The organism is Rhizobium sp. NLR16a (genome assembly GCF_017948245.1).
GTDB lineage: Bacteria > Pseudomonadota > Alphaproteobacteria > Rhizobiales > Rhizobiaceae > Rhizobium.
Genome location: NZ_CP072865.1, coordinates 2,710,638 through 2,819,864 on the forward strand (window position 1 = coordinate 2,710,638; position 109,227 = coordinate 2,819,864).

Here is a 109,227-nt window from a genome sequence, read left to right on the forward strand (position 1 = left end):
CGATCAGGGCTTTCCGCTTCGACCGTCGGTTCTCCGGTCAGATCGTCTATCGCCTTCAGCGCATGCATGACCGACATTCCCCCGCCGCAATTGGCAAAGCTTCGGACAACATGGTTAACAAGTTGCAAACGAAGCTGGGGTCTTAGACTTAGGGTGTACATGGCGCGAACGCCTTAGATCGCACCGATTTCCTTCAACTTCTTCAGCACCGCCTCGTTCGGCTCGCCGTTTTCGGGGAGGTTGTAGTGCTTCTGGAAGTGGCGGATGGCGGCGCGAGTCTGCTCGCCGGCCACACCGTCGACGCCAACGTTGGCATAGGCCATATTGGAAAGGCCCTTCTGGATCTTCAGCACCAGGTCGACGGTGGCAAGCTCGCTCGATGGAAGCTGCTTTGCGGCTGACGGAGCCGTCTTGACGGTCTTTTCGGCGCTGCGGATCGCAGCAGCGACCGGGTCCTCCGCCGCCGCCTTCGAGGTGACATCCTCACGCGGTTTTTCCACGGGCACGGTCGAGGGGCCGGCAGCGTCGGTCTTCAGCGCGGCCAGCACCTCCGGCGTCGCTTCCCCGGTCTGGGCCATGCCGACGGTCTCCTGGAAGAACAGGATGGCGGCACTGGTGCGGGGGCCGATGATGCCGTCAGCGATGCCGTTATAGAGGCCGCGGCGCACTAGCTGCTGCTGGATGTCCATGACCAGCTCGCTCGGCTGCTGAGCGGGTGCGGCCGGCACCGGCGTCCCGCTGGTGGTGGCGGCATCCTCCGGCCGTTCGATCCGGAAGGTGGTGACGTCAGCCGGTTGTTCGTCGGCCGGACGGCGCGCGCCGAGCACGTTTGGGGACTGCGGGTCACGGGTGCGGAAAATCGGGTGCGGATGCAGGCCAGGCTGATACCAGAGGGCATTGGCCGCAACGAAGGAGAAGATGACGAAGAAGGCGATCATGCCGCCGGCGACCGACGGATTGCGGCCAATGACGCCGCCGAGCGCGGACGCCCCCTGCAGCCCGAGACCACCCAGCGCGGATGCGCCCTGCAGGCCGAGGCCGCCGAGAGCGGCCGCACCGGACACGACAAGGCCCGGCTGCTGCCGTCGCTTCTTTCCCTTAGGCGATTTTCGCTTGCGCGCGGCCATCGAAAAGCCCCTCTTCCAGTTCTGCTCCGGTACCGACCGCGTCCTTCAGCCGCGGCGGAAATTCGACGGTCGCGCCATGACCGGCGTGTTCGGCGCGCCGGGCGCCCGAGCCATCCACCGCAATCTCGACGGTGATGATCGTACCTTCGCCCGGCTGGCTGGCAATGGCAAAATTCCCGCCATGCAGCGCCACCAGCCCCTTGACCAGCGAGAGGCCGAGACCGCTGCCCTCGAAGCGGCGGGTGTAATCGTTCTGGATCTGGACAAAAGGCTGGCCGAGCATCGCCAGCTTATCGGCGGCAATGCCGATGCCGGTATCGCTGACCGTCAGCTTCAGGATGCCGTCACGCGCCGCCGCATCGACCGAGACGACGCCGCCGGCTTCGGTGAATTTCACGGCGTTGCCGACGAGATTGATGAGGATCTGCTGGATGGCGCGCTGATCGGCGACGATCTCGCCAAGCCCACGCTGAATCCGGCTCGTCAGCGTGACGCCCTTGGTCTTGGCCTGCAATGCCAGCATCGATTCGCAGGATCTGACGGAGCTTGAAATATCGAAGGCATCCAGAATCAGTTCGTAGCGGCCGGCTTCAATCTTGCTCATGTCGAGCATGGTATTGACGACCGAGAGCAGATGCGCGCCGGACTCGCGGACGAGACCGACATATTCGCGCTGGCGGTCATTTTCGAACTTGCCGAAATATTCGCCGATCAGAATATCGGAGAAGCCGAGAATGGCGTTCAGCGGCGTGCGCAGCTCGTGGCTGACCGCGGCGAGGAAGCGCGACTTGGCGTCGTTTGCCGATTCGGCGTCGGCCGCACGGTTCTGGGCTTCGGCCCGCAGCTGCTGCTCGACGGAGACATCGCGCAATTGGGCGATGACGGCGGCAAGCTCGCCATCGGCATCACGGCGAGCCGTCATGTCCATTCTCAGATAGGCGAACTGGCGCTGATCGCGCGAGATCGAAGGCCGGTCGAGGCGCAGATCGACGCTTGCGGCATCTTCGCCGCGCCTGAGCTCATCGAGCGCCTGCAGGAACAGGATGCGGTCGGAGACATGCACCTGCTCCAGGAAGCCCCTGCCCTTCGGATCGCGCATCCAGGCAAGGAAATCGCGCCGGTCGCGGCCGCCTATGGTGGCGACGCTGCCGTGTGGATCCAGGAAAAAGACGAGGCCGGGGGTGACGTCGAGGAAGAAGTCCTCGGCCGACTGTGTGGCAATGCCGGCCGACGAGCCCTGGCGGGCAAGTGCAATGCTGCCGACGGCGGAAAAGAGAAAGGCGGCGCAGACCATGGCGACGCCGGCCGGCAGTGCGACGGCGGGGCTGGTGACCGCCGAAAGCCCGACCGGCGCGGCGACGAGAGCGGCCGAGGAGAGCAGCACGAGGCGCCGCAGAATCGCAAGCTCGCGCTGGCGCACGGCTTCGCCGCCACCCGTCCGGGAAAGCCAGCTTGTCGCCGCCCGGTCTACGAGGGCCGTCGCCCAGCCGCCAATGTCACTCAATACTCGCACGCAATACCCGCCCAAAGAGGCTGTCTGTCGATCCGGACAATAGGCCCCCGCGACTTAAGGAAAGGATAAGGCAAAGGCGCTGTTCACAGCCAGAAAGAGCAGAAATTCCCGTTTTGAAGCATCTGAGAGCTCCTTCGCTTCTTGTGGTTAATGGCCGGTAAGCGGCGGATTTCCTTCATATTTCAGCACTGCGTTAACTCCTGTGGCAAGGCGATCCGGCAAAAGCCCTGCAATTGCAGGCAGGTGCTGCCCTGATGCTTAACAACAATCGCTCGCATTTGACTTAAATGCCGCTCAAATGCGCTTCGCTAAAATTTGAGTTAAATTTGCCGCAAATGCGCGCGAGTTTTGAAAAGCGGCATTCGCAACTTGCCGATAGGGTGAGAGCACACCGGACAACCGGCCTGATTCGGCGATAAGAACCGGACGGGAAAACAGGATGGGCAACGACAATGTGGTTTCTGATCAAAGGATCCTTCTGGTTTGGCCTAGTGCTCGTGCTTCTTTCCGTCTTCAGCACGGAGGGATCCGACAAGCTTGCCGGCGGCCCACAATTGCAGCTCTCAGACGCGTTTACGGCGGCGAGCGGCGCCTATGACTATCTCACCGGCATGTGCTCGGAAAAGCCGGATGTCTGCGCCAAAGGCGCCGAGACCCTGACGGCGCTCGGCTACCGGGCCCGTGAGGGCGCCCGTGTCGCTTACGAACTTCTCGACAGCCAATTCACCGACGAACCGACGACGCCCGCAAGGCTTGCCGAGCCGGCAAACCAGACATCGCCCGCCATGCCCTCGCTTGCCTCCCCTTCCGTCCAGGAGAAGGTGCGCGAGGCAAAGGCTGCGCTCAACCAGCCGATGCCTTACCGGCCGCCGGTCGACGATGAAGCCGAGACCGTGGTAACCGGCGCGATCCCGCTGCCGACGCCGAAGCCGGCGATCTGACGAAATTGCGCGGGCAACCGGCCCGCCGCACATAAGCAACGTTCGGACGCGGGACTGCGTCACACTGGAATTCTAAACGCGGTGCGATCTTTGAGATTCGCCTGCCGCGCTTTAGGCCCTTGGTTTTCCGCATGTCGTTCACGCAAAACCGCTGCACACTTTTGCGCGACATGCTTTAGAGCTTGCATCGGTGGTCCGCATGACGCGGAAATGCCCCATGCCTGACGTGCCTGCCCTGTTTAATTCAGCAGATTGCTGCGCCGTGAGGATGCCCATCCCTCACGGCGTTTCTTTTGAGAGCATGTCGCACAAGAATGTGCGGTGGATTTCGATAACCGACATGCGTAAAAACAAAAGCTGAAGCGCCGCATCAAAAAGACGGCGCGCTTTAGCGGTTCAAATCTGTCGGTCTATCACCTATATGCAGTCCTAGAGCATGTCCGGACGCAAAATTGCCGTGTCGTTTTGCCAGCATGCAAAAAGGTGAAAGGCTTTTTATGGCATCCCTCGACCAGATCATCGATGACTTCGCCTTCCTGGACGATTGGGAAGACCGCTACCGCTATGTCATCGAACTCGGCAAGGCGCTGCCCGAGCTCGCCGAGGAAAAACGCACCTCGGAGAACAAGGTGATGGGCTGCGCCAGCCAGGTGTGGCTGGTGACGCATACGTCGGGCGATCCGGAAAACCCAATCATGAGTTTCGAGGGCGATTCCGACGCGCATATCGTGCGCGGCCTCGTCGCCATCGTGCTTGCCACCTATTCCGGTAAGCGGGCTTCCGAAATCGCTGCGCTTGATGCCTTCGAGATCTTCTCGAAGATCGGTCTGGTGGAGAACCTGTCGTCGCAGCGCTCGAACGGGCTGCGCTCGATGGTGAAGCGAATCCGGGAAGAGGCGATAGTCCGCGCCGCGGCGTGAACGTCATTGATTCGGTCGGCGAGCGCGGCGGATTGGGCATTTGCGGAAACGGCCAACCGACTATATTAACACTTTCTTATAGTATAGGAATACATTCTACGTCGCGCTCCAAAGCGTAAGATAGGTTCCCTGATAATATCCCGTCTGCCCCGTGCATGACTTGCGATAGCGGCGGAATAGTCGGGGAGATTATTATCCTCATCCGGAACAGGATGAACTCTGGGGTCGTCCGAACTAAAGTCTGAATCTTGCTTTCATTTAACGGGCCGGACCAGGATAGCGCCCGGAAACGGCTTCCGGTTTTCGGTTTCAGGTTTGCGGTACAGACAGAAAAGCCGGGCACAAGACCCGGCTTTTGTCATTGACAGCGGAAAAGCTCAGCCGCGGCCGCGCTTGCGGCGCTGACCCAAGCCCATCTCCTTCGCCAGGCGCGAACGCGCTTCGGCATAAGCGGGCGCTACCATCGGGTAGTCGGTCGGCAGGTCCCATTTCTCACGGTATTCTTCCGGCGAGAGACTGTGATGCGTCATGAGGTGACGCTTGAGGGACTTGAAGTTGCCGCCGCATTCCAGGCACGTAATCTGCTCGTCCTGTACGGACTTGCGGACAGAGACTGCTGGCTTCTGCTTTTCGACGACAGCCGCAGCGGGCTGCGGTACGGATGTGTTGCTAAGTGCCGAATGCACGTCGGAAATCAGATTTGCCAGGTCGCTGACCGGGACAACATGGTTGCTGACATAAGCCGCGACGATGTCGGCCGTCAGTTCCACAAGCAGCTCCGGCCCATTGCCGGTCGCCATATCCGTCATATTTTTTCTCCTGTTAGCATGCTCAAACGATCTTTGACTGTCACGCCAAAGACCCGCCTCGTAGAAGCGAACAGCAAAAGCACAGGAAGCAATCTTCTGTTTCGAAAAACGTGAAATCCACCCCTAGATTCCGAAGTCCGAGACCTGTTCTTATACTGCCTGACCGAAAACCACTACCGTCTTGCTCCAGGCGATGGCCCCAGTTAGACATTGAAAAATCAAAACTGAGGGACTTGGAAGCAGTAGGATTGTAATTCACAATCAGAATTCTACTTGCATTTTCAAATACCATCGTTTGGCCGAAAGGCCAATTATTATTTGTGGTTTTTCTTGAGAAAAAATGGCTGATGAAGAATTATAGGACTTTAGGCCAAGCTTTACTCACAGCTTCCTGTGCATAAGTTCGGCGTAAAACAGGTTAAGACGCCAATTGCCGGGCTCAGAGAGTTGCCGTGATCAGGCCAGCGAGCGGGAGAGACGCGTCAGCAGCCGGACGACCGAGCCGTGCAGGACGAAGAGCAGAAGCGTCAGCGGCCAGAGCAGGCAGGCGACAAGTCCGGCGAGACGATGAAACGTCAAACCGGCGTGATTGGCCCAGCCCTCCAGCAGCGTGACCGCCATGGCGGTCACGGCCACGAGGCCGTAGAGCAGGACGATTGCGGCTTCAAACACCAATGGCTCCTCAATGCACGTAACATTAACCCTAACAGAAAACCCTTAATAGATGTAAAAGCGGACGTCTTTCCTGATAGCTGCATGCCGCGATTCCCGCGGCCCGGCGCCGGAGGCTTGATGAAACAAAGACGGCGCACCACATTTCTGGCGAAACGGAACCGCCCTTCGGCGAAAGGAGCACGTCATGTCCGAAACTGCAACCACCGCCAAGATCCATAAATCAGACGCCGAATGGAAAGAGCAGCTCACGCCCGAGCAATACCGCATCACCCGCCAGCACGGCACCGAACGCGCCTTCACGGGCCCTTACTGGGATTCCTTCGAGACGGGGCTTTACCGCTGCGTCGGCTGCAACGCCCCGCTTTTCCGCTCCGACACGAAATTCGACGCCGGCTGCGGCTGGCCGAGCTATTTCGAAGCGGTCTCTCCCGATGCGGTGACCGAGCATCGCGACACCAGCTACGGCATGGTGCGCACCGAAATCCGCTGCGGCACCTGCGACGCCCATCTCGGCCATGTCTTCCCCGGCGGCCCGCCGCCAACCGGTCTGCGTTACTGCATCAATGGCCATGCCATGGTGTTCGAGCCCGAATAGCGCTGAACCAATGATCGTCGATCCGCCGCCCTTGCACGGAGAGCCGCGCACCCATCGATGGCGATCACCGCGTCGCGGTCGTCAACCAGTCTGATCGGCCGCCAAGCCTCTCCTCCAGGGGCGGCGGGCGGAGTGGTAAGGCGAACGGGCCCGGACGCCCGAGCCCGTTCGCATTCAGTCATGCGGTCGACAACGGATGGTTATGACTGAACCAGATGCTGCCCGCTGCGAGGGCAGCGACGACCAGGCCGACAATCACATGCGCCCACATGGCCGCTGCCACGGCTGAAAAGCCGAGGAGCCAAGGAGCGATCACAGCCCATAGCCCGAGGACCAGGTTGCACCATTCCTCGGCCTCATAGAAAGCATAGAGAGCGGCAACGGCGATCAGGGTGATGGCCGCGCCAACGATCCATGCATTCCAGGCGGCATAGGTCTCAGCGGAGAAACCGAACAGCCAGGGCGAGATGAAGAGGCCAAGACCGGCAACGATATTGACGATATCGAAAGCCGTCCGGTTGTTGGAAGACAGAGACTTCAGCATCGATCATTTCTCCTTCTTAGTTGGTTGCATCATCAATGGCCGCCTCCTGCGGGCAGAAGACGGTTGCGGCGACGGCGCTTGAATCGCCGTCGCCGCAAAACTCGGTCACGGTGTAGTGGGAAGCCAGAAATGAGATGCGGGCGACGCTGTTCTCTTGGAACTGCGGAACTGTGAAAGGAAGACGGCTGCGCCGATCGTCGTTCGAGGCGCGGAAGCGGGAGATCGGTGCTGTGTTTTCGCGGTGTGTACGTCCGATAATCTTCATCGTTTATCCTTCCCAACTGGTGAAGGATGAGCGGCGGCCGGCCAGGTGTCGGCCGCCGCGCTCGTCAGCTTCTGATGGCGATGCGCTTGACCTGTGACTGCGCCTTTTCGGTCTTGGGCAAAGTGACGGTGAGGATGCCGTTCTTGAAGGTGGCGTCGACCTGGTCCTCCTTGACCTCGGTGCCGAGCGGGATGCGTCGCTCGAAGCGGCCATAGTAGCGCTCCGAGAACTGCTTCTCCTTGTCTTCCGTTTCCGAACGCTTCTCACCCTTCAGGGTCAGTACGCCGTCATTGAGTAAGACCTCGATGTCCTTTTCCTCAAGGCCGGGTATTTCGGCCGTCACCTTGATGTCCTTGTCGGTGTCTGAGATCTCCACGCTCGGCCAGCCGGCACCAAAGCCGCTGGCGCCGCGAAGTGACGGCAAGCTGGAACCGAAACCGCGGAAAACGTCGTCGAACAGCCGGTTGACCTCGCGGTGGAGCGACAGGAAAGGATCGCGGTCGTCGTCGCGAAGGAGACTCGGCATCTGATTGCCGTTGTTGCGGCCCCAGGGAATCAAATCACGAACACTCATGGCTCTACTCCTTTCTGATGGTTCATGGGCGCCAGACGGCGTCTGGCGCCACGCTCAGGCCGCCTGTGTCTCGCCCTCGATCTGCTTCGTCTCGGCCTTCGGCATTACGTGACCAGTTCCGATCTCGATTTGGCGCGGCTTCATCTCTTCAGGAATTTCGTGCTTGAGATCGATGGTCAGCAGACCGTTGGCAAGACCGGCGTCGACAACCTTCACATGATCGGCCAGTTCGAACCGGCGCTGGAACGAGCGTCCGGCAATTCCGCGATGCAGGTATTGAACATCTTCGCTCTCTGCCCTCTGCCCCGATACCATGAGCATGTTCTGCTCTTGCGTGATTGCCAGCTCGTCCTGCGAAAAGCCCGCCACTGCCATGGCAATGCGGTAGTCGTTCTCACCAGCCTTGACGATATCGTAAGGCGGCCAGTTGTCGATTGTCTCGGCGCGGCCTGCAGCCTCAAGCGCGTTCAACATTCGCTCGAAGCCGATGCTCGACCGGAACAGGGGAGAGAAATCGAGGTTTGTCCTCATAGCCATATCCTCCTTGCAAGCAACATGGACACAAGGAGACGCCAAGAGCGACCGGCGTCTCCTGGACTTTCTGCCGATCCCTATTGGGCGATCGACAATACTGATATAATTCAGTGTCTTACAGTTTCAAGGGGATCGAATTTCTTAACGAGAAAAATTGATCTTTTCGAAGACGCCCCCATATGTTTTGGAGCTTGAGCGAGGAGCAATGGTTATGACAATGACTTCACACGACGTCGTCGCCGTCCTTGGACCTGCAGACAAAACGCTTGTGGCCGAGATCATCGCGACAGGTGCAACCCAAACCGAGCTTGTCGAGGCGTTTGCATGGGCCAACAATGACGAGGCCCTGGTGGGTGAAGGGCGGCATCTACCGACCGGCAGGGTTGCTGCGCTTGTTGACCTGCTGAGGTCGGACGAAGAGGAACCGGATTAGAAAAGGCGGTCGACCCGTCTTTCCTGCACGGTCCTTCATCAGGCCGTGGTGAGCACGCTGACATTGCCCTGTCGATTGATGACATCGACCACGACCTGGTGTCTCGACCGGCGGATGGCCACGTCAGCCGAGCAATTGCCGATCAGCAGGCGCTGTAAGATCACCTCATCGAGGAAAGAAGGAAGCCGCGGCACGCTGAAGCTGATCTGCAAACTATTCGGATCGAAGTCGAGACCGAGGCAGGATTCCAGCAGCGACAAAGGGGCTGCTGCTGCCCATGCTTGCGGCGAGCAGGCAACCGGATAAGAGGTCGGTCCGCGTGCGCGCTGACGCGGCAGGCCGCAGAGCAGTTCGGGAAGCCGCCGCAGGTCGATATAGGTCGCAGCGGCAAACAGCCCCTCGAAGATTCGCGCGGCTTCGGCGCGATAGCCATAGCGGGCAAGACCACTGGCGATCATGGCATTGTCATGTGGCCAGATCGAGCCATTGTGGTAGCTCATAGGATTGTAACGTGCTTCGGTCGAGGGAATCGTCCGGATGCCCCAGCCACAGAAGGACGACGCATTCATAAGGGTGCGGGTCACCTGTGCGACCCGTTCGGGATAAGCAATACCGGTGAACAGAGCGTGGCCGGCATTGGAGGATCGGACCCGGCAAGGCCGTTTATCCCCGTCGAGAGCCAACACATAGGTGCCGAGTTCCTCATCGAAGAAGCTCATGTCGAAGGCGCGGCGCAGTCCCTCCGCGCGCGCGAGAAAGCTCGCCGCGCGTTCCGGCTTGCCCCTCCACCGGAAGATTTCGGCAGCACTTTGCCAAGCGCCGTAGACATAGGCCTGGACTTCGGCGATCGCGATCGGGCCTCGGGCCAATGTGCCATCGGCATGGAAGACCGAGTCGTTGCTATCCTTCCACGCCTGATTGATCAGTCCTTCTTCCGTCAGCCGCCCGTATTCGACGAAGCCGTCTCCATCGCGATCCCCATGTTCGTCGATCCAGGTCAGTGCCGCTTCGACATGCGGCAGGATACGGTCGATGGTCGCAAGATCACCGGTTCGTTTGAGATAGTCGCCGGCCAGCATCACGAAGAGCGGCGTCGAGTCGATGCTGCCGTAGTAACGCCGGAATGGAACCTCGCCGAGTTCGGCCATTTCGCCGCAACGCACTTCGTGCAGGATCTTGCCCGGCTCGGCGTCTGAAGCAGGATCGACGTCCGTCGCCTGATTGGCTGCAAGATGACCGAGAACCCCGCGGGCGATCTCCGGATCGAGCCAAAGCGTCTGAAGCGCCGTGATCAGGGCGTCGCGGCCGAAAACAGTGCTGAACCAGGGAATACCAGCATAGGGATAGGGGCCTTCCGGCTTGTCGGTGATCAGCATGTAAAGATCGGAGGCGCTGCGTCGCGCGACTTCGTTGAAGATCTCGTTGGAGGTTGTGACCGACGCCGCGCGCGAGGAGGAGGCACGCAACGCGCGGCGGGCATCCCGCAAGGTAAGGAAGAAGGAAAGACGGCTCAGTCGATCGGCGGACGTATGGTCGCAGGCGATCTGGATGAAGAGCGATTTGGTCTCGTGCGGCTCCAGATGGAGGTCATAAGTGACGAGATCGCTACGAACCTCGGCCGGTTCCGGCATGAAGGAAAGGCGCGTCGACCGCTTGCGACCGTCCAGGCCGATATAGGAAAGCAGGATCCAATCCTGTTCTACGACGGCGGGAAGATGGCGCCCTCGCCTTGCCCTTGCGGTGCCGCGGACTTCAAAAAGATCGGCGAAATCGGCCCCGAACGAGATCTGAATGCGAACTTGTTGCCGCCGCTCGTCATAATTCCTCACAGCCAGCCGTTCATAACAACTGGCATTCCAGAGAAAGCGCGATCTGCGCAGATGAATCACGTCATGGCCCAGAACCAGCCTTCCTTTCTCATCGAACTGATCAGGATTGGTGAGATCGCAGGTCAGCGTCGCATTGTCGTCCCGCAGCGTCGACGACAGCAGCATCGGCCGCTGTTCGTTGATCGTCAGGTAAAGATGCGAGAGATGACGAGTGTCCCGGTGAAAAAGGCCTTCCGGGCTGCCGGGACCGGAAAGAGCATCGCCATTATGGTCGAAGACGGCGAAAGTATCGCCGTGCTTCAATGTACGCGGCCGGCGCTCCTGCAGCGATGCGGCGGCCGGAATGAAGAACTGAGCGACGGGCGCCACCACGCCTGACGATGCTGTGGCGGGGTTGCTGTCCGCAGATACGTTCGACATGGTCTCCTCCTCCTTGCCTCAGGCGACAGCCTGCAGGTCGAGCGCTTGACCATTCGACCGGCGGAGGGGCGCGGCTTTGATGCGAACGCCCGGCAGGTTGCGATAGATGTCGAGATAGTCGCACGCCATTCGCTGTGCGGTGAAGCGCTTTTCAAACGCGGCCCGCACCTTGCGCCGATCGAGGCGCAGCGCCCATTCGACATTTTCGGCCGCCTCGGTGACGCTGTCGACCAGGATGCCGGAGATGCCATTGTCAATGACCTCGGGAACCGAGCCACAGCCGAAAGCGATGACCGGCGTGCCGCAGGCCATGGCCTCGATCATCACCAGCCCGAAGGGCTCCGGCCAGTCGATCGGGAAGAGCAGAGCGCCTGCATTTCCGAGGAAGTCAGCTTTCTCACGTTCGTCGATCTCGCCGATAAATTCTACATGCGGATGGCTCTTAACGATCGGCTCGATGACGGTTTCCCAATAGACCTTGTCGGCATTATCGATCTTGGCGGCGATCTTCAGAGGCATGCCGACTTTTGCCGCGATCTGAATGGCTCGGTCGGGGCGCTTTTCCGGAGAGATCCGACCAAGGAAGGCCAGGTAGTTACCCCTAGGGTTCTCCGTGAATGGAAGAAGATCGGCCGGGAGACCATGATAGACCGTCCCGCGCCAGTCGACTGGTGGCATCGGGTGACGCTGATCATTGGAGATCGACACCAATGGAATATCGGGGAAAGCGGCGTAGAACGGCTTGAGATCCGGCAAGTCGAGCCGCCCGTGCAGCGTGGTCACGGTGCGATCGGCGAAATCGCGGATCAGCGGGAAATGCAGCAGGTCGATGTGGAAATGCAGCACGTCGAACTCATGCGCCCGCCTCCGGATCTCCTCGAGCATCACGACCTGATGCGGTAGATGGTCCCTGACCGCAGGGTTGAGCCGCAAGGCGACGTCCGCACACGACACGAGTGTCGCCCGTGTGACGGAATCGCCGCTGGCAAAGAGCGTGACCTCATGTCCCTTTGCCACGAGTTCTTCAGTAAGGTAGGAAACGATCCGCTCCGTCCCGCCGTACAGCTTTGGGGGAACGCTCTCGGCGAGCGGTGCAATCTGAGCGATCTTCATCGGCAAAACTCCTCAGTTGAGCAAAGAGCCGTCGGCAAAAATCATGCCTGCGTCTTCGAGAGGCACACGGCAGGCCAGACGGAGAGTCAGGTTTCGAACAGCGGTCGGCGCCGTCCTCCTTTCCAATAGCTGCACAAGCAAAGGCCGGGAAATCGGGGGGTGGGTGGTTTTCGACGACGGGTCCTGTGGGAACTCAGGGAAGCGGACGTATCCTGCCTCGCGGATGGGCGATCGCCATTATCCAAAGCCTTCAGCGCTTCAAGGATCTCGTTATAGGATACAGCTCTTTCGGCCCCAGGGTAAAGGCGGAGGGCTGGTACGGATTCGACTGCGAAGATATCGGATGCCCATGAAGCGAGAATTGCCCGCTTCTCGTCGTTGTCGATCTCGGCGGCGGCAAGCACGTCACGCGGGTGACCGAAATGCTTCGCCGGATGAAGCAGATGCGCCGCACTGATAGCTGCCACGGCATTCTGCTGTATGGAATTGCTGATGTTTTCCTTTCTCATAGCTTGGCTCCATTGATGTCGACCGATGGAACTTGTTTCATTCGGTAGTGCGTAGCACGGCCCGCCCCGAGGGCAGAGCGGGCCGAGCGATCGCTTAGAAGTCCATGCCGGCGCCGGCGGGCATGGCCGGAGCAGCTTCCTTCTTCGGCTTTTCGGCGATCATCGCTTCCGTCGTCACCAGCAGGCCGGCAACCGAAGCTGCATCCTGAAGTGCGGTGCGAACGACCTTGGCCGGATCGATGACGCCCTGCGCGTAGAGATCGCCATATTCACCGGTCTGGGCGTTCCAGCCATAGGAAAATTCGCTCTTTTCACGCAGCTTGCCGACGATGATGGAGCCTTCGGCGCCGGCGTTTTCGGCGATCTGGCGAACCGGGGCCTCGATCGCCCGGCGCACGATTTCAACGCCGACCCGCTGGTCGTCATTGGCAGTCTTCAAATTGTCGAGCGCCTTGACCGCGCGCAGCAGCGCCACACCTCCACCGGGCAGGATGCCTTCCTCGACCGCCGCGCGTGTTGCATGCAGCGCGTCGTCGACGCGATCCTTCTTCTCCTTCACTTCGACTTCCGTCGAGCCGCCGACGCGGATGACGGCAACACCGCCGGCGAGCTTGGCAAGACGTTCCTGCAGCTTCTCGCGATCATAGTCGGAGGTGGTTTCTTCGATCTGCGCGCGGATCTGAGCGGTGCGACCGTCGAGTTCCGCTTTCGAACCAGCACCGTCGATGATGGTGGTATTTTCCTTTTCGATGGCCACCTTCTTTGCCCGGCCGAGCATATTGAGCGTCACATTCTCAAGCTTGATGCCGAGATCTTCGGAGATGACGGTGCCGCCGGTCAGGATGGCGATGTCTTCAAGCATGGCCTTGCGGCGGTCGCCGAAGCCAGGCGCCTTGACGGCAGCGATCTTCAGGCCGCCGCGCAGCTTGTTGACGACCAAGGTCGCAAGGGCTTCTCCTTCGACGTCTTCAGCAATGATGAGGAGCGGCTTGCCGGACTGAACCACGGCTTCGAGAACCGGCAGCATCGACTGCAGGTTCGACAGCTTCTTCTCATGAATGAGGATATAGGGATCCTCCAGTTCGACCCGCATCTTGTCCTGATTGGTGACGAAATAGGGGCTCAGATAACCGCGGTCGAATTGCATGCCTTCGACGACCTCGAGTTCGGTTTCGGCAGTCTTGGCCTCTTCAACGGTGATGACGCCTTCGTTGCCAACCTTCTCCATTGCTTCGGCAAGGTAGCGGCCGATCTCGGAATCACCATTGGCGGAGATCGTGCCGACCTGGGCAATTTCGGCATTGTTGGAGATCTTGCGGGCGTTAGTTTTCAGTTCCGCGACGACAGCGTCGACGGCGAGATCGATGCCGCGTTTCAGGTCCATCGGGTTCATGCCGGAGGCGACCGCCTTGGCGCCCTCCTTGACAATCGCCTGGGCGAGCACCGTCGCAGTCGTGGTGCCGTCGCCGGCGAGGTCGTTGGTCTTCGATGCGACTTCGCGCAGCATCTGCGCGCCCATGTTTTCGAACTTGTCTTCGAGCTCGATTTCCTTGGCAACCGAAACGCCGTCCTTGGTGATGCGCGGCGCGCCGAAGGACTTGTCGATCACGACGTTACGGCCTTTCGGGCCCAGCGTCACCTTCACGGCATTGGCCAGCACATCGACCCCACGCAGCATGCGTTCACGGGCATCGCTATGAAATTTCACTTCTTTCGCAGCCATTCTTTCACTCCTTCAATAGGCAGCTTTTTGACTCATGCGCGGACATGCCTCAGGCGGCGATCTTTTCGGCCGCCTGGGCTTCAATAATGCCCATGACATCGCTTTCCTTCATGATCAGCAGGTCCTCGCCGTTGATCTTGATCTCAGTGCCGGACCACTTGCCGAACAGAACGCGATCGCCGACCTTGACGTCGAGCGCCTGGATCTGGCCGGCCTCGTTGCGTGCACCGGGACCGACGGCGATGACCTCGCCTTCCTGCGGCTTTTCCTTGGCAGTGTCGGGAATGATGATGCCGCCCTTGGTCTTTTCCTCGGAATCGACGCGGCGGACGAGAATGCGATCATGAAGCGGTCGGAACGACATGTTTTCCTCCAATGGACAAACAATAGTGATGTTATTCCCCTGGCCGGACCGGATGACCAGTCCGGGCGGGTGCAAAACCTCGATCGAGCGTTCTGCGCGCAATGATCTGGTTTTGCGGTTTTTCCATTTCAAGAGGGCGCCATAAAAAAATTAGCACTCGTGCGAAGTGGCTGCTAACATCCTGTAAAGGAACAATAAACACGGTGGACGCGTTTCAGAAATCCGTTGATGGCTGCAAAATTTTGCGCCACCTTTCGAGCGTCACGAAACGGAGATGAAGTATGCGATTTTCCTCAGATCTGGAACGTCAGCTGAACGGCTATGGGCTGACCACTGCACATATCCTCTATCGCATTCCTGATTTTGAATCCGTGTTGCAGACCTATGTCTGGCAGGATTACGATCTTGCCCCGGACTTTCCGGAGATGCATAAGTTTCTCGAGTTCTGGCAGTCCTCCCTCGACGGGCCGTTGCATTCTGTTCGCTACACCCACCAGCGGCTGATCGGGCCGAACGAGTGGCGCCGCGTCATGGGCGAGTTCAAACTCCACTAAGTCGAACCGAACCATCCCAGAGAGACGTGCGTGTTGCCATAGGCGTATAGTGTCGCCTGGTAATCACTCGTGCTCAGCCGGACAAGGCCATGTCGGCGGCGCCGAGAGGCCGGCGGGCAGTTTGGTCGAGGCGTCACCGCAGGCGAGGTCGATCTGTGCCTGTTCGAGCCCGGCGGCAGCCGAGAGGTCGAGGCCTTCGATGCGAGTCAAGAACATGAAGGCGCGCTCGAAGATTAACGGGCCTTCGAAGGTGGCGTGGGAAAGGTCAGCGCGGGAGAGATTGGCGAAAGAGAATTTCACCCCCGTCAGCACCGCCTTGTCGAAATCGGCGCGGCCGAGTTCGGCCTTTTCGAAGCTCGCGCCGGAGAGCCGGGCGCCGGCAAAATTGGCGCGCTGCAGCTCGGCGCCGGCAAAGGAAGCGCCTTCGGCGGCAATATTGGCGAAGCTGGCGCGATAGGCCTCGACCTTGGCGAAGTTGGCCCCTTCGGCATGTGACCCCTCAAGCGAGGCCCGCACCAAGCTCGCCTTTTCCAGATTGGCGGATTTGAAATTCGAACCGCTGAGATCGGTCAGCGAGAAATCGGTGCTGAAGAGATTGGCGCCTTGGAGGTCACTGCCCTGCAACATCAGGTTTTTCTTCGTGCATTCCTGCCAGTCGAGCTTCGGCGAGGCCGTGCTGCCACAATCGGCAGCACGCGAGGAAATCGGAGCAGCGGCGAGAAGAAGGAAGGCAAGGAGGCCGAGCGGCGATCTATGCATTACCATTGAACTGTTGAACTCCATGACGCTTATCACGCCGCCTCTCGCGAAGCAGGCGGCCTCTCTTTTCTACACAGCTCAGAATACAATAAAAAGATAGTGACCGCTCCGGCAATGATTTGCCGGTCACTCCGTCCGGCAAGCGCTCATCCTCCGTCGGCCTTGCCCGAGCAAGTAGGTCAATCGGCCTCGCCGGGCAGGCGAAGCTCCATGCAGGTGAGGTCCAGCCAACGGCCGAACTTGGTGCCGACCTCGGAAAATCTGCCGACAATACGGAAGCCGAGCTTTTCGTGCAGCCGGATCGAGGCGGTGTTGTCGGCCTCGATGCCGGCGATCATCACATGGATATTGGCGGCCGCCGCACGCGCAATCAATTCGCGCATCAGGGCCTCGCCGATGCCGGCGCTGCGATGATCTTTCTCGACATAGACGGAATGCTCGACCGTGTGGCGATAGCCCTCGAAGGCGCGCCAGTCGCCATAGGAGGCATAGCCCGCGACCTTACCCGACTTGTCGGCGACGATGACCGGAAAGCCGCGGCCGTTGCGCGCGCTCAGCCATTCCCGTCGGTTTTCGAGATCGACGAGCGTCTCGTTCCAGATCGCCGTCGTGTGCTCGACGGCATGATTGTAGATATCCCGGATGGCGGGAAGATCGGCTTCGGTGGCGTCGCGGAGGAGGACGGCGTCTGTCATGATGACCCGGTTCGGATTGACTGCGCGGGTTGGCATACGCCGCAGTTCGAAAGATGTAAACGGCTGATACGGCAGAGAAAGGCTTGCGGAACGGTCTCGGGCAGGCCGCAGCTCAGAAGCCCGGCATTGGCAGGCTGAAACAAGCGAAGACGGCGGAATAATGCACGGCCGCTGCAATGACGACGAAACCGTGCCAGATGGCGTTCTGGAAACGCAGTTTCTCCCAGACATGGAAGATGACGCCGAGTGAATAGATGACGCCGCCGATAATGATCAGCAGCATCGAAGCGGAGGGAATGCGCGCGGCGACGGGCCCCGCCACCAGCACGCCGCTCCAGCCCATGGCGAGGTAAAGCAGGATGGCGAGACGGTCGTAGCGCCCGGGAAAGGCGCATTTCAGGACGATGCCGACGGCAGCGAACAGCCATATCGCCACCAGCATGAAGAAGAGCAGCGGATCGTCGGCGCCGCGCTCGAGGAAAGGCGTATAGGTGGCGGCGATCAGGATGAAGATCGCCGAATGATCGAAGCGGCGCAGGAACCATTTGGTGCGCGAGACCGGCCAGACATTGTAGGAAAAGGAGATGGCAAGCGTCAGCACCAGTCCGACGCCATAGATCCAGGCGGCGGCGAGCGCGCCGTGGGAGCTCCAAACCGTGGCGTAAAAGATCAGAGCGGTGGCGCCGATCAGCGCCAACACGAGACCGACGCCATGGACGATGCCGTCGGCGATCAACTCGTATCTGTCGTAAGCCCAGCGAATGCCGTTGAACTCGGCCATGCACGCCAACCCGTTTCGTACCCGATTGCGATGGTCGCACCGAACTGGCGGGGGCGCAACTGCGGCGCATCGCGCGGGCAGTAAATCTTCGTGACAGACCGCGCGAGGTCTGCCCCGCCTCGACGACTGGGAAGAGCACTCGAAAATGGAGCGGCGAAGATTCAGATCTTCTGCCGCTCGACCAGCACTGAACACTTGGCGTGCCGTACGACGCGGTCGGCCGTGGCGCCGATAAAATAGTTGGAAAAATCCGGAATATGCGAGGCGAGGATGATGAGGTCGGCGCCGTAGCTTTCGGCGGCCGCGATGATGGCCTTGGCCGGCGGGCCGTTGCGGATGTCGATCGTCGCCGCGATCCCGGTTGCGGCGACCAGCGCTTCCAGCTTCTCGCGGCCGTCCTTCATGGCGTCCTCGAGCATATTGGCTGGCAGTTCGATCGCAACATAGGTCGGCACATCCTCGACGACGTTGAGCGCGACAATCTGGCCGCCCGCGTCGAGCAGCGAGGCGGCCTTGCGGAGAATGTTCTCTCCCCTGTCGAGGCTGCCGAGCGCGATCGCCACTATGATTTTCCTGTACATGGCTTCCCTCCATGACTGAGATGCATAAGCTTGCTCAGATGAAGATACGGGCGCATTGACTCCGATCAAGCCGGTGCAGGTCATCGTCAACATCTGCTCAACGCTTCATCCTCAAAAACAAGCCTTCTGTGAAAAATCCGGATAGACCATATAGAGATCAAGTACGGCAACCGAGGAGACCAGGCGCATGAACCGGCGAGACTTCCTCGGATTTGCCACGGGCGGCATGGTTGCCGCCACCGCCGGTACGCTTCAACTGCAGAGGCAGGAGACCCATTGATGACAGAAACATCCTATGCGCTGACGCGGCCTGCTCACATCGACCAGTCGCATCTCGTCGTTACCGACCTCGGCCTGGTTTCCGGCTTCTATCAGTCGATGCTCGGCCTGAAGGTCATCGAGAAGACGACGAGCGGCGAAGTGCTGGGGGTCGGGGGTCATCCGCTGCTGACGCTAACGACGGCAAAGGACGCGACAGTCGCGCCGCGGAATGCCGCAGGCCTTTTCCACACAGCCTTCCTGATGCCCGATCGCACCGAACTGGCGCGCTGGCTGCGTCAAGCCGCCCACAACAATGTCGTGCTCGACGGCGCCTCGGACCATCTCGTCAGCGAGGCGATCTATCTTTCCGACCCCGAGGGCAACGGCATCGAAATCTATGCCGACCGGCCGCACGAGCAATGGAAATTCCATCAGGACGGCATGGTCGAAATGGCGACGCGGCGTCTGGACCTGCAGGCGCTCTACGACAGCGCGCCCAGTGATCGCTGGGACGGCATGGCTGAGGGAACGGCGATCGGCCATCTGCACCTGCAGGTCGGCGATATCCCGCAGGCCGACGCCTTCTACCGGGACGTGCTCGGCCTCAAGCTGATGGCCCGTTATCCCGGCGCGAGCTTCTTTGCGACCGGCGGTTATCACCACCATCTCGCCGCCAACATCTGGAACAGCCGAGGCGCCACCGCCCGCGCCGACAATATGACCGGGCTTTCCGACTACCGGATCCGTTTCAACGATAAGGCGACGCTCGACGCGGCGGTCTCCAGGTTCGACGCGCTGGAGATCAACAGCGAGAAGCGCGATGGCGGCGTCTTCCTCAAAGATCCCTGGGGCATCGGCCTGACGCTTTCGTCCTGAGCCTGTGCTATTGGACCTTCTCGGTTCCTGATGGCGTCGTCACCTGCGTCGGTCCGCCGCCGTTTCCGCTCGGCGTTGGCGACCGGTCTGTCGCTTCGGGCGGTCGTGCAGGGCCGGAGGCCGGGTCGTTGTTGAAGGCGCCGGGACCGGAGGGCTGCGTGTTGATCGGATCCGCCCTGGTCGAAGCCGTCGCGGTCGGATCATTGTTGCCGGGGTTTGGCCAGATCGCAACGCTCACGCCGGCAATGATGAGAACTGCCGCGCCCGCCGCAAGAACGGTCCAGACCCACCAACGCCGCTGATCGGCGGCTTTCAACCTCGCCTCGTCCGCATAAGGGGGATCGGTCGAATAGGTCTCGGTGGTTTTCGTCTGATCGGGATCTGCAATCATGAGCACTCTCCTTCCGAGACCGAACGCCAGCGCCTGCGAGGTTGTTCCGGCGGCAGGATCAAATCGGCGCGAGCCGAAGAAGGAGCGGACACTTCCGCGATCAGCGCCCTTGCCTGCAGGCGGACTGATGTCTTTACGACAGCGCCATGGCCGCGGAACCGGAACCGCATCAGCGCGTTTTTGTGGCGAAGCAATGGGGCTTCGGGGACCTCACCACATGGGCATCGCCAACGGCATCCGCAAACACGCAAAGAAGATCGCCATCGGCGAACGCCAAACCAGCGCCTGGGCTCAGTCGTTGCAGGAGGCAGCGGAGGAACTGCCGTCGCCGCCGGTGCATCGGCTTGAGAAGGACGGGCTCGACATCAGCATGGCCTGGGCGATCATCGGCATTTTCGCCATCCTCGGCCTTGCCGCCGTCTACATGATGTCGCTGATTCTTATTCCGGTCACCCTTGCCGTCGTCGTCGGCATGATCCTCGGCCTCGCCGCTGAAAACCTCAGTAAAATGGGTGTGCCAAGGCTTGCCAACGCTTTCCTTCTTTCAAGCGGAGTCGCTTTGGTCATCGTCCTGCTGGTCAGTTCGCTTGCCGATCCGCTGGCGACGCTTGCGAACGAAGCCCCCGCCTTCATCGAGCGGATGATCAGCCGCATCATGCCCTATCTGGAGCGCATCGAATGGCTGCACATCACGCCGGCGACATTCGAAAGCGGGCCGATGTCGATTGGCGCGCTGCTCGAAAACACCGGCAACGTGCTGCATGTGGTGACAACCAGCCTGACGCCGGCACTGATACAGGGGCTGATCTTCTTCGCCGCGTTGCTGCTCTTTCTTGCCAGCCGCGTCAATCTGCGCAAGACCATCATCATGACCTTCCGCACCCGCCCGCAGCGGCTGGCGGCGATCCGCGTCATCAATGGCGTCGAGCAGGTGCTCGGCTTCTATTTCGCCACCGCCTCGCTGATCTATGTCGGGCTTGGCGTCGTCATGACCGTCATCGCCTATGCAAGTGGGCTGTCGGCGCCGGTGCTCTGGGGCTTCTTCGCCTTCCTGTCGAGCTTCATCCCCTATCTCGGCATCACGCTGATGACGCTTTCCGTCGCGATCGCCGGGATCATCACCTATGACGGCTTCATCGTCGGTCTGGTGCCGGCGGCCGCCTTCTTCACGGTGCATCTCGTCATGGAGAACCTGATCTTCCCGGCGGTGATGGGGCGGCGGCTTGAAATCAATCCCTTTATCGTCTTCCTCGCCATCCTGTTCTGGACCTGGATGTGGGGGGCCGTCGGCGCAATGCTGGCGCTGCCGCTGTCGCTGATCGTCATGACCATCATCGAGGAACTGCTGATCGAGGAAAAACCGCAGCCGCAATTGCCGAAGTAATCACGCGAGGAGACATAAGTGGCGTCCGATCTCGATCTCGACGAATCCGATCATGACCAGATGGTCAGCGGCCATTCGCTCTGGGGAAAGAATGCCATACGTCCGCAATGGCGGCCGATGGCGCAGAGCTTTTCGACCGATGTCGCGGTGATCGGCGGCGGCATCACCGGCGCGCTGATCGCAGATCATCTGACGGCGCGTGGCTTTTCCGTTGTTATCATCGACCGGGAAGAGCCGGGCTTCGGCAGCACCGCCGCCAGCACCGCGATGCTGCAATGGGAAATCGACAGCACGCTCACACAGCTCGAGGCCTATTACGGCTTCGAACGAGCGGCGGGAATCTATCGCCGCAGCGCCGCTGCCGTCGCCGGTCTTTCGAAGCTGATCGCAGCGAACGGAGTGGCCTGCGGCTTCCGGCCGCGCAACACGCTTTATCTCGCCTGCAATCTGGAAGGCGCCCGCGACCTCAGGGAAGAGCGCCAGCTTCGCCGACGGGCGGGCCTGCCCGGCGTCTATCTCGAACATCCCGATCTCTTCACGCAATTCGAGCTCGATCGGGATGGAGCGATCTATTCGCCGGGTTCGGCGGAAGCCGATCCGCTGCTGCTCACCTGGGCGCTGATCGCGATGGCCATCAGGCGCGGCGCGCAGCCGGTCAGCGCCTCCGTGACCGCACTGCACAGCGAAGGCGATCGCGTGACGGCGGAGACGGACGGCGCCTATGTCATCGAGGCGCGGCATGTCGTGCTGGCGACCGGCTATTCGATGCCGGGCCTCGACATGCCGAAGCTGCACCGCACACGTTCGAGCTGGGCCTTCGCCACCGTGCCGCAGAACCCCGCCACGTTCTGGCGCGACAGGGCTTTGCTATGGGAGGACAGCCATCCCTACCTCTACATGCGCACGACCGCGGACAATCGCATCGTCGCCGGCGGCGAGGACGACGGTACGACCGATGCCGCAGCGCGGGACCGAAAGTTGCCGGCCAAGATCAGCGCCGTCCAGGAGAAGATGAAGCGGTTATGGCCGAGAGTCGATACCCGCATCGCCCATGCCTGGGGCGGAACCTTCGGCGAAACGGCCGATGGCCTGCCGCTGATCGGCCCGACGCCCGGGATGCCGCATGTCTTCGCCGCCCACGGCTATGGCGGCAACGGCATCACCTTCTCCTATCTCGCCGCCCAGATGGTCGGGGCGATGATTGCTGGGATTCATCGCGACTGGTTCGAGGATTTCGCGCTCGACCGGGAAGGACCAGGGATACGGCGGTTTGGTGACGATAGGTTGGGGACTGGGGATGCGTTGCGGTAGAGGCTTCGCTTTGGCTATTGTGCCGTGCCACACGGTACACCTTCAACCGCAGCTCTATTCCGTCGTCTTGTCGTCGCCCATATCCTCGACATCCTCCAGACGAACGAACTCCGCGCCCTTCATCTTGAGATCAACCAGCGCCTTTGCCACTCCCTCCCCGGCCGCATGGGTCGGCTGATTGATGTGGGAGATGACGACATCGCCGTCCTTGGCCGAGGCGATGCGTTTTTCGGTGATGACAGCGCCGAGCAGCGAGCCACCGTCGCCGTTCACCGAGTAGCCGGCGATGCGATAGCCCATGGCGCGGATCTCGCCGATGGCAGAAAGATCGTATTTGGCCGTGGAGCCGCGGAACCAGTGCGGTGCGGGAATGCCGGATGCGACCATGGCGGCGGCGCCGCCTTCGACTTCCTGCTTCACCGCCTGCGGCGAGCCGGCCGAGGCAATGCCATAGACGAGCATCGGCGTATCGATGGCCGGAATATGGTTCTCGCCGTGGTTTTCGATCTCGAAGAGATTGGGATTCTGCAGGAAGACGGCAAGGGCTTGCGGGTTGCGCTTCAGCCAGCGGGCGGTGACGAAGATCGTTGCCGGAATGCGCTCGCGCACCAGAGTCGAAAGGATGCGTTCGTCCGCCTGCCCCATGCAGGCGTCGAAGGTGAGCGCGATGCGGGCATGGCCCGCTATGTTGGAACGGGCGATATGCAGATGCGGCTCGACAAGTTTGATCGCCGGCGCCTTCGAGAGCGGAGCAGCTGGCGGCGCCAACGACAACTCGTCCGCCGATGCGGCTGAGATCGCGGCCAGAAGGAACGCCGAAACGACGAGGATGCGGTTCATATCAGGGCTTCTAAGGTTCGATCCGGCGATTCTAGCGGGTATTTTTGCATGGCGCCATGTGGCCGGATGTCACCGCAGTAGCCCGGACGGATGCAGCAGCATCAATCGTAGAGATAATATTTGTCCCATTTCTCGCGCGGCACTTTCTCGCCGATCTGATAGTCGAGTTCGCGCACGTTGATATGCTGCGGGCCGGTGATGCAATTGTAGGAAAGATGATACCAATCACCCTTGCTGCGGAAGACCGCGCCCGGCGCCTGCAGCGAATTGTCGCCGGCGATCGGGTCCTTGAAGGTATAGGCGATCACCTTGTCGGGCTTGAAGCCGGTGCTGTCATTGTTGATCCGGCTCATCGCTTCCGTGTCGCAGCTCTGTTCCAGGCGGGTGGAGGGATCAAGTTTTTCCAGCTGCTTCTTGATGGCCGGGTCGACGGCAAAAGCGGGGGCAGCCAAGCCGGCCAGGGATACAAACAGGAGAAGGCGTTTCGGCATTGCGGAGGAAATCCCTTACTGTTGTACAGTCTTCATCCTGCCACCGGCGGCTTGCCGGGGGCTGGGCACGTGCAAAATTCGCTCTGTGATAGCGGACCTCCTTAAATATTGTGGTGACATCAAGGCAGGGCGAGCGGTGCCGTCTCCTCGGCTGTGGAAGGCCGTCTGCACCCCTGGCACAGCCTAGCCGCTTGATCCGGCGACGGCGCGCCTCTATCTCTTGCCAACCCGACATTCCCACCGGAGCCAATTCCTTGTCCGTTTTCAAGAGCCTGCCGACACCGCCCGCCGCACCGAAAAAGCCCCTCTCCGATACGCGCCACGGCATTACCCGCACGGATGACTATGCCTGGCTGCGCGCCGATAACTGGCAGGCGATGTTCAAGGATCCGTCGATCCTCGACCCCGAGATCCGCCGGCATCTCGAAGCCGAAAACGCCTATATGAACGCAGCGATGGAAGACACCAAGCCGCTGCAGAAAGCGCTGTTTTCTGAAATGCGCGGCCGCATCAAGGAAGACGACAGCTCGGTACCGATGAAGGATGGCGCCTATGCCTATGGCACGTTCTATGTCACCGGCGGCGAACAGCCGCGCTATTTCCGCATTCCCCGTGACGGCGACGTTGCCGACGAGACGATCCGCACGGTGCTGCTCGACGGCGACAAAGAAGCCGCCGGCAAGGCCTATTTCCGCCTCGCCGGCCTCGACCATTCGAGCGACCACAGCCGCGGCATCTGGGGCTATGACGACAAGGGATCGGAGTTCTTCACGCTGAAGGTGCGCGATCTCGCGACCGGGGAAGATCTTACGGACCGGATCGAGAATACCGGCGGCGGCGGCGTCTGGGCGCCAGACGGCAAGAGCTTCTTCTATTCAGCGCTCGACGAGAACCACCGGCCGTCGAAGGTCTTCCACCATATTGTCGGCCGGCCGCAGTCGGAAGACCGGCTGGTCTATGAGGAAGCCGATGCCGGCTTCTTCATGGGCGTCGGCGGCTCGCTGCTCGACGACTTCATCTATATCGATATTCACGACCATGAAACGAGCGAATACCGGCTGCTGTCGACCAAGGACCTGACGGCCGAGCCGAAGCTGGTGGCTGCGCGCGAGGAAGGCATCGAATATTCGCTGACAGAAGGCGGCGATGTCTTCTACATCCTGACCAATGACGGCGGCGCCAAGGATTTCAAGATCATGGAAGCGCCGGTCGACAATCCGGTCAAGGAAAACTGGCGCGAAGTCGTCGCCCATAAGCCCGGGACTTTGATCATCAGCCACATGGCCTATGCCCGCCACCTCCTGTGGCTGGAGCGCAAGGACGGGCTGCCGCGGATCATGATCCGCGACCGGGCGACCGGCGAGGAACATGCGATCGCCTTTGCGGAAGAAGCCTATTCACTGGGGCTTTCGGGCGCGGCGGAATACGATACGGATGTCATCCGGTTCTCCTATTCCTCGATGACGACGCCGTCGCAGCTCTACGACTATAATATGGTGACGCGCGAGCGCACATTGTTGAAGACGCAGGAAGTGCCCTCCGGCCACAATCCCGACGACTACGTCACCCGCCGCGTCTTCGCCCCGGCCTGGGACGGCGAGAGAGTACCGGTCACCCTGCTCTATCGCAAGGATACGCCGCTCGACGGCTCAGCACCCTGCCTGCTCTACGGCTATGGCGCCTACGGCATTACCATTCCGGCCGGCTTCAACACCAATTGCCTGTCGCTTGCCGACCGCGGCTTCGTTTATGCCATCGCCCATATCCGCGGCGGCAAGGACAAGGGCTTTGCCTGGTACGAAGACGGCAAGATGGATAAGAAGACGAACACGTTCAAGGACTTCGTCGCCGCGGCGGATTATCTGAATCAACAGAAGTTCACCTCTTACGCGAAGATCATCGCCGAGGGCGGATCGGCCGGCGGCATGCTGATGGGCGCCGTCGCCAACATGGCGCCGGAGAAGTTCGCCGGCATCATCGCCGCCGTTCCCTTCGTCGACGTGCTCAACACCATGCTCGACGACACTCTGCCGCTCACCCCGCCGGAATGGCCGGAATGGGGCAACCCGATCGACAGCAAGGAAGAATACGAGCAGATCGCCGCCTATTCGCCCTATGACAATGTCGGCGCAAAACCCTACCCGCCGATCTTGGCGCTCGGCGGCCTGACGGACCCGCGCGTCACCTATTGGGAACCGGCCAAATGGGTGGCGAAACTGCGCGACAAGACAACCGGCGAAGCGCCGATCCTGCTCAAGACCAATATGGACGCTGGCCATGGCGGCGCTTCGGGGCGCTTCCAGCGGCTGGAAGAGATCGCGTTCGAGTATGCGTTTGCGATCAAGGTGGCGGGGAAGATGTGAGGGTTGGGGCATGCCACACGGCACAGCCCAGGAGACAGAAATGCCCGTCTATATCGCCCTCCTCCGCGCCATAAACGTCGGCGGCACCGGGTCGCTGCCGATGGCTGAACTAAGATCGATCTGCGAGGGCCTCGGCTTTACCGACGTGAAAACCTACATCCAGAGCGGCAATGTGCTGTTCCGCTCGGATGCGTCCGAAACGGCAGTCGAGGAAAAGCTCGACGCGGCGCTCGGACAGAAGATGGGCAAGCGGCCGGGCGTGATGGTGCGCAGCCGGAAAGAACTCGAGGCGATTGCCGCCGACGCGCCCTTCCCCGACGCCAAGCCGAGTTTCCTGCTCGTCTACTTCCTGCCCGAAAAGGCGTCCGGCGATGCGCTTGACAAAATGGTGGCGCCCGATGGCGAGGAGGCGAAGCTGGCCGGACGGGAGATCTATGTGCATTATCCCAATGGGTCCGGTCGCTCGAAACTGAAGCTGCCGGCGCTGAAGCCCGGGACCTCGCGCAATCTCAACACCGTGCGCAAGCTCGCGGAAATCGCGGCTGACATGGAGGATAAGGACTGAAGGCTGGCTCAGAATTTGATTCAAGCGACGCGCGTCAAGCCTTTGTTTCTCCAGGCACCTTTATCCCTCTGGCCTTATAGCCGCTGATCTCCTCGCCAGCGGTCGGCGAGAAACGCAGGTTCCAGACGGTAGCGGTGATCGAGATGATGGTGACGACGATGAAGGCGGTGGAGAAATCGACCAGCGACGGCGTTTCGACATTGTTGAAGGCCATCGAACCGTGCAGCGCCAAGGCCCCGATGCAGATGCCGAGCGACAGCATCAGCTGCTGAAAGGTGGTGTAGAAGCTGGTGGCCGAGCTCATCCGCTCCTTTTCGATCTCGTCATAGGCGATGGTGTTGTAGGCGGTGAACTGGAACGACAGGAAGAAGGCGCTGAGCACCAGGACGACGAAAATCAGCGGCATCGGCCAATCCGGCCGGAAGGCGGCGCAGAGGGCATAACCGGCCGTGCCGAGAATGCCGTTGACGACGAGGCTTCTGCGGAAGCCGAGCCGCCTGAAAACAAACCGCGCCATCGGTTTCATGGCGAGCGCGCCGAGCGCGGTTGATATGACGATCTGGCCGGCCGCAGCCGCCGACAGGCCGAATCCGATCTGGAAGAGCAGCGGCAGCAGGAAAGGCTGCGCACCCTGGGTGATGCGCGTCAGCGAACCGGCGATGACCGAGGTGCCGAAGCTCGGCACCTTCATCAGCGAAAAATCCATGATCGGCGATGGATGCCTGCGGGCATGCCTGAGATAGGCGAGGCCGAAGAGCAGGCCGACTGATATCAGGAAGATCGAGAAAGCGCCCTCGCCTTCATGGCTCGACATTTCGAAGCCGAAGAGCAGCGAGCCGAGCGAGATGCCAGAGAGGATGAAGCCGATCGTATCGAAGGGGCCGGGCGCCTTGCCCTTCACCTCGTCGATATAGATCGAGACGAAGATCATGCCGATAATGCCGACCGGCACGTTGATGTAGAAGATCCAGCGCCAGTCAAGATAGGTAACGATGAAACCGCCGAGCGGCGGGCCGACGATCGGGCCGATCAGCGCGGGCACCAGCAGCCAGGACATGGCGCTGACCATATCCTTGCGGTCGACGCTGCGCATCAGCACCAGCCGGCCGACCGGCATCATCATTGCGCCGCCCATGCCCTGCAGCAGCCGGGCCAGGACCAGGAAGGGCAGCGTCGGCGCGAGCGCACAGAGAATGGAGCCGATGACGAAGACGGCAATCGCCGCCCTGAAGACAGTGCGCGAACCGAAACTGTCGGCCATCCGGCCGCTGGCCGGAATGAAGATCGCCAGGCTGAGGAGATAGGAGGTCAGTGAGATCGACATGGCCGGGGCGCTGACAGCGAAATCGCGAGCCATGGTGGGCAGCGCGGTCGCCAGCACGGTCGCATCGATATTTTCCATCAGCATCGCACTCGCGACGATCATCGCGATCACCCGGAAATTGGGCGCGGCGCGCCGAACCATCGGCGCCTGGTAAATCTGATCCGACATCGTCCGGAATCACTCACGGTGGCGCGGCGGAGCAGAGGAAGCAGCAAGGCCGCGGGGATGACATGGCGCAGGGCCAAGGGGAGACGATCTGCTATACGCCCGAGATCATGGCGGGGCTATGTCCTTTATGGCAAAGCAGCTTTGACGAGAGGTAAAAGCGGATCACGATTCCTTGCATCGGCGCGATCTGCGTGACGGCCGATCGATCCGGCCGCAAGACCGGCTTGCACGCGGGGCACCCCGGCCCTACCTATGAACAATGACCTCGACCCCGCAGAAAATCCGGTCCGGCGCGGCCTTTCCGTTCGACAACAGCTATGTCGGCTTGCCCGAGCGCTTCTTTGCGCCGCAAACGCCGACACCGGTAACCGAACCTTGGCTCATCAAGCTGAACGAGCCGCTGGCCGCCGAGCTCGGGCTTGACGTCGACGCGCTGCGTCGCGACGGCGCGGCGATCTTTTCCGGCAATCTCGTTCCCGAAGGGGCCGAACCGCTGGCGATGGCCTATGCCGGGCACCAATTCGGCGGCTTCTCGCCGCAGCTCGGCGATGGGCGGGCGATCCTGCTCGGGGAGGTGGTCGACCGCAGCGGCAATCGTTTCGACATCCAGCTGAAGGGCGCCGGACCGACGCCTTTTTCGCGGCGCGGCGACGGGCGGGCGGCAATCGGACCGGTGCTCAGGGAATACATCATAAGCGAGGCGATGTTCGCGCTCGGCATTCCCGCCACCAGGGCTCTGGCGGCCGTGACGACGGGCGACCCGGTCTATCGCGAAGAGGTGCTGCCAGGCGCCGTCTTCACCCGGGTCGCGGCAAGCCATATCCGGGTCGGCACTTTCCAGTATTTCGCGGCGAGAGGCGACACCGACGGTGTGCGGGCCCTCGCCGACTATGTGATCGACCGGCACTATCCCGCACTGAAGGCGGCCGAAGAACCTTATCTCGCGCTGTTCTCGGCAATCGCGGAGCGCCAAGCGGCGCTGATCGCCCGCTGGCTGCATGTCGGCTTCATCCATGGCGTGATGAACACGGACAATATGACGGTTTCCGGCGAGACGATCGACTTCGGCCCCTGCGCCTTCATGGATGTCTATAACCCTGCGACCGTGTTCTCGTCGATCGACCAGCATGGCCGTTATGCCTATGCCAATCAGCCGGCCATCGGCCAGTGGAACCTTGCCCGACTCGGCGAAACGCTGTTGCCGCTGATCGATACCGAGCCGGACAAGGGGGTCGACAAGGCCAATGCGGTGATCCGGGCCTATGGCGAGCGGTTCCAGGCTGCGTGGCTGGCCGGCATGCGCGATAAGATCGGCCTTGCCGGTCAAGAGGACGGCGATCTCGACCTCGTCCAGGCGCTGCTGTCGCTGATGCAGGCGCAGGGCGCCGATTTCACCCTGGCCTTCCGGCGGCTCGCCGATCTTGCCGGCGACGACGGCGCGGAGCCCGCTTTTGCCAGGAGCTTCCGGGAACCGGAGGCCTGTCGGCCCTGGCTGATGCAGTGGCGCGAGAGACTGTCGCGCGATCCGCAGACGGCGGTCGAACGCGCCAGCGCCATGCGCCGCGTCAATCCAGCCTTCATTCCCCGCAATCACCGGGTCGAACAGGCGCTCGAGGCCGCGGTCGAGCGCGGCGATTTCTCGCTGTTCGAGGCGCTGCTGACCGTGCTGTCGAAGCCCTACGAAAACCAGCCGGATTTCACCGCCTATATGGAACCTCCGAAGCCGGAGGAACGGGTGCTGCAGACTTTCTGCGGGACGTAAGCGGCTTCAATACAACCGTACCGTGACACCCGCCTGCGGCAAATGCAGCCGTTGAATAGCATCTCCCTCGCTCTATCTGCCTGACCGGCGGTACTTTTCCGCTGATCCCCCACCCGGCTAACCCAAGCGGGAGACAGCCTTATGGCGCTCGTCATCACCTCCATTCTCTTCATCATCATCGGGGTCGCGCTCGGTGGCGGGGGGCTCTGGCTCATCACGCTCGGCGGCAGCATCTTCTATCTGTTTGCCGGCCTGATGTTCCTCATCACCGCCGGACTACTGTTAATGCGCAAGGCGGCGGCGCTCTGGGTCTATGCGGTGCTCGTCGTCGCAGCGCTCGCCTGGGCGGTCTGGGAGGTCGGTTTCGACTGGTGGCAACTCGGTCCGCGCGGCGGCGTCATCATCCTGCTCGGCCTCTGGCTGCTGACGCCGTGGATCCGCCGGCCGCTCGGCTTTCGCAGCCCGACCGGCATCACCTACGGCGCCAATCCATGGCCGCTCGCCGTGCCCGTCATTCTCGCCATCCTCGTCGCCGTCTATTCGATGACGACGGACCCGCACGATCTGGCCGGCGATCTGCCGAAGGATGCGGCCGCCGCCACCCCCGCCCTCGGCGGGAACGTGCCCGACGGCGAATGGCATCAATATGGCCGCACGCCCTTTGGCCAGCGCTATTCGCCGCTCGACCAGATCAATGTCGAGAATGTCTCGACTCTGAAGGAAGCCTGGCGATATCAGACCGGCGACGTCAAACGGCCGGAGGATATCAGCGAGACGACCTATCAGGTGACGCCGCTGAAGGTGAAGGACACGCTCTATCTCTGCACGCCGCATAACTGGGCGATTGCGCTCGACGCCAAGACCGGCAAGGAGAAATGGAAATACGACGCCAATTCGGGCATGAATCCCAACCGGCAGCACCAGACCTGCCGCGGCGTCACCTATTATGCCGATCCTGATGTCGCCGCCGGCCAGCCCTGCGCCGAGCGTGTCTATCTGCCGACCTCAGACGCCCGGCTGATCGCGCTCGATGCGGCCGACGGGAAGATCTGCACCAGCTTTGCCGATCAGGGCGTGCTGCATCTGGAAACCGGCATGCGCTTCAATCCGGCCGGCTATTATTATTCGACCTCGCCGCCGGTCGCGGTGGCCGGCAAGATCATCGTCGGCGGGGCGGTGAACGATAATTATTCCACCGAGGAGCAGTCCGGCGTCATCCGCGCCTTCGACGTCAGGACCGGCGCGCTGATCTGGAACTGGGACTCCGGCAACCCGGACGTAACGACGCCGATCGCCGATGGCCAGACCTATACGACCAATTCGCCGAACAGCTGGTCGGTCTTCAGCGTCGATGAGGCGCTCGGCATGGTCTATATCCCGCTCGGCAACCAGGTGCCCGACCAGATCGGCATCGGCCGCAGCGACAATGTCGAGAAATTCTCTTCTTCGATCGTTGCGCTCGATATCGCCAGCGGCCAGCTGCGCTGGGTGCGCCAGACGGTGCATCACGACCTCTGGGACATGGATGTGCCGGCCCAGCCGGCGCTGATCGACCTGACCAAACCCGACGGCAGCGTGGTTCCTGCCCTCGTCGGCCCGACGAAGCAGGGCGATCTCTATGTGCTCGACCGGCGCAGCGGCGAGCCGATCATCCCGGTCAAGGAAATCCCGGCGCCCGGCGGCGCGGTCACCGGCGATCATACCTCGCCGACGCAGCCGATCTCCGACCTCACCTTTTCGCCCGAGCCGCTGAAGGAAAAGGACATGTGGGGCGTGTCGCTGTTCGACCAGCTCCTCTGCCGTATCGACTTCCACCGCTACCGCTATGAGGGCCGATACACGCCGCCGTCTCTCGGGGGAACGATCGTCTACCCCGGCAATTTCGGCACTTTCAACTGGGGCTCGGTGGCGGTGGATCCGGAGCGGCAGATCATGTTCGGCATGCCGACCTATCTCGCCTTCACCTCGCGCCTGGTGCCGGCGGCCGACATTCCGCCGCGAGGCCAGGACGAGAAGGGCAGCGAACAGGGGCTCAACCGCAATGACGGCGCGCCTTACGGTGTCTTCATGGGTCCCTTCCTCGGGCCGATGCAGATCCCCTGCCAGGCGCCGCCTTGGGGCTATGTCGCCGGCGTCGATCTGCGCACCGGCAAGATCGCCTATATGCACAAGAACGGCACGGTCCACGACATGACGCCGCTGCCGCTGCCCTTCAAGGTCGGCGTGCCCGGCATCGGCGGACCGATGCTGACCAAGGGCGGCGTCGCCTTCCTCGGTGCGGCGGTCGACAATTATCTTCGCGCCTACGACGTGACGAACGGACGCGAGCTCTGGCGGGCGCGCCTTCCGGCCGGCGGCCAGGCAACGCCCATGACCTATACGACCGACGACAACAAGCAATATGTCGTCATGGTCGCCGGCGGCCACGGCTCGGTCGGCACCAAGCCCGGTGATTATGTGATCGCCTACACGCTGCCGTGATGGGAGAGGCAGGGCCTTGAGCCGCATTCAAACGCGATTGAGCGGTATAAGGAAAACACTGACCTGGGAGAAAACCCCTCCCCAACGCCTCCCCACAAGGGGGAGAGACTACTCTGCTGCACCGTCGAAATTCATCCCCGAGGGCTCAGCATGTGGCGGCATATTTTAGTGGCAGAATCCCGCTGCGGGTGAGCCCCTCCCCCTTGTGGGGAGGGGTTGGGGAGGAGTTTTCCGGGCGCATCGGAGATCTGTCGATCCTACCGTTCGCATGTTCCTCCCTCAAACCATCTCGACAATCATGCGGCCGACTTCGGCAAAGATCGGATTGAACTCCTTCGCCGCATGCCTACTCCGGCAATCCGGCCATACGAAGGGCTTCGATATAGCGGTTGCGGTCATCCGGCCGCCGGAACGGTGGCAGAATGTCGGCGAGATTCGAAAGCCGAAGCGCCGGATCCAGCAGGTGCAGTCGCGCAATCGTTTCCCCTGCTTCCGCGCTCCGCCCGGCCATGGCGTGGGCCGCCGCCATCACACGCATCGCGCTCGGGTAGTTCGGCTGGTGGCGCAGGGATTTTGCCGCCCAGGCGGCGGAATCGTCGTAGTGACCGGCGCAGAAGTGAGCCAGCCCAGTGTTGAACTGCCAGGCAAACAGGCGCGGATCCAAGGGGCTCAGGCGCATGGCCAGAGCGGCGTGTTCGATGGCCTTGTCCGGCTCGCCCAGGCAGGCTCGCACCCAGCTGCTGACGCCCAGGGCAATGGCGAGGTTCGGGTTGAGGAAGAGGGCCCGATCGATACAAGCAGCGCTTTCATCGAGATCGCCGCCGACATAACCGAGCACATATCCCCCGTAGGAGAGCGCGACTGCATCGTCCCAGCCGAGTCCGACGGCTCTTCTCGCCAATCGGGTCGCTTCTTCAATCTCGGTGCCGGGATCAACCATCCAGCCGTTGCTCTTCCGGGTCGCATAGCAGCGCGCCGCCCGGGCATGGGCGATGGCAAAATCCGGATCGCGCTCGATCGCCTTCGTGAACAGCCGCAGGGCCTCGTCGACGACCGATCTGTTGGTCACCGTCCGATCGAAGGCCGCCAGCCCGCGGAGATAATAGTCATAGGCGTCAAGGCTCTCGGTCGGCTTGCGTTTGGCGCGCTCGATCTCCGCCTCTTCCACTTTCGGCGTTATTGCGCCAACAATGCTCGATGCAATCTGATCCTGCAGATCGAACAGGTTCGCCAGCGTCCCGTCGAAACGGTCTGCCCAGAGATACGCGCCGGTCGAGGTGTCGATGAGTTGTCCGGCGATACGAAGCCGGTCGCCCGCGCGGCGCACGCTCCCCTCGACCACATAGTCCACGTCCAGCTCGCGCCCGACCCGCTTTATGTCGACGGCCTGTCCCTTGTAGGTGAAGCTCGAATTGCGGGCGATGACATAGAGGTGGCGGAACTGCGCGAGAGCGATCGTGATATCCTCCACGATGCCGTCGGCAAAATAGTCCTGTTCCGCATCGCCGCTCAAATTTTGGAAGGACAGCACCGCAACCGATGGACGGTCATGATGCTTGGCCGGGGCTGAGAAGACTTGCAGCTGCGGCTCGACTGCGGCCGCAGCCCGCCGATCACCGGGTCGCTGCCGCGGTTGCAGCGTGGCGGCCAGAGACGAGGTCTCCGCTTCGGGTTCGACGTCCAGATGCTTCTTCAGGAGAGCCCGGCAGGTCTCGAACTGGCGCAAGGCCATGTTCTCGTGGCCGCGGAGAGCGTGGATCCGCATCAGCGCCCTGTGGGCAGCCTCCGCCGTCGGGTCGGAGGCGAGTAGTCTCGCGGCAAGCGCTTCGCAGGGCAATTCTTCCGCGGAACCTGGTTCGAAGAGGGCAAGGCTCAAACGTTCCACGAGCTGCAGCGCCTTGCGCTGATATGTGCTCCGGTAAGGTGCGAACCACTCACCCAACTCATCCGGAATGGACTCGCCCTCAAGCAGGTCGCCGCGGTAGAGATCCGCCGCGGAGGCCAGATCTGCGCTCGAGCCCGTCCCCAGCTTCCGGTCGAAGAGTGAAATGTCGACTTCATCGGGAGCGACAATCAGCGCCACCGTCTCCTGATCCCCCTCGATATAGGTGGTGGCGTCACTGCTTGCCGGGAACGACCGCCTGATATCGACCAGCGCCTGCCGCAAGCTGTTGCGGGCCTGCTCATCGCTTCGCCCCGGCCAGAAGGCTTCCGAAAGCACCTCCCTGCGACAGCCGCGGCGGCCTGCCAGGGCGAGAGCCGCAAACAGCAGCGACGTCTTGCGCGTGGCGAAGCGGACTTGCCGGCCCTCTCCGGAGATAACCTCGAGACCGCCTAGCATCCTGATGCGCACAGAAAGCCTCCAGCTTTGGACCGCCGTTGGCAGAATAGCATTTGGGAAAGACGGATTTAACACCGATTTAGCGGCGGCTTGTCGAAGTTTTCTTCCCCGTTCACGCTCAGCCGAACAGGGTGAAAACGCCCGCATGGGAGATTTCCACCTGCACATCACAGGTGGGAGATCGGAAATGGCTCATACGGAAACACAGACCTTCGTCAGCGCGCCGACAAGGCAGATGGCTGGTCCCATGAACATCCTAACGACTTTGTTTGCTGCCCTGAGAACATGGCAGCGGGCTATCGCGAGTCGGAAACAATTGGCAGAGCTGACACCTTATCAGCTGAGAGACATCGCTCACCCCGAGGCCAATCGGCCGGTGCTCGACATCAAAGCGGGTCTTATCACGAACTTGATGTCGATGCGGTAATCAATTGCTTCTGAAGCGACTCCCTGCTTCACACCATCTCGGTTACCATCTTGCCGACTTCGGCAAAGATCAGGTTGAGCTCCTTGGCCGGCACGGTCGCCTCGGCGATATAGACGGCTGCGACGATCGGGCCGCGGTCGGGCGGCCAGATGACGGCGATGTCGCCGAGGGAGCCGTTTTGGCCGGTGCCGGTCTTGTCGCCGACCTTCCAATCGGCAGGCAGGCCGGCCCGCAGCCGCTCCTTGCCCGTGGTGCTTGCCACCAGCCAGGCGATCAGCTTGTCGCAAGAGGCCCCAGTCAGCACCGAACCGAGCGTCAGATTGCCGAGCGTATCGAGCATCGCGTCGGGTGCCGTCGTGTCGCGCGGATCGCCCTTGCGACCCTCGTTCAGTGTCGGTTCGGTGCGGTCGAGACGGGTCGTGCCGTCGCCGATCGAGCGCAGCCAGTCGGTCAGCGCCGGCGGACCGCCGAAACTTTCGAGCAGCAGGTTGCCGGCGGTGTTGTCGCTAACGGTCACCGCCGCCTCGCAGAGTTCGGCGAGGGTCATGCCGTCGGCACCGGCGTGTTTTTCGCTGACCGGCGAATAGTCGACGAGCTTGTCGCTACCGTAGGTCACCCGCCGCTCGAGGCTCTCCTGCCCCTTGTCGGCGCGGGCAAGGACGAAGCCTGCGGCCAGCGCCTTGAAGGTGCTGCACATCGGAAAGGCCTCGCTGCCGCGATAGCCGAAGGAGATGCTCGTCTGGGTATCGAGCACCGAGACGCCGAGACGGCCGCCGGTGCGCTTTTCGAGCGCGGCAAGGCGATGCTCGATATTGTCGTCGCCCTCCCCGGCAGTTTCCTGCGCATTGGCGGCACGCGCCAGCGTGGACAGGCTCAAAGCAGGCAGGCAGAGTACCGAGCCGATCAGCGTGCGGCGAGTAAGGCTGATATCCATGAATTCCTCCGACGATTCGGAGAATAGAGCTAAGGACCGATTGCGGCGGCATCTCGTCCCCGCTGCAACTTGTTGTCAGCTGCTGCAACTTGTTGTCAGCTGCTGCAACCTTGTTGAGCAGCGGCGATTTCGTCCTCCGCCCGCAGCCGATCAGGCGGCGCGCGTGACCTCGACCGTCACATGCGACAATTCTTCAAGCGCCGAAAGCCTGCCCTTGTAGAACGCCGGCTCGTGCGGCTGCGGGGTGACGATGGCGACGATTGCCGCGTGATGGCCGGGGCGCAGGTGATCGTCCAAAACCTCGCTGGTCAGCCCGGTCAGCGCGCCCCGAATGGAGGCGAGCAGTTGCAGGATTTCGCCGCAGGGGCGTTCAGCCTCGAGCGCCCGCTCGACGGCTTCCAGCCGCCCCTTCAGGCGGCTGACGCGGGCAACGAGCTTCTTCTTCTGCAGAGTGGGGTGGGACATCGCAGACCTTCGTTTAGTATAGGGGGTATCCTATTGGCGTTCTCGGCTGGATTCGAGGGTCTGACATGTTTCAGCGTCATGCGCTCACGCCATTGACAAATGCCGCGTTTGCGGCGATGGATGCTGCATGATCAAGAACGTGCACCAGAGCCGCTCGTATTTTTGGCTGTACCTGTAAAGGGCGGCCGGACAGATCATATTGTCAACAAGCCGCCGTCAGGCGGCTTTGTTGTATCGGCAGCGTCCTGACGGCAGATTATCAAAGGACGCGAAGACCATGACCGAAATCGAAGACAGCGAAATTTCACTGATGCGGCCATCGGTGGTGACGATCCGCACCGCCAAACCGCGCGATCTGCCCGAGCTCAACGACATGATCGCCCTGCTTGCCGCCCATCACGGCGATGCGGCCGCCACGACGCCGGAGCAATTGGAGCGCGACCTGTTCGGCCCGCTGCCCTGGATTACCGCGCTTGTCGCCGAAACCGGCGAAGGGCTGATCGGCTACGCGATTCTGGTGCCGCTCTACAGGGCGCAGGAAGGCAAGCGCGGCATGGACCTGCACCATCTCTTCGTGCGCGACGGCCATCGCGGCCATGGCACCGGCCAGTTGCTCGTCGACCGGGCCCGCGAGACGGCGCGCAATGCCGGCTGCGGCTACCTTTCCGTCAGCGCCGCGACCGGCAATGTGCTCGCCCACCGCTTCTACGAACAGATGGATTTCACGCCGAGGCCGGTGACCGGCATGCGTTACATGCAGTCGATCGCTTAACCGCGTCGCGGGTCTAAGTCTTTGTTGTCATGAGGAGATTGCATGCCTGACTTCAAACTCCATTGCTTCGCTCTCTCGGGGAACGCCTACAAGGTCGCCCTCTTCTTCGCCCTTGCCGGCATCGAGTGGGAGAGCATTTTCGTCGATTATCTCGGCGGTGAAACGCGAACCGAACAATGGCGAGAAACCATCAACGAACAGGGCGAGGCGCCCGTCCTCGAACATGGGCAAACGAAGATCAGCCAATCGGGGGTCATCCTCGACTACTTGTCAGAGGTGACGGGGCAGTTTGGGGCGCAGACAGCCGAAGAACGGCGCGAGATCATGCGCTGGATCCTTTTCGACAACCATAAATTCACGAGCTATTACGCGACCCTGAGGTTCATTTACGGCCTTCAGAAGAGCGGCGAGACACCGGTCGTCGAGTTTTTGAGGCTGCGGGCCAAGGCTGCCTATGCAATTGTCGACGGCCACCTTGCCCACCGGGCCTTTATGGTCGGGAGCCGCCTGACAATCGCAGACCTCTCCTTGGCAGGCTACGTCTTCATGCCAGAGGAAACCGGGATTGATCACAGCGCCTATCCGGCTATCGCGGCCTGGAAAGACCGGATCAGCAGCATGCCCGGCTGGCGCCATCCCTATGATCTGATGCCGGGTCCCACCTCCCTTTAAGGGGGCGCATGAAGGCAGGGCCTAGCCATGTTGTCTAACGCCCCGGCACGGCCTTCAAATAGGCGGCGATCGCCTCGCGGTCGGCAGCCGGCAGGCGGGCGATGTTCTGCTGCACATCGACCATCGAACCGCCGACGGAATCGAAATCGGGCGTGAAGCCGGTTTCGAGGTAGTTGGCGATATCGGCCTCGCTCCAGCCGCCGATGCTCTTGGAGGCCGGGGTGATATCGGGTATGCGCCCCTTCCCCTCGGGGTTAGGAGCGCCGGCGAGCCACAAATCGGCCTGGAAGCCGCCGAGCCCATTGCGCGGCGTGTGGCACTCGCCGCAATGGCCGGGGCCTTCGACGAGATACTGCCCGCGCTTGATCTTGTCGTCGTTCTTGGCGAGCGCGACGCGCGGCTGATCGTTGAAATAGAGGAATTTCCAGCCGCCGAGCGCAAGGCGGATGTTGTAAGGAAAGGGCAGTTCATGCGGGGGCGCGACGTTGGCGCTCTTCGGCAGGGTCTTCAGGAAGGCGAAGAGATCGTTGACGTCCTTGTCGCTCATGCGGGAATAGGAGCCATAGGGAAAAGACGGGTAAAGATGCTGGCCATCCGGGCCGACGCCGCGCTTCATCGCATTGCCGAATTCGGCCAGCGTCCAGGCGCCGATGCCGGCCTTTTCATCCGGCGAAATGTTCGGCACGTGGAAGGTGCCGAACGGGCTCTTCAGCGCCAGGCCGCCCGACAGCGTCAGCCTGGCATCGCCTTCGGAACCGGGTGCTGAATGACAGCTGACGCAGCCGCCCGCCCGGAAGACCATCTCACCGTTTGCCGGATCCGGCGCGCCGAGACCGGCCCAATGGCTCTCCGGCAGCGGATCGGGCGCGGTGACGAGATAGAAGGCGCCGCCGCCGAGAACGACGACGCCGATCAGACAGAGCAGAAACCGGATGAACCTGCGGATCATGCTCCGCCTCCCTTTTTCCGAGATTTTCCTGTGCGGAACGATTCGGCACCAGCCCACACGCGGAGAACAAGGTGATCCGCGCCAGCGGCCAGGCCGGCGCGGATCGCGCATCAAGTTCCAGATCGAACGGTCTATCAATTCTTGATACGATAGGCCTTGTGACAGCCGCCGCAATTGGCGCCGAGGGTGTTTATGGTCGCGCCGACAGCGGCGGCATCGGCCGGAAGCTGAGCCAGCGCGGTCTCGGCGTCAGTCGAGAGCTTTGCGGCACGCGCCTTGAAGTCGTCCATGTTTTCCCAGACCTTCGGGCTGACCTCGGGATCGTTCATATCGCTGCCCGGATTGAACTGATCGGGGAAAACCTTGGCGGTGGCGGCGATCGTCGTCAGCGCCGCCTTTACCGTCTCGGCATCATAGGGCTTCTCGCCCTTGGCGATGGCGGCCATGGCGCCCGCCGAACCGCCGATCTTCTTCATCAGCGCAATGCGCGAATCATGGGTGCCATCGGCGGCGGTCACCGACCCGAAGGCGATGCCGGCCATCGCTGCGGCGGCAGCTACTGCTTTCCAATTCATATTTCCTCTCCGTTTTCTCAGCATTGTTGCTGGGGCCAAGGCGGCCGATGGCCAATCTGCACCGGGAGCATGACAAAATCCATGCGTCCAGGCAGTCACGTTTTGCCGGAGGGTCATAAAAACAATGTGATAACCGGCGTCTCAGGTGGTTTTCCAACCTTGCCAGAGGCTGAAAGCGGAGACCGCAACCAGGAGCAGTCCGGCGCAACGGCCGACAAAGGCCGTGGCGTCGGGATTTGCCACCAGCAGGTCGCGGCTGCGGCCTGCCGTCATCGCCAGCGTTCCGTAAACGGCGAACTGCGTGACGATAGTCATGGCGCCCATGATCACACCCTGCATCCAGACCGGGCCATATTCCGGTCTCAGGAACTGCGGGTAGACCGCGAACATGAAAATATAGGCCTTGGGATTGACGAGACAGGTGACGGCGCCCTGGCAGAAGGCGCGCCAGCCAGAGCGCGCCGTCGCCGGCCCGACCACCTCGACGGTGATCGAACTGCGCATCAGCGAAACGCCAATCCAGATCATATAACCGACGCCGGCAAAGAGCAGCAGGTTGAAGAGCTGCGGCAGCATGGTGACGAGCACGCCGACGCCGGCCGCGCCATAGGCCGAATGCACGGCGCCGCCCGCCATGATACCGCCCGTTGCCGCGAGCCCCCGCCTGATACCGCCGGTCAGCGAATTGGCAAGCACGAAGAGCATGTCCATGCCCGGCACGATGATGATGCCGAAGAGAAGGGTGAAGAATAGCCAGAGGTTTTCATGGTAATTCATGTCAGTTGCCACCCTCAGTTCCGCGGGCCACTTTCAAAAGGCCCCGATTGATTTCAATCCGATAGGCGGGTCTATACGCAAACCCAACTGACAGTGTATTGTCAGGAGCGTGAGGATGGAGAGACAAGAATGCGCAAGGCCTCGCGGCTTTTCGAGATCATCCAGATCCTGAGGCTCGCCAGAAAACCGATGACGGCGGCTGTCATGGCCGAGACGCTCGAAGTGACCGTGCGCTCGATCTATCGCGACATCGCCGCCCTTCAGGCAATGCGGGTGCCGATCGAAGGCGGGCGCGGCATCGGATACATCATGCGGCCGGGCTTCGACCTGCCGCCCCTGATGTTCTCGATCGAGGAGATGGAGGCGATCGTTCTGTCGCTGGCGCTGCTCGAACGTACGGGCGACGAGGAGCTGAAGCAGGCCGCCCGCCGGGTCAACCGGAAGATATCAGGCGCCGTGCCGGCGCCGCTGCGCGAGGCGCTGGACAACAAGGCGCTTTATGCCTGGGGCTCGACCGTGCAGCCGGTGGGCTTCGACCTTGCGATCGTGCGCCGGGCGATCCGCGACGAACGCAAGCTGACGCTCGCCTATCGCGACGAGCTCGGCCGCGCCAGCGAGCGGACGGTGCAGCCGATCGCGCTGATCTACTATTCGCAGACCGCCAATATCGTCGCCTGGTGCGAACTGCGCCAGGCAATCCGCAATTTCCGCAGCGACCGGGTGGAGCGTTGCGATGCGAGCGACGATTTCTTCAAGGGCGACGGTGACCGGCTGCGGCAATTGTGGACGAGCGGGTGGGCGGAAAAGGCTGTGACGGTGTGAAATCAGCTACTTGGCCAATCATCGACGCGTCGGTTGACGTTGAGCGCTGCCCCTCACCCTAACCCTCTCCCCGTAAAAACGGGGAGAGGGGACGTGCCCTGCGAGAGGCCTGCGAGGAGTGGCGAGGCCGCGGCATGTTCCCTTCTCCCCGCGTGCGGGAGAAGGTGGCGGCAGCCGGATGAGGGGCACGCGGCGATCTCTGGCCTAATAAGCCAGCGTGCGGTTCTCCTCGCGGCCGAAGCCGCGGATATCGATGCGGTCAGGGTGGAGTTCGACAATCGCGAAGGCGTTTTCACTTTCGGTGTCGACTACGCCCTTGAAATTGACGAAGTGGCAGGCGCCGGCCTTGGCGTAATTGCCGACGTGGTCGTGACCGTTGAGATAGGCGACGACATTGGCATGAGAGGCGAGCAGCGCGACGATGCGCTCGCTGTCCCACATGCCGTGCTCACTTGGCGGATGCACGGGATAGTGATTCATGACGATCACCTTCTCGCCGGTCGCAGCTGCCTCTGCGATTTCATCGCCTAGCCAGGCGAACTGCACGTCGCTCAGCGCAGCATTCCACCGATGGGCATTCCTGGCGCCTTTCTCCTCCAGCTCGGCCAGCATTTGCGCGGCAAGGGCGCGGTGCGGATGGCCATCGGGCGGCGCGAAGGTGCTGACCTCATTGCCGTCGAGCACGACGAAGCGCCAGCCGTGGCGGGAAAAACTGTAATAGGGCGACGGCATGCCGAGACGCGCGGCGACTTCGGAGAGATGCCCCGCCGAGACGGAGAAATCGTGATTGCCGAGCAGGAAGAGCGCCTCGTGCCTCAGCTTGCCGTAGACCGGCAGGATGTCGTCGAAGCTCCTGAAGCTGCGGTCAATGATATCGCCGAGCGTCATGACGAAGCTCAATTCCCAGCCGTTAAAGACCTCGATCGCCTGGGCGACCTTGGCGAGGCTGTTGGCGTAATAGCGGTCCATGGCCGCATGCGGAGGGATCGCCGCATATTGCGGATCGGCGATGATGCCGAAGCGGAGCGGGGAAACATCGGAAGAGGACATCGAGCGTGATTAGGATCGGCCGGTGACAGGGATGTGACGGCTCGCGGCACGAAAACACCCGACGTTCGGAGAACGCCGGGTGCGAAATCGAGAGATCGCCGCGGCTGGCGGCGAGACCGGGCGCTTACTTCGTGGCTTCTTCGTAACGTTCCAGGACGTAGTCCCAGTTGATCAGGCTATCGATGAAGGCTTCGAGATATTTCGGGCGGGCGTTGCGATAGTCGATGTAATAGGAGTGTTCCCAGACGTCGACGCCGAGGATCGGCGTGGCGCCATGGACGAGCGGGTTTTCGCCGTTCGGGGTCTTGGAGATTTCGAGCTTGCCGTTCTTGACGGAAACCCAGGCCCAGCCGGAGCCGAACTGGGTGGCGCCGGCATTGGCGAAATCGGCCTTGAACTTGTCATAGCCGCCGAGATCGGAGGCGAAGGCCGCTTCGAGCTTGCCCGGCAGCTTGTTGCCGCCGCCGCCCTTCTTCATCCATTTCCAGAAATGAATGTGATTGTAGTGCTGGGCGGCGTTGTTGAAGAGGCCGGCATTGGTGCCGAAGGACTTCTTCACGACCTCTTCGAGCGAGAGGTCCGAAAGGCCGGCTTCGGCGGCGAGCTTGTTGCCGTTGTCGACATAGGCCTTGTGGTGCTTGTCGTGGTGAAACTCCAGCGTTTCCTTCGACATGAAGGGGGCAAGCGCTTCGTAATCATAGGGAAGTTCAGGCAATTCGAAAGCCATGTCAGATCTCCTCTTGGCAATAGATTGCGTCATCGGCAGGTGAGGCGGAACATAGGAGGGGAAAGGGGGAGAGGCAACCGCCGAAATATCAAAAAACGACCGGACGGAGGAAAATTTGCCTCAGTTTCAGGGCGGGATTCGGGCGTGCAAAATCGCCGGCATGACGCCCCGAAAACCGCTTCACCGGCCACCGACATCAATGGAGATCCGGTATGAACAGGAATATAATCCCGCATCTCGCCATTGCCGCGCTTCCCTCTCTTGTCCCTGCGGCGCATGCCTCTTCGGACGAGGCCTGGAAACAGCTGGCCGCAGACGTGGAAGACAAGTGCAGGAAGGCGGCGGTCGCAATCGAGAAGCCGAAGGCCGTGGTCGATCCCTTCGGCACCTCGCATTACGGGCTGGCCCTGGTGACGGGAAAGTCGAAGGGGGCCAGGGGGCTCATCGTCCAGATCTGCGTCTATGACAAGCAGACGGAATCGGTTGAGATCGGCAGCGAGATCGATGCTGAAGAGCTCGGCTTGGCGCCAGCGAAGCCGGCCACCGCAGCGTCATGTGACTTTGGTCACATTGCGAGCGGAACCCAAACCCACTCTCAGGAGTTGAAGTGCTCAGTTTTTAGAGCCCCGCGCCTCTATGAGAGGCGCCAAGGCGCTCTATGTTTGCGATAAACGCATGATGCTTTCCGAAATCGATTCGATTCTCGGGGTCAGGCGCAGGGAGGTTTATGCATGTCGGAGCTTCGCAACCGGGCGGAAGATCAGCAGAAAATCTATCAGCGCTGGGCACCGGTCTATGACCGCGTCTATCGCGGCATCCTGCGCGACGGCCACCGCAAGCTGGCCGCGCTGGCTGCCGCAGCCGGCACCGATATTCTTGAAGTTGGTGTCGGCACCGGTCTAACGCTCGCCCACTATCCGAGCCGCTGCCGGGTGACAGGCATCGACATTTCCGAACATATGATCGCACGCGCGCGCGAAAAGGTACGGCGCGAAAACCTGCAGCATGTGCAGGCGCTCGAGGTGATGGATGCACATGCGCTGCACTTTGCCGACAAGTCTTTCGACGTGGTCTGCCTGCCCTTCGTCATCACGCTGATTCCCGAGCCCGAACGGGCGCTGGACGAATGCGCCCGGGTGCTGCGGCCGGGCGGCGAGATCATCCTAGCCAGCAAGCTCGGCGACGGCGCCGGCCTTCAGGGCGCGATCGAGGCGGCGGTGGCGCCGCTGGTGCGTCACATCGGCTGGTCGTCCGCCTTCCGCATCCACCGCATCGTCGCCTGGGCCGAACGCCGCGGCGATTTTTCAACGACCGATATTCTGCCGGTCTTTCCGAACGGCTTTTTCAAGATCGTCCGGTTGAAGCAGCGCGGCTTTTCCTCCTGAGAGCAAAAGTTTTCTCCGCATCGGCGATTCTGATGCTACCGTTCGCCTGAGGGGACAGCATGCCATCGGATATCTTCTTTTTCATCGCTGTCGGCTTCTGTGCGCAGATCGTCGACGGCGCGCTCGGTATGGCCTTCGGCGTGCTGTCGACGACGAGCCTCTTGGCCTTCGGGGTGCCGGCGGCCAATGCCAGCGCCATGACGCATGTGACGGAAATGTTTACGACGGCCGCGTCAGGCCTGTCGCATGCCTATCATCGCAATGTCGACTGGCGGCTGGTGGCGCGTCTAGCCCCGGCCGGCATGATCGGCGGCGCGATTGGCGCCACTCTGCTTGCCAATATAGACGGCAAGGTGATCGAACCCTTCGTGTCGGCCTATCTGATCGCGATCGGTCTGCTGATCCTCTACAAGGGCTTCCGACCACCGAGCAAACGCGAGGTGCGCGACTGGGCCGTGCCGCCCGTCGGCTTTTGCGGCGGCCTGCTGGATGCGATCGGCGGCGGCGGATGGGGTCCTGTCGTCACCAGTACGCTGGTCGGGCGCGGTCATGATCTGAAACGGGTAATCGGCTCGACGAATTTTACCGAATTCGCCGTGACGCTGACGATTTCGCTCACCTTCGTCGTGACGCTCGGCTGGTCTGAGCTCAATTCGGCGATCGGCCTCATTATCGGCGGCGTCATCGCCGCCCCCTTCGGCGCCATCTTCGTCAAGCGCCTGCCGGTGCGGGCGCTGATGGTGGCGGTCTCAATGGTCATCATCACGACGTCGGCGTTGCGGATCTTCTAAAGGCGTTTCGGCGTGTCAGAGATTGCGGCCGAAATAGACCTCCACGGAGGCGATCCTATCGCCGCGGAAACGAATGCTTTCCATGTTGGCGAAGCTCGTGCCGTCCAGTTTTTCGGCCCGGTAGCGAACAACAGCCTCGTCGCCGTCGACCGACAGGAACTCGATGTGGATTGCGCGGAAGACCGGCTCCTTGGGCCAGCAGCGCTCGAAATAGGTCGCCCGGTCGATATGGTCGTCACGCGGGCTGGAGAAGGTGAAATCCTCCGTCAGCATGGCGCCGACAAGGTCCTTGCGATCGGCGAGATAGGCGGTGTAGAGATCGCGGACAGTCTGTTGCCTGGATCGCATCTCGTTCATGGCAAAACCTTCCGATTATCCGATTGCATTATGCAATCGGCTATCTTCTACCACTTTTACCCGAGATGATCCAGCTTGCGGCGCAACTGCCCCGCAGGATCGATGCCGAGGCAAGAATGACCGACACGCAACGGGACGCGGCCAGCGCTGGACCAGGCTCGATCTACTGGAGGCGCAACCTTGCCGTCTCGCTGATCGGCTCCTTCACCACGATCGTGGCGATGACGCTGCTGCTTCCCTTCCTGCCGCTTTATGTCGAAGAGCTCGGCGTGACCGATCATGCGGCGATCGTGCAATGGTCGGGCATCGCCTATGGCGCCACCTTCCTGGCGGCCGCTCTCGTCGCGCCGCTCTGGGGGCGGCTCGGCGATATCTATGGCCGCAAGCTGATGCTGGTGCGCGCCAGCCTCGGCATGACGCTGGCGATCTCGCTGATGGGCATGGCCGGCAATGTCTGGCAGCTGGTGGCGCTGCGCCTGTTCGTCGGGCTTGCCGGCGGCTACTCTTCCGGCTCGATGGTGCTGGTGGCGACGCAGACGCCGAAGGACCGCTCGGCGTGGGCGCTCGGCGTCTTGTCTTCCGGCATCATGGCCGGCAATCTCGTCGGGCCGCTGATTGGCGGCGCACTGCCGCAGCTCATCGGCATCCGCGGCACGTTTCTCGCCGCCGGGGCTATCATCTTCCTCGCCTTTCTCGCCACCACCCTGCTGATCAAGGAGGAGAAGTCACCGGCCCGCAGCCTGGCGGCCAAGGCGAGCGGCGGCTGGAGATCCATAAACGACAGGCGCCCCGTCATTGCCATGCTGGCAACCGGCATGCTGCTGATGCTCGCCAATATGTCGATCGAGCCGATCATCACCGTCTATGTCGCTGAGATCGTGCCCGTCGATGCGCAAGTGACGATGATCTCCGGTCTCGTCATGTCGGCCGCCGCCCTCGGCAGCATCGTTTCGGCCTCATGGCTCGGCAGGCTCGCCGACAGGGTCGGCCACTGGCCAGTGATCGCGGGTGCGCTCGTGGTCGCCGGGCTGCTGCTGATCCCGCAGGCTCTCGTCACCAGTCCCTGGCAGCTGATCATCCTGCGCTTCTTGATGGGAGCAGCACTCGGCGGGCTGCTGCCCTGCATCGCCGCCGTCATCCGCCATAGCGTGCCGGACAGTGCGGCCGGCAGCATTCTCGGGCTTTCCATCTCGTCGCAATATGTCGGCCAGGTCGCGGGCCCCATCCTCGGCGGCTTCGTCGGCGGGCATATCGGCATGCGCTCGGTTTTTCTCGGCACCTCGCTGCTGCTTCTGGCCGGTGCTGCCTATGCCTGGCTGGTGCGGCCGAGGGAGGCCACAACATCAGACCTGCGAGCTCCCGCAGATCAGCTCGACGCCTGAGCGGGCGATCGACTCCAGCACCTCACGGCTGTCGCCGGCGCGGGCGCGCACGGCAAGCGAATGCATGACCGCGGAGGCGAGCCTTGCCAGCATCAGCGGATCGGCGCTCTCGGGAAGCTCGCCCCTTTCGACGGCAATGCGCATGCGTTTTTCGATCTCACCATCGAACTCGTTGAGGCTGCGGCCGAGCACCTCGCGCACACGCTCATGTTGGACCGCCTCGACCGAGGCGGTGCCGATCAGCAGGCAGCCGCGGGCGGCGGTTTCGCCGTGCAGATAGATCGCTAACGCCCCGGCGTAGACGCTCGCGAGATTGTCGCGCAGCGGCAGTGACGAGTCGAGCGCCTGCTTCAGCACGTCCATGCCATCCTGCCGATAGGCCTCCAGGGCTTCGAGATAGAGAGCCTCCTTGTCGCCAAAGGCGCCGTAGAGGCTTGGGCGGTTGAGGTTGGTCGCGGCACTCAGATTGTCGAGCGAGGCGGCGGCAAAGCCCCTGTCCCAAAAGACGTCCCTCGCCTTGCCGAGCGCCGCCTTGGCGTCAAAAGCCCTCGGGCGGCCGCGTTTCTTCTCGTCCTTCATATTTTGTACTGCTTCGCATTAAATTGTTGACGACGGTTATTTTATGCGAAACAGTACAAATGTCCAAACATATCGGCCGGCGGCATCTTGCCGCCTCCGCAGAAAGGAAACCGAGATGAAACTCTATATGCACGCCGCAGCCTGCTCGCTTTCGCCGCACATCATCTGCCGGGAGCTGGGGCTCGACATCGAGCTCGTCCAGGTCGATCGGAAGACCCACAGGACAAGCAAAGGCGAAGACTACCTGGTCATCAACGGCAACGGCTATGTGCCGGCGCTGATGCTGGACGATGGAAAGGTACTGACCGAAGGGCCGGCGATCGTGCAGTTTCTGGCGGAAGGCTCGGGCCTGCTGCCGGAAGTCGGCGACATCAAGCGCAACGAGGTGCAATCCTATCTCAATTTCATCACCGCCGAGCTGCACAAGCCGATGGTGCTGCTGTTCAGCCCGATCTATTCCAGCGTGCATGGAGAAATCCGCGCAGTGATCTCGAAGCGGCTCGCCTGGCTGAACGACCGTGTGACCGCACCCTATCTTACCGGCGATGCCTTCACGGTGGCCGACGCCTATCTCTTCGTCTGCCTCAACTGGTCGCCCTGGATCGACATCGATCTGAAACAATGGCCGGCACTGAGCGGCTTCATGGCTCGCGTCGCGGCGCGCCCCAAGGTGCGAGAGGCACTGCAGGCCGAAGATCTCCAGGCCTTCGAGGCCGGCGGCGTCTATTTCGCCCCGCAGGCCTATCTCGCCTCGGCCGGACGGGCCGGCGAACCGGTGCGGCCGTAGCGCCGCTCTTAGAGAGCGTTGACGGCGACCGGCAGGGCTCGCTTATGAGCAGTCGCCCGATAGGCGGCAAGGATCCGGCGGCGGGCAATCTCGCCGACCGGCTTGCCTTCAAGAAAATCGTCGATCTCGTTATAGGTGACGCCATAGGCCTCCTCGTCGGGACGCAGCGGCCGCTGGTCCTCGAGATCGGCCGTGGGCACCTTGAAGACCAGCTCATCCGGAGCGCCGAGCCGGTTTGCCAGCAGGCGGACGCGGCGCTTGTTGAGGCCGGCGAGCGGCAGGATATCGGCGGCGCCGTCGCCGAACTTGGTGAAGAAGCCCATGACCGCCTCGGCGGCGTGGTCGGTGCCGATCACCAGGGCGCCGAGCGCGCCGGCCAGGGCGAACTGGGCGATCATCCGCTGGCGGGCCTTGATGTTGCCGAGGATAAAATCCTGCCGGCCGGCATCGGCAAAGGCAAGGCCGCCGTTCTGCGCGGCGGCCAGCATCGCATCCGCCGCTTCCTTGATGTTGACCACCATCGAACGATCGGCGCCGATCGTTTCCAGCGCCCGGTTCGCATCGGCCTCGTCGGCCTGAACACCGTAGGGAAGTCGCACGGCAATGAATTCCGCCGCATGGCCACCTTCACGCAACTCGCGCACCGCCTTCTGAGCAATCAGCGCCGCCGTCAGCGAATCGACGCCGCCGCTAATGCCGAGGACGTAGCCGCGCATGCCCGACGCCACGAGATAATCCTAGAGGAAGGCGGTCCGCCGCTCGATCTCGTGCTCCGGATCGATCTCGGCGGCAAGGCCCAGCTCGCGGATGATCTCACCGTTCGTCGGAGAGCACGGTCATGGGTGGTTCCTCTGTGTATGAAAATTTCGGCGCACTATGGCGGAAAGGTGTGGGGAAGCGAAGCGGTTTCGGGCAGGCCCGCTCTGCATCGTCAAGTGAGCGTTAAGGTTTGGGATCGATTTGCGAAGCTGAAATCGTCGCGTGACGACCCTGTTCCTGACGAACTGAAACCTACGTCCGCCGTTGCAATCGATTCGCTGAATCGATTACCTCGGCTACGCCGAACCACTGCTCACTCCTCGCTCTCACTTCTCCCGTGGGCCCAGTCCATGTAGAGTTCCAGCGCCTTGCGGGTGACCGGGCCTTCCTGGAAATTGCGATCGTCGAGGCGGGTGACGCCGGCGACTTTGGAATAATTGCCTGTCGTGAAGATCTCGTCGGCTGCAAGGAAATCTTCGACCGAGAGCGTGGCTTCCACGACGTCGAAGCCGGCCTTGCGCAAGAGGCCGATGACGCGGGCGCGGGTGATGCCGGCGAGAAAGGTGCGGTTGGCGGCGGGCGTCATCACCACGCCGTCGCGCACCAGAAAGACGTTGGAGGAGGCTGTTTCGACGACATTGCCGTTCAGATCGCGCACCAGCGCATTGTCGAAGCCGCGGCTGCGCGCCTCGGTGATCATGCGGCCGCTGTTCGGGTAAAGGGAGCCGGTCTTCGCCTCCGTCATGGCCGTTTCGGGCGAGGGACGGCGATAGGGCGAAACGGTGAGGCTGGTGCCGCCATGGCCGCCCATCGGCGCCTCGAACAGGCAGAGCGCGAAGCGGGTCGATTCGGCATCGACGGAGACAATGCTGCCGGGCGAACCATGTTCGCCCCAATACATCGGCTTGATGTAGATCGCCGTCGCGCCGTCGAATTTGCCAACGCCTTCCCAGGCGAGCGCGGCAATCTCCTCGGCCGATTTCACCGGCTTCAGGCCCATGGCGAGTGCGGAGCGGTTCACGCGCTGGCAGTGAAGATCAAGATCCGGGGCGATGCCGTCGAACCAGCGGGCACCGTCGAACACCGTGGAGCCGAGCCACATCGCATGCGAGGTCGGCCCGATCAGCGGCGGATTGCCGGGAAGCCATTCGCCGTCGACATGAGTCCAGGTGGTGGAACGCGGTGATGTATCGACGGCCATTGCTGATCTCCCTTGCGAATCCGGGAAAGCAAAAACCCCGGCGGCACGCCGGGTCAAGGACAAATCCCGGCCGGAAATACGGAAGCAAGAAAATGCCGGAGCACAGCGTCCGGCCGCAATATTCGTGCGCGACACCTGCGGCGTTGGCGATGGGTGCATCAGCAAAAATGATGGAATCTCTGTTGGAATGGCGGGCTGGCGCATGCGATCATGAGGAGAAATCGCCGGACAGCAGCAAGGGAAGACGCCGATGAAAGCCATGTTCTACGAAGCCTTCGAGCAGGCGCCGGAAATCCGCACGCTGCCCGATCCGACACCTTCCGAGGACGGAGTCGTCATCGCAGTCGGCGCAAGCGGGCTCTGCCGCAGCGACTGGCACGGCTGGATGGGCCACGATCCCGATATCCGCCTGCCGCATGTGCCGGGGCACGAGCTTGCCGGACGCGTCGTCGCCACCGGCCGCGGCGTCATGCGCTTCAAGGCGGGCGACCGGGTGACCGTGCCCTTCGTGTCCGGCTGCGGCCATTGCAGCGAATGCCATTCCGGCAACCAGCAGATCTGCCCGAACCAGTTCCAACCGGGTTTCACCCATTGGGGCTCCTTCGCCGAATATGTGGCGATCGATTATGCCGACACCAATCTGGTGCATCTGCCCGATACGATCGAGGACGCGACAGCGGCAAGCCTCGGCTGCCGCTTCGCCACCTCGTTCCGCGCCGTCGTCGACCAGGCGCGCACCGGACCCGGCGAATGGATCGCCGTGCATGGTTGCGGCGGCGTCGGCCTGTCGGCGATCATGATCGCCACCGCGCTGGGCGCCAATGCGATCGGCATCGACATATCGGAGGAGAAACTCGCCTTCGCCAGAGAGTGCGGCGCGGTGGCGACGGTCAATGCCTCAAGCGTTGCCGACGTGGCCGAGGCGGTGCGCGATATCACCAAAGGCGGCGCGCATGTCTCGATCGACGCGCTCGGCCACCCCGCCACCTGCTTCAACTCGATCAAGAATCTGCGCCGGCGCGGCCGGCATGTGCAGGTGGGGCTGATGCTCGGCGAATACGCGACACCGCGGATTCCGATGGGCCAGGTGATCGGCCACGAACTGGAGATCTACGGCAGCCACGGCATGCAGGCCTGGCGCTACGACGCCATGCTGTCCATGCTGGCGGCGGGGAAGATCGCGCCGCAGAAACTGATCGGACGCCGCGTCAGTCTCGAGGAGGCCGTGCCGGCGCTGATGGCGCTCGATAAGGCGGAGGCGATAGGGATCAGCGTGATTACGCGGTTTTCATAGGGATCGTCCGAGCCAGGGCATAATGAAGTCGCAAGGAGAGAATACATCTTCCCTCCTCTTTAGGTATCATCGACTGATCGCTAGGCTGACTGCACAGGCATATGATCTGTCGCTGTCTGAGGTAACGGAACGGTTCTGCGGTTGGTGGACAGTTTCCGGTATTTCGTCGGTGTTAGGTTATGGTGGCGGAGAAACACCCGGTTGAAATTTGACAGATTGCGATAGCCCACCTCGAAGCAGATGTCCGTTATCGGCATAGAGGTATCGGTCAATAGCTGACCCGCTTTCCAGATACGAAGCTTGTTGACGTGGTCGGTGAAGGTGTGGCCGCTGTTTTTCTTGAAGAATCGCGAGAAAGCGCTGTCGCTCATGCCGACCATGCGAGCCATATCAGGCAACCGGATATCCTCCGACAGATTGGCAAAGACATACGCGAAGACCTGTTGCAGGGCTTCGAGCGAGCCATAGCTCAGGTCCGGCACATAAGCCTCTGAAGACAGCATATCGAACTCGTCGGTGTCCCGCAGCAGCGAGAGCAATGACAGGAAGGTCGAAAGCCGCAGCGAGCCGGTCTGGAACTCCATGTCGAGTATCAGCGCCTCCGCCTGCTCCCGCGCCCGGCCCTTGAAGGAGAGCCCCCGCTGTGCGCGGGCGAGAAAGTCACGCAGCCCCGCCAGTTCCGGCAGGAAGGCCGAAGCCTGCTCCAGCTTGGCCGGCAGAAACTGGATGACGATGTCACGTCCTGGAATGCGCTCACCCGGTCCGAGCGGCGTCACCCAGTCGTGCGGCAGGTTGCTGCCGATGACGGAAATATGGCCCGGCGTGAACGCGCCGACATGATCGCCTGCAAGCAGGACGCCGCTGGCGTTGGGAATGTAGTGGATCTCCACCTCCGGGTGGAAATTCCAGACGTTGCGTTCCCACGGATAGTCGTCGCGGCGCCAGAGGAACGACTCGTCCGCGCCGGTCAAGACATATTCAAATCTCGCGACCGTTGGCGAAACAACTGACATTGCGGACATCCTCCAGTGCTTCCCGCGATGCTCGTTGCGCTGACAATCAATATTGGATTGTGCAACGCACACAAGATTTCATGGATATTTTCGGCATTTCGCGCATGAGAGTATCAGTATCGCGCAACGGCCGCGCTTGTGTCCACCCGTTCTTTCTACAACTATTGTGGTCCGTTGAGCGTGTCGGAGGAGAGTTTAGCACGCACAACCGGACCGATTTTGCGATCCAAATGGAGGAGAACAATGAACAGTTTCGTCAAAGCCGTGGGCGTCGGCTTCATTTCGCTTGGCCTTTGGAGTTCGACCGCTCTTGCTCAGGATTCCTGGTGGAAAACTGCCGCCCAACCCTACCAGGGCGCGACCATCCGGGGCATCTCGGAATCGACCCCAGCGTCGAAATATGTCGAGCAGGTGCTCGGTCCCAAGTTCACCGAAGAGACCGGCATCAAGGTCGAATTCGAAGCGACATCCTGGGACCAGATGTACGACAAGGCGATCAAGGACATGGAGGCCAATACCGGCATCTATGACTTCGTCTATATCGAGCAGGACATCGTATATACGTATCTGGCTCGCAATTTCCTGGTCGACATCACCAAGTCGCTTACCGATAATGCGAAGATCGCTTCGCCGGACTTCAAGCCGGAGAATTTCACTACTTTCTTGAACTATTTCAAGGATCCGAAGTCGGGCGATGTCATGGGCGTCCCCATGGAAGCCTTCATCAAGCCTTACCTCTACCGCAAGGATCTTTTCGATGATCCGGCGATCCAGAAAGCCTACAAGGATTCCACCGGTGCGGATCTGAAGCCCGCGACGACGCATGACGAGTATACCCAGATCGCCAAGTTCTTCACCGAATACGGCGCAGACAAGGAGCTCTGGGGAACCACCGTACAGGCCTCGTCGAGCCATCCCGCCGCCTTCTACGAATTCTTCGAGTCGGTCGCGCCGACCTTTGGCGTGTATAACTGGGGCATCGATGGCACGACCTTCGCGGCCACCGAAGCCAACGGCGGCCAGATGAACTCCGCCGCCGCGAAGAAGGCGCTCAACTACTGGATCGGCCTGCTGAAATACGCGCCGCCGGAATCGACGTCGTCCACCTGGGACGAGGTTGCCGGGACATTTGCCGCCGGCCGCGCAGCCCAAGGCCTCGTCTACGGTGAAAACGCTGCCTGGATCGCTACCGACGAAAGCAAATCGACGGTCGTCGGCAAGGTGGGAGTGTCATTGCCTCCGGTCGAGGCGGGTGTCATGGAAGCAGCCGAATCCGGCAAGGGATATATCGGCTATTACGATGGTGGTGCATTCGGCATCCCGCATTCGTCCAAGAACAAGGACGCGGCGCTGCTATTCCTGCAGTATATCGGTCAGGCCTCAGTGCAGACCGACTGGGCGCTGGCCGGCTCCCGCATCGTCATGAACTCGACCTACGACGATCCCAAGATCGTCGATCAGGACAAGAAGATGAACGGCTACTACACGCTGATGCGTGAGGACGGAAAGCTGTTCGCCGGAGCTCCGCCGTTCCCGTTCCACGCGCAAGTTCTGCAGGTAGTCGCGCCCTTCATCTACAAAGCGATCGTCGGTGAGATCAAGCCGGACGATGCGCTGGACCAGGCCGCCACCGCAGCCGAAGCCGAACTCGTGAAGCTCGGCTATCGCAAGTAAAAGACCGCACCTCCCAAGCGGTTGGCGGTCGCCTTCAGCAAGGTGGCCGCCCCTTTCCTGACTGCGGTTTGCGGGGCCTGCCCGCGACGCTCGAAGTCAGGCGAATGAGTGTCAAGGACGATCTGACGGAGCGCAGGATGAGACAATCCAACATCGGATGGCTGTTTCTAGCACCAGCCACGCTAATTCTGTTCGTTGTCGGGTTTGTTCCCTTCATCTACATTCTCTATGTCGGCTTCTTCGACTGGAACACCAACGCAGTCGACCCCACCCTGCGCTGGGCAGGCCTGCAGAATTATCGCAGCCTCGTTTTTGACACGACATTCCTGAACTCGCTTGCGCGCACGCTGGTCTTCGCATTCGTCGTCGTTGTGAGCGAGCTGTTGTTAGGCTATGTCCTGGCCCGCGCGCTGATGGCAGACCGGCTGTGGGGCCGGCAGTTCTTTCGCACGATCCACACACTGCCGATCGTGGTCGCGCCCATTGCAGTCGGCGCTACCTGGCGGCTGCTTTGCGTTCCCGGCTTCGGCATCGTGCCCTATTACCTGAAACTGTGGTTCGGCATCGACTACAACATCTCGACCAATGCCTATCACGCCTTCGCCACGGCGATCATCATGGACCTGTGGCATTGGACGCCGTTCGTCACGCTGTCGCTCATGGCGGGACTGACCGCCTTGCCGAAAGAACCGCTCGAACAAGCGCAGATCGACGGCGGCAACAAGCTGCAGATTTTTTGGTACGTGATCGTTCCGATGTTGAAGCCGGTGCTGCTGACAACCGTCTTCATCCGGCTGATGGACGCGCTGCGCTCGGTCGACGAAATCTGGATGCTGACAAAGGGTGGTCCGGCTGAGGCCACCCGGTTCATCGGCCTTCATATCTGGATCAACGTCTTTCCGAAGACCGATTACGGCTACGGTGCGGCCATGTCGCTACTGACGCTTTACGTCACGATCGTTCTGAGCTGGCTGCTGTTCGTCGCCATGACCGGCCGCAAGGGAGGCGCACAATGAAACGCTCCGGTATAGCCTCGTTCGTCCTTTGGATATGCCTGACCATTCTGACGCTGCTTCCGGTCTGGTGGATGCTGGTCGTTTCGATGCGCCCCCGCGTGAAGCTCTATTCGAAGTCGTTCCTCATCGACGATCTTTACTGGAACAATTTTCTGGCGGTGCTGAACAGCTCGACATTCCTGCAGTATCTCTGGAATTCGCTGATCGTGGCGACATCGAACGCAGCGCTGGTGTGCGCGCTCGGCCTGCTCGCGGCGTTCGGGCTGTCGCGTTACAAAATCGGCGGCGGTGACAATGTGTTTTTCTGGCTGATCACCAACCGCATGGCGCCGCCAGCCGTGTTTCTGCTGCCGCTCTTCCTGCTCTTCACCAAGTGGTTCGTGTTCGGCGATTTCATGCTGTTCGATACGAAGACTGGCCTGATCCTGCTTTATTGCGTCTTCAACCTGCCCTTCGCCGTCTGGCTCTTGAAGGGCATGCTCGACGGGATTCCGCTGGAGCTTGACGAAGCGGCGCGGGTCGATGGTGCGACAACCGGCCAGGTGCTGTCCAACGTCATCCTGCCGCTGGCGCGGCCGGGGTTGGCCGTCACCTTCATCCTGACCTGGATTTTCGCCTGGAACGAGTACCTGTTCGCAGCGACCCTAACGTCCTCGGCTAACGCCAGGACCGTGACGACAGCGCTCGCTGAATATGTCTCGGTCACCGGAACGAACTGGGGCGAGATGGCAGCGATGGCGTTCCTGACCACGCTTCCGGCCCTAATCGTGCTCGGCTTCGTCCAGAAACACATCGTGACCGGCCTCACGTTCGGCGCGTTGAAAGGGTAAGAAGATGGCTGGCGTTCAACCCCAGAAAACCCAACGCGACGGGTTCCTGCCTATCCGAACCAACGGCTTCGACAGGGGCTTCATCTCCGTCGTGATCCTGATCCTGGTGCATCTTCTATGGATGCGCTTCCTTGAGGGCGTGTTGCCCCTATGGGTGGCGACGGTGCTCTGCCTGGCGCTGGCCGTGTTCATTATCCGAAAGGGCTGAAGACATGAGATCACTCGTCCTCGAACGCAAAGACGAACTGCGCATTCGCGACCTGGACCCGAAGGAGGCGCTCGGTCCCACCGACGTGCGCATCGCCATCAAAACCGTTGGCGTCTGCGGATCCGACGTTCACTATTACACTCACGGCGCGATCGGCCCTTTCGTTGTGCGCGAGCCGATGATCCTCGGCCACGAAGCCGCCGGCATCATCGAAGAGGTCGGCAGCAGGGTGCAGAACTTGAAAGTCGGCGACCGCGTTTGCATGGAGCCCGGCATTCCCGATCCTCAAAGTCGCGCGTCGCGACTGGGTCTCTACAATCTCGATCCCGCGGTGCGCTTCTGGGCGACGCCGCCGGTGCATGGCGTACTGAGACCGAGCGTGGTCCACCCGGCGGCCTTCACCTTTAAGCTTCCGAACAACGTCTCCTACGCCGCTGGCGCTATGGTCGAGCCGTTGGCTGTAGGCTTTCAAGCAGTCTCCAAGGCGAGGCTGACGCCCGGTGCGATCGCGCTGGTCACGGGTGCCGGGCCGATCGGCATGGTGACAGCGATCGCGGCGCTGTCGGCTGGCTGCGCCAGAGTTATCGTTACCGACGTTGTCGACGAAAAGCTTGCCGTGGCGCGCAAGCTCGGCCCTGCCATCATGACCGTCAACGTACGCTCGCAGGACCTGAAGAGTGTCATAGCCCGCGAAACCGACGGCTGGGGCGTCGATGTCGTCTTCGAATGTTCCGGCGCGGCCGAAGTGATCGCAGACACGGCGCACCATGCTTGCCCCGGCGGCGCCATCGTCCTCGTCGGCATGCCCCTGAAGCCGGTCCCGCTCGATGTCGTCATCGCCCAGACCAAGGAACTGCGCATCGAACACGTGTTCCGCTACGCCCATGTCTACCCGCGCATCGTCGCGCTATTGGGATCGAACCAGATCAATGTCGATGCGCTGATCACCGATACCTACGCTTTCGAGGATTCTGTCGAAGCGTTCGATTACGCCGTGCGACCGAAGCCGTCCTCCGTCAAGATCCAGATCGAGCTTGGGAAGTAGCATGTACCTGCGGAAGCTGGATCTCAGTGGAAGAGTGGCGGTCGTCACCGGCGCGGGGCCCAACATCGGCTATGCCTGCGCTGATGCCTTATCGGAAGCGGGCGCGCATGTCGTGCGATGCCGCCAGCCTGATGACCGGCAGCATCGTCGTTGCGGATGCAGGATACACCTCATGGTGAAACTGCCCGTGGACCCGTCCCGATTGATCGGCGGCCATGCCGCCACAACTGACTGAGGATTGACACATGGCGACGATCGAGCTCGACCAGGTCGACAAGCATTACGGCTCCTATCACGCGCTGCGCAACATCTCGTTCGACATAGCCGACGGTGAGTTCGTCGTGCTGGTCGGTCCCTCCGGTTGCGGCAAATCCACGCTGTTGCGGTCGCTTGCCGGCCTTGAGGAGATCACCGGCGGCACGATCAAGCTTGGCGGACATCGCGTCGACAACATCGCCGCCAAGGACCGTGACGTGGCGATGGTTTTCCAGAACTACGCGCTCTATCCGCACATGACCGTTCGGGAGAACATGGCCTTCGCACTGAAATTGCGCGGCGAGAACCTTGCGGATCGCAACGTCAAGGTCGACAAGGCTGCCGAGATGTTGCGGCTTACGCCCTATCTCGACCGATATCCGAAGGCGCCCTCCGGAGGCCAGCGGCAGCGTGTTGCCATGGGGCGCGCGATGGTTCGCCGCCCAAAGGCGTTCTTCTTTGACGAGCCGCTGTCAAACCTGGACGCCGCGTTGCGCGTAGATATGCGTTCGGAGATCAAAACTCTTCACCAGCGCCTCGGCGCGACTTCCGTGTATGTCACGCATGACCAGATTGAAGCCATGACAATGGCGGACCGCATTGTAGTGCTTCGCGACGGCAAGGTGGAGCAGATCGGTGTGCCACTGGAGCTTTACGACAGGCCGGCAAATACCTTTGTCGCCGGCTTCATCGGATCCCCGGCGATGAACATGCTACCGGCCACAATCGATCTCTCTTCGAACTCAGCGCGGCTGGCTGAAGGGTCGGCCCTTCCCCTTCCACAAGGCACGCGGGCGAGTCACGGCCAGGAGGTGATATACGGGGTACGTCCTGACCAGTGGATGCTGTCGAACGGCGATGCGGGCGTACCGGCAACTGTCGAGTTGATCGAACCGACGGGGGCCGAAATTCTGCTGGCAGCCCAGTTGGCGGGCAAGCGGGTCTTGTGCGCCTTTCGCGAGCGCCACGCGCTGAAGCCGGGCGACAGGATACGGCTCGACGTCGATCCTGCCGCGGCTCATGTGTTCGACAAGCAAACCGAGCAAAGACTCCCGTTCTGAGCAACAGGCATCGGAAGGATCAACCATGTCGGACTTTACAGGAAAAACGGTCATCATCACCGGTGCCGGCAAGGGTATTGGTCGCGCCTGCGTTGAACTGCTCACCCACCGCGGCGCCCGAATCGTCGCCTTGTCGCGTACGCAGGCCGATCTGGATGATCTTGCGGCAAAGTTCGGCGCGACGGTAATATCGGTCAATCTCGCCGACAATGCAGCAGCACGCGCCGCCATGAAGAAGGCGGGACTGGCAGACGCGCTGATCAATTGCGCGGGAACCAACGTGCTTGAAAGCGTCATCGATATGACGGAGGAGGGCTATGAGCAGGTCCTCGGCATCAACCTGCGGGCCGCGCTGATTTGTGCGCAGGAGTTCGCGCGGGCTCGCATTTCGAACGGCGGCGGCGGTACGATCGTGAATGTGACCTCGATCGCCGGACATCGTGGTTTCGTGGATCACGTGGCTTACGCCGCTTCAAAGGCGGGACTGGAAGGCGCGACACGTGTCATGGCCAAGGAACTCGGCGCCTATGGAATCCGGGTCAATGCAGTGGCGCCTACGGTTACCATGACGGAGCTTGCGGCGAAGGCGTGGTCCGAGCCTTCCAAACGTAACCCGATGATGGTTCGCCACCCGATGGGGCGCTTTGCAGAGGTCGACGATGTCGCACGCTCGATCGCCCTGCTTATTTCAGAGGACGCAGTCATGATCAGTGGCGCAGTCCTGCCAGTCGATGGCGGCTTCCTTGCTGTCTGAAAACCAAGAGCGAGACAAGACGATGACTAAATCACTCGAAGGAAAGATCGCTGCGGTAACCGGCGCAGCTTCCGGTATCGGGCTGGCGACGACCCGTGCCCTGGTCGACGCCGGCGCCAAGGTCGTGATGGTCGACTACAACAGACAGGCGCTGGAAACATACGCTGCCGAGTTCGGCGACGCCGTAGTCATGCAGGTCACCGATCTTCTGGACGCCGCAAGTTGCGCGGCCATGGTGCCGGAAATCCTGGCAAAGGTCGATCATCTCGACATCCTGCACTGCAATGCAGGGTCCTACATTGGCGGGGATCTTATCGATACCGATACCGCGACAATTGATCGGATGCTGAATCTCAACGTGAACGCCGTCATGAAGAACGTCCGCGACATCGCTCCGCATATGATCGAGCGCGGGACCGGGGACATTTTGGTGACTTGCTCCGTAGCCGGCCATGCGCCGATCCAGTGGGAGCCGGTTTATTCCAGCTCCAAATGGGCGATTACCAGTTTCGTCCAGATCATGCGCCGGCAGTTGAAGAACCACGGCATCAGGGTCAGCCAGGTCTCGCCCGGCCCGGTCGTTTCCGCTCTGCTGGCCGATTGGCCCGCGGAAAACCTCGAGAAGGCAAAAGCCAGTGGGAGTCTTATCGAGCCCTCGGAGGTCTCCGATGCCATCATCTTCATGCTGACCCGCCCGCGAAACGTCACGATCCGGGACATGATTGTCTTGCCGACCAATTTCGACGTGTAGGTATAGCTGCAGTGTTTTCCTCCGCTGGTGTCATGTTGCTCTCGATTACCTCAGTGATCTCCACCCGGCTCTTCAGGGCGTGTCTCGTCAATAGCGTGAACAATCCGGCGAAAAGGATTCTTGTGACCCTAATCAGAACGTCGAGCGCATGGCCGACGGCATTAGCCGGGACACCTCAAATCTAAAAGCCGGCGGTCTCGCGCACCTCGATCGCCCCCATCCGAGCGAGCGGGTCCCGCACCGCGATCTCCATTACCTCCGCAAGGTTCTTCGCTTCGATGAGCAGGAAGCCACCCAGATGCTCCTTGGTCTCTGCGAAGGGCCCGTCGGTCCAACTTGCCTTGCCGGCCCGAACCCGCAATGTCTTTGCGGTCTTTGGGTCGGCAAGAGCATTGGAGGCGATATAGTGGCCTGATCGTCGGAGTTCTTCATTGGAAGCCAAGGACTCCCGGTCGATCTCGGCCCATTCCTCCTTGCTGGCGGCATCAGCAAGTGTTTGATCGATGTAGAAGAGACAAAGGTAGCGCATCGGTTCCTCCATGGTGCTGCCGATCTGGTCGCATTTGGATACCGCGAATCGACAAAGAGCAAAAAAATGCTGCCAGTTGCGCTTTCCGGTGAGAGCGGCTTGCTGCTCTGCGTGACCGGTGCCTCACAGTGCCGAAGAAGAGGATACATGAGAACGGCCGCATGCCGTCTCGCCGGCACTTTCACGCGCCGACTACCGGAAGAGGGGCGACGGCGTCAGACATCGTGGACGGATTCTGGTTCCAGCACTCTGATCGTCTGGGTGGAGAGGTCATTCTCCGATCTTTCCAGTGGAGACTCTGGGGGCGCCAATCCGATGTCACGGAGCAGCCGAGAGTCAAACCGCGAGAGTTCGCTCAAGCTCCGACGGTACCTTCGCTGATGTTCCAGCAGCATCCAAACGGCTTGCAAAGTGCCCACCGCACTGAAGCGCGGCGACTGTAGTTCGACTTGCTCGGAATACATAGTGGCAGCCATACTTGTCTCTCCTTTGACTGGCTCACGGCGCTCCGTCTTAATCGAACAGGATCGGCCGAAATCGACACGCTGGGTCAGGAGCTTGATCCGAGCGGGCGACAAGACGGTGTGCGGGCGTGGCTTGATGAGTGATACGATCTTGAGGGAATAGCGCCGGCCGACCGGCAGGACTTTGTGAAGGTGCTTTTCATCATGAAGGCAGCGGGCTTACTCACGGTGGGTTTTGTCGAAACTTCACGCCAAACGATATTCCGGCTGGCCTCACCATCGAGGGCGCTGCCTTAGAAGCAATGACATTGCTGGATTGGCCCAATTACATGATGAGCCCTTGCACGTGCTCGACGAGCCGGCCGAGCCCGTGTCATTTTCACGCAGGCCGCCCTGGATCGGGGACCTTGCGGAAAGGGCTCGCCGCACCGATATCGGCCGCGACGCTTCATCAGGTCCATCCCGTGCCGAAGCCATCCAGCGATCTTGCCCCCTGCAACAGAAGCGGTTGTCAAAGGCGGCGCAAAGGTCTAACGGCTGCGCCGGCAAGAAGGCGCCTGCAAGAAAAGCCTCGTCAAGAAGAAGAAAGAGACATGATGTCCAACTCGTTTGTGAAATTACCTGCCGAAAACACGAAGCGATATTTCGTGCTCGGCGACCGGATCGAGCGGCGGCTTCGGCTCCGCGGAACCTGGTTCAACATTTTCGACGTCACCGTGCCATCAGGCAGCCGGACGCCTAGACATGCGCATGCAAGCCCGGAAGTCTTCCGCATTCTCGAGGGCCGTTTGACGATCTGGCGGCTGACCGACAGCGGCCCTGAAGAGATCGAAGCAGGTGCTGGCGACATCGTCACGATTCCGCCTTTCGTGGTGCACGGCTATGCAAACCGCGGGACCGTCCCCGCAGTCTTTTCGGCCATCGTCGATCGGGAGATGGCTGAGTTCATCGAAGCGGAAGGCACGAGCGAGCCGCTCAAGGCCCCCTCGCCTGAGACCATCGCCCGGATGACGGCCACTGCCAATGCTTATGGGATCACCATTCTGGCGGCGTGACATTCGCGCGCGTGATGCCGGAGCGTTCGGCTCGGCATCACGCATGAATGCGAATTTCCCTGAAACTCCCAGCAAGAAGGCATCCTTGTCGCCGTTTTTCGAAACTGTCACATCAAGGCGCTATAAGGAATTCGCCCAGCGCCTCTTGCGCCGGGCCTGTTTCACCGCCAAAATTGCGCCATGCCTGATAGCGACCCATCCAGTACACGCTCCGCCCGCTCAAACCGGAAAGCCGCCGCAGAAGATGCTGGCGCCTGTCGTAGACAGTGTGACGAAGTCTGCCTGGCCTTGCATCCAGCCGAGCTCACAGAAAGCTTTGCCGATGGGTGATGCGCATATATAGCGTCTCTGCGAAGCTTCCGCCGCCTCGCCTTATGCGGCATCAAAACCTCAACGAATAGGGTCCCTGTGTTTCTGGAAATTGGAATTGTGGCGTTTCTCACCATCTTGAATGGTGTGCTCGCCATGTCTGAGCTCGCCGTCGTGTCTTCTCGAACGGCCCGCCTGAAGGTTCTCTCCGAAAATGGGAGCAAAGGTGCAGCTCAAGCCATCAAACTTGCCGAAAACCCCGGTCGCTTTCTCTCCACGGTTCAGATCGGCATCACGCTTGTCGGTGTTCTCTCCGGCGCTTTCTCAGGCGCAACACTCGGCGGTCGCCTGACGACATGGCTGGAGGCGCAGGGGATGTCATCGACGGCTGCCGACGCCATCGGCGTCGGTTTCGTCGTCGTGGCCATCACCTATCTTTCCCTGATCGTCGGCGAACTTGTTCCAAAGCAGATCGCATTGCGGGAACCCGAAGCGGTTGCGGCGAGGGTCGCACCCGCCATGGCGCTGCTTTCAAAGATTGCGCTGCCTCTCGTCTGGCTTCTGAACGCCTCGGGAAATCTTGTGCTCAAGCTGCTGGGCCAGACAGGAAAAGTGGGCGACAACGTCTCTGACGAAGAGATCAAGACGGTTCTGGCCGAGGCGCAATCGGCGGGCGTCATCGAAAGCGAGGAGTCCGCGATGATCTCGGGCGTCATGCGGCTGGCGGACCGCACCGCCCGGGCGCTGATGACGCCGCGACGGGACGTCGAAATTATCGATATCGACGACAGCCTCGATGAAATCCGGGCGCAGCTGCACCGGACGAAGCGGTCTCGACTGCCGGTTCGCAAAGGCAGTTCGGACGAGGTGATCGGCATCCTTCCGGTGAAGGACTTCTACGATTCGATGTCCGAACACGGCAGCGCCGATATCAAGGCTCTGACGCAGGACGTCCCGGTCGTTTCAGACCTTGCAACCGCGACCAGCGTGATTGAGGCGATCAGGAAATCGCCTGTTCACATGGTGCTGGTGTTTGACGAATACGGCCATTTCGAAGGGATTGTCTCGTCCGGCGACATTCTGGAAGCGATCATGGGCGCGCTCCAGGAGGGGCCGGTCGAGGAGCAGGCGATCGCTCGCAGAGACGATGGTTCCTATCTCGTCTCCGGCTGGGCGCCGATCGATGAATTCGCCGAGTTCCTGAACCTCAAGCTCGACGACGATCTCGAATATCAGACCGTGGCCGGCCTGGTGTTGGAGGAGCTGAAACATCTGCCGGAATTGGGGGAGAGCTTCACAAGGGATGGGTGGCGCTTCGAGGTCGTCGATCTCGACGGCAGGCGCGTGGACAAGATCCTTGTGTCTGAAGTTCGCGACTGAGCTCGACGGGCGCAACAACGACACGATTCGCATCCGCCACAGGAAGAAGTGGCCCGACATCAGGAGGTATCGCCATGGCATGGTCCGCCAGCCAGTATGTGAAGTTCGAGGACGAGCGCACGCGGCCGGCGCGCGATCTTCTGGCGCAGGTGCCGCTGCAGAACCTTCGCCGCGCCGTCGACCTCGGCTGCGGGCCGGGCAATTCGACCGAACTCATCATCAAGCGTTATGGGGCTGCCGGCGTCTCCGGCCTCGACAGCGACATCAACATGCTGGAGACGGCCCGCAAGCGGCTTCCCGGCACCGCCTTCGTCGAGGCGGATCTTGGCAGCTGGCAGCCGACGGAGCCCGCCGACCTGCTCTTTGCCAATGCCGTCTTCCAGTGGCTGCCCGATCACCTCGACATTTTCGAGCGGCTGATGGACGGGCTTGCCGAAGGCGGCGTTCTTGCCGTGCAGATGCCCGACAATCTCGGTGAACCCTCACATCTGGCGATGGAAGAAACTGCCCATGGCGGCCCCTGGAAAGTTGCATTCGAGGCAAAGAGCGTGCGCCGCAGGCCCCTGCCCGCGCCGTCGGCCTATTACAACAGGCTGATCGCCAAGGCCTCGCGCGTCGATATCTGGCACACCATCTACAATCACCCGATGGCCGATGCGGCAGCGATCGTCGAATGGGTCAAGGGAACCGGGCTGATGCCCTATCTCGCCCGTGCCGGCGCAGAGCATCGCGAGGCATTCCTCGCCGATTACCTCGCGCGGGTCGAACAAACCCATCCTAAGCTGGCGGACGGGCGGGTGCTGCTCAGATTTCCACGGCTTTTCATGGTGGCGGTGAAGAAATGACCGGCTGCGCCCGGCATGCTCTTCGCACTCTTGCGCTCACAGTCCGCAGGGATTGCACATGAGGTTCCGGCGTCGGTGGATCTGTCGTTGCCCCGAAACCGCTGCACATTTCCGAATGACGTGCTTTATTTAACGGCGGCCAGCCCGCCAGCCAGCAGCGCGTCCAGTTGGGCGAGTTCGGCTGCAGTCAGGCTGATCCCTTCAGCTTCCGATTTCATGCGCGCGGCGAAGCGGCGCTGCGATGGCAGCCGAGCGCCTTGTCCGACGATCGTTTCGAAGAGGATTTCGGCGCGCGCGAACGGATCGCCGGGGCGGCCCCTGGCGAAGGTTTCGGGTGACATTGCAATGATCAGTTCGCCATGGAACGGCGCCAAGGTCGTCGTTCCGAGATAGTCTAGAACCTCGGGGCTGGTAAGATCGCCGATCATGATGCCGGCGAGCAGCTCTATCATGGTGGCGATGGCGGACCCCTTGTGGCCGCCAAAAGGCATCATTGCGCCTTCGAGCGCGGCAACCGGGTCAGTGGTGGGATTGCCGGCAGCGTCGATCGCCCAACCTTCCGGCAGTTGCTTGCCAGCGCGGCGGTGCAGTTCAATCTCACCGCGCGCCGCCACCGACGTGGCAAAATCGAACACGTAGGGCGGTTGGTCTTTGCGAGGCCAGCCGAAGGCGAATGGATTGGTACCGAGCAGAGGCTTGCTGCCTCCGGATGGGGCAACCGTCGCATAGCTCGGGCACATCACCAATGCTGCAAGGCCGTGCGCGGTCAGTGCCTCGACCTCGGGCCATAGGGCCGAGAAGTGCGAGCAATCGTTGATGACCATGGCGGCGATACCAAGCCGCCTGGCGCGTTCCGCGAGTACGGGTACGCCAAGTTCAAACGCCGCACTGGCGAAACCGCCCTGCGCGTCGACCCTGACGATCGCGCTGCCGTCATCCCGCGCAAGGACAGGAGCGGCATCGGGCTTCACCTTGCCCGCCTTCACCGTGCGCAACGCCCCCTCGATGCGGTAAATTCCGTGCGATTTGCAGGCATCGCGCTCGCCGGCCACGATGACATGGCCCAAAGCCGCCGCCTGCACCTTGTTCAATCCTGCGCGCTCGAAGATCGCAACGATTCGATTTTGCAGGGCTTCGATGCTCATCGTAACGGCTTCAGTCACGCAATTCTCCATCCGAGATCAAGTTCTTTCGCCGCCCCGCCTTTCGGCCGCCACCGGCTCGCTGGCAAGTCTTCGACCGTCCTGCAGCCCAGTTGCGCCATCGTTGCCGTCAGTTCGGCTTTCAGGACGTTCATCAAATGATCGCCGCCGCGACGCCCGATGGCGGCGGAAGCAAACAGGAATGGGCGGCCGATCAGGACAAAATCGGCGCCGAGCGCCAGCATCCGGGCGATATCGAGGCCGGAGCGCACACCGCCGTCTGCGAGCAGCAGGGTCTTGGGGCCAAGTCGTGCGCGGATTTCACCGATGACCTCCGCCGCAGACGGCGCGGCGTCGAGTTGCCGTCCCCCATGATTTGAGAGGATCAGACCATCGCCGCCCAAGGACATATATTCCTCCGCTTCTTCGGGGTGAAGCACACCCTTGACCAGGATCTTGCCTGGCCACGCGTCTCGGATTTTCTTGAAGCGCTCGCGGGTGACGTGACCCGTCATCACCCTGCCGACAAATTGGGCCGCTGCGGCAAGGCTCGAGCCCTTCGGGTAGTAAGGCGAGAGATTGGCGAAGTCGGGAACCCCGTTTTGCAGAATGCCCATTGCCCATGACGGCCGCATCGCCACCTGCGTGATCGTTGAAAAGTCAAAGACCGGCGGAATGGTCAAACCATTGCGGATGTCGCGCTCGCGCCGGGCGGACGCTGGAATGTCGACAGTCACGACAAGAACGTCGTAGCCCGCTCTGCGCGCCCGATCCACCATGTCGTCTTCCATGGCGGGATCGTTCGGTGGATAGAACTGGAACCAAGTGTGATGACCGCCTGCAGGACGGATCGTCTCAAGCGAGGTGTTGGCGAAAGTGCTCAGGATATAGGGAAGGTTATGCTGCCTGGCAGCCTGTGCGAGCGGCAGCTCGGACCCGGGCCACAGGAGGCCGGCCAGCCCAAGCGGCGCGACGGCAAATGGCGCGTCGAAACGATGGCCGAACAGGCTTGCGCCAGTATCGGGCTCGTCGGCGTCGGCGAGGTAGCTCGGCATAAGCACCACCTCTTCCAGGGCCGCCAGATTGCGCCGCACGGAAGCTTCGCGCCCGAGTCCGCCGACGAGGTAGTCCCAGGCGAAACGCGGCATGCGTCTTTGCGCGGCCTTTTTCATGTCGGCGACGCAGGGAAAACGTCGTTCTAGCGCTAGGTCCATCTCGGGTGCTTCGATGTTCAGGAGGAAGGAACGGCTGATCGTCCTGGCGTTCCCTGGCGGGACTGGTTGCTTCGATCAGGGCTCGTTGGACGTCATCGCGCCAAGCAGTTTCGGCAGGTCGCCGAAGCGCGCGACCAGACTGAAGACAATCGCTGCCGTCGCCACGAACAGGATCGTCACCGCCGCCATGGTCGGCGTGTAGCCGTAACGCAGCGAATTGAAGATCTTGATCGGCAGCGTTTCCAGCGTGAAACCGACCGTCATGTAGGCAACGATGTATTCGTTAAGCGACAGAACAAAGGCAAACGCGTAGCCCGATACGATGTACGGCGAGATCAGTGGCAGAACGACGGTTCGGAACACCGTGCGGTCGTCGCCTCCCAGGGTCGAGGCGGCCTCTACCAGCGAGCGGTCGATCGCCGAAAAGCCGAGCGAAATGGTCACCAGCGGCAGCGTGACGAAGAAGATGGCGTGGCCGATCATCGCCGTCCAGGGTTGCCCGTAGAATCCGGTCGTGGCCCAGAAAGTCAGCAGGCCGAGCGCCGTGATGACCGGTGGCAAGGTAAAGGGCGCCACGCCGAGCAACTGGAAGATATTGGCCCAGGGCGCGTAGCGGCGCCAGAGGAACCAGGCGAGCGGCAGGGCGATCAGCACTGCCAGCGCCGCCGACGAGAGCGCCAGCAGAAGCGACGCGATCAGCGCATTGCGCCATTCCATGTCGAGAAATATCTGACCGTACCAGCCGAGCGAGAAACCTTGCGGCGGGAAGGTGAGGCTCTGCCTTGCGTTGACCGAGACGCCGGCGACGACGATCAGCGGCAAAGCGAGAAACAGTCCGACAATCACGAAAAGAACGTTGCGGAGAATGGTCATTTGCTCGCCCCTCCGTGGCGGCCAACGAGCAAGGTGAGCGCTACAAGGGCCAGTGTGACCAACACCAGGAAAACCGCCATGGCAGCCGCGAAGGGCATATTCGATTGATAGATCGCCTGGTCGGTAATGTGCACGGAAAGCGTCCAGTGCTGCGGGCGGCCGAGCAGTTGCGGCAACAGATAGGATCCGAGCGCGAAAATGAAGACCATGATCAGCGTGGCGACGATCGTATCGCGCAGCGCTGGCACGACAACCGTGAAGAAGGCCTTGACCGGCGAAGCGCCGAGCGTGCGCGCGGCCTCCGAAAGCGTCGGATCAAGCCGCACCAGCGCGGGGTAGAGGACCAGGACCGTGTAGGGGAAGGCCTGATAGACCATGCCTGTGACAACGGCCCCGATGCTCGGCGTCAGGGCGACGGCCTGCTGCATGAGGCCGAGCCATACAAACAGGTTGGTGATGCCGGCCGTGCGCGAAAACAGCGTCGACCAGGCGAAACCGATGATGACCTCAGACAGGGACAGGATCGAAAGAAGTGCGACCAACCAGGCCACCTGGGTGCTCCGCTTCATGCGGATCAGCAGATATGTGAAAGGCAGGGCCAGAACGACACAGGTCGCGGCCACCGCGACCGCGAGGAGCAGGGAAAAGCTGAGCACTCCGCCGAAGAAGGCTGAGAGGAAGCGGACATAATTGTCGAAGACGAAATCCGGCGTGTAGAAGCCGCCCTGCTGGCGTTTGAAGAAGCTGACGGAAATCATCGTGCCGAAAGGCACGACGAAGAAGACGATCAGCATGATCGCCGGGAAGGCTAGCGGGGCATAGTCGCCAAGCGTCTGCGGGGCTTCGCGTCTCATTGCTCGAGCACCACACAGTCCCTGTCGGTGAGCGCAATGCCCACCGTCTGGCCCACCGCCACGTCAGGGCGCTCGCGCGGCGTCGAGACCGCAATGAACTGCTGACCGCCGACATTGACAAAGGTTTCGACGACGCCGCCGAGATCGCGCACAAAGGTGACCTCGCCCGTCAGTGCGCCGGCCTCGGGCGGGCCCAGGCGCACGTCTTCCGGCCGGATTGAGAGTGTGGCGCGCTCGATCCCTGCCGACAGCGACAGGGCCGCGACCGGCTGCCCCAATATGCTGACCGCGCCGCCCTCCCGCCTGGCCTCGACCAGGTTTGTCTGGCCAATGAAATCCGCGACGAAGCTGTCTGCCGGTCTACGATAAATCTCGGTCGGCGACGCTGCCTGGCGGATCTGACCGCCGTTCATGACCACAACCGTATCGGCCATGGTCATCGCCTCGCGCTGGTCATGCGTGACGGCGATCGTGGTGATGCCGAGCCTCTGATGAAGCTGGCGAAGCTCCACCTGCATGGCTTCGCGCAGCTTCGCATCAAGCGCCGACAGCGGCTCGTCGAGCAGAAAGAGTTTCGGAGAAATCGCCAGTGCCCTTGCGATTGCGACGCGCTGCCGCTGGCCACCGGAAAGTTTCGACACGGCGCGATCAGCGTAGCCCGGCAAATAGATCATCGCCAACAGCTCTTCGACGCGCTTCGCCTGTTCGTCTTTCGGACGGCCGCGAATGCGCAGTGGATAGGCGATATTCTCGCCAACCGTCAGGTGCGGGAACAGCGCCAGCGACTGGAACACCATGCCAAGCTCGCGCTGGTGCGTCGGCGTCCTGGTGATGTCTTTCCCGTTGAGCGTGATGCGGCCCGAGGTCGGCAGATCGAGACCTGCTATCATGCGCAGCAAGGTCGTCTTGCCGCAGCCGGAGGGGCCGAGCAGACAGACGAATGCCCCGTGCGGCACCGTCAGGTCGACATTGTCGACGGCGCGAATGACGCTGAAGTCCTTGACGATATTCTGAAGCGTGAGTCCCGACATATGCCTCTTCCCAACTGAAAGGCAGGCCTGCGAACGAGGCCTGCGAAAGCACGATTAGTCTCAGCTGGCGATCATTTCCGTCCACTTCTCATTCAGCCAGTCGGCCTTGGAGGTGTACATGTCGTAGTGCGGGATGATCGGTTCGATGTCGGAGGAAACCGCCGCAAATTCCTTCTCGTTCAGGTCGGTCGTTTCGCGCTTGACCGTTGGCGACGTGCCTACCTTGCGTGACAGCACGGCTTGGATGGACGGCTGGCACATATAGTCGATGAAGATATGGGCCTCTTCCGTCTTTTGCGACGCCTTCGACAGCGCCCACGAGCCTGCGTCCTGAATGCCGCCCTCTTTCGGGAAGGTCGAGCGAACGGGCTGGCCGTCCGCGGCGGCGAGGCCGGTCACGTCGTGGTAATATTGTCCCATCGGGATCTCACCCGACTTCAGCGCCTGCTCGAACTGCGCTTCGTCGCGATACCACAGGCGGACATTCGGCTTCAGCTCGGCCAGCTTGGCGAACACCTTGAGGATGTTCTCCTCAGTGTCGAGCGCCTGGGCGCCGCCGAAATAGGTCTTTGCCGTCACGTCGAGCAGGAAGGAGTTGGAGACGAGCGCCAGCAGGCCGAGCTTGTCGGCATTGGCCGGGTCCCAAAGCGCTGTCCAGCTGGCCGGCGCTTCCTTGTAAACATCGGTGTTGGTGACCAGGGTGATGAACCATGAGACCGCGCCGATGCCGGCGACGCGGCCGTCCGGGTATTTGTTGATGAAGCGCTCGAGCAGGTTGCTGGAATTCTTGATCTTGGCGAGGTCGAGCGGAGCCCAGAGCTCTATGGCCTGACCCTTGCGCATCGCCACCTGCGACATCATCGAAACGTCAGCCGGCGCCTGACCTGCTTGGGCTGCCTGCTGCATCTGCACCAGCCAGGCCTCGCCGGTCGGCTCTGCGACGGATTCGACCGCGATGCCGGTCGCCTTGGTGAACTCCGGAAAGATGTTCTTGTCGAACGAGTTCTTGAAGTAGCCGCCATAAACACCGACCTTCAGCGACTTGGCTTGAGCGCGCAGCACATTGGGCATCGCCAACATGGCTACACCAGCACCTATGCCGACACCGAGCACGGTGCGGCGGTTCATTGTCAACTTCGTCATGATCTTTCTCCTCAACGATGCGGCACCGCCGCTACCCTCTTTCAGTTTATTCGAGGCCTTTGCAGCCTTCTTGTCATTCCGGGCCGCCTTGAGCTGCGGCCAAGGCCATCAGGCGGCGCGGCGGATTGCCGGGCTGAACGCCATCAGGCTCAATATCTCGAACAGCATCTGCGCGCCGGCATGGGCCGTGTTGGTGGTGGCGTCATACTGCGGCGCGACCTCGACGACATCGCCGCCGACCAGGTTCACGCCCTTGAAGCCGCGGACAAGCTCCAGCGCCTCGCGGGTGGTGAAGCCGCCAATCTCCGGCGTGCCCGTGCCCGGCGCGAAAGACGGATCGAGGCTGTCGATGTCGAAGGAAAGATAGGTCGGCCCGTCGCCGATGATGGCCTTGGCCTTTTCGATGATCGCAGGGATGCCCATCGCCGAGATCTCCTCGGCATGGATCACCGTCATGCCCGAGGCATAAGAAAACTCCCAGAGATATTCGGCCGAGCCACGAATGCCGATCTGAATCACGCGCGTCGGATCGAGCACACCGTCCAGCACCGCGTTGCGGAATGGGCCGCCATGGTGAAATTTGGTCAGATCGTAAGCACCGCCGGTGTCGCAGTGGGCGTCAATATGAATCATGCCGACTGGCCGCTCCTTGCCGACGGCCCGCAGAATCGGATGGGTGATCGAGTGGTCGCCGCCTACCGAGAGTGGCAGCACGCCTGCCGCCACGATCTGCGCCACGCGTTTTTCGATATCCTCGTGCGACAATTCCAACCTGTACCGGCTCTGAAACGCCACGTCGCCAATGTCTGACACGCGCAGTTCCTGAACCGGCGCGCAGCCCAGCACATGATTGTAGGGCCCGATCCGCTCTATGGCGCGCAGCGCCCGCGGCCCGAAGCGCGAGCCCGGGCGGTTCGTTACCCCCAGATCCATCGGCACGCCGAGGAGCGCCACCTGCAAGTCCCCGAAATCCGGGTTGTCGTTGTCGATCTGCATGAGCGGGGCGGAGAGGAATGTCGGAATGCCCGAATAGGGCGCAAGGCGAGTGCCGCTCTTGTTGAAGATCTTCTCGGCCACCCTGCGGAACTCAGGATCGTGCAACTCACCGCCGTGGCTGTCGCCATACCTGGTTCGGAGTTCGGAAAGCTTGGTTTCATTCCAGGACATGACGGCCATCCTAACGGTTACGATGCTGCGATCAGGGTAGCAGGTCGGTCCTCGGCTGCAGCTCTGCGGCAGGGGCCGATGGCTTCTTCCACTGATTGAACGGCAAGCTCACTGGAAAATCAATTGATATTAATATACGGTTTCATGCGAATTTTTCTCACAGGTTGTCGCCATGACCAGCCGTCTTCCGCCCCTCAACCCGCTACGCGCCTTCGAGGCCACTGCCCGCCATGGATCGGTTTCCGCCGCGGGCCGCGAATTGAATGTCACGCACGGTGCGATCAGCCATCAGATACGCACATTGGAGGAGTCGCTTGGCGTGCGCCTGTTCGAGCGCGGCGGCAAATGGCTGAAGCTGACAAGTCAGGGCGCGTTGTTGATGCCGGTCGTCTCCAATGCATTTTCGGATATCGCTGCAGCGAAGGCGGCGATGACCCGGCCCGCGACCGGCGGCACGCTGCGAGTGACTTGTGTTGCGGCAGTGCTGTCACTCTGGCTGATTCCGCGGCTACAGGAGTTCACCGATCAGTACCCCGACATCCTGCTTGACTTGCGCGCCTCGAACGACCCGAACAATCTGAGCTCCCCGAATGTCGACCTGTGCATTCTTTACGGCGGCGGCAACTGGCCCAATTATTGGTCGCGCCTCTGGAGCCGGATGGAGCTCTTCCCTGTCGTCAGCCCAGCCCTCATGAACCGGCGCCCGCTACGCTCCCTGCGCGATTTGCGTGACCATATGCTCCTGCACGCTGATCGCGGCAATGAGTGGAACACCTGGCTCACCGCGGCCGGGGTTGCGATGCCGGCACGCCAACACATGATGAGCGACGCGCGCCTGTCGATCGAGGCTGCCATACACGGTCATGGCATTGCGCTCGGCGATAACATCACCACCGCGCACATGATCGCGCGTGGCGAGCTGATCGCGCCGTTCGACCTTACGGTTCCGGCCAACGACGCGGTCTATGTGGCCTGCCGAACCGAAGCTCACGCAACGCCAATCGTCCGCGTCTTCATCGACTGGTTCTACGCTTCGCTCGCCCGCAACTGAGCATGCCTTGGGGCTGAGCGCCAACTGTAACATCGCCACACCTTTTGCATACGACCGGGCCACAGCACCTGCCCGCTCCAAATATTGTCAAATGCCTGTTACCCCTCGCCGCCCAGGTTGCGGCGAAACCGGCAGGCATTATAGTCGGCCGCAAAATCTCGGAGGTGAGACATGCACGCTGCCCCTACCCCGCCGGTCACCCTCGTCATCTTCGGCGCCACCGGCGATCTGACGCGCCGGCTCCTGGTGCCGGCGATCATCAACCTGACGCGTCAGCGCCTCGTCGGCGAGGATCTCAATATCCTCGGCATCGGCATCGAAACGGGTGACGACGAATTCCTGCGCGGCCGGCTCGATGCCTTCCTCGAGCATCTGAACGGCGAGGAGCAGACGGTTAAGGACGAGGCCTGGGAGAGCCTGCGCCGGCGGATTTCCTATATGTCGGGCGATTTCACCAAGGAGGATGTTTTCCTCGAGATCGGCAAGCGGCTGGGGCCGAACGCCAATGCCGCCTTCTATCTGGCGGTGCCGCCATCCTTCTTCGGCACGATCATCGAGAAGCTTGGCGCTCATGGGCTGACCGATGAAAGCGAGGGCGTCTTCCGCCGCGTGGCCATCGAGAAGCCGTTCGGGACCGATCTCGCCTCTGCCCGGGCGCTCAATGCGCAGATCCTCGCGCAGATCGACGAAAGCCAAGTTTACCGGCTCGATCATTTCCTCGGCAAGGAGACGGTGCAGAACCTGATGACGGCGCGTTTCGCCAACATGATCATCGAGTCCCTATGGAACAGTCGCTATATCGACCATGTGCAGATCACCGCCGCCGAGATCGTCGATGTCGGCAGCCGCGGCAAATTCTACGATGCCACGGGGGCGCTGCGCGACATGGTGCCGAACCATCTGTTCCAGCTCTTGGCGATGATCGCCATGGAGCCGCCGAACAGCTTCGATGCCGAGGCGATCCGCAACGAGAAGAGCAAGGTGCTGAAGGCGCTGCGCATCTATACGCCCGAGGAGGCAAAGACGCATGGCGTGCGCGGCGCCTATGCGGCCGGCCCGCTCAACGGCGTCGAGCTTCCGGCCTATCGCGACAGCAAGGACGTCTCACCCGACAGCCGGACCGAGACTTTCGTGGCACTGAAGCTCTATGCCGATACCTGGAGGTGGGCGGGTGTGCCCTTCTACCTCAGAACCGGCAAGGCAATGACGGCGCGCGACACCGAGATCGTCATCACCTTCCAGCCGGTGCCCTTCGCGCAGTTTCGCGAGACCGAGGTCGATCGCCGCCTGCCGCCCAACCGGCTGGTGATCCAGGTGCAGCCGGACGAGGGCATGAGCATGGAAATCTCGATCAAATCGCCCGGGCTTTCCGTCGATACGACGCCAGTGTCGCTCGACTTCCGCTATGCCGACAAGTTCGATATCGGCAAGACCACCGGTTATGAATCGCTGCTCTACGATCTCTTCATCGGCGACCAGACGCTATTCCAGCGCGCCGACGGCATTGAAGCCGGCTGGGCGGCGGTGCAGCCTTTCCTCGACGTCTGGAGCAAGGACCCGAGCACGCCCGAAGCTTACGCGCCGGGTAGCATGGGACCGGCCTGCGCCGACGCGCTCATCGAGCGCGACGGACGCAAATGGCATGAACTCGGCGTCATCCTGCACCGCGACGGCAAGAACAGCAAATAGAGCCTGCCTGGATCATTGACCTTGGCTGCAGGCGGGGCTGACGGAGGCGCCGCTATTGCCACCTTGCGTGGCAAGCGCTCCGCGGGCCTTGCGGGGCGGACAGCGCGCCCAGTCGACGCGACCGCTCGGAGCGCCGTTATCGACACTGCCGGTTTCGATCGAGTCGAGCGGGATGACCAGCCCGGTCTGCGGCTCGGCGCCCGGCGCGGTGCCGAGCGGCGGCGTGCCGTCAAAGCGGCCGCTGGCATCCATGCCCATGTTCGATTGGGCAAGAACCGGGCCGGAGAGGCTGAGGAGAGCGATCGACGTTGCTGCAATGAACCTGCGCATGATGCTGTTCCTTCTGATGTCGGCAATGCGGCAGAAACAGCCATTCTACGCCCCTTGTTCCCTATCGGGCAGGCCCGGGCGATCAAAGTTTGGCGAGCAGATTAAAAACCTCCCCAAGCCTCAATCACGCCAGGGCGACAGCACCCTCTCGAGGCCTGTCGGATAGAGATCGAGGCCGGCATCACGCAGCATGTCGCGGCCGAACCAGCGTGCCGTCGCCGCCGTCTCGTCCAGCTCGGAATAGCGGATTTCGTCACGATCGTAGAGGGCATTGTCGGCCAACTCGATATCGGCGGCGAAGATGAATTCGTGGCCGATTGCGCCATGGTGTTCGAAGATGTTTTCGAGAAGATGCCAGGGGCCGACGATGCGGATATCCGTCTCGAGCTCCTCCCGGATTTCGCGGTGCAGGGCTTGTTCGCGTGTCTCGCCGAATTCGATCGAGCCGCCGAGCGGGCGAACGCCCTTGATGCGGCCGCTGTCATCTTCCACTTCTGCAGCGAGCAACCGGTTCTCTCGCCAGGCAAGGCCGATCACTTTCACCCTGATCTGCTGCGGCGGGCGCCAGACGGTCATGCGGCTCTCCTTCGGGCGCGGACGAATAGAAAAGCCTCGCAGCGAATACGGCGAGGCTCCTATGTTCGGCCATCGCTCAGACGAACTGGCTGAGCCCCGGAACGGAAGCGACGACTTCGTCGACGACCTCTTCGCCGGCATATTGCTTGGCAATCGCGATGGTTTCCTTGGCGAGCGAGGTGATCTCGCCCATGCCGAGGCCCTCGCCCATCAGCTGCTGACCGAGACCCATGATGCCGCCGCCGCCGAGCGAGCTCATCAACCCTCCAAGCAGGCCGCCGCCGCTGGCGCCTGCGCCATTGAACTGGGCGACGAGATCGGCCCCGCCAGGAATCGCCTCGATCATCCGCGCCACCGGACCGTCGGCGGCCTCGCGCTGCAGGAAGCCGAGCATCATGCCGAGCGCCTTCTCCGCCTGCTCGGGGGAAATACCCACGCGATCGGCGATTTCAGTCACAATTTCGTTCATCGTCAGCCTCCTGTTATTTTTTGACGTTAACGTCAACGTTATTCGAGAATCGATTGCAACTCAAGCCAGCGGTTTCGCTTCCCATGCAAACAGTTGTCCGCATCTGCCTGCCTGCTTATAACAGGGAAACGATGGTTCGATGAAGGCCGCGGACGCCGGACCTTCTCGACAAATGGCGGCAGCGCCGAAGGGAGCATTTGGGGATGATCGAGGACGGCAAGATTTTCATCGGCGCAAGCCGCAATCCCGACGACAGCATCAACAAGCCGGAATATCTTGACCTGAAATTCGGCAACCGCCACGGCCTCGTCACCGGCGCCACCGGCACCGGCAAGACGGTGACGCTGCAGGTGCTGGCGGAAGGCTTCTCCCGGGCCGGCGTGCCGGTCTTTGCGGCCGATATCAAGGGCGATCTTTCCGGCATCGGCGCCAGGGGAGAGCCGAAGGATTTCCTCACCAAGCGTGCCGAACAGATCGGTTTTGCCGATTATGAATTCGACCAGTTTCCGGTGATTTTCTGGGATCTGTTCGGGCTGAAGGGCCACCGGGTGCGCACCACCGTCGCCGAGATGGGCCCGCTGCTGCTCGCCCGGCTGATGGATGCCAGCGAGCCGCAGGAAGGCGTCATCAACATCGCCTTCAAGATCGCCGACCAGGCCGGGCTGCCGCTGCTCGATCTCAAGGATTTCACCTCACTGCTCAACTATATGGGCGAGAACGCCAGCGAGCTTTCCAGCCAGTACGGCCTGATCTCCAAAGCCTCGGTCGGCTCGATCCAGCGGGCGCTGCTGGTGCTCGAACAGCAGGGCGCGGAGCACTTCTTCGGCGAGCCGGCACTGAAGATTTCCGACATCATGCGCACCAGCAACAATGGCTACGGCCAGATCTCGGTGCTTGCCGCCGACAGACTGATGATGAATCCGCGGCTCTACGCCACCTTCCTGCTCTGGCTGCTGTCGGAGCTCTTCGAGGAACTGCCGGAGGTCGGCGATCCGGAAAAGCCGAGGCTCGTCTTCTTCTTCGACGAAGCGCATCTGCTCTTCAACGACGCGCCGAAGGTTCTCGTCGAACGCGTCGAGCAGGTGGTGCGGCTGATCCGCTCCAAAGGCGTCGGCGTCTATTTCGTGACGCAGAACCCGCTCGACGTGCCGGAAACAGTACTTGCCCAGCTCGGCAACCGCGTCCAGCATGCGCTGCGCGCCTATTCGCCGCGTGAGCAGAAGGCGGTGAAGACGGCCGCCGACACCTTCCGCCCGAACCCGGCCTTCGATTGCGCCACCGTCATCACCACTCTCGGCACCGGCGAGGCGCTGGTCTCGACACTGGAGGCCAAAGGCGCGCCGTCCATCGTCGAGCGGACGCTGATCCGCCCCCCGTCGGGCCGCGTCGGCCCACTGAGCGATGGCGAACGCCAGCAGGTCATGGACAAGAGCCCGGTTCTCGGCGTCTATGACGAGGACGTGGACCGGGAATCCGCCTTCGAAATGCTGACGGCGCGCGCCAAAAAGGCGGCGGAAGCCGAGGCCGCCAAGCGAGCGCAGGAAGAAGCGGCAGAGCAGCCGGGCACGACTTCCGGCTGGAGCCTGCCGGGCTTCGGCGATGACGACAACCGCCAGGGCCGCGGCCAATCGCGCGGCAGGTCTTCCGGCTACCAGCGCGAAACGGTGGTGGAAGCGGCAATGAAGAGCGTCGCCCGCACGGTCGCCACCCAGGTCGGCCGGGCATTGGTGCGGGGGATCCTAGGGAGCTTGAAGCGGTAGGCGTTTTGCGCGGCGGCGCGCTTGAGCCCCTCATCCGCCTGCCGACACCGACTGGGTCGAGCCACTGGTCTCGACCCGTCCTTCGGAAGCCGCAAACGGGGCGAAGGGACCATACCGCGACCTATCCATTCCCCACCAGTCTCTCGCAGGGCACGTCCCCTCTCCCCGTCAGAAACGGGAGAGGGTGAGGGGCATCGGCACGGTTTGCCGGAAAGAATGCAGAATCGCCGCTTTACCTTGAACCTTCGGCCTTTCTTTCCTAAATTGCCCGGCATCGACCATTTCAACAGGATGTGTGCCGCAATGGATCTCAACCCGATCGCAATGCCAGTTCGCCTTGCCAACGGGGAAATCCATATCCATGCCTGCCTCCATCACTCTCTCGCAAATCTCCTGGGCCACGCCTGACGGGCGGCCGCTTTTTTCCGATCTCGACCTCAGTTTCGGCAGGGACCGCAGCGGTCTCGTCGGACGCAACGGCGTCGGCAAAACGATGCTGCTGAAGCTCGTCTCCGGTCAGATCCAACCTCAGTCGGGGACGGTTTCAGTCAGTGGCAGTCTCGGCGTGCTGCGCCAGAGCGTCCAGGTCACGCCTAGCGAAACCATTGCCGATCTCTTCGGCGCGGCCGGGGCGCTCCCGCTTCTTCGGCGTGCCGAAGCCGGCGCGGCAACGGCCGACGAGCTTGCTTCGGCGGACTGGACGCTGGAGGCGCGGATCGCCGCCGCGCTCAACCGGACGGGGCTCGACGCGGAGCCGCAGACGCCGCTTGCCGTACTCTCTGGCGGGCAGCGCACACGCGCCGCTCTTGCCGCGCTTATCTTCAGCGAGCCGGACTTCCTGCTGCTCGACGAGCCGACAAACAATCTCGACCGCGAAGGCCGCGACGCGGTGATCACGCTGATTTCAGGCTGGCGGGCCGGCGCGGTCATCGTCAGCCATGATCGGGAATTGCTCGATAGCGTCGATCAGATTGTCGAGCTGACCTCGCTCGGCGCGACACGCTACGGCGGCAACTGGAGCCATTATCGCGAGCGCAAGGCGCTTGAGCTGGCCGCCGCCCGGCATGATCTTGCCGATGCCGAAAGACGCATGACGGAGGTGGCCAGGAAGGCACAGGCGAACGTCGAGCGTCAGGCACAGAGAGACAGCGCCGGGCGGAAGATGGCCGCCAAGGGCGGCATCCCGCGCATCATGCTCGGCGGCATGAAGGAGCGGAGCGAAACCACCGGCGGCGACAATGCCCGTCTTGCCGAACGACGGCGCGCCCAGGCCCTTGAAGAGGCCAAGGCGGCGCGCGAGAAGATCGAGATCCTCCAGCCGCTGCAGGTTAGCTTGCCGCCGACGGGGCTGCCGGCCAGCAAGATCGTGCTGAAGATCGACGGCGTGACGGCAGGTTACCGGCCTGATCAACCCATCATCGACGATCTCTCCTTCGACGTGACCGGACCGGAACGTATCGCCGTCACCGGGCCGAACGGCTCGGGCAAGACGACGCTGCTCGCGCTCATCACCGGCGAGCTGAATGCCTGGGCCGGCACGGTTGCGGTGATGACCGGTTTCGCGATGCTCGACCAGAAGATCGGCCTTCTCGATCCATCGGCCTCGATCCGCGACAATTTTCGCCGGATCAATCCGCAAGCCGATGAAAACACCTGCCGGGCCGCGCTCGCCCGCTTCATGTTCAGAGCGGATGCGGCATTGCAGACGGTTTCGACCCTCAGCGGCGGCCAATTGCTGCGGGCCGGTCTTGCCTGCACGCTCGGCGCCGCACCGCCGCCGCTGCTGATCCTGGACGAGCCGACCAACCATCTCGATATCGACTCGATATCTGCCGTCGAGGCGGGGCTCAGCGCCTATGACGGGGCGCTGATCGTCGTCAGCCACGACGAGACGTTTCTCGAAACCATCGGCATAACGCGGCGGCTGGAGTTGCCGGGCCCGCGATGCGGGTAGGTGATTTAAGCGGGCAGCAGTGCTCTCCGCCAGCGGCACCTTCCATTCCCTACCCCCGCTTATTGAGAGCGCGGCCTCCTCCAACCTCCCTTGCCTCCTTTTGTCGGCAATGGTATTTCCATCCTGCAACCCTTTCGAGAAAGGAGGATCACGCTATGCAGTATTATTTCCGGCATCATCGCCAGCGTGGTCCAGTCAACGCCCTGCAAATGCGTTTGCAGGGCTGACCAGAGACGCTTTCACTCTCTTCCTGGTCTGCCCTTCGTGGCCGATGCGCCGCCGTCGGATGACTGCGCGCATTCCTCTCATTCCCGGGCCCGCAAGACGCAATCCGTGATGGCCTGACGCCACCGATTGCGCCTGCCCCCGGTCAGGACCAGAGAACGAACATGACCCTCATCAATATCCGCAATCTCGGCGTGACGCTCGCCAATCGGCTATTTTCCAACCTCAATCTCGTCGTCAATGCAGGCGACCGCATCGGTCTCGTCGCCGCCAACGGCCGCGGGAAATCCACCCTGCTTGCCTGCATCAACGGCGCGTTGGAGCCGAGCGCGGGCGAGATCACCAAGGCGCGCGGGCTGACGATCGGCCATGTCGCGCAGAATGCGCCGACCGCCCTTTTCGACACGCCGTTCCATGATGCGGTGCTGCAGGCGCTGCCGGCCGATCAGGCCGAAAGCGAGAGCTGGCGCGTCGATGTCGTGCTGGAATCGCTGGAGGTGCCGGAAGTCATGCGCAGCCGGCCGCTGAAGCAATTGAGCGGCGGCTGGCAGCGGCTGGCGATGCTTGCGCGCAGCTGGGTCAGCGAGCCCGACGTGCTGCTGCTCGACGAACCGACCAACCATCTCGACCTCGAAAAGATCGCGCAGCTGGAAAGCTGGCTGAATGCGCTGCCGCGCGAGGTGCCAGTCATCCTCTCCAGCCACGACCGCGCCTTTCTCGATGCGACGACGAACAGGACGCTGTTCCTGCGGCCGGAGCAATCGCCGGTCTTCGCGCTCCCCTATAGCAGAGCACGCGCCGCCCTCGACAAGATCGACGCTTCCGAGGCGCGGCGTTACGAGCGCGACATGAAGGCGGCCGAGCAATTACGCAAGCAGGCGGCCAAGCTCAACAATATTGGCATCAATTCCGGCAGCGACCTGCTGGTCGTCAAGACGAAGCAGCTGAAGCAGCGGGCGGAGAAGCTGGAGGACGCGGCAAAACCGGCCCATCTCGAGCGCTCGGCCGGCGCCATCCGGCTTTCCAACCGCGGCACGCATGCCAAGGTGCTGATGACGTTGGACGACGCGGCGGTGACGACGCCGGACGGGACGCTGCTGTTCAAGACCGGCCGCCAATTCATCTGCCAGGGAGACCGCATCGTGCTCCTCGGCCTCAACGGCGCCGGCAAATCACGGCTGGTGTCGATGCTGAAACAAGCGATCGACAGACCCGAGGCCGGGCAGAATGGAATCAAGGCGACGCCGTCGCTGGTTCTCGGCTATGGCGATCAGGCGCTGGCCGATCTTGCCAACAAGGATACGCCGATCGGCACGATCATCCGCCGCTTCGATGTCGGCGACCAGCGGGCGCGGGCACTGCTCGCCGGAGCCGGCATGACGATCGACATGCAGTCAAAGCCGATCGGCCAGCTTTCCGGCGGCCAGAAGGCGCGGCTCGGCATGCTGGTGCTCAGGCTGACGGAGCCGAATTTCTATCTGCTCGACGAGCCCACCAACCATCTCGATATCGAGGGACAGGAAGCGCTGGAAAACGAGCTGATGGCGCATGAAGCGAGTTGTCTGCTGGTCTCGCACGACCGCAGCTTCGTGCGGGCGGTTGGAAACCGCTTCTGGTTGATCGAGAAGAAGCGGCTGGTGGAGGTGGAGAGCCCGGAGGGTTTTTTTGCTTCTGTGGCAGTGTGACAAGCTTTTGAGGTCTGGCGTCCGTAGCCCAAAGCGTTTCAGGCGCAAGCCCCTCAGCCTAGCCTCTCTCCGTTCTGACGGGGAGAGGGGACGTGCCATAAGAGAGGTCGCGTGAAACGGAGAGCTTGCGGCATGTCCCTTCTCCCCGTCAGAACGGGGAGAAGGTGGCGGCAGCCGGATGAGGGGCACGCCGTCCGGCACAGCAGCTACCGCTTCGGCGCCACCAGGCAGAAGAAGGCGCCTTGGGGATCGGTGGCCTGGATGATCCAGCTGCCGCCGGGGACTTCCATCGGGCCGTTGACGACCTTGCCGCCGCCCGATGTGACGCGTTCGATCGCCGCGTCGATGGCGGGAACGATGAAATAGTAGCTCCAGCAGGGCATGGGCACGCTGTCGGGCTTGGTCATCATCCCACCGATCTGCCTGCCATCATGCGAGAAGAGGTAGTAGACGCCCATTGGCCCCATATCCATCTCGCTGTCCTTCGTCCAGCCGAACAGATTGGAATAGAAGGCCAGCGCGTCTTTGCCGTTGCCGGCGTAGAGCTCGTGCCAGCCGATGTTGCCGGGTGCGTCGGGGGCGAGTTCCGGCCACTCCTGTTCCATCGGCGCCGGCGTCATGATGCAAATGACGGCGCCATGCGGGTCGGCGACGACGGCGAAACGGCCTACGCTCGGGATGTCCTGGGGCGGCCGGCGCACCGCCCCGCCATTGGCGGCGAAATCCCTTGCCGTCTGGTCGACATCGTCGACGCCGACATAACCCGTCCAGTTCGGCGGGATGCCCTGACCTTCAAGCTCGGCCGGAAACTCCATCAGGCCGGCGACGCCGATGCCGTTCGCCTCGAAGATCGTATAGGTCGGCATGCCCTCCACCTGCATGTCCGAGGTGGTCCAGCCGACGACGGAACTGTAGAATTTCGCGGCGGCTGCGGTGTCTGATGTCATCAGCTCACACCAGATGAACTTTCCATGCGTCTTGGACATCACGTTCTCCCTCTTGTGACGCCACCCTTTCGCTGGGGGCGCCGTGATTGTCAGATTCTGCGGATGTAATGTGCTTCCATGAACTGCTTCCACGAACCGTCCTCCTGCTTGGCGCTGGAGGTGAAAGTGCGGTGATTGTCGTCGATGAAGGTGATCCGCTCGCGGTAATCGGCAAGGCCATCGCCGCTGAAGTCTGGTCCTGTCGTATAGAGGTCGAGAACATTGCCGGAGGCGTCGACCTCGCCCTCATAGACCCACATATAGTCCATCATGCTGCCGATCCAGCTGCCGACATATCTGCCCTTCTCGGCGTTGTAGCCGAGCGTCAGGATCGTGGTGGCCCGCTTGCCATTCGGCATGAGGCCGGTTCCTTCGGCGACGAACCAGATGCCGTGCAGCGAACGCACGGTCTCCGTCCAGTCGTTGCCGTCGGACATCTCGGGTGCGGTGACGCTCCAGTCGCCGACCAGTCTTTCCAAAAAAGAATGCTCCTTCAGCACTTCGGCCGTTTTCATCATCGCTTCTCCCTTCGGGTGACGATATTCCAAATGTTTGATGGCTCAGTGACAGCAGGACGAGGTCTTCGGAGCATCCTCATATTCGTCGTGGCGGCGCACGAAATTCATCGTGCTTTCCTCGTTGCGGCCCTTCGGCGCGCGGTCGAGGATCATCAGGGTGCCGATCAGTTCTTCCGGCCCGCGGGCATAGCTCGAATAGGTATGAAAGACCTCGCCCTTGTCGTTGCGGTAGAAGGCGCTGAGGCCGGGCAGCTCGTCATGAGCCTCAGCCGGCTCGATAGCAGTGAAATTGTAGAAGACTTTGTCTTTGGCAAGGTCCTCCGGACTGAAAGAGACGTGATAATCGAAATTGAAATCGCTGCCGAAGGATGAGACCCAGGGGAATTTCCAGCCCATGCGCTTTTTATAGGCGGCGATCTTCTCGAGCGGGGCACGGGAAACAGCGACCCAGGTGACGTCGTGATGGTTGAGATGCGGCAGAGCGCCATCGACGTGATCCGACAGGAAGGAGCAGCCGGGGCAGCCGGCCTGCCAGCCGGGACCGAGCATGAAATGATAGATCAAAAGCTGGCTGCGGCCATCGAAGAGATCGGCGAGCGACTTCTTTCCCTCGGGTGTTTCGAAGACGTAATCCTTGTCAACCTTCACCCAGGGAAGTGCCATGCGGGCGGCGTTGATGCTGTCGCGCAGCTTCGTCGCCTCCTTCTCCTTCAGCAGCAGGGCGCGGCGGGCCTCCAGCCATTCCTCGCGGGAAACTACTTCGTTCTGCATGAACTGCGCCCTCCTCCGGCGCCCGCCGGTGAAGCCGGCTCATCTCCTTCTCCTTGACTAATTGCATTGATATCAATAGAAATTGAGCATGTCAAATTCGATCGAGATCCCGTTTTCGACGACGCTGCTGGTGCGCGACACCTGCCTCTGCCTGCATGTGCAGCGGGCGGCACGCGCGCTTGCCCGGTTGTTCGATGATGCGTTGCGGCCGGCCGGTCTCACCAACGGGCAGTTTTCCCTGATGATGTCGCTGAACCGGCCGGAACCGCCCCCGATGGGGCCGGTCGCCGCCCTGCTCGCCATGGACCAGACGACGCTGACGGCGGCGCTGAAGCCCTTACAGCGCAGGGGCTGGGTGACGGTGGCGGAGAACCCGAAGGACAGGCGCGGCCGGCTGCTCAGCCTTACTGCGGAAGGCAAGGCGGTGCTGGCAACGGCGTTGCCGATCTGGGAAAGCACGCATGCGGCCCTCGACGACGGATTGCCGGGCGGCGGCGTTGGGCGGCTGCGGCAGGATCTGCAGGCGCTGTCCGGGGCGACGGTGGAAGCGCCGAAACCGGCTGAGGGGTCGCGCCGGCCGCGTCAAAGTGGACGGGCGACGGGCGATTAGAGTGACCTGCCCCTCATCCCGGCTGCCGGCACCTTCTCCCCGTTGTGACGGCGAGAAGGGATATGCCGCAAGCTCTCCGTTCCACGCCGATCTTCGCAGGGCACTCCCCTCTCCCCGTCAGAATGGGGAGAGGGTTGCAGTGAGGGGCAAATCGCAGGTCGCTGCGATCAGGCGACGGTGACCGGTACTTCGGTCGAGGTGCGCATGGCGTGGCTGTAGGGGCAGACGATGTGGGCCGCGGCGGCGAGCTTTTCGGCGGTCTCGCGGTCGAGGCCCGGGATATTGACCGTCAGGGCCACTTCGATGCCGAAGCCGGTGCCGTCTTCGCGCGGGCCGATGCCGACCTTGGCGGAGACGGTCGTGTCCTCGGGAATCTTGACCTTCTGCTGGCCTGCAACAAATTTCAAGGCACCGAGGAAGCAGGCGGAATAGCCGGCAGCAAAGAGCTGTTCGGGATTGGTGCCGGTCGCGCCGTCGCCGCCGAGTTCCTTTGGAACGGTCAGCGTCACGTCCAGAACGCCGTTTTCGGATACGGCGCGGCCGGCGCGGCCGCCGGTGGCAGAGGCTTTGGTCGTATAGAGAATAGGCATGACGATCTCCTTTGGTTGGCCCTTCGATCGGGTTGGAGTTTTACTATAGCACAATTAAATTGTACGCAAGTGAATTTTGCAAATTGCATTTCGCAAGTGGAAAGAGGACAATCGCAGCCTCGGGGATGACGGATATGAAAGCGCAAACGGCAAAGACCATGGAGATACCTGAGGAGGAGAAGCGGCTGGAAAAGCAGCTGTGCTTTGCGGTTTACGCGACGGCGCATGCTTTTACCCGCGCCTATAAACCGATCCTGGACAGGGTCGGCCTCACCTATCCGCAATATCTGGTGATGCTGGTGCTGTGGGAACGCAGCGCCCTACCGGTGAAGACGATCGGCGAGCAGTTGGACCTCGATTCCGGCACGCTGTCGCCGCTGTTGAAACGGCTGGAACAGAGCGGGCTGATCAAGCGCATCCGCGATCTGCGCGACGAGCGGCAGGTGATCGTGTCGCTGACGCTGAAGGGCGAAGCGATGAAGGGAGAGGTCGATACGATCATGACGGCGATCGGGAAAGCCGCCGGCTGCACGATCGAGGAAATGGCCGAGATGCGCGACATGCTGCATCGGCTGCGGGCCAATCTCGGCCGGGCCGGCGACGGCTGAAAGCCCCTGCCCCGCGCCGGTGTGACGTCTGCGGCGGGATCAGGACCGCCGGGTGGCGGTCTTCGCCGTCGAGCGGCGCTTTTTTGCAGGCGCAGGTGCGGCATCCGCGTCTTCGGCGGCCTGCTGCAGACGAAGCGCCCTCAGCTTCTCCGTCTTCTTGTCACGGGCCGATGCCTCGGCCGCAATAATGGCGCGCGCCGTGTGATCGGTCGCTTCGGCCTTGTCGCGAGACGAAAGCTTGGCGGGATTGAAGAATTCTCCCTTGGTGGCGGTCATGTGCCCCCTTTCTCAGGTGATGGCGGCGTTTGATCCTTGCATTTCGGATGCCAACATCATTTTACGGCCGGGACGTAATTCCACAAAGCCGAGATGTGGCGACCGGCCCGTAACACCAGGGCCGGCATGCCACGGCCGGATCAGCGAGCGCGGACAGCCTTCTTCGGCGCCGGCAGCAGGCCCTCGCGCTGCAGCTTCTTGCGGGCAAGCTTGCGCTGGCGGCGAACGGCCTCCCCCTTTTCGCGGGCACGCTTCTCCGACGGCTTCTCATAAGCGCTGCGCGCTTTCATTTCCCGAAAAAGCCCTTCACGCTGCATCTTTTTCTTAAGCACGCGCAACGCCTGATCGACATTGTTATCCCTAACGAGTACCTGCAAACGAATATCCTTCCTGTCGGCGGCGAGGCCGCTGTCATATGATAAAAAATGGCGGGCTACTTGCCCATGCGGATTCCCGAAAATTTCAGCCACGGCTCGGCGTCATCGGCTTTGGCAGCCGCCTCAAGTGACGCCGCCCGTGGCGATTCCCCGATGTCGATATCGTCATCGGTAATGCGGCGCTCGAAATTCTCGCCGGTGAACTGGACGCGATATTGCACGTGCCCGTGATCGTTGGGCAGGATGCTGGCGATCCGGCACCGCTTGTCTGCCTTTGCCGTGCGGGTCATGCCGGACTTCAGCACGATCATGTCGCCGACCTTGTAGCTTGGTCTGCTCATTCTGCGTCCCTCAACTCTTCGGCTGCTCAATTTCAAAACAAAAGGCCGGGCTTGAACCCGACCTCTTCCAGTCATTCAGCCACCAAGCTGCCTTTGATGGTCAGCGCGCTGCCAGTACATCCGTGGTCAGCGCGCCGCAATCTGTGGCCAGCCAAGGCGAACGACAATCATGCGGCCTGAAGGTTATCGGCCGAATTCTTGCCGGACCGCTTGTCGCGGACCAGGTCGTAGCGGACCTTCTGACCTTCGGTGAGTTCGCGCATGCCGGCACGTTCGACTGCCGAAATATGGACGAAAACGTCGGTGGAACCATCATCGGGCTGGATGAAGCCAAAACCCTTGGTGCCATTGAACCACTTGACGACGCCTGAATTCATAACGATCTCCTTTTCAACCGTTTGAGTGCGCCCGGGAACGATTCCGCGGGCAATATCGATGTTGAGACGAGATCTGACGAAGCGCTTTCAGCGCATGGACAAAGAGTCACAAGCAATATTCGATACGCCACATGTAGGGGGTTTGTCGAATTAAGCAATGGATTTTCGAAAATAAATTCCTCTACAGGCAGCGAATGAGAAAGCGTTTGCCGAAAAGATTGCCTTGGGCGGCCGGCTGGCGACCGCCCCGGCGGTATCACTGCCACACGACGATCGGCGCCTTTGTCGGAACGCGGTCGTAGAGATCGATGATATCCTGGTTCAACAGCCTGACGCAGCCCGAGGAGACGGCCTTGCCGATCGAGCGCCAGTCGGGATTGCCGTGCAGGCGGTAGAGCGTGTCCTCGCCGTTCGAGAAGATATAGAGGGCGCGTGCGCCGAGCGGGTTCTTCAGACCCGGCTCCATGCCGCCGTTCTCGATAGAATATTTGACCAGTTCCGGCTGCCGGGCAACCATCTCGTTCGGCGGCTTCCAACGCGGCCATCTCTGACGCCACTGAATGACGCCCGATCCCTGCCAGGCGAAGCCCTCGCGGCCGATGCCGACGCCGTAGCGCATCGCCATGCCGTCGGCCTGGACGAGATAGAGGAAGCGCGACGGCGTATCGACCACGATCGTGCCTGGCGGCTGGCCGGTGGGGTCGAGGACACGCTGGCGATAGTAGCGCGGATCGATTTCTTCATAGGGAACGGCGGGAATGAGGAAGCCGCCGTCCTCGACGGGTCCGTACATGACGGCAAGCTCCGGACCGCTCGGCACGCTCGACGCCCCCGGTGACTGGAACAGGCGCATCGGCGAGCGGTAGATGATCGACGTGTCGCCGGATGTCACGGTGTTGGCGGAGGAGGCGCAGCCGGCGAGCGCGGAAGCTGCCGTCAGAGCCGAAAGGGAAAGAAAGCTGCGGCGGGAAAGATGTCTATCGGAACTCATGACGCGGGACTGATTTCCTTTTGATGCGAGAATGCTGGAATAACGACATCAAGAAATCTATCGGCTTGCGCCAAATAAACCATAGCTTCACGCAGACGTGTTCCAGCCGGAGCCGACGATATGAAGAGCGCTGTTGCAGCGCTACATCACAACGATCTCGGCCTTGGCGGGAAGCCGGTCGTAGAGATCGACGACATCCTGGTTCAGCATGCGCACGCAGCCCGACGACGTTGCCTTGCCGATCGACTGCCAGTCCGGCGTGCCATGGATGCGGTAAAGGGTGTCCTGCCCGTCCTTGAAAATATACATGGCGCGCGCGCCGAGCGGGTTCTGAAGCCCGGGATTCATGCCGCCATTTTCCGCGGAGAAGGCGCGAACTTCCGGCTGGCGCGAGACCATTTCGACCGGCGGCGTCCAGCGCGGCCATTTCTGCTTCCACTGGATGACGCCGCGGCCCGTCCAGGCGTAGCCATCGCGACCGAGGCCGACACCGTAGCGCATCGCCTTGCCGTTAGCCTCGATCAAATAGAGGAAACGCGCCTTGGTATCGACGAGGACAGTGCCGGGGCGCTCGGTCGTCTGGTAGTCGACCTCCTGGCGCAGGAACTGCGGCTGCACACGGCTGATCGGGATCGCCGGCAGGGTGAAATCCTCGGCGCGCTGCTCGCCATACATTGCCATATGCACGGGATTGGTGAGCGGCAGGCCGTAAGTCTGGTGGAACTGGGTCTTGTAGAGTTCGCGCGTCTGGGGCACCGGCTGATCGGGGATCGGCCGCACCCGGCGCGGATCGACGCCCGGCGGCTGGTAGAAGACCGGCGAGGTTTCCTGAACGAAGCGGGCCGGCGAATCGGCAGCGACATCGGGGATCAGAATGTTGCAGCCGCCGAGCGGCGCGACAGCAATCATAAGCCCGGCAATCGGGAAAACCCGGCGCAGAAAATTCATGGGACCACCCTAATCAACGATCGGCGAGACGGCGATATCTGGCGCGACGATGGCATTCGCGGCTGGTGCGAGGCTGGCGTTCGTCGCGATACAGGACAATGCTGTTTCGCCGACGGCAGAGCTTACGCCGCCACCCCGTGGAAGAAGCGGATGCTCTGTTCGATCTCGGCTGGCAGCGCCGAGGTGTGGTTGCCGGCCACGGTGTCGGTTTCGATATGGACGCCGGCGGCGCGGGCGCGGCGGGCGAGCAGATCGGCGCGGTCGTTGAAATGAGCCTCTTCCGTGCCGTGGACCACCCGGACCGGGCATTTGAAGCTGTGGGCGTAACAGAGCGCCGAGCGTACCTCGAATTCATGCGCATTGCTGTCGTCGAAGCGGATGTCCTGGGGATAGCGGCTGAAGAAACGGAAGGCGTTGGGATTGCCGGATATCGGCGCGGCGGCGCGGAATTTTTGGGTGCTCATCGCCGTCAGCATGGTGAGCGTGCCGCCGATGCTATGGCCGGCGATGAACAGGCGGCCGGGATCGACACCCGGCAGATGCGCCAGGCGCTCGGCGGCGGCAAGCACGTCGTCGACCTCATCGTAGAAGCCGGAGAAATTGCCCCTCTGGCCGTTTTCGCCGCGCAGCGACGGCATCATCACGACATAGCCGGCGTCGACATAAGGCTTCATCAGCTGCCAGTGGCCGGCCCCCATGGCGTTACCGCCATGCAGGAACAGCACGGCCGGCATGGGCTTGCGCTCGCGCTTGTATCTGGAGACCCAGGCCGCCAGTTCCAGTTCGCCGCCATAGCCGGAACGATAGAATATCTTCTCGGCGTCGGCAGGCGCGGTCAGCGGTTCGTATTTGTCCGGCGCCGGCCCCTTCTGCAGGAGCTTCGTGCGGAACCGCCGGCGGACCGTGGCATAGTCGTACTTGGCAAGGCGCGGCTCGTCCGGCACATCGAAAGCGGCCGCCATGCGCGGCAGGATGAGCGCGCCGGCAAGCCCCGCCAGCACGGCGCGGCGTTGGCGGAAAAAGGAATTTTGTTCATACGAGCTCATGGCGCAGCACCCAAATCATTTCCCCCGGCACGCGAGATTTGCATCGGAAAACCGGTGCCGCCAATACACATGATGTTGAAAATATTGTCCTGCGTCATTGTTGCGCAGGAGCGCAAAGCTCAGCCAGGCTTTGCGTCGATCATCGCGATCAGCGTGCGCAGCCGGTCGGCCTCGTAGGAGGGTTTGTCGGGGCGAAGGCGGGCGATGCGGGGGAAGCGCATGGCGACCCCCGATTTGTGCCGCGTCGAGCGGTTGATGCCTTCGAAGGCCACCTCGACGACGAAGCCGAAATCCCTGTCGGCCCGCACGGCCCGTACCGGGCCGAAACGTTCGGTGGTGTTGTTGCGCACGAACTTGTCGAGCAGCTCGAGCTCGGCATCGGTGAAACCGAAATAGGCCTTTCCCACGGGCACAAGCTGTTCGCCGTCCTCGTCATCGGCCCAGACGCCGAAGGTGAAATCGGAATAGTAGCTGGAGCGCTTGCCGTGGCCGCGCTGCGCATACATCAGCACCGCATCGACATTATAAGGATTGCGCTTCCACTTGAACCAGGGGCCCTTCATGCGGCCCGCCTGGTAGATGCTGTCGCGCCGCTTGATCATCACGCCCTCGATCACCGGATCGGGCGGCGCGGCACGCAGAGCGTCGAGCTCCTCCCATGAGGAGAAAGGCACGAGTGGCGAGAGGTCGAACCGGTCATGGGGGGCGCGCTCGATAATCTCGGCCAGATGCGCGCGGCGGTCGACATAGGCGCGGCCGCGAATATCCTCGTCGCCGGCAAAGAGCAGGTCGTAGGCACGGATAAAGGCGGGGTAGTCGTCGAGCATCTTCGCCGTCACCGTCTTGCGGTTCAGGCGCTGCTGCAGGTCGGAGAAGGTGCGCGTCGGACTGTTGGAGCGGGCAGTGCCGCCGACCAGCAGCTCGCCGTCGACAACGCCGGAAAAATTGATCGCGTCGAGAACATCCGGAAAGGCGCCCGATATGTCGTCGCCCGAGCGCGAATAGATCTTGCGCCTGTCGCCGGAGCGCGACAGCTGGACGCGGATGCCGTCCCATTTCCACTCGGCGGCATAATCGGCCGGCTCGAGACTCGCCAAGTCCCCCTCCTCGACCGCATTGGCGAGCATGACGGAATGGAAGATCGCCGGTGTCGCCAGCGCCGGTTTCTCGCCGCCGCCCGCCAACCACTGAAACAGCGTCTCGTAAGGCGGCTGCAGGCCGTGCCAGAGGGTCTCGATCTCGGTGACGTCCTTGCCGCCGAGATCGGCCAACGCCTGCTTCGCAAGACGGGCGGAAACGCCGATGCGCAGCGCGCCGGTCGCAAGCTTGATGAAGGCGAACCGGCCTGACGAATCCAGCCGGTCAAGCAGATCTCGGACATAGCCGCGCACTTCGGTGCGGCCGAGGCCGTTCATGCGGGTGACGACCTCACCCAGGCGCGGCTGAGCCAGGGCCGAGCGGTCGATATCCCGCTCATTGTCCCAGACGAGCGAGATGGTCTCGGCGAGATCGCCGACATAATCATAGGAATAATGGAACAGCACCTCGTCAATGCGCTCCAGCACCAGGTCGCGCAGCATCGCCGGCTTGACGTTGCGCACCTCCAGCGTGCCGGCGATCGCCGCAAGGCCGTAGCCGCGGTCCGGATCGGGGGTGTCGCGGAAATAATCGGTCAGCAGCTTCAGTTTGCCGTTACGGCTGGGGGTCAGAACCAGGCGATCGAGGAGGTCGGCGAAGGCTTTCATGAGGCCCTCCTTCTGGCATGACGAAGCTCCACAGGAACTCCCTCATTCCCGTGCTCGTCACAGGAATCCAGCGCGCCAAAGTCCTTGGGCGCGGGAGACTCTTCAGGGTCGCAAGAGTTACTCCCCGCGCCGACGCGCGGTGGCTGGATTCCTGTGACGAGCACGCGAATGAGGGAGTGTGAGGCAGACGTCGCCGCCACATCCAGAGTGGCGGTAGAGGCAACAGGGTCGGCTGTAGACAGGTTTAGGGCCAATACGCAGCTCATCTCAATCCGCCTCATCCTCATAGCCCACCAGATGCAGCGGCTTCGCCTTGATGCCCTGCAACTGGCACCAGCGCACCAGGGCCTCCTCGCGGCCATGCGTCACCCAGACCTCGGCCGGGTGCAGCTCCCGGATGGTTTCGGTCAGTTCCGGCCAGTCGCAATGGTCGGAGATGACGAGCGGCAGTTCGACGCCGAGCTGTTTGGCGCGCTGACGCACCATCATCCAACCGGAGGCGAAGGCCGGCAGCGGCTCGTTAAAGCGGCGCGCCCAGCGGTCGGCAAAGGCCGATGACGGGCCGATGACGACGGCGCCCTTGAAGGCGGACTTGTCTCGGCTCTCGATCGTGGCGGGTTGCAGCTCGCCGAGATCGACGCCTTGGCCAACGTAATAGTCGCAGAGCTTTTCCATGGCGCCGTGGATATAGATCGGCTCGGCATAACCGGCGTCGCGCAGCAGCCGGATGACGCGCTGGGCCTTGCCGAGCGCATAGGCACCGACCAGATGGGTACGCTCGGGAAATTGGCGGAGCGAAGCCAGCAGCTTGCCGGTCTCATCCATCGGATCGGGATGATGGAAGACCGGCAGGCCGAAGGTCGCCTCGGTGATGAAGACATCGCAGGCGACCGGCACATAAGGGGCGCAGGTCGGATCGGGGCGGCGCTTGTAATCGCCGGAGACGACGATGCGCGTGCCGTCCTTCTCGATAGCGATCTGCGCGGAGCCAAGCACATGGCCGGCGGGATGAAAGCTCACCTTGACGCCGTTGACCAGCAGTTCCTCGTTAAAACCGACTGCCTGCTCACTGGCACAGAAGCCCTCGCCATAACGCAGGCGCATGATGTCGAGCGTCTGACGGGTGGCAAGCACGTTCACATGGCCGGGCCGGGCGTGATCGGAATGGCCGTGGGTGACGAGCGCCCGCTCGACCGGCCGCACCGGATCGACATAGAATCCGCCTTCCGGGCAATAGAGCCCTTCCGGGGCGGGATAAAGCAGCGCATCAGCTCTCATGGACCAAAAGATAGCGGGAAATGGGCGCGGGGCCAGAGGAGGCGATCGTCATCATCTGATCCCGTCGAGAAAGGATAAAATCGCGGCGTTGAACTCCGCCGGCCGCTGCAGCGGCGCGAAATGGCTGACGCCGGGCAGGTAGATCATCTGAGCGTCCGGAATGCTTGCGGCAAGATATTCGGCATGCTCGGCTTTTATGAATTCGTCATTTTGACCGAGCACGATCGCGACCGGAACGCCGATGCGGCCGAGGTCCTCCGCCCCATAATTCGGCTCGGTGCGCATCATCAGGCTGACCGCCTCGACGAAGGAATTGAAATCGTCCGGCGTGGCGGACAATGCCGCATAGTCCTTGGCGTGGCGGCTGAAGCATCGGTCGATGACCGGAGTCGGAACGAATTCCAGCGTGCCGCTCGGATCCATGTTGCAGGCGAAGAAAAAGACGCCCTCGACACGCGACGGCGCCGTCATGGCGAGGATCAGCGCGACGCAGGCGCCGTCGCTCCAGCCGACGAATGCCGCCGTCTCCAGCCGCAGTTCGTCCATCACCGCAAGCACGTCAGCGGCCATCAGCTCATAGCTGTAGGGGCGGGTATCGCGAGTGCTTCGACCATGGCCGCGGCTGTCGATCAGCACGACGCGGCGGCCGCTGGCGAGCAGCGCCGGGACCTGGTAGCCCCAGTTGCCGCTATGGCCTAGGCCGCCATGCAGCAGAATGACGGCAGGGCCTGTGCCGTAGCTCGCATACCAGATGCGGGCGCCGGCGCGCCCGACATGGCCTTCGACAGAAGCCGGCGGCAACGGCGCGGCCCCCTGCGCTTCGAAATGGATGAGTTCGTCGTCCTGTCGTTCCATCGCGATGCCAATCCTTTCCGGCGAATAACCCCGCGCATAGAAAAGCCGGAAAACAGCCCAAGAACAACCAGAATCGCTTTCTAGCTGCTTCCTCTATCGATGCAATCAGGAGGAGCGGAAAGATGGGCAGGAAGCTTTTCCATTGCGCGGCGGCCATCGCGCTCGCAGCCGCCGGCATCTATCTCAACAATACCAGCCTCATTGCCGAGCATCGGCCGGGAAAGCCGGTGCTGCTCGCCCATCGCGGCATCGCCCAGCGGTTCGACGAGACCGATCTGAAGAACGACACCTGCACGGCAAGCCGCATGCTGCCGCCGAAACACGACTATCTGGAAAACACCATCCCCTCGATTCAGGCGGGCTTCGCAGCCGGGGCCGATATCGTCGAGATCGACGTGCATCCGACGACGGACGGCGAATTCGCCGTCTTTCACGACTGGATGCTCGACTGCCGCACCGATGGGCACGGCGTGACGCGCGAGCATTCGATGGCGGAGATGAGGAGGCTCGACATCGGCTACGGCTATACGGCCGATGGCGGCAGGAGCTTTCCTTTTCGCGGCCGGGGTATCGGCATGATGCCGACGCTGGCGCAAGTGCTTTCGACCTTTCCGGATCGGCGCTTCCTCATCAACATCAAAAGCCGCGATCCGTCCGAGGCGGAAAAGCTCGCAGCCGTGCTGAACGGACTAACGGCCGCTCGGCGGGCCGGCATCATCGTCTATGGCGGCGATGAGCCGATCGACGTGCTCGGCCGGCTCGCGCCAGATATCAGAACTGCATCGCGCAAGAGCCTGAAAGGCTGCCTTTTCGGCTATATCGGCTATGGCTGGACCGGCCTCCTGCCTGATGCCTGCAAACATCGGATGATGCTGGTGCCGATCAACATCGCGCCCTGGCTCTGGGGCTGGCCGGACCGCTTTCTCAACCGGATGGACGATGCCGGCACTGAGGTTTTCGTGCTCGGGCCCTATCGCGGCGGCGATTTTTCCACCGGCATCGACGATGCCGCGCAACTGGCGCGGCTGCCGCATAACTATGCGGCAGGCCTATGGACGAATGAGATCGAGGCAATCGGCAAGCTGATGGAATGAGGCGGAGCCGCCCTGCGCCTCAGAACTCCTCCCAATCGCCGCCGGCGACGGCGGCATTGCCACGGAAGGCCGCGCTCACCTTCGCGGCCATTGCCCGCGGCGCCGATGCGACCGGTCTGGAAGCGGCGGTCGCCACGGCGGGGCGGTGCTGGCGTGCGGCGGGACCGCCGATGTTGAACTGTGCCAGCAGTTGAAATAGTGCGTCCGCCTCCTTGGCGAGGCTGTGGGCGGCAGCCGTCGATTCCTCGACCATGGCCGCATTCTGCTGCGTGCCTTGGTCCATGGTGTTAACCGCGGTGTTGATTTCCTTCAGTCCCGTCGCCTGCTCCTTGGAACTTTCGACGATCGCGAGAACATTGCCGTTGACCTGCTGAACCTGTGCGACGATCTCTTCGAGCGCCCTGCCGGTTTCGCCGACCAGGGTCACCCCGCTCTTCACATGCTCGTTGGAGGCGCTGATGAGCTCCTTGATCTCTTTCGCCGCTTTGGCCGATCTCTGAGCAAGCTCGCGAACTTCCTGCGCGACCACCGCAAAACCCTTGCCGGCATCGCCCGCGCGCGCCGCCTCGACGCCCGCGTTCAGCGCCAACAGGTTGGTCTGGAAGGCGATTTCGTCGATTACGCCGATGATATTGCCGATCTCCGCCGATGATGTCTCGATCTTGCCCATCGCATCGACGGCGCTGCGGACCACCGCGCCGGAACGCTCGGCATTCTCGCGCGTCCTTCTCACCAGTTGGCCGGCCTCCTGAGCGCGGTTGCTGGAATCGGAGACCGTTGTGGTGATCTCTTCCAGGGCGGCGGCGGTTTCCTCGACGGAGGCCGCCTGCTGTTCCGTGCGCTTCGACAAATCGTCCGAGGCGGAGCGAACTTGCTGAGCTCCGGCGGCGATGCCGGTTGCGTTTTCGGCCACGGCCTGCATCGCTGCGCGCAGCTTGCCGACAGCGGCATTGAAGTCGGTTCGGAGTTTTTCCAGGGTCGGAATGAACGGGGTTGCGACTTCCTGGGTTAAATCGCCGCCGGAGAGCGCCATCAAGGATGCCGCCAACTGATCGACATTATTGACGCGGGCAGTGACGTCGGTCGCGAACTTGACGACCTTGAACACCTTACCGTTCATGTCGAAGATCGGGTTGTAGGACGCCTGGATATAGACCTTTCTGCCGCCCTTGCCGATGCGCAGAAACTCATCCGCCACGAATTCGCCACCTGACAGGCGCGCCCAGAACCGCCGGTAATCGTCACTGTTGACGTAAGCGCTGTCGCAAAACATCGAATGATGGCGCCCCTGGATCTCGGCAAGCTGATAACCGAGCGCCGACAGGAAATTCTCGTTGGCCGTCAAGATCTCGCCCTTCGGCGTGAATTCGATCACCGCCTGGGCGCGCGACAGCGCGCTTATCTTGCCGGCATCCTCGGCGCTTTGCAGCTTCTGCCTGGTGATATCGGTCGCGAATTTCACCACTTTGTAGGGCTTGCCGCCACTGAAGACCGGATTATAGGAGGCTTCGATCCAGATTTCCTTGCCGCCCTTGCCGATCCGCTTGTATTGGCGCTGGTCGAACTCGCCTCTGCCGAGCTTCGCCCAGAATTCGCGATAGCCGGCCGACGAGGCTTCCGCGGGTTCGACGAACATCCGGTGATGCTGGCCAACAATCTCAGACAGTTGATAACCGAGGGCAGCACAGAAATTGGCATTGGCCGTGAGAATCTTGCCGGTAAGGTCGAATTCGATGATGGCCTGCGACCTGCTCATCGCCGCCAGTACGGCCTTGGCATCCGAACCGAAGCCGAATCCTATTGTCTTCATGCTCTTCCCCCTTGCTCACATCGAGCGAATGACTGCCGCCACCCATCACGGATTTGCGCTGGACGGGCACCCCTGAAATAAAATCCGATATATTCTTTAAGCTTCCTTTAACCGAGACGTTGCGAAACCGGATGGCCAATGGTCGAGCCGTACGGACAAATAAGAAAACAGAATCATTGGCTTGAAACACGATTTCCGCGTCGGAAGCTGATTTTCTGGGAAGTTGGCGAACGCGAAGCCACTGATTTTTTCGCCTCGGCCGCTTCGAATAGTTCGAAGATCCGTAAACTCTTTGTTAAGCAACGGCCGTCCGTCTGTTGCCGGCAGCTAAGGGCCTTTCCGTTTTTTCTCGGCAGATGCATATTCCACCGTGCTTGGAGCATGCAGAATCAACTTCCGGTACGAGCGGATAAGTGGACACCTCAGCCGCCAGGCGCCGCGAAAGCGATCGGAGAAAGACATGCCGCTCGAGGGCGAGTTCAACCGAATTGAAGAAGTCGCTGCAGGCTTCAACACGCATTACGAAGTCTTCAAATATATGAAGCGTCTTACCCAGGACCTGGGCATGACGGCTTTCCTGATCATGACGCTCCCTACGGTCGACGTCGTCGAAATAGGCGCGACAAAGATCATCACCAACTGGCCGGCGGAGATGGTCGACTATTACGACGCCCATAACCTGTTGGTCGACAGTCCGGTCATCCGGCGGATGCTGAGGTCGACCAGCCCCTTCAACTATGATGTCGAGGCGATCAATACCGATCGCGGAGCAGCCAAGAAGTCCACCGTCATCGAGTTGTTCAGGCGCTACGGCATGGAAAAGGGCGCCTATTTTCCCGTGCACGATGCCGCGGCTGGACGCGGCGCCCTTTCGATTTCGGGACCCCGGAATTTCAGCATGGTGGAAATGGCCAAGATCCTGTTTATCGCCACGTTGATTTATGATCGGCTGTCACAGCTGACACTGAACGAGAAACACAAGCCGGTTGCCTTTACGCGGAGCGAGCTGGACTGCCTGAGGCTAACGGCCGGAGGCAGGAAGAGCAGCGAGATCGCGAAGCTTCTCGATCTCTCGGAAAACGCGGTCAACAATCAGATCGGCAGCGTGATCAGGAAGCTGGGATGCACGACGAGAACGCAGGCAGTGGTCAGCGCTCTGCGTCTCAACATCATTCGGGTCTAAGCGAGCGATCCGTTCGCGACGAGCAAGCTGAGGAAAAGTTCAGAGAAGCTGCGCCTGCAGCAATGCCGGAATCTCCTCCGGCGAGACGGGCTTCGAGAAGCGGTAGCCCTGCGCCTCCTCGCAATGCGCCTGGCGCAGGAAAGCCATCTGGGCATCGGTCTCGACGCCTTCTGCGAGAACCGACAGCTTCAGCGTCTGCGCCAGCGAAATGACGGCCGAGGCGATGGCGACGGCTGTTTTGTCGCCCGGCAGGGCCTCGACCAGCGAACGGTCCATCTTCAGCCGGTCGAAGGGGAAGGTCTTCAGTGCCGCAAGGCTGGAATAGCCGGAACCGAAATCGTCGATCGACAGGCGTACGCCGAGCGCCCTCAGCTGCTCCATCATGGCGAGCGCCCGCTCGGCATCCTGCATCACCACGCTTTCGGTGACCTCGAGCTCCAGCCAGCGGGATTGCAGGTGGTTGCGCTCCAGCGCCTCGGCGACATGGCTTGCAAAATCCGGATCGGCGAACTGCTTGGCCGATACATTGACGGCGATCGTCAGCGGCCAGGCCCATATCCTGCCAGCTGCGCGCCTGGCGGCACGCCTCGTTCAGCACCCAGAGGCCGAGTGGAACGATGAGGCCGGTCTCTTCGGCGAGCGGAATGAAATTGAAGGGCGGCACCCTACCCTTTGCCGGATGGTTCCAGCGGACCAGCGCCTCAATGCCGGTGATACGGCCGCTGGCGACATCCACCTGCGGCTGATATTCCAGGAACAGCTGATCGCCGGTGATCGCCTGGTGAAGCTCGTCCTGCTCGCCGCGTGGCATGCCCACCCCGCTGCTGTCGCCATCATGGTGCTGCAGCGTGTTGCGGCCGAACTGCTTGGCGCGGTACATGGCGCGGTCGGCATTGGCAAGAAGCTCTTCCGAGGTGACGCCGTCGACGGGAAAGGCGGCGACGCCGATGCTCGAAGTGATGGCGATGTCACCGCTCTCGCCGCGCATCGGGCGAGTGATCGCCTTCTGCAGGTCGCGAAGGCGGCGGGTGATGCCGGCATCATGACTCGACTGGTGGACGAGCACCACGAGGAATTCGTCGCCGCCGAGCCGCACCACCATATCCGAGGCGCGGATGCTGTTGGCCATGCGGGTGGCGATCTCCTTCAGCACCTCGTCGCCGGCGGCATGGCCGCGGCCGTCGTTGACGTCCTTGAAATTATCGAGATCGATATAGGCGACAGTGACCTTGCGATTGTTGCGCCGTGCCTGGTCGAGGATGCCGGCCAGCCTTTCCTTCAGGAAGGCGCGGTTCGGCAGGCCGGTGAGATCATCATGATGCGCCATGAAATGGATGCGGTCGTCGACGCGCTTGCGTTCGATGGCGATGCCGGCGATATGGGTGGCGAGCGCCACCAGCCTCGTTTCATGCTCCGTCGGACGGCGTACCTCCATGGAATAGAGCGCGAAGGTGCCGAGCACGTTATTCTCAGAGGTAGCGATCGGCGTCGACCAGCAGGAGCGAAAGCCGAAAGGGGCAACCAGCGCGCGGAAATCCTCCCACAGCGGATCGCTCAGGACGTCCTCGACGATAACGGGCTGGCCACGCCAGGCGGCGGTGCCGCAGGAGCCGACCTTGGGGCCAATCGTGACACCGTCGATGAGCCGGCTGTAGCCTCCGGGAAGATTGGGAGCCGCACCGTGATAGAGCCTGGTGCCCTCGCCATCGAGCAGGAGAACCGAGCCGTCGATCCCCGTCAGCTGGGCTTCGATCATCAGCACCAGCGCCTCGAGGATCATCGGCAGCGGTTCATTGCGGGCGATCATCTCGAGCAGTTTCGCCTGGCCGCGATGGAGCTCCTCCTGCAGCTTGCGTTCGGTGATATCGCGGGAAACGCCGATCAGGCCGACGACCTCGCCGCGATCGTTGCGCAGCGGTATCTTCGAGGTCAGCCGGCATATCGGCTTGACGGCGCCGGGAAGGACGACCGTTTCCTCCATGTCGATGCGGGCTTCGCCGGTCGCCATGATCTGCTGCTCGATATCGAAATGGCGGCGCGCCGCCTCGAAATCGAACAGGTCGAAATCACGCTTGCCGGCAATCTCTTCGGCGCTGAGGCCGAGGCTGGCCGCCGTGACAGCGTTGGCGAAGACAAAGCGGCTGTCACGGTCCTTGACGTAGAGGAAGTCCGGAAGCTCGTGGATAATCGCCTTCAGGCGCAGGTTCTCAACGCCTTCCGCGAGGTGATAGGCGGTCGATGCCATCATCGCCTCGCTCGCGGCAACGAAACGCCGTGTTTCGGCCGTCAGGGCATCGACGGATTCCCGTCGCCTGGCACTCGGTTCGTGCATGACGCCATTCTCCCCAGTGGCTGAAGGCCTATCCCGCAACATCCATTTATTTTCCCTTCAAAGTAGTCCGCATTCCCTTCGGGTTGCTTAAATGAAAGGGTGAACAACACCCCAATATAAGCGGCGAGATCCTGCAATCGGCCTCCGCCGCAACAAGAATTTTGAACGGCTGTGAAGGGCCTGTGCCAAAAGAAGACAGGCGGGTTGGCACGTTTTCTGCTACGGGCGCGTCATGACAGGAGAGCCCGGAATGCCCTTTCGCCGCGACATGCTTCTCTTTCTCGCCGCCTCCGCATTTGCGGGAGGGACATCGCGCGCGCTTGCCTCACCGCTGACGGCTGCCAGCCAGCCCGATCTGCGCGGCGCGATCGACGCAGTGGAATATCGCGCCGCTCCCGAAAGCGGCGACCGCAAGACCCGCAACCTGGAGCAGATGATCAGGCAGGCGGCGGCCGAGAACGTGCCGGTCTTCCTGCCGCCCGGCACCTATAAGATCTCCAACCTCACCCTGCCCGACAATACGCGCATATCAGGCGTGCCCGGCGCCTCGCGGATCGTCTATACCGGCGACGGCCATCTGTTTGCGGCCGAGAACATCAGGCGCATCGAGCTTTCCAATCTCGTCATCGACGGCGGCAACCGCTGGCTCGGCGATTACGCCGGCGGGCTCCTGCAATTTACCGGCGTCGACGAGGTGCTGATCGACAATTGCGAGATCGGCGGCAGCCGCAAACACGGCCTGCAACTGGAGCGCTGCGGCGGTCGGATCGAACGCAGCCGCATTTCGGGCGCCGCCCAATCAGGGCTCTACGCCGTCGATTCCGCCAATCTGTCGATCACGGGCAATACGGTCTCGAATTGCGGCAATGGCGGCATCCTCGTGCATCGCTGGAAGAAGGCGGAGGACGGCACGGTCGTTTCCGGCAACCGGATTTTCAACATCCGCGCCAACGACGGCGGCACCGGCCAGAACGGCAACGGCATCAATGTCTTTCGCGCCGACGGGGTGATGGTGGTGAACAACCAGATTTCCGACTGCGCCTTTACCGCCATCCGCGCCAATTCGGCCTCGAATATCCAGATCAGCAGCAACCAGTGCCGGCGCTCCGGCGAGACGGCAATCTATGTCGAATTCGCCTTCGAAGGCGCCGTCGTCTCCGCCAATATGGTTGACGGCGCGGCAAACGGCATCTCGATCGCCAATTTCGACGAGGGCGGACGGCTCGCGAGCGTCACCGGCAATGTCGTGCGCAACCTGACGCTGAAAGGCCCCTACAAGCACGAGGTCGGCTTCGGCATCGGCATTGCGGCGGAAGCCGATACGCTGGTGTCCGGCAATGTGATCGAGGGCGCGCCACGCTGGGGCCTGCAGATTGGATGGGGGCCTTATCTCAGAAATGTCGTCGTCAGCGGCAATGTGGTGCGCAAGGCGCCTGTGGGATGCGCCGTCTCGGTCGCCGAGGGGGCAGGCACGGCCGTCATCACCGACAACATCTTCCAGGAGGTTGGCGAAGGGGCGATCCTCGGTTTTGAGTGGGACAGACAAGTCTCCGCTGAAATGGCGGGCGGCGGCGCACCCTATGCGCAGTTGACCGTTGAGCGAAACCGCGTGTCCTGACACGCGGCTCCGCCTTTGCTCAGTGCGTCTGATAGGTGCCGGTGACGGTCGCTTCCGCCAATGCGTGTTTCCTTGCCTCCGCCCACATCGCGCTGATACCGGCGGCATCCGGCGTAGAAAGCTTCGGCACGTCGAGGGCCGCGAGGCGGAAGATGTAGTGATGCGGGCGATCGCCTGCCGGCGGCTGCGGGCCATCGTAACGGGCATTGCCAAAATCGTTCTTGTAGAAGCGCGGCGCCTGCTCCGGCGCCGTATCGACGCTTTCGGCCAGGGCTCTCCACTCAGCGGGAATATTGGCAATGCCGCAATGGCGGAACGTGCCATGCGGAGCATCCGGATCCTCAACCACCAGAGCAAAGCTCCTGGTCTCCTCGGGGGCGCCGCTCCAGGTAAGGGGCGGAAAGAGGTTCTCGCCGGCGCGCGCATATTTCTTCGGGATCGGCTGATCCTGGGCAAAAGCCTTGCTGATCAATGTCAAAGTCATGACATTCTCCTTTCTAAGGGGCTCCTTGATGTTCGGGGCTCCGTCATCGTCAGGGACGACCGCTTCCCTTTTTATGCTCGCTCTCCTGATTGCGGCCGCGCGTCATGGCCCGGTCGTCGTTGCGGAGGTCCGGATCGGCCTTCAGATCATTGCCTTTGCGATAGGCTTCCTTCGCCTGCTCATTGCGTTGCAGATCCGCCCCGGCGTCGAAATCCTCGCCGGCATTTGCGGTCTTCTCGCGTTTCTCGATGACACGAAGCTGTTGTTCATGCGTCTTCTTGCCCGTCATGAGTTCCTCCTTTGCCTGGCCCGCGCTGCGCACGCGGCTCATCGCTTTTCGGCGCCGCGAGGGCGCCAATCTCAGGGTCCAACCCGCCGGCTCTCTCATTGTTCCCAATTGTGCTCGATCCGGTCGGGAAGGTCCCGGCCGCATCAAAAGCTTTCATCGTCCCATCAGCGGTGAGGACTTTTCCGAGGGTGATCCGGCGTCTACGGTTCCTGCGACACAGCGAGGGAATATCGTCATGCTGACAATCTATGGGGTCTATCGATCGCGCGCTTCGCGCGTCTACTGGATTGCGGAGGAGCTCGGGCTCGAATTCCGCTCCGTGCCCGTGCTGCAGGCCAGGCGGCTTGCCGACCCGCTCGCCGAAGAGGCGCCGCTCAACACGCATTCGCCCGAGTTCACCGCCCTCAACCCGATGGCGCAGATCCCCAGCATTCGCGACGGCGACCTCATCATGCACGAGTCGCTGGCGATCAATCTCTACCTCGCGCGCAAGCATGGCGGGCAGCTTTCCGGCCAAACCGTCGAGGAGGACGGATTGCTGACGATGTGGACGATCTGGGCGGCCTCGCAGGTCGAGCCGCATTCGGTGCGGATCGTCCTGACCTATGATAACGGGCTTGAGAACAGCGACGACGGCAAGCAGACGATCGCCGCCGCCTGCTACGGGCTGCGCCGGCCGCTTGCGGCGCTCGAAGGTCACCTCGCTGGCGGGCAGTGGATCGTCGGCGATCGCTTCACCGTCGCCGATCTCAACATCGCCGAGGTGTTGCGTTATGCCCAGAGCGAGGCGGATCTTTTCGACGCGCATCCGAACATCAAGGCCTGGATCGAACGCTGCCAGTCCCGCCCGGCCTACAAGGCGATGCAGGCGGCCCGCAGCAAGGAGCCGATCGAGGTTTAACGCTACCGAAAAAGCGCCAGCGTGCCGGCCATTTCCTCGCGGATCCAGGCCTTGAAATCCTTGACCTTCTTCGGCTCGCGTGTGCCTTCAGCCGTCACGAAATAATGGCCGAAGCCGGTTTTCGCGCGAATGCCGAACGGCGCTGCCAGCCGGCCTTCGGCCAGCGCAAAGGCGGCAAGCGTCTGCCAGGCGAGCATGACGCCCTGGCCAGCGATCGCCGCGTCGAGGCAGAGCGAGGCGTCGTTGAAGACGTGGCGCGTCGCAAGCGTCGCGCCCGACAGTCCGGCCTCGCTCATCCAGACTTCCCAGCTGAACATGGCCGGGCCATCGATAATGGCAGGCAAAGCGAGGATGTCGGCAGGCTGTTTCAGGTTGGCCGCCATCTCGGGCGAACAAACAGGAAAGACCTCCTGCTCCAGCAGCAACTCGGCCTTCACATCGGGCCATTTGCCGGCGCCGACGCGGATGCCGATGTCGACGTCTGAGATCGCGGGATTGACGAGATTGGTCGTCGCATCCAGCCGCAGCTTGATGTCGGGGTAACCTTTGGCGAAGCGATGAAGCCGATGGACGAGCCAGCGGGCGGCGAAAACCGGCGCCACCGAGATGGTCAGGATCGTATCGTCCTTGCGGCTTGCGATCGAGACTGCCGCCGAAAGGCGGGCAAAGCCCTCGTCGAGCGCTGTGAGCACCGGACGGGCGGCTTCGGTGGCGATCATGCCCCGGGCGGTGCGCTCGAAGATCACTTGCCCCAATTGCGCCTCGGCCTTGATCACCTGCTGGCTGACCGCGCCGACCGAAACGCCGAGCTCGTCGGCGGCCGCCTGCAGCGAGCCAAGACGACCGACGGCCTCCAGTGCCCTGAGGCCGTTGAGATGGACGCTATTCAGGTTCTTCATATAGTTTTCCTATAACGCCGCCGCGGTAATCTCAATTGAAAAAGCACCGGTGCAGGCAGACATTATAAGCATAGAGGATCCCACTCGACCGGCGACGACGCGGTGAGAGGGAGAGGGTTATTTGGCACCAGCGGCCGGGTGGTCACCTTTCCGCGTCGCTGGAGAATGCGAGGCTTGCCATGTCGTGGCTGAAGTTTTTCTTGAAGCCCGCCGTTGCGGCGGGCGCGCAAATCGACCCGGCCTGGAAGAACGACCCGCTTCGGCATCCCGAGGTCCAACGCATGTCGCTGCGCGAAATCGCCGATCTGCCGCTGGGAGCGGAGAGCGGTTTGCATGCCGAGGGCAGGTCGCCGCTGGCAAAATGCGCGTGAGCACCGCTCCCGCGCATTTGCTAATTTGCCTTATGCCGGCGTCCGTTAAACGGCAGATGCCTGCCAGCAAATCACCGGACCGTCCTCAGGATCGATGCGCTCGCCGGTGCGGATAAAGCCATTTCGTTCGAGGACACGCTGCGAAGCGATGTTTTCCATGGCCGTATCGGCCGAAACGAGGGTTACGCGCGGATCCTGCCGCGCCCATTCCAGCAATTCTCCTATGGCGCGCGTGACGGATCCACGTCCTTGGCGGCTGGGCGCGATCCCATAGCCGATGTGGATTTCGCCGTTCTGAGGTGCGCGAATGATGGAGCACAGCCCGACGATTTCGGTCGCCTCCACAATCATCCAGGCCGACGGGATGAATTGGGCGGCGATCTCTGCTGCAATCCTGGCCAGCATCTCCAGGACCTCAGGAGGCGCGATGGCGCTATCGGAAACCAGGCTGGTATTTACAGGCGCGAAACCTTTCAGCAATGCGTTGAAATCATGGGCCGTCAATTCGATGATCATATTCTTCTCGACATTGCGCATGCGCCGGTTTTGACGCGTCAAGCCGAGCGATGGAGCGAGACCAGCCCTCGATCAATTCGAGCGGTGTCTCGCCGTTCGCCTCGGCCGCAATGATGATTTTCAGAGCAGCAAGCGCCGGTAGTCAAGAGAGTCTCTGAGGTGCCCCTGCGGGGGCCTCGAAGGATGGGGCGGACATGCTGGCGTTGGATGGGATGCCGTTCATTATCTCGTCGGATTGGCCGGATCCTCGCTGACGCCGACGCGGTGGCGATAGACCATTTCCCAGCCTTTCCAGCCGTTGAACAGAAGAAGGGCGGTAGCGATCAAAGACAGCACCAATCCGGTCGGGACGATGAAGTCCCCGCCTTCGGCCAGCCGCCGCCCGAGGTTGAAGGCCTCGATCAGGACGAGAATGACGTTTCCGATCATGTGAAACCAGGCGTCGCGCAGGTCGCGAATGCGGCTGTCGCCGAAAGAGTCGATCAAGCCGGCAACTGCCGCCAACGCCGCCATGACAAGGCCGGCGCCGAGCATCCAGTTGGTCGCAACTGCCCAGGCCGGATCGCCCGATCTGGCGTAGACGATGTCGACAACAAGCGTGCCGACGAAGGCGGCGACGGGACGGGATCAACATCGGGTGGATCGGATGACCGGCAATGCTCAACGTGCTTTTCGGGTTCATCCTATCCTCCTTTGACCTTCCGCAATGCATCTTCCCTATAGGCAGCGATATGGTCGCTCTTGTCGCTCTTGATCTCGTATTGGGGTGAGGCCTCGGTGGCGCGGCGGCGATGACCTTTGTAGTCAAAATCCCGGGTGTGGATCGCAATGATGTGGCCGGAGACCTGCCCGGCCTCCGAATTCCAGGTGACGTGATCTCCCCGAGCAGATTTGGCCATGTCGCACAACTCGTCAGATGCCGCAGAGCATGCGTCAAACATCCAGACCGCATGCTTTGTTCCGGTCATGGCCGACAAGCTGAAACCCGTAGCTGTGGAGAAGAGACCTGCGTGCTTGGCCCGTGCGAATGGACCCCGCCCCGCAAAAGGCTATCGCCCGGCCGGAGCCACCGAGCGTGAAGACCGTTGAAATATCGAGGGCGCGGTGATAATTCCTGCATCGGGTCTGCAGTTCACCCAGGCATCGCCGTTCTCCGGAACACGCTAAACCTGACAATGACTGAGATATGGACACCGATCCCGTGCCATGTCGGAAGGGCGATCACCGATAATCCATCCGGAACGGCACGACCAAAGGATAGGTCATGTCCAGAAAACTCATCCCGCTCCAGGTGAGCGATGCCTCCGCATTTGCCAAGTCGCTTCGCCTGCAGCTCTCCGCCCATGAGGGGCTTCCCTCTCACCTCCAGTTCTTGAACATGCTGGCACGGGCTGCCGGTTACGGCAATTTCCAGAGCCTGCGGGCGCAAACTGATCTCGTTGACAGCGAGGCCCTCCCCCCGACAGCGGCGCCTGTCGCCGACCCCGCGGTCGACCGAAAGCATATCGACCGTGTTCAACGCAGGTTCGACCAAGAGCTTCGCCTGATACGCTGGCCCTCGCGGCGCATGGATCAGATCACGGCGCTTTGGATTCTCTGGTCGTATATTCCCTCAGCGAGGGATATGTCCGAAAAAGAAGTCAATGCTCTTCTTCGCGACAGGCACCTGTTTGGAGATCACGCTTTGCTGCGTCGGGAACTTTGTGACCTCGGCCTGATGCGCCGGACGCGCGACGGCAGCGTCTACCGGCGCGTCGAACGGCCGATGCCGAACAATGCGGCGACGATCCTGCGTCAGTGTTCGCAGCGCCAGGCACACTGACCGCCGTTGCGGAGGCGCCCGACCGAAGACGGCCTTCGAAACGGCGCCTCATTCCTCTTTCGTGTCATCGTCGCCGGGCTGCCGCCTGCGGCGCGAACGAAGATTGCCGAAGCCCATATAGTGATCGGCATCCGAGGTGTTCCATCGGCCGGCAAGGACGATGATCGCGATGGCTGCAGCGACGATGAGCAAGGCGCAGATTATTTCCATGCCTTCAATGTAGCGCAGGCGGGGATCGGTCAAAGGTGGTGGCGACACAAGGCCGAAGCGATCGGTCGAAACTCAACTTGTCTTTGCACGAATCTCACTTCGCGCTAGCCTGTGTCGCAAGCCCCATCGCCGCCCGAGTCGGCTCGCATCACATCCGAGGGAATAGACATGCCGGCTTTGATCGAAGCACGGGGCGTCAGCAAGCGCTTCCGGCAGCACAAGAGATTTCCGGGCCTGCTCGGCGCCTTCAAGACGCTGGTGACGAGCGAATATACCGAGGTTCAGGCCGTTTCCGATATCGGCTTCGATATTACGGCCGGCGAGGCCGTCGGCTATCTCGGCCCGAACGGCGCCGGCAAATCGACGATGATCAAGATGATGACCGGCATTCTGGTGCCGAGCGAGGGCACGCTTTCGGTGCTCAGCCGCACGCCGCATCTCTCCCGCATGGACAATGCGCGCGAGATCGGCGTCGTCTTCGGACAGCGCAGCCAGCTGTGGTGGGACCTGCCGCTGATCGACAGTTTTACCCTGCACCAGCGCATCTATGGTATCCGGGCTTCCCGCTATGCGGACAATCTGCGTCACTTCAGCGAGCTGCTCGATCTCTCGCCCTTCCTCGACCGGGCGGTGCGCCAGCTCAGCCTCGGCCAGCGCATGCGCGCCGAGATCGTCATGTCGCTGCTGCACGATCCGAAGATCCTCTTCCTCGACGAACCGACGATCGGGCTCGACGTGGTCGCCAAGGATGCCGTGCGTCGGTTCCTCGCCGAGATCAACCGCGAACGCGGCGTCACCATCATTCTCACCACCCATGACCTGCAGGACATCGAGACGATCTGCCCGCGGCTGATCATGGTCGATCACTCCAGGCTGATCTTCGATGGCGAATTGCGCAGCCTGCGCGCCGCCCTCGGCTCGGCCCGGCGGCTGACGCTGGAATTTGCCAGCGACCCCGGCCCCTTGCGGCTCAGCACGGCATCGCTCGTCAACGACGAGGGCCTGCGTAAGGAATATCTGATCGAGCGCGAAGACGTGTCGCTGGTCAAAATTCTTTCGGAGGTCGGCAGCGACCGCGATCTCAAGGATGTGGCGCTGCACGAGCCTGACATCGAAGAAGTCATCCGCACCTTCTACCAGGGTCGCAACGCCAGGGCCAGGGCCTCATGAGCGCCTATCTCGCCTTCACCCGCAGCTCCTTTCACGCGCAGCTCGCCTACCGCAACGAGGTCTGGGCCAACATCTTCGGCAAGCTTGTACAGGTCGTCGCTCGCGTCGCCATCTGGCTCGCCGTCTATGCCGGCGTCGGCGCGACCGTCGTCGACGGCGTTTCGCTGCAGCAGATGGTGACCTACGCCCTGCTCGGCGGCGCTGTCATGGGCGCCACCCGCCCGGAAAGGGTCATCGGCGAGATCGGCCGCTCTCTCAAGACAGGCGATATTGCCGTCTGGCTGCTGAAGCCGCTCTCTTACCCGCTCTATCTCTTCGCCAATGAATGCGGCAGCTTT

At 61.9% G+C, this 109,227-nt stretch carries 114 protein-coding genes and 7 pseudogenes (2 of these 121 running past the window's edge); 50 read left to right on the forward strand and 71 right to left on the reverse strand.

Annotated features, from left to right (window positions below; all coding sequences use genetic code 11):
- The 3 genes from J7U39_RS13210 to J7U39_RS13220 form a co-directional block, all read right to left on the reverse strand.
- Positions 1-68, reverse strand: the beginning of a protein-coding gene (locus tag J7U39_RS13210; protein ID WP_210631668.1) for a methyl-accepting chemotaxis protein. It extends 1,381 nt beyond the left edge of the window; the window shows 68 of its 1,449 coding nt (coding positions 1-68); its start codon is at positions 66-68; the stop codon falls past the left edge of the window.
- A gap of 105 nt (positions 69-173) precedes the next feature.
- A complete protein-coding gene (locus J7U39_RS13215) occupies positions 174-1,127 on the reverse strand; it encodes a peptidoglycan-binding domain-containing protein (RefSeq protein WP_210628595.1) in 954 nt (317 codons plus the stop codon).
- Entirely contained in the window at positions 1,099-2,640 is a 1,542-nt protein-coding gene (locus tag J7U39_RS13220; RefSeq protein ID WP_210628596.1) for a HAMP domain-containing sensor histidine kinase, read from the reverse strand. Before J7U39_RS13220 ends, J7U39_RS13215 begins: the two co-directional genes overlap by 29 nt.
- 452 nt (positions 2,641-3,092) lie before the next feature.
- Here J7U39_RS13220 and J7U39_RS13225 point away from each other — a divergent pair, with 452 nt between their 5' ends.
- Both J7U39_RS13225 and J7U39_RS13230 read left to right on the forward strand, forming a co-directional pair.
- Positions 3,093-3,581, forward strand: coding sequence for a DUF5330 domain-containing protein (locus J7U39_RS13225; RefSeq protein WP_210628597.1), 489 nt, complete (start codon positions 3,093-3,095; stop codon positions 3,579-3,581).
- A gap of 497 nt (positions 3,582-4,078) precedes the next feature.
- The gene (locus J7U39_RS13230; RefSeq protein WP_210628598.1) at positions 4,079-4,501 is read left to right on the forward strand and encodes a SufE family protein; all 423 of its coding nucleotides are present in this window, start codon (positions 4,079-4,081) and stop codon (positions 4,499-4,501) included.
- A gap of 377 nt (positions 4,502-4,878) precedes the next feature.
- On the opposite strand, the gene J7U39_RS13235 is transcribed toward J7U39_RS13230, so the two are convergent.
- A complete protein-coding gene (locus J7U39_RS13235) occupies positions 4,879-5,310 on the reverse strand; it encodes a MucR family transcriptional regulator (RefSeq protein ID WP_010060045.1) in 432 nt (143 codons plus the stop codon).
- Between the two features lie 456 nt (positions 5,311-5,766).
- On the reverse strand, positions 5,767-5,982 hold the full coding sequence (locus tag J7U39_RS13240; protein WP_210628599.1) for a hypothetical protein: 216 nt from the start codon (positions 5,980-5,982) through the stop codon (positions 5,767-5,769).
- A 187-nt stretch (positions 5,983-6,169) separates the two neighbouring features.
- Between J7U39_RS13240 and msrB the strand changes: the two genes are divergently transcribed.
- Positions 6,170-6,580, forward strand: a complete 411-nt coding sequence (gene msrB / locus J7U39_RS13245; protein WP_210628600.1) for a peptide-methionine (R)-S-oxide reductase MsrB — start codon at positions 6,170-6,172, stop codon at positions 6,578-6,580.
- 178 nt (positions 6,581-6,758) lie between these two features.
- Here the strand turns inward: msrB and J7U39_RS13250 are convergent, their stop codons facing one another.
- From J7U39_RS13250 to J7U39_RS13265, 4 genes are all read right to left on the reverse strand, one after another.
- Complete coding sequence (locus J7U39_RS13250) at positions 6,759-7,124, reverse strand: SPW repeat protein (RefSeq protein WP_210628601.1); 366 nt, start codon at positions 7,122-7,124, stop codon at positions 6,759-6,761.
- 16 nt (positions 7,125-7,140) lie between these two features.
- Positions 7,141-7,389 (reverse strand): hypothetical protein, encoded by a 249-nt coding sequence (locus tag J7U39_RS13255; protein WP_210628602.1) that lies wholly within the window; start codon positions 7,387-7,389, stop codon positions 7,141-7,143.
- Between the two features lie 64 nt (positions 7,390-7,453).
- Positions 7,454-7,963 (reverse strand): Hsp20/alpha crystallin family protein, encoded by a 510-nt coding sequence (locus J7U39_RS13260; protein WP_210628603.1) that lies wholly within the window; start codon positions 7,961-7,963, stop codon positions 7,454-7,456.
- A gap of 54 nt (positions 7,964-8,017) precedes the next feature.
- On the reverse strand, positions 8,018-8,494 hold the full coding sequence (locus J7U39_RS13265; protein WP_210628604.1) for an Hsp20 family protein: 477 nt from the start codon (positions 8,492-8,494) through the stop codon (positions 8,018-8,020).
- A gap of 214 nt (positions 8,495-8,708) precedes the next feature.
- On the opposite strand from J7U39_RS13265, the gene J7U39_RS13270 reads away from it, so the two are divergent.
- Positions 8,709-8,930: a hypothetical protein gene (locus J7U39_RS13270; RefSeq protein ID WP_210628605.1), complete on the forward strand. Its 222-nt coding sequence runs from the start codon at positions 8,709-8,711 to the stop codon at positions 8,928-8,930.
- A gap of 38 nt (positions 8,931-8,968) precedes the next feature.
- Here the strand turns inward: J7U39_RS13270 and J7U39_RS13275 are convergent, their stop codons facing one another.
- From J7U39_RS13275 to groES, 5 genes are all read right to left on the reverse strand, one after another.
- A complete protein-coding gene (locus J7U39_RS13275) occupies positions 8,969-11,179 on the reverse strand; it encodes an amylo-alpha-1,6-glucosidase (protein ID WP_210628606.1) in 2,211 nt (736 codons plus the stop codon).
- Positions 11,180-11,197: 18 nt separating this feature from the next.
- Positions 11,198-12,292, reverse strand: a complete 1,095-nt coding sequence (locus J7U39_RS13280) for a glycosyltransferase family 4 protein (RefSeq protein WP_210628607.1) — start codon at positions 12,290-12,292, stop codon at positions 11,198-11,200.
- Positions 12,293-12,378: 86 nt separating this feature from the next.
- A complete protein-coding gene (locus J7U39_RS13285) occupies positions 12,379-12,801 on the reverse strand; it encodes a hypothetical protein (protein ID WP_210628608.1) in 423 nt (140 codons plus the stop codon).
- Between the two features lie 94 nt (positions 12,802-12,895).
- Entirely contained in the window at positions 12,896-14,524 is a 1,629-nt protein-coding gene (groL, locus tag J7U39_RS13290) for a chaperonin GroEL (RefSeq protein ID WP_210628609.1), read from the reverse strand.
- A gap of 49 nt (positions 14,525-14,573) precedes the next feature.
- Positions 14,574-14,888 (reverse strand): co-chaperone GroES, encoded by a 315-nt coding sequence (gene groES, locus J7U39_RS13295; RefSeq protein ID WP_210628610.1) that lies wholly within the window; start codon positions 14,886-14,888, stop codon positions 14,574-14,576.
- Between the two features lie 281 nt (positions 14,889-15,169).
- On the opposite strand from groES, the gene J7U39_RS13300 reads away from it, so the two are divergent.
- Positions 15,170-15,442, forward strand: a complete 273-nt coding sequence (locus tag J7U39_RS13300) for an usg protein (RefSeq protein ID WP_168294277.1) — start codon at positions 15,170-15,172, stop codon at positions 15,440-15,442.
- A gap of 63 nt (positions 15,443-15,505) precedes the next feature.
- On the opposite strand, the gene J7U39_RS13305 is transcribed toward J7U39_RS13300, so the two are convergent.
- The 4 genes from J7U39_RS13305 to J7U39_RS13320 all read right to left on the reverse strand — a co-directional run bounded on the left by J7U39_RS13305 (position 15,506) and on the right by J7U39_RS13320 (position 18,258).
- The gene (locus tag J7U39_RS13305; protein ID WP_210628611.1) at positions 15,506-16,207 is read right to left on the reverse strand and encodes a pentapeptide repeat-containing protein; all 702 of its coding nucleotides are present in this window, start codon (positions 16,205-16,207) and stop codon (positions 15,506-15,508) included.
- Positions 16,208-16,380: 173 nt separating this feature from the next.
- Positions 16,381-16,896 (reverse strand): GNAT family N-acetyltransferase, encoded by a 516-nt coding sequence (locus J7U39_RS13310; protein WP_210628612.1) that lies wholly within the window; start codon positions 16,894-16,896, stop codon positions 16,381-16,383.
- 112 nt (positions 16,897-17,008) lie between these two features.
- The gene (locus J7U39_RS13315; RefSeq protein WP_210628613.1) at positions 17,009-17,677 is read right to left on the reverse strand and encodes a hemolysin III family protein; all 669 of its coding nucleotides are present in this window, start codon (positions 17,675-17,677) and stop codon (positions 17,009-17,011) included.
- A 161-nt stretch (positions 17,678-17,838) separates the two neighbouring features.
- A complete protein-coding gene (locus J7U39_RS13320; RefSeq protein WP_210628614.1) occupies positions 17,839-18,258 on the reverse strand; it encodes a universal stress protein in 420 nt (139 codons plus the stop codon).
- A 187-nt stretch (positions 18,259-18,445) separates the two neighbouring features.
- On the opposite strand from J7U39_RS13320, the gene J7U39_RS13325 reads away from it, so the two are divergent.
- Both J7U39_RS13325 and J7U39_RS13330 read left to right on the forward strand, forming a co-directional pair.
- The gene (locus J7U39_RS13325; protein ID WP_210628615.1) at positions 18,446-18,538 is read left to right on the forward strand and encodes a twin-arginine translocation signal domain-containing protein; all 93 of its coding nucleotides are present in this window, start codon (positions 18,446-18,448) and stop codon (positions 18,536-18,538) included.
- Positions 18,535-19,395 carry a VOC family protein gene (locus tag J7U39_RS13330; RefSeq protein ID WP_210628616.1) on the forward strand — a complete coding sequence of 287 codons (861 nt, stop codon included), beginning with the start codon at positions 18,535-18,537 and terminating at the stop codon, positions 19,393-19,395. Before J7U39_RS13325 ends, J7U39_RS13330 begins: the two co-directional genes overlap by 4 nt.
- Positions 19,396-19,402: 7 nt before the next feature.
- Here J7U39_RS13330 and J7U39_RS13335 read toward each other — a convergent pair whose 3' ends face one another.
- Positions 19,403-19,786 (reverse strand): hypothetical protein, encoded by a 384-nt coding sequence (locus J7U39_RS13335; protein ID WP_210628617.1) that lies wholly within the window; start codon positions 19,784-19,786, stop codon positions 19,403-19,405.
- 217 nt (positions 19,787-20,003) lie between these two features.
- Between J7U39_RS13335 and J7U39_RS13340 the strand changes: the two genes are divergently transcribed.
- A complete protein-coding gene (locus J7U39_RS13340; protein WP_210628618.1) occupies positions 20,004-21,170 on the forward strand; it encodes an AI-2E family transporter in 1,167 nt (388 codons plus the stop codon).
- 18 nt (positions 21,171-21,188) lie between these two features.
- A complete protein-coding gene (locus J7U39_RS13345; RefSeq protein WP_210628619.1) occupies positions 21,189-22,481 on the forward strand; it encodes an FAD-dependent oxidoreductase in 1,293 nt (430 codons plus the stop codon).
- A gap of 54 nt (positions 22,482-22,535) precedes the next feature.
- Here the strand turns inward: J7U39_RS13345 and J7U39_RS13350 are convergent, their stop codons facing one another.
- The gene (locus tag J7U39_RS13350; protein WP_210628620.1) at positions 22,536-23,321 is read right to left on the reverse strand and encodes a polysaccharide deacetylase family protein; all 786 of its coding nucleotides are present in this window, start codon (positions 23,319-23,321) and stop codon (positions 22,536-22,538) included.
- A 101-nt stretch (positions 23,322-23,422) separates the two neighbouring features.
- The gene (locus J7U39_RS13355; RefSeq protein ID WP_064801273.1) at positions 23,423-23,812 is read right to left on the reverse strand and encodes a DUF930 domain-containing protein; all 390 of its coding nucleotides are present in this window, start codon (positions 23,810-23,812) and stop codon (positions 23,423-23,425) included.
- 254 nt (positions 23,813-24,066) lie between these two features.
- Here J7U39_RS13355 and J7U39_RS13360 point away from each other — a divergent pair, with 254 nt between their 5' ends.
- On the forward strand, positions 24,067-26,175 hold the full coding sequence (locus tag J7U39_RS13360; RefSeq protein ID WP_210628621.1) for a S9 family peptidase: 2,109 nt from the start codon (positions 24,067-24,069) through the stop codon (positions 26,173-26,175).
- A 40-nt stretch (positions 26,176-26,215) separates the two neighbouring features.
- A complete protein-coding gene (locus J7U39_RS13365; RefSeq protein ID WP_210628622.1) occupies positions 26,216-26,740 on the forward strand; it encodes a DUF1697 domain-containing protein in 525 nt (174 codons plus the stop codon).
- A 34-nt stretch (positions 26,741-26,774) separates the two neighbouring features.
- Here J7U39_RS13365 and J7U39_RS13370 read toward each other — a convergent pair whose 3' ends face one another.
- Entirely contained in the window at positions 26,775-28,232 is a 1,458-nt protein-coding gene (locus J7U39_RS13370) for an MFS transporter (protein WP_210628623.1), read from the reverse strand.
- Between the two features lie 259 nt (positions 28,233-28,491).
- On the opposite strand from J7U39_RS13370, the gene J7U39_RS13375 reads away from it, so the two are divergent.
- Positions 28,492-29,994 (forward strand): protein adenylyltransferase SelO, encoded by a 1,503-nt coding sequence (locus J7U39_RS13375; protein WP_210628624.1) that lies wholly within the window; start codon positions 28,492-28,494, stop codon positions 29,992-29,994.
- Between the two features lie 141 nt (positions 29,995-30,135).
- Positions 30,136-32,475 carry a glucose/quinate/shikimate family membrane-bound PQQ-dependent dehydrogenase gene (locus J7U39_RS13380; protein WP_210628625.1) on the forward strand — a complete coding sequence of 780 codons (2,340 nt, stop codon included), beginning with the start codon at positions 30,136-30,138 and terminating at the stop codon, positions 32,473-32,475.
- Between the two features lie 346 nt (positions 32,476-32,821).
- On the opposite strand, the gene J7U39_RS13385 is transcribed toward J7U39_RS13380, so the two are convergent.
- The gene (locus tag J7U39_RS13385; RefSeq protein ID WP_210628626.1) at positions 32,822-34,828 is read right to left on the reverse strand and encodes a BTAD domain-containing putative transcriptional regulator; all 2,007 of its coding nucleotides are present in this window, start codon (positions 34,826-34,828) and stop codon (positions 32,822-32,824) included.
- A 175-nt stretch (positions 34,829-35,003) separates the two neighbouring features.
- Here J7U39_RS13385 and J7U39_RS13390 point away from each other — a divergent pair, with 175 nt between their 5' ends.
- Complete coding sequence (locus J7U39_RS13390) at positions 35,004-35,243, forward strand: DUF1127 domain-containing protein (protein WP_210628627.1); 240 nt, start codon at positions 35,004-35,006, stop codon at positions 35,241-35,243.
- A gap of 28 nt (positions 35,244-35,271) precedes the next feature.
- On the opposite strand, the gene bla is transcribed toward J7U39_RS13390, so the two are convergent.
- The 3 genes and pseudogenes from bla to dmeR form a co-directional block, all read right to left on the reverse strand.
- Positions 35,272-36,177 carry a class A beta-lactamase gene (bla, locus tag J7U39_RS13395; protein WP_210628628.1) on the reverse strand — a complete coding sequence of 302 codons (906 nt, stop codon included), beginning with the start codon at positions 36,175-36,177 and terminating at the stop codon, positions 35,272-35,274.
- A gap of 150 nt (positions 36,178-36,327) precedes the next feature.
- Positions 36,328-36,462: pseudogene (locus J7U39_RS13400) on the reverse strand (cation transporter); the annotation flags it as partial.
- A pseudogene (dmeR, locus tag J7U39_RS13405) lies at positions 36,457-36,642 on the reverse strand (Ni(II)/Co(II)-sensing transcriptional repressor DmeR); the annotation flags it as partial. The pseudogenes dmeR and J7U39_RS13400, both read right to left, overlap by 6 nt.
- Positions 36,643-36,919: 277 nt before the next feature.
- Between dmeR and J7U39_RS13410 the strand changes: the two are divergent.
- Together J7U39_RS13410 and J7U39_RS13415 are read left to right on the forward strand one after the other, a co-directional pair.
- Positions 36,920-37,414, forward strand: coding sequence for a GNAT family N-acetyltransferase (locus tag J7U39_RS13410; protein WP_210628629.1), 495 nt, complete (start codon positions 36,920-36,922; stop codon positions 37,412-37,414).
- 42 nt (positions 37,415-37,456) lie between these two features.
- A complete protein-coding gene (locus J7U39_RS13415; protein ID WP_210628630.1) occupies positions 37,457-38,086 on the forward strand; it encodes a glutathione S-transferase in 630 nt (209 codons plus the stop codon).
- Positions 38,087-38,120: 34 nt separating this feature from the next.
- On the opposite strand, the gene J7U39_RS13420 is transcribed toward J7U39_RS13415, so the two are convergent.
- The 3 genes from J7U39_RS13420 to J7U39_RS13430 form a co-directional block, all read right to left on the reverse strand.
- Complete coding sequence (locus J7U39_RS13420; RefSeq protein ID WP_210628631.1) at positions 38,121-39,035, reverse strand: cytochrome c; 915 nt, start codon at positions 39,033-39,035, stop codon at positions 38,121-38,123.
- Between the two features lie 134 nt (positions 39,036-39,169).
- Positions 39,170-39,610 carry a cytochrome c gene (locus J7U39_RS13425; RefSeq protein WP_210628632.1) on the reverse strand — a complete coding sequence of 147 codons (441 nt, stop codon included), beginning with the start codon at positions 39,608-39,610 and terminating at the stop codon, positions 39,170-39,172.
- A gap of 141 nt (positions 39,611-39,751) precedes the next feature.
- A complete protein-coding gene (locus tag J7U39_RS13430) occupies positions 39,752-40,387 on the reverse strand; it encodes a LysE family translocator (protein ID WP_210628633.1) in 636 nt (211 codons plus the stop codon).
- A gap of 129 nt (positions 40,388-40,516) precedes the next feature.
- Here J7U39_RS13430 and J7U39_RS13435 point away from each other — a divergent pair, with 129 nt between their 5' ends.
- Positions 40,517-41,209, forward strand: coding sequence for a YafY family protein (locus tag J7U39_RS13435; RefSeq protein ID WP_210628634.1), 693 nt, complete (start codon positions 40,517-40,519; stop codon positions 41,207-41,209).
- 204 nt (positions 41,210-41,413) lie between these two features.
- Here the strand turns inward: J7U39_RS13435 and J7U39_RS13440 are convergent, their stop codons facing one another.
- Positions 41,414-42,259 (reverse strand): metallophosphoesterase, encoded by an 846-nt coding sequence (locus J7U39_RS13440; RefSeq protein WP_210628635.1) that lies wholly within the window; start codon positions 42,257-42,259, stop codon positions 41,414-41,416.
- A 124-nt stretch (positions 42,260-42,383) separates the two neighbouring features.
- Positions 42,384-42,986, reverse strand: a complete 603-nt coding sequence (locus J7U39_RS13445) for a superoxide dismutase (RefSeq protein ID WP_012483135.1) — start codon at positions 42,984-42,986, stop codon at positions 42,384-42,386.
- Between the two features lie 212 nt (positions 42,987-43,198).
- Here J7U39_RS13445 and J7U39_RS13450 point away from each other — a divergent pair.
- From J7U39_RS13450 to J7U39_RS13460, 3 genes and pseudogenes are all read left to right on the forward strand, one after another.
- A pseudogene (locus J7U39_RS13450) lies at positions 43,199-43,522 on the forward strand (hypothetical protein); the annotation flags it as partial.
- 195 nt (positions 43,523-43,717) lie between these two features.
- On the forward strand, positions 43,718-44,371 hold the full coding sequence (locus tag J7U39_RS13455) for a class I SAM-dependent methyltransferase (protein ID WP_210628636.1): 654 nt from the start codon (positions 43,718-43,720) through the stop codon (positions 44,369-44,371).
- Between the two features lie 59 nt (positions 44,372-44,430).
- On the forward strand, positions 44,431-45,162 hold the full coding sequence (locus tag J7U39_RS13460) for a sulfite exporter TauE/SafE family protein (RefSeq protein WP_210628637.1): 732 nt from the start codon (positions 44,431-44,433) through the stop codon (positions 45,160-45,162).
- A 15-nt stretch (positions 45,163-45,177) separates the two neighbouring features.
- Here J7U39_RS13460 and J7U39_RS13465 read toward each other — a convergent pair whose 3' ends face one another.
- Complete coding sequence (locus J7U39_RS13465) at positions 45,178-45,519, reverse strand: nuclear transport factor 2 family protein (RefSeq protein WP_210628638.1); 342 nt, start codon at positions 45,517-45,519, stop codon at positions 45,178-45,180.
- A 116-nt stretch (positions 45,520-45,635) separates the two neighbouring features.
- Here J7U39_RS13465 and J7U39_RS13470 point away from each other — a divergent pair, with 116 nt between their 5' ends.
- Positions 45,636-46,901: an MFS transporter gene (locus J7U39_RS13470; RefSeq protein ID WP_210628639.1), complete on the forward strand. Its 1,266-nt coding sequence runs from the start codon at positions 45,636-45,638 to the stop codon at positions 46,899-46,901.
- On the opposite strand, the gene J7U39_RS13475 is transcribed toward J7U39_RS13470, so the two are convergent.
- Entirely contained in the window at positions 46,863-47,480 is a 618-nt protein-coding gene (locus J7U39_RS13475) for a TetR/AcrR family transcriptional regulator (RefSeq protein ID WP_210628640.1), read from the reverse strand. The genes J7U39_RS13470 and J7U39_RS13475 overlap by 39 nt on opposite strands.
- A 115-nt stretch (positions 47,481-47,595) precedes the next feature.
- Here J7U39_RS13475 and J7U39_RS13480 point away from each other — a divergent pair, with 115 nt between their 5' ends.
- A complete protein-coding gene (locus J7U39_RS13480; RefSeq protein WP_210628641.1) occupies positions 47,596-48,267 on the forward strand; it encodes a glutathione S-transferase N-terminal domain-containing protein in 672 nt (223 codons plus the stop codon).
- An 8-nt stretch (positions 48,268-48,275) separates the two neighbouring features.
- Here J7U39_RS13480 and nadE read toward each other — a convergent pair.
- Together nadE and J7U39_RS13490 are read right to left on the reverse strand one after the other, a co-directional pair.
- Positions 48,276-49,107 (reverse strand): annotated as a pseudogene (gene nadE / locus J7U39_RS13485) (ammonia-dependent NAD(+) synthetase).
- A gap of 232 nt (positions 49,108-49,339) precedes the next feature.
- Positions 49,340-50,227 (reverse strand): branched-chain amino acid aminotransferase, encoded by an 888-nt coding sequence (locus tag J7U39_RS13490; protein WP_210628642.1) that lies wholly within the window; start codon positions 50,225-50,227, stop codon positions 49,340-49,342.
- Between the two features lie 250 nt (positions 50,228-50,477).
- Here J7U39_RS13490 and J7U39_RS13495 point away from each other — a divergent pair, with 250 nt between their 5' ends.
- Complete coding sequence (locus tag J7U39_RS13495; RefSeq protein WP_210628643.1) at positions 50,478-51,521, forward strand: zinc-dependent alcohol dehydrogenase family protein; 1,044 nt, start codon at positions 50,478-50,480, stop codon at positions 51,519-51,521.
- Between the two features lie 80 nt (positions 51,522-51,601).
- Here the strand turns inward: J7U39_RS13495 and J7U39_RS13500 are convergent, their stop codons facing one another.
- Positions 51,602-52,534: an AraC family transcriptional regulator gene (locus J7U39_RS13500; RefSeq protein ID WP_210631669.1), complete on the reverse strand. Its 933-nt coding sequence runs from the start codon at positions 52,532-52,534 to the stop codon at positions 51,602-51,604.
- 243 nt (positions 52,535-52,777) lie between these two features.
- Here J7U39_RS13500 and J7U39_RS13505 point away from each other — a divergent pair, with 243 nt between their 5' ends.
- The 9 genes and pseudogenes from J7U39_RS13505 to J7U39_RS13540 all read left to right on the forward strand — a co-directional run bounded on the left by J7U39_RS13505 (position 52,778) and on the right by J7U39_RS13540 (position 60,128).
- Positions 52,778-54,208 (forward strand): extracellular solute-binding protein, encoded by a 1,431-nt coding sequence (locus tag J7U39_RS13505; RefSeq protein ID WP_210628644.1) that lies wholly within the window; start codon positions 52,778-52,780, stop codon positions 54,206-54,208.
- A gap of 137 nt (positions 54,209-54,345) precedes the next feature.
- Entirely contained in the window at positions 54,346-55,224 is an 879-nt protein-coding gene (locus tag J7U39_RS13510; protein WP_097591494.1) for a sugar ABC transporter permease, read from the forward strand.
- The gene (locus J7U39_RS13515; protein WP_210628645.1) at positions 55,221-56,054 is read left to right on the forward strand and encodes a carbohydrate ABC transporter permease; all 834 of its coding nucleotides are present in this window, start codon (positions 55,221-55,223) and stop codon (positions 56,052-56,054) included. Before J7U39_RS13510 ends, J7U39_RS13515 begins: the two co-directional genes overlap by 4 nt.
- 4 nt (positions 56,055-56,058) lie before the next feature.
- A complete protein-coding gene (locus tag J7U39_RS13520) occupies positions 56,059-56,262 on the forward strand; it encodes a DUF2160 family membrane protein (RefSeq protein ID WP_207241065.1) in 204 nt (67 codons plus the stop codon).
- A 4-nt stretch (positions 56,263-56,266) separates the two neighbouring features.
- The gene (locus J7U39_RS13525; protein WP_207241064.1) at positions 56,267-57,307 is read left to right on the forward strand and encodes an NAD(P)-dependent alcohol dehydrogenase; all 1,041 of its coding nucleotides are present in this window, start codon (positions 56,267-56,269) and stop codon (positions 57,305-57,307) included.
- A gap of 1 nt (position 57,308) precedes the next feature.
- Positions 57,309-57,422: pseudogene (locus J7U39_RS31790) on the forward strand (3-oxoacyl-ACP reductase); the annotation flags it as partial.
- Between the two features lie 130 nt (positions 57,423-57,552).
- Positions 57,553-58,623: a sn-glycerol-3-phosphate ABC transporter ATP-binding protein UgpC gene (gene ugpC / locus J7U39_RS13530; protein ID WP_210628646.1), complete on the forward strand. Its 1,071-nt coding sequence runs from the start codon at positions 57,553-57,555 to the stop codon at positions 58,621-58,623.
- A 25-nt stretch (positions 58,624-58,648) separates the two neighbouring features.
- Positions 58,649-59,377 carry an SDR family oxidoreductase gene (locus J7U39_RS13535; protein WP_210628647.1) on the forward strand — a complete coding sequence of 243 codons (729 nt, stop codon included), beginning with the start codon at positions 58,649-58,651 and terminating at the stop codon, positions 59,375-59,377.
- A 22-nt stretch (positions 59,378-59,399) separates the two neighbouring features.
- Positions 59,400-60,128 (forward strand): SDR family oxidoreductase, encoded by a 729-nt coding sequence (locus J7U39_RS13540; protein ID WP_210628648.1) that lies wholly within the window; start codon positions 59,400-59,402, stop codon positions 60,126-60,128.
- 181 nt (positions 60,129-60,309) lie between these two features.
- On the opposite strand, the gene J7U39_RS13545 is transcribed toward J7U39_RS13540, so the two are convergent.
- Positions 60,310-60,657 carry a YciI family protein gene (locus J7U39_RS13545; protein ID WP_210628649.1) on the reverse strand — a complete coding sequence of 116 codons (348 nt, stop codon included), beginning with the start codon at positions 60,655-60,657 and terminating at the stop codon, positions 60,310-60,312.
- A 1,057-nt stretch (positions 60,658-61,714) separates the two neighbouring features.
- Between J7U39_RS13545 and J7U39_RS13555 the strand changes: the two genes are divergently transcribed.
- The 3 genes from J7U39_RS13555 to tam all read left to right on the forward strand — a co-directional run bounded on the left by J7U39_RS13555 (position 61,715) and on the right by tam (position 64,710).
- A complete protein-coding gene (locus J7U39_RS13555) occupies positions 61,715-62,176 on the forward strand; it encodes a cupin domain-containing protein (protein ID WP_210628651.1) in 462 nt (153 codons plus the stop codon).
- A gap of 408 nt (positions 62,177-62,584) precedes the next feature.
- Entirely contained in the window at positions 62,585-63,865 is a 1,281-nt protein-coding gene (locus tag J7U39_RS13560) for a hemolysin family protein (RefSeq protein ID WP_210628652.1), read from the forward strand.
- A 74-nt stretch (positions 63,866-63,939) separates the two neighbouring features.
- A complete protein-coding gene (gene tam, locus J7U39_RS13565) occupies positions 63,940-64,710 on the forward strand; it encodes a trans-aconitate 2-methyltransferase (protein WP_210628653.1) in 771 nt (256 codons plus the stop codon).
- Positions 64,711-64,835: 125 nt separating this feature from the next.
- Here tam and J7U39_RS13570 read toward each other — a convergent pair whose 3' ends face one another.
- From J7U39_RS13570 to speB, 7 genes are all read right to left on the reverse strand, one after another.
- Positions 64,836-65,873, reverse strand: a complete 1,038-nt coding sequence (locus J7U39_RS13570) for an Ldh family oxidoreductase (RefSeq protein WP_210628654.1) — start codon at positions 65,871-65,873, stop codon at positions 64,836-64,838.
- Positions 65,870-67,066 carry an alpha-hydroxy acid oxidase gene (locus J7U39_RS13575; protein WP_210628655.1) on the reverse strand — a complete coding sequence of 399 codons (1,197 nt, stop codon included), beginning with the start codon at positions 67,064-67,066 and terminating at the stop codon, positions 65,870-65,872. The genes J7U39_RS13570 and J7U39_RS13575 overlap by 4 nt, the downstream gene beginning before the upstream one ends.
- A 75-nt stretch (positions 67,067-67,141) precedes the next feature.
- Positions 67,142-67,939, reverse strand: coding sequence for an ABC transporter permease (locus J7U39_RS13580; RefSeq protein ID WP_210628656.1), 798 nt, complete (start codon positions 67,937-67,939; stop codon positions 67,142-67,144).
- Positions 67,936-68,793 (reverse strand): ABC transporter permease, encoded by an 858-nt coding sequence (locus tag J7U39_RS13585; RefSeq protein WP_210628657.1) that lies wholly within the window; start codon positions 68,791-68,793, stop codon positions 67,936-67,938. The genes J7U39_RS13580 and J7U39_RS13585 overlap by 4 nt, the downstream gene beginning before the upstream one ends.
- Entirely contained in the window at positions 68,790-69,824 is a 1,035-nt protein-coding gene (locus tag J7U39_RS13590) for an ABC transporter ATP-binding protein (RefSeq protein ID WP_210628658.1), read from the reverse strand. Before J7U39_RS13590 ends, J7U39_RS13585 begins: the two co-directional genes overlap by 4 nt.
- A gap of 60 nt (positions 69,825-69,884) precedes the next feature.
- On the reverse strand, positions 69,885-70,967 hold the full coding sequence (locus tag J7U39_RS13595; protein WP_210628659.1) for an extracellular solute-binding protein: 1,083 nt from the start codon (positions 70,965-70,967) through the stop codon (positions 69,885-69,887).
- A 108-nt stretch (positions 70,968-71,075) separates the two neighbouring features.
- A complete protein-coding gene (gene speB, locus J7U39_RS13600) occupies positions 71,076-72,134 on the reverse strand; it encodes an agmatinase (protein WP_210628660.1) in 1,059 nt (352 codons plus the stop codon).
- Between the two features lie 172 nt (positions 72,135-72,306).
- Here speB and J7U39_RS13605 point away from each other — a divergent pair, with 172 nt between their 5' ends.
- A complete protein-coding gene (locus J7U39_RS13605) occupies positions 72,307-73,185 on the forward strand; it encodes a LysR substrate-binding domain-containing protein (RefSeq protein ID WP_210628661.1) in 879 nt (292 codons plus the stop codon).
- 171 nt (positions 73,186-73,356) lie between these two features.
- Complete coding sequence (gene zwf / locus J7U39_RS13610; RefSeq protein WP_210628662.1) at positions 73,357-74,874, forward strand: glucose-6-phosphate dehydrogenase; 1,518 nt, start codon at positions 73,357-73,359, stop codon at positions 74,872-74,874.
- A gap of 12 nt (positions 74,875-74,886) precedes the next feature.
- Here zwf and J7U39_RS13615 read toward each other — a convergent pair whose 3' ends face one another.
- The 3 genes from J7U39_RS13615 to J7U39_RS13625 all read right to left on the reverse strand — a co-directional run bounded on the left by J7U39_RS13615 (position 74,887) and on the right by J7U39_RS13625 (position 76,249).
- A complete protein-coding gene (locus J7U39_RS13615) occupies positions 74,887-75,204 on the reverse strand; it encodes a hypothetical protein (RefSeq protein WP_210628663.1) in 318 nt (105 codons plus the stop codon).
- Between the two features lie 120 nt (positions 75,205-75,324).
- Positions 75,325-75,780 carry an NUDIX domain-containing protein gene (locus tag J7U39_RS13620; protein WP_210628664.1) on the reverse strand — a complete coding sequence of 152 codons (456 nt, stop codon included), beginning with the start codon at positions 75,778-75,780 and terminating at the stop codon, positions 75,325-75,327.
- Between the two features lie 76 nt (positions 75,781-75,856).
- A complete protein-coding gene (locus J7U39_RS13625) occupies positions 75,857-76,249 on the reverse strand; it encodes a hypothetical protein (protein ID WP_210628665.1) in 393 nt (130 codons plus the stop codon).
- 203 nt (positions 76,250-76,452) lie between these two features.
- On the opposite strand from J7U39_RS13625, the gene J7U39_RS13630 reads away from it, so the two are divergent.
- Complete coding sequence (locus J7U39_RS13630) at positions 76,453-78,009, forward strand: helicase HerA-like C-terminal domain-containing protein (RefSeq protein WP_210628666.1); 1,557 nt, start codon at positions 76,453-76,455, stop codon at positions 78,007-78,009.
- A 168-nt stretch (positions 78,010-78,177) separates the two neighbouring features.
- On the opposite strand, the gene J7U39_RS13635 is transcribed toward J7U39_RS13630, so the two are convergent.
- The gene (locus J7U39_RS13635; RefSeq protein WP_210628667.1) at positions 78,178-78,372 is read right to left on the reverse strand and encodes a hypothetical protein; all 195 of its coding nucleotides are present in this window, start codon (positions 78,370-78,372) and stop codon (positions 78,178-78,180) included.
- Here J7U39_RS13635 and J7U39_RS13640 point away from each other — a divergent pair.
- Entirely contained in the window at positions 78,371-79,963 is a 1,593-nt protein-coding gene (locus J7U39_RS13640) for an ABC-F family ATP-binding cassette domain-containing protein (RefSeq protein WP_210628668.1), read from the forward strand. The two genes, J7U39_RS13635 and J7U39_RS13640, sit on opposite strands and share 2 nt — an antisense overlap.
- A gap of 389 nt (positions 79,964-80,352) precedes the next feature.
- A complete protein-coding gene (locus J7U39_RS13645) occupies positions 80,353-81,873 on the forward strand; it encodes an ABC-F family ATP-binding cassette domain-containing protein (protein WP_210628669.1) in 1,521 nt (506 codons plus the stop codon).
- A gap of 206 nt (positions 81,874-82,079) precedes the next feature.
- On the opposite strand, the gene J7U39_RS13650 is transcribed toward J7U39_RS13645, so the two are convergent.
- The 3 genes from J7U39_RS13650 to J7U39_RS13660 are packed head-to-tail and all read right to left on the reverse strand — an operon-like array spanning position 82,080 to position 84,148.
- On the reverse strand, positions 82,080-82,859 hold the full coding sequence (locus tag J7U39_RS13650) for a VOC family protein (protein WP_210628670.1): 780 nt from the start codon (positions 82,857-82,859) through the stop codon (positions 82,080-82,082).
- Positions 82,860-82,909: 50 nt separating this feature from the next.
- Positions 82,910-83,377: a DUF1579 domain-containing protein gene (locus tag J7U39_RS13655; protein WP_210628671.1), complete on the reverse strand. Its 468-nt coding sequence runs from the start codon at positions 83,375-83,377 to the stop codon at positions 82,910-82,912.
- Positions 83,378-83,419: 42 nt separating this feature from the next.
- Entirely contained in the window at positions 83,420-84,148 is a 729-nt protein-coding gene (locus J7U39_RS13660; protein ID WP_210628672.1) for a thioredoxin family protein, read from the reverse strand.
- Positions 84,149-84,236: 88 nt separating this feature from the next.
- Here J7U39_RS13660 and J7U39_RS13665 point away from each other — a divergent pair, with 88 nt between their 5' ends.
- Positions 84,237-84,758 carry a MarR family winged helix-turn-helix transcriptional regulator gene (locus J7U39_RS13665; protein ID WP_210628673.1) on the forward strand — a complete coding sequence of 174 codons (522 nt, stop codon included), beginning with the start codon at positions 84,237-84,239 and terminating at the stop codon, positions 84,756-84,758.
- Between the two features lie 167 nt (positions 84,759-84,925).
- On the opposite strand, the gene J7U39_RS13670 is transcribed toward J7U39_RS13665, so the two are convergent.
- Positions 84,926-85,348 carry an organic hydroperoxide resistance protein gene (locus tag J7U39_RS13670; RefSeq protein ID WP_003580247.1) on the reverse strand — a complete coding sequence of 141 codons (423 nt, stop codon included), beginning with the start codon at positions 85,346-85,348 and terminating at the stop codon, positions 84,926-84,928.
- A gap of 125 nt (positions 85,349-85,473) precedes the next feature.
- On the opposite strand from J7U39_RS13670, the gene J7U39_RS13675 reads away from it, so the two are divergent.
- On the forward strand, positions 85,474-85,956 hold the full coding sequence (locus J7U39_RS13675; RefSeq protein WP_210628674.1) for a MarR family transcriptional regulator: 483 nt from the start codon (positions 85,474-85,476) through the stop codon (positions 85,954-85,956).
- Positions 85,957-85,995: 39 nt separating this feature from the next.
- Here J7U39_RS13675 and J7U39_RS13680 read toward each other — a convergent pair whose 3' ends face one another.
- From J7U39_RS13680 to J7U39_RS13725, 10 genes are all read right to left on the reverse strand, one after another.
- Positions 85,996-86,232: a hypothetical protein gene (locus J7U39_RS13680; RefSeq protein WP_210628675.1), complete on the reverse strand. Its 237-nt coding sequence runs from the start codon at positions 86,230-86,232 to the stop codon at positions 85,996-85,998.
- A 140-nt stretch (positions 86,233-86,372) separates the two neighbouring features.
- Entirely contained in the window at positions 86,373-86,609 is a 237-nt protein-coding gene (rpsU, locus tag J7U39_RS13685) for a 30S ribosomal protein S21 (protein WP_011424510.1), read from the reverse strand.
- Between the two features lie 56 nt (positions 86,610-86,665).
- A complete protein-coding gene (locus J7U39_RS13690) occupies positions 86,666-86,950 on the reverse strand; it encodes a cold-shock protein (protein ID WP_210628676.1) in 285 nt (94 codons plus the stop codon).
- Positions 86,951-87,117: 167 nt separating this feature from the next.
- The gene (locus J7U39_RS13695) at positions 87,118-87,327 is read right to left on the reverse strand and encodes a cold-shock protein (RefSeq protein ID WP_011424508.1); all 210 of its coding nucleotides are present in this window, start codon (positions 87,325-87,327) and stop codon (positions 87,118-87,120) included.
- Between the two features lie 256 nt (positions 87,328-87,583).
- Positions 87,584-88,318: a L,D-transpeptidase gene (locus tag J7U39_RS13700; RefSeq protein WP_210628677.1), complete on the reverse strand. Its 735-nt coding sequence runs from the start codon at positions 88,316-88,318 to the stop codon at positions 87,584-87,586.
- Positions 88,319-88,459: 141 nt separating this feature from the next.
- Positions 88,460-89,266, reverse strand: a complete 807-nt coding sequence (locus tag J7U39_RS13705) for a L,D-transpeptidase (RefSeq protein WP_210628678.1) — start codon at positions 89,264-89,266, stop codon at positions 88,460-88,462.
- Positions 89,267-89,388: 122 nt separating this feature from the next.
- A complete protein-coding gene (locus J7U39_RS13710; protein ID WP_210628679.1) occupies positions 89,389-90,312 on the reverse strand; it encodes an alpha/beta fold hydrolase in 924 nt (307 codons plus the stop codon).
- A 119-nt stretch (positions 90,313-90,431) separates the two neighbouring features.
- Positions 90,432-92,057 (reverse strand): cisplatin damage response ATP-dependent DNA ligase, encoded by a 1,626-nt coding sequence (locus J7U39_RS13715; protein WP_210628680.1) that lies wholly within the window; start codon positions 92,055-92,057, stop codon positions 90,432-90,434.
- Positions 92,058-92,324: 267 nt separating this feature from the next.
- Positions 92,325-93,335 (reverse strand): ligase-associated DNA damage response exonuclease, encoded by a 1,011-nt coding sequence (locus J7U39_RS13720; protein WP_210628681.1) that lies wholly within the window; start codon positions 93,333-93,335, stop codon positions 92,325-92,327.
- A gap of 51 nt (positions 93,336-93,386) precedes the next feature.
- The gene (locus J7U39_RS13725) at positions 93,387-94,190 is read right to left on the reverse strand and encodes an alpha/beta hydrolase (protein ID WP_210628682.1); all 804 of its coding nucleotides are present in this window, start codon (positions 94,188-94,190) and stop codon (positions 93,387-93,389) included.
- A gap of 122 nt (positions 94,191-94,312) precedes the next feature.
- On the opposite strand from J7U39_RS13725, the gene J7U39_RS13730 reads away from it, so the two are divergent.
- Positions 94,313-95,284 (forward strand): glycerophosphodiester phosphodiesterase family protein, encoded by a 972-nt coding sequence (locus J7U39_RS13730; protein WP_210628683.1) that lies wholly within the window; start codon positions 94,313-94,315, stop codon positions 95,282-95,284.
- Positions 95,285-95,303: 19 nt separating this feature from the next.
- On the opposite strand, the gene J7U39_RS13735 is transcribed toward J7U39_RS13730, so the two are convergent.
- Positions 95,304-97,094 (reverse strand): PAS domain-containing methyl-accepting chemotaxis protein, encoded by a 1,791-nt coding sequence (locus J7U39_RS13735; RefSeq protein ID WP_210628684.1) that lies wholly within the window; start codon positions 97,092-97,094, stop codon positions 95,304-95,306.
- Between the two features lie 460 nt (positions 97,095-97,554).
- Here J7U39_RS13735 and J7U39_RS13740 point away from each other — a divergent pair, with 460 nt between their 5' ends.
- On the forward strand, positions 97,555-98,277 hold the full coding sequence (locus J7U39_RS13740; RefSeq protein WP_210628685.1) for a LuxR family transcriptional regulator: 723 nt from the start codon (positions 97,555-97,557) through the stop codon (positions 98,275-98,277).
- A gap of 39 nt (positions 98,278-98,316) precedes the next feature.
- Here J7U39_RS13740 and J7U39_RS13745 read toward each other — a convergent pair.
- Positions 98,317-100,609, reverse strand: a pseudogene (locus J7U39_RS13745) (EAL domain-containing protein).
- Positions 100,610-100,859: 250 nt separating this feature from the next.
- On the opposite strand from J7U39_RS13745, the gene J7U39_RS13750 reads away from it, so the two are divergent.
- Complete coding sequence (locus J7U39_RS13750; RefSeq protein ID WP_210628686.1) at positions 100,860-102,227, forward strand: TIGR03808 family TAT-translocated repetitive protein; 1,368 nt, start codon at positions 100,860-100,862, stop codon at positions 102,225-102,227.
- A gap of 19 nt (positions 102,228-102,246) precedes the next feature.
- Here the strand turns inward: J7U39_RS13750 and J7U39_RS13755 are convergent, their stop codons facing one another.
- Positions 102,247-102,711 (reverse strand): YbhB/YbcL family Raf kinase inhibitor-like protein, encoded by a 465-nt coding sequence (locus tag J7U39_RS13755; protein ID WP_210628687.1) that lies wholly within the window; start codon positions 102,709-102,711, stop codon positions 102,247-102,249.
- 49 nt (positions 102,712-102,760) lie between these two features.
- Complete coding sequence (locus J7U39_RS13760; RefSeq protein ID WP_210628688.1) at positions 102,761-103,000, reverse strand: hypothetical protein; 240 nt, start codon at positions 102,998-103,000, stop codon at positions 102,761-102,763.
- Between the two features lie 235 nt (positions 103,001-103,235).
- On the opposite strand from J7U39_RS13760, the gene J7U39_RS13765 reads away from it, so the two are divergent.
- On the forward strand, positions 103,236-103,901 hold the full coding sequence (locus J7U39_RS13765; RefSeq protein WP_210628689.1) for a glutathione S-transferase family protein: 666 nt from the start codon (positions 103,236-103,238) through the stop codon (positions 103,899-103,901).
- A 2-nt stretch (positions 103,902-103,903) separates the two neighbouring features.
- Here the strand turns inward: J7U39_RS13765 and J7U39_RS13770 are convergent, their stop codons facing one another.
- On the reverse strand, positions 103,904-104,800 hold the full coding sequence (locus tag J7U39_RS13770; protein ID WP_210628690.1) for a LysR substrate-binding domain-containing protein: 897 nt from the start codon (positions 104,798-104,800) through the stop codon (positions 103,904-103,906).
- Between the two features lie 179 nt (positions 104,801-104,979).
- On the opposite strand from J7U39_RS13770, the gene J7U39_RS13775 reads away from it, so the two are divergent.
- Positions 104,980-105,171, forward strand: a complete 192-nt coding sequence (locus tag J7U39_RS13775; RefSeq protein WP_210628691.1) for a hypothetical protein — start codon at positions 104,980-104,982, stop codon at positions 105,169-105,171.
- A 45-nt stretch (positions 105,172-105,216) separates the two neighbouring features.
- On the opposite strand, the gene J7U39_RS13780 is transcribed toward J7U39_RS13775, so the two are convergent.
- The 3 genes and pseudogenes from J7U39_RS13780 to J7U39_RS13790 all read right to left on the reverse strand — a co-directional run bounded on the left by J7U39_RS13780 (position 105,217) and on the right by J7U39_RS13790 (position 106,586).
- Positions 105,217-105,708, reverse strand: a complete 492-nt coding sequence (locus J7U39_RS13780) for a GNAT family protein (RefSeq protein WP_210628692.1) — start codon at positions 105,706-105,708, stop codon at positions 105,217-105,219.
- A 201-nt stretch (positions 105,709-105,909) separates the two neighbouring features.
- Positions 105,910-106,369, reverse strand: a pseudogene (locus J7U39_RS13785) (DUF2231 domain-containing protein).
- Between the two features lies 1 nt (position 106,370).
- Entirely contained in the window at positions 106,371-106,586 is a 216-nt protein-coding gene (locus J7U39_RS13790) for a DUF2945 domain-containing protein (protein WP_210631670.1), read from the reverse strand.
- Positions 106,587-106,951: 365 nt separating this feature from the next.
- On the opposite strand from J7U39_RS13790, the gene J7U39_RS13795 reads away from it, so the two are divergent.
- Positions 106,952-107,509: a DUF2087 domain-containing protein gene (locus tag J7U39_RS13795; RefSeq protein ID WP_210628693.1), complete on the forward strand. Its 558-nt coding sequence runs from the start codon at positions 106,952-106,954 to the stop codon at positions 107,507-107,509.
- A gap of 48 nt (positions 107,510-107,557) precedes the next feature.
- Here the strand turns inward: J7U39_RS13795 and J7U39_RS13800 are convergent, their stop codons facing one another.
- Positions 107,558-107,701 (reverse strand): hypothetical protein, encoded by a 144-nt coding sequence (locus tag J7U39_RS13800; protein ID WP_210628694.1) that lies wholly within the window; start codon positions 107,699-107,701, stop codon positions 107,558-107,560.
- 186 nt (positions 107,702-107,887) lie between these two features.
- On the opposite strand from J7U39_RS13800, the gene J7U39_RS13805 reads away from it, so the two are divergent.
- Both J7U39_RS13805 and J7U39_RS13810 read left to right on the forward strand, forming a co-directional pair.
- Positions 107,888-108,889 (forward strand): ATP-binding cassette domain-containing protein, encoded by a 1,002-nt coding sequence (locus J7U39_RS13805; protein WP_210628695.1) that lies wholly within the window; start codon positions 107,888-107,890, stop codon positions 108,887-108,889.
- Positions 108,886-109,227, forward strand: partial view of an ABC-2 family transporter protein gene (locus tag J7U39_RS13810; protein WP_210628696.1) — the 5' portion only. The gene runs 459 nt beyond the window's last position; 342 of the gene's 801 nt are visible here — the first part of the coding sequence; its start codon is at positions 108,886-108,888; the stop codon falls past the right edge of the window. The genes J7U39_RS13805 and J7U39_RS13810 overlap by 4 nt, the downstream gene beginning before the upstream one ends.

Excerpts from the sequence above, each read along its gene's own strand:
- J7U39_RS13215 (WP_210628595.1), bottom strand. The coding sequence starts at position 1,127 with ATGGCCGCGCGCAAGCGAAAATCGCCTAAGGGAAAGAAGCGACGGCAG.
- J7U39_RS13225 (WP_210628597.1), top strand. The coding sequence starts at position 3,093 with ATGTGGTTTCTGATCAAAGGATCCTTCTGGTTTGGCCTAGTGCTCGTG.
- J7U39_RS13230 (WP_210628598.1), top strand. The coding sequence starts at position 4,079 with ATGGCATCCCTCGACCAGATCATCGATGACTTCGCCTTCCTGGACGAT.
- J7U39_RS13235 (WP_010060045.1), bottom strand. The coding sequence starts at position 5,310 with ATGACGGATATGGCGACCGGCAATGGGCCGGAGCTGCTTGTGGAACTG.
- msrB (WP_210628600.1), top strand. The coding sequence starts at position 6,170 with ATGTCCGAAACTGCAACCACCGCCAAGATCCATAAATCAGACGCCGAA.
- J7U39_RS13250 (WP_210628601.1), bottom strand. The coding sequence starts at position 7,124 with ATGCTGAAGTCTCTGTCTTCCAACAACCGGACGGCTTTCGATATCGTC.
- J7U39_RS13255 (WP_210628602.1), bottom strand. The coding sequence starts at position 7,389 with ATGAAGATTATCGGACGTACACACCGCGAAAACACAGCACCGATCTCC.
- J7U39_RS13260 (WP_210628603.1), bottom strand. The coding sequence starts at position 7,963 with ATGAGTGTTCGTGATTTGATTCCCTGGGGCCGCAACAACGGCAATCAG.
- J7U39_RS13265 (WP_210628604.1), bottom strand. The coding sequence starts at position 8,494 with ATGAGGACAAACCTCGATTTCTCTCCCCTGTTCCGGTCGAGCATCGGC.
- J7U39_RS13270 (WP_210628605.1), top strand. The coding sequence starts at position 8,709 with ATGACAATGACTTCACACGACGTCGTCGCCGTCCTTGGACCTGCAGAC.
- J7U39_RS13275 (WP_210628606.1), bottom strand. The coding sequence starts at position 11,179 with ATGTCGAACGTATCTGCGGACAGCAACCCCGCCACAGCATCGTCAGGC.
- J7U39_RS13280 (WP_210628607.1), bottom strand. The coding sequence starts at position 12,292 with ATGAAGATCGCTCAGATTGCACCGCTCGCCGAGAGCGTTCCCCCAAAG.
- J7U39_RS13285 (WP_210628608.1), bottom strand. The coding sequence starts at position 12,801 with ATGAGAAAGGAAAACATCAGCAATTCCATACAGCAGAATGCCGTGGCA.
- groL (WP_210628609.1), bottom strand. The coding sequence starts at position 14,524 with ATGGCTGCGAAAGAAGTGAAATTTCATAGCGATGCCCGTGAACGCATG.
- groES (WP_210628610.1), bottom strand. The coding sequence starts at position 14,888 with ATGTCGTTCCGACCGCTTCATGATCGCATTCTCGTCCGCCGCGTCGAT.
- J7U39_RS13300 (WP_168294277.1), top strand. The coding sequence starts at position 15,170 with ATGCGATTTTCCTCAGATCTGGAACGTCAGCTGAACGGCTATGGGCTG.
- J7U39_RS13305 (WP_210628611.1), bottom strand. The coding sequence starts at position 16,207 with ATGGTAATGCATAGATCGCCGCTCGGCCTCCTTGCCTTCCTTCTTCTC.
- J7U39_RS13310 (WP_210628612.1), bottom strand. The coding sequence starts at position 16,896 with ATGACAGACGCCGTCCTCCTCCGCGACGCCACCGAAGCCGATCTTCCC.
- J7U39_RS13315 (WP_210628613.1), bottom strand. The coding sequence starts at position 17,677 with ATGGCCGAGTTCAACGGCATTCGCTGGGCTTACGACAGATACGAGTTG.
- J7U39_RS13320 (WP_210628614.1), bottom strand. The coding sequence starts at position 18,258 with ATGTACAGGAAAATCATAGTGGCGATCGCGCTCGGCAGCCTCGACAGG.
- J7U39_RS13325 (WP_210628615.1), top strand. The coding sequence starts at position 18,446 with ATGAACCGGCGAGACTTCCTCGGATTTGCCACGGGCGGCATGGTTGCC.
- J7U39_RS13335 (WP_210628617.1), bottom strand. The coding sequence starts at position 19,786 with ATGATTGCAGATCCCGATCAGACGAAAACCACCGAGACCTATTCGACC.
- J7U39_RS13340 (WP_210628618.1), top strand. The coding sequence starts at position 20,004 with ATGGGCATCGCCAACGGCATCCGCAAACACGCAAAGAAGATCGCCATC.
- J7U39_RS13350 (WP_210628620.1), bottom strand. The coding sequence starts at position 23,321 with ATGAACCGCATCCTCGTCGTTTCGGCGTTCCTTCTGGCCGCGATCTCA.
- J7U39_RS13355 (WP_064801273.1), bottom strand. The coding sequence starts at position 23,812 with ATGCCGAAACGCCTTCTCCTGTTTGTATCCCTGGCCGGCTTGGCTGCC.
- J7U39_RS13365 (WP_210628622.1), top strand. The coding sequence starts at position 26,216 with ATGCCCGTCTATATCGCCCTCCTCCGCGCCATAAACGTCGGCGGCACC.
- J7U39_RS13370 (WP_210628623.1), bottom strand. The coding sequence starts at position 28,232 with ATGTCGGATCAGATTTACCAGGCGCCGATGGTTCGGCGCGCCGCGCCC.
- J7U39_RS13375 (WP_210628624.1), top strand. The coding sequence starts at position 28,492 with ATGACCTCGACCCCGCAGAAAATCCGGTCCGGCGCGGCCTTTCCGTTC.
- J7U39_RS13380 (WP_210628625.1), top strand. The coding sequence starts at position 30,136 with ATGGCGCTCGTCATCACCTCCATTCTCTTCATCATCATCGGGGTCGCG.
- J7U39_RS13390 (WP_210628627.1), top strand. The coding sequence starts at position 35,004 with ATGGCTCATACGGAAACACAGACCTTCGTCAGCGCGCCGACAAGGCAG.
- bla (WP_210628628.1), bottom strand. The coding sequence starts at position 36,177 with ATGGATATCAGCCTTACTCGCCGCACGCTGATCGGCTCGGTACTCTGC.
- J7U39_RS13410 (WP_210628629.1), top strand. The coding sequence starts at position 36,920 with ATGACCGAAATCGAAGACAGCGAAATTTCACTGATGCGGCCATCGGTG.
- J7U39_RS13415 (WP_210628630.1), top strand. The coding sequence starts at position 37,457 with ATGCCTGACTTCAAACTCCATTGCTTCGCTCTCTCGGGGAACGCCTAC.
- J7U39_RS13420 (WP_210628631.1), bottom strand. The coding sequence starts at position 39,035 with ATGATCCGCAGGTTCATCCGGTTTCTGCTCTGTCTGATCGGCGTCGTC.
- J7U39_RS13425 (WP_210628632.1), bottom strand. The coding sequence starts at position 39,610 with ATGAATTGGAAAGCAGTAGCTGCCGCCGCAGCGATGGCCGGCATCGCC.
- J7U39_RS13430 (WP_210628633.1), bottom strand. The coding sequence starts at position 40,387 with ATGAATTACCATGAAAACCTCTGGCTATTCTTCACCCTTCTCTTCGGC.
- J7U39_RS13435 (WP_210628634.1), top strand. The coding sequence starts at position 40,517 with ATGCGCAAGGCCTCGCGGCTTTTCGAGATCATCCAGATCCTGAGGCTC.
- J7U39_RS13440 (WP_210628635.1), bottom strand. The coding sequence starts at position 42,259 with ATGTCCTCTTCCGATGTTTCCCCGCTCCGCTTCGGCATCATCGCCGAT.
- J7U39_RS13445 (WP_012483135.1), bottom strand. The coding sequence starts at position 42,986 with ATGGCTTTCGAATTGCCTGAACTTCCCTATGATTACGAAGCGCTTGCC.
- J7U39_RS13455 (WP_210628636.1), top strand. The coding sequence starts at position 43,718 with ATGTCGGAGCTTCGCAACCGGGCGGAAGATCAGCAGAAAATCTATCAG.
- J7U39_RS13460 (WP_210628637.1), top strand. The coding sequence starts at position 44,431 with ATGCCATCGGATATCTTCTTTTTCATCGCTGTCGGCTTCTGTGCGCAG.
- J7U39_RS13465 (WP_210628638.1), bottom strand. The coding sequence starts at position 45,519 with ATGAACGAGATGCGATCCAGGCAACAGACTGTCCGCGATCTCTACACC.
- J7U39_RS13470 (WP_210628639.1), top strand. The coding sequence starts at position 45,636 with ATGACCGACACGCAACGGGACGCGGCCAGCGCTGGACCAGGCTCGATC.
- J7U39_RS13475 (WP_210628640.1), bottom strand. The coding sequence starts at position 47,480 with ATGAAGGACGAGAAGAAACGCGGCCGCCCGAGGGCTTTTGACGCCAAG.
- J7U39_RS13480 (WP_210628641.1), top strand. The coding sequence starts at position 47,596 with ATGAAACTCTATATGCACGCCGCAGCCTGCTCGCTTTCGCCGCACATC.
- J7U39_RS13490 (WP_210628642.1), bottom strand. The coding sequence starts at position 50,227 with ATGGCCGTCGATACATCACCGCGTTCCACCACCTGGACTCATGTCGAC.
- J7U39_RS13495 (WP_210628643.1), top strand. The coding sequence starts at position 50,478 with ATGAAAGCCATGTTCTACGAAGCCTTCGAGCAGGCGCCGGAAATCCGC.
- J7U39_RS13500 (WP_210631669.1), bottom strand. The coding sequence starts at position 52,534 with ATGTCAGTTGTTTCGCCAACGGTCGCGAGATTTGAATATGTCTTGACC.
- J7U39_RS13505 (WP_210628644.1), top strand. The coding sequence starts at position 52,778 with ATGAACAGTTTCGTCAAAGCCGTGGGCGTCGGCTTCATTTCGCTTGGC.
- J7U39_RS13510 (WP_097591494.1), top strand. The coding sequence starts at position 54,346 with ATGAGACAATCCAACATCGGATGGCTGTTTCTAGCACCAGCCACGCTA.
- J7U39_RS13515 (WP_210628645.1), top strand. The coding sequence starts at position 55,221 with ATGAAACGCTCCGGTATAGCCTCGTTCGTCCTTTGGATATGCCTGACC.
- J7U39_RS13520 (WP_207241065.1), top strand. The coding sequence starts at position 56,059 with ATGGCTGGCGTTCAACCCCAGAAAACCCAACGCGACGGGTTCCTGCCT.
- J7U39_RS13525 (WP_207241064.1), top strand. The coding sequence starts at position 56,267 with ATGAGATCACTCGTCCTCGAACGCAAAGACGAACTGCGCATTCGCGAC.
- ugpC (WP_210628646.1), top strand. The coding sequence starts at position 57,553 with ATGGCGACGATCGAGCTCGACCAGGTCGACAAGCATTACGGCTCCTAT.
- J7U39_RS13535 (WP_210628647.1), top strand. The coding sequence starts at position 58,649 with ATGTCGGACTTTACAGGAAAAACGGTCATCATCACCGGTGCCGGCAAG.
- J7U39_RS13540 (WP_210628648.1), top strand. The coding sequence starts at position 59,400 with ATGACTAAATCACTCGAAGGAAAGATCGCTGCGGTAACCGGCGCAGCT.
- J7U39_RS13545 (WP_210628649.1), bottom strand. The coding sequence starts at position 60,657 with ATGCGCTACCTTTGTCTCTTCTACATCGATCAAACACTTGCTGATGCC.
- J7U39_RS13555 (WP_210628651.1), top strand. The coding sequence starts at position 61,715 with ATGATGTCCAACTCGTTTGTGAAATTACCTGCCGAAAACACGAAGCGA.
- tam (WP_210628653.1), top strand. The coding sequence starts at position 63,940 with ATGGCATGGTCCGCCAGCCAGTATGTGAAGTTCGAGGACGAGCGCACG.
- J7U39_RS13575 (WP_210628655.1), bottom strand. The coding sequence starts at position 67,066 with ATGGACCTAGCGCTAGAACGACGTTTTCCCTGCGTCGCCGACATGAAA.
- J7U39_RS13580 (WP_210628656.1), bottom strand. The coding sequence starts at position 67,939 with ATGACCATTCTCCGCAACGTTCTTTTCGTGATTGTCGGACTGTTTCTC.
- J7U39_RS13585 (WP_210628657.1), bottom strand. The coding sequence starts at position 68,793 with ATGAGACGCGAAGCCCCGCAGACGCTTGGCGACTATGCCCCGCTAGCC.
- J7U39_RS13590 (WP_210628658.1), bottom strand. The coding sequence starts at position 69,824 with ATGTCGGGACTCACGCTTCAGAATATCGTCAAGGACTTCAGCGTCATT.
- J7U39_RS13595 (WP_210628659.1), bottom strand. The coding sequence starts at position 70,967 with ATGACGAAGTTGACAATGAACCGCCGCACCGTGCTCGGTGTCGGCATA.
- speB (WP_210628660.1), bottom strand. The coding sequence starts at position 72,134 with ATGTCCTGGAATGAAACCAAGCTTTCCGAACTCCGAACCAGGTATGGC.
- J7U39_RS13605 (WP_210628661.1), top strand. The coding sequence starts at position 72,307 with ATGACCAGCCGTCTTCCGCCCCTCAACCCGCTACGCGCCTTCGAGGCC.
- zwf (WP_210628662.1), top strand. The coding sequence starts at position 73,357 with ATGCACGCTGCCCCTACCCCGCCGGTCACCCTCGTCATCTTCGGCGCC.
- J7U39_RS13615 (WP_210628663.1), bottom strand. The coding sequence starts at position 75,204 with ATGCGCAGGTTCATTGCAGCAACGTCGATCGCTCTCCTCAGCCTCTCC.
- J7U39_RS13620 (WP_210628664.1), bottom strand. The coding sequence starts at position 75,780 with ATGACCGTCTGGCGCCCGCCGCAGCAGATCAGGGTGAAAGTGATCGGC.
- J7U39_RS13625 (WP_210628665.1), bottom strand. The coding sequence starts at position 76,249 with ATGAACGAAATTGTGACTGAAATCGCCGATCGCGTGGGTATTTCCCCC.
- J7U39_RS13630 (WP_210628666.1), top strand. The coding sequence starts at position 76,453 with ATGATCGAGGACGGCAAGATTTTCATCGGCGCAAGCCGCAATCCCGAC.
- J7U39_RS13640 (WP_210628668.1), top strand. The coding sequence starts at position 78,371 with ATGCCTGCCTCCATCACTCTCTCGCAAATCTCCTGGGCCACGCCTGAC.
- J7U39_RS13635 (WP_210628667.1), bottom strand. The coding sequence starts at position 78,372 with ATGGATATGGATTTCCCCGTTGGCAAGGCGAACTGGCATTGCGATCGG.
- J7U39_RS13645 (WP_210628669.1), top strand. The coding sequence starts at position 80,353 with ATGACCCTCATCAATATCCGCAATCTCGGCGTGACGCTCGCCAATCGG.
- J7U39_RS13650 (WP_210628670.1), bottom strand. The coding sequence starts at position 82,859 with ATGTCCAAGACGCATGGAAAGTTCATCTGGTGTGAGCTGATGACATCA.
- J7U39_RS13655 (WP_210628671.1), bottom strand. The coding sequence starts at position 83,377 with ATGATGAAAACGGCCGAAGTGCTGAAGGAGCATTCTTTTTTGGAAAGA.
- J7U39_RS13660 (WP_210628672.1), bottom strand. The coding sequence starts at position 84,148 with ATGCAGAACGAAGTAGTTTCCCGCGAGGAATGGCTGGAGGCCCGCCGC.
- J7U39_RS13665 (WP_210628673.1), top strand. The coding sequence starts at position 84,237 with ATGTCAAATTCGATCGAGATCCCGTTTTCGACGACGCTGCTGGTGCGC.
- J7U39_RS13670 (WP_003580247.1), bottom strand. The coding sequence starts at position 85,348 with ATGCCTATTCTCTATACGACCAAAGCCTCTGCCACCGGCGGCCGCGCC.
- J7U39_RS13675 (WP_210628674.1), top strand. The coding sequence starts at position 85,474 with ATGACGGATATGAAAGCGCAAACGGCAAAGACCATGGAGATACCTGAG.
- J7U39_RS13680 (WP_210628675.1), bottom strand. The coding sequence starts at position 86,232 with ATGACCGCCACCAAGGGAGAATTCTTCAATCCCGCCAAGCTTTCGTCT.
- J7U39_RS13690 (WP_210628676.1), bottom strand. The coding sequence starts at position 86,950 with ATGAGCAGACCAAGCTACAAGGTCGGCGACATGATCGTGCTGAAGTCC.
- J7U39_RS13695 (WP_011424508.1), bottom strand. The coding sequence starts at position 87,327 with ATGAATTCAGGCGTCGTCAAGTGGTTCAATGGCACCAAGGGTTTTGGC.
- J7U39_RS13700 (WP_210628677.1), bottom strand. The coding sequence starts at position 88,318 with ATGAGTTCCGATAGACATCTTTCCCGCCGCAGCTTTCTTTCCCTTTCG.
- J7U39_RS13705 (WP_210628678.1), bottom strand. The coding sequence starts at position 89,266 with ATGAATTTTCTGCGCCGGGTTTTCCCGATTGCCGGGCTTATGATTGCT.
- J7U39_RS13710 (WP_210628679.1), bottom strand. The coding sequence starts at position 90,312 with ATGAGCTCGTATGAACAAAATTCCTTTTTCCGCCAACGCCGCGCCGTG.
- J7U39_RS13715 (WP_210628680.1), bottom strand. The coding sequence starts at position 92,057 with ATGAAAGCCTTCGCCGACCTCCTCGATCGCCTGGTTCTGACCCCCAGC.
- J7U39_RS13720 (WP_210628681.1), bottom strand. The coding sequence starts at position 93,335 with ATGAGAGCTGATGCGCTGCTTTATCCCGCCCCGGAAGGGCTCTATTGC.
- J7U39_RS13725 (WP_210628682.1), bottom strand. The coding sequence starts at position 94,190 with ATGGAACGACAGGACGACGAACTCATCCATTTCGAAGCGCAGGGGGCC.
- J7U39_RS13730 (WP_210628683.1), top strand. The coding sequence starts at position 94,313 with ATGGGCAGGAAGCTTTTCCATTGCGCGGCGGCCATCGCGCTCGCAGCC.
- J7U39_RS13735 (WP_210628684.1), bottom strand. The coding sequence starts at position 97,094 with ATGAAGACAATAGGATTCGGCTTCGGTTCGGATGCCAAGGCCGTACTG.
- J7U39_RS13740 (WP_210628685.1), top strand. The coding sequence starts at position 97,555 with ATGCCGCTCGAGGGCGAGTTCAACCGAATTGAAGAAGTCGCTGCAGGC.
- J7U39_RS13750 (WP_210628686.1), top strand. The coding sequence starts at position 100,860 with ATGCCCTTTCGCCGCGACATGCTTCTCTTTCTCGCCGCCTCCGCATTT.
- J7U39_RS13755 (WP_210628687.1), bottom strand. The coding sequence starts at position 102,711 with ATGACTTTGACATTGATCAGCAAGGCTTTTGCCCAGGATCAGCCGATC.
- J7U39_RS13760 (WP_210628688.1), bottom strand. The coding sequence starts at position 103,000 with ATGACGGGCAAGAAGACGCATGAACAACAGCTTCGTGTCATCGAGAAA.
- J7U39_RS13765 (WP_210628689.1), top strand. The coding sequence starts at position 103,236 with ATGCTGACAATCTATGGGGTCTATCGATCGCGCGCTTCGCGCGTCTAC.
- J7U39_RS13770 (WP_210628690.1), bottom strand. The coding sequence starts at position 104,800 with ATGAAGAACCTGAATAGCGTCCATCTCAACGGCCTCAGGGCACTGGAG.
- J7U39_RS13775 (WP_210628691.1), top strand. The coding sequence starts at position 104,980 with ATGTCGTGGCTGAAGTTTTTCTTGAAGCCCGCCGTTGCGGCGGGCGCG.
- J7U39_RS13780 (WP_210628692.1), bottom strand. The coding sequence starts at position 105,708 with ATGCGCAATGTCGAGAAGAATATGATCATCGAATTGACGGCCCATGAT.
- J7U39_RS13790 (WP_210631670.1), bottom strand. The coding sequence starts at position 106,586 with ATGGCCAAATCTGCTCGGGGAGATCACGTCACCTGGAATTCGGAGGCC.
- J7U39_RS13795 (WP_210628693.1), top strand. The coding sequence starts at position 106,952 with ATGTCCAGAAAACTCATCCCGCTCCAGGTGAGCGATGCCTCCGCATTT.
- J7U39_RS13805 (WP_210628695.1), top strand. The coding sequence starts at position 107,888 with ATGCCGGCTTTGATCGAAGCACGGGGCGTCAGCAAGCGCTTCCGGCAG.